This is a genomic window from Planomonospora sp. ID91781 (assembly GCF_015711595.1).
In the GTDB taxonomy this organism is placed as follows: Bacteria; Actinomycetota; Actinomycetes; order Streptosporangiales; family Streptosporangiaceae; genus Planomonospora; species Planomonospora parontospora.
The window spans coordinates 2,926,101-3,038,990 of record NZ_JABTEY010000001.1 but is presented as its reverse complement, the minus strand read 5'-3'; the positions used below and the strand labels follow the sequence as shown (position 1 = coordinate 3,038,990).

Below are 112,890 nucleotides of genomic sequence, written 5' to 3'. Positions count from 1 at the left end.
GTACGGCTGGAACGCGACCGGGAGCGCCGGGCCGCCGAGGCCGTCGCCGAGGAGCGCACCCGCATCGCCCGCGAGCTGCACGACGTCGTCGCGCACAGCGTGAGCATGATGGTCATGCAGGCCGGGGTGCTGCGCCGGAGGGGCGGCGGCGACGCCGACGCGCTGCTCGGCATCGAGCGCTCGGGCCGCGAGGCGGTCGAGGAACTGCGCGTCATGCTCGGCGCGCTGCGCATGCCGCTGGACGAGGCCATCCCGCAGCCGGGACTGGACATGCTCGCCACCACCGTCGCCTCGCTCGCCTCCTCGGGCCTGCGCATCACGCTGTCCGTCACCGGCGAGCCCGTACGGCTCGCACCGGGTCTGGACCTGTCCGCTTACCGCATCGCGCAGGAGGCGCTCACCAACGCGGTCAAGCACGCGGGCGAGTCCGAGATCTCCGTCCGCGTCGCCTACCTGGACGACTCCGTGGAGGTGGAGGTCCTCGACACCGGCGGTGCGGGCTCGGCTCCGGAGCTGTCGACCGGCAACGGCCTCATCGGCATGCGCGAGCGCGCCACCCTGTTCGGCGGCACGTTCGAGGCCGGCCCGCGCGCCGAGGGCGGGTTCCGGGTCCATGCACGGCTCCCGCTCTCCCTGGAGGTCCTGGTATGAGTGACGTCATCCGCATCGTGATCGCCGACGACCAGGCGATGGTCCGCGCGGGCCTGAAGCTCGTGGTGGAGAGCGAGCCCGGCATGGAGGTCGTCGGGGAGGCCGCCGACGGGCTGGAGGCCGTCGCGGTGGCCCGCCGCACCCGGCCGGACATCGTCCTGATGGACATCTCCATGCCCCGCATGGACGGCCTCACCGCGGCCCGGCAGCTGCTCGACCAGCCGGATCCGCCCCGGGTCGTCATGCTGACCACCTTCGACACCGACGAGAACCTCTACGCCGCGCTGCGGGCGGGGACCAGCGGCTTCCTGCTCAAGGTCTCCCCGCCCGAGCAGCTCGTCGAGGCCGTCCGCGTCGTGGTCGGCGGTGACGCCCTGCTGGACCCGGCGGTGACCACGCGGGTCATCGCCTCCTTCGCCGGCCGCCACGAGCCCGCGCCCCCGCCCCGGCTCGGCGAGCTGACGCCGCGGGAGCTGGAGGTGCTGCGGTTCCTGGCCCGCGGCCTGACCAACGCCGAGATCGCCAAGGAGCTCTTCGTCGGCGAGGCGACCGTCAAGACGCACGTGGCGCGGGTGCTCATGAAGCTGCACCTGCGCGACCGCGCCCAGGCGGTGGTGTTCGCCTACGAGTCCGGGGTGGTGCGGCCGGGCGCGGCGGTCGGCTGAGGCCCGCTCTCCGGGCCGCCGGCGCCGCCGAGCCCGGCGCCTCCCTGCCGCCGGCGTCGCTGAGTCTCCGACGCCGGCCCCGGCCGCCCTCATGACTCCGGGAAGGTCACGCTCCGCACGAGCCGGCCCGCCAGCGTGTCGTCGCAGCGGCCCGACGCACAGAAGTAGATCATCAGGGCGGGTTCGTCCGGCCGCTCCACGGCGTAGCCGACGAAGTCGAGCCGGCCGCCCTGCTGCGGGTCGGCGATCGACCCCTCCAGCCGTACGGCGGGCCGCCCGCCGACCCGGACCTGCACCACCTCGGAGAAGACGCTCACCGTGCCGGGCAGCGAGGACTGCAGCGTCTCCTGGAGCTGCTGGGCGCCGCCGCGCGGGTCGAGCGTGTCCAGCGTCTGCGCGTAGACGCCGGTGGCCTCCTCCGGGTCGGTCTTGATGATCTCGTTGACCGCCGCCCAGTCGGCGGTGACCGGCGTGCTGAACAGGGTCCGGAACTCCTCGGCGCGGGGAGCGGAGACCGTGAACACGTCCGCGTGCTGGATCGTCGTCCAGCCGGCCGGGTGCTCGAACGCGACCGGCACCGCGGCCGATCCCCGGTAGGCGGCCCACGCGTCCTCGCCCCGCAGGATCACGGCGAGCACCGCCACCAGCGCGATGACCGCGGCGATCGCCGCCCCGGCCCCGAGGAGGATGCGCCGCCCGCCGGCGCGGGCGCGCGGCCTTGCCGGGCGCTCGGCGGCCGGCCGGGTCTGCTGCAGCTGGTAGGACTGGCCGCTGATCGCGTCGCGCAGCGCGGTGACGAACTCGGCGCAGCTGTCGTAGCGCTGCTCCGGCGCCTTGGCCAGCGCCCGTGCCATCACCCCGTCGACCTCCGGCGGCAGCTCGGGCCGGAGGGTGCTGAGCGGCGTCGGCGGCTCGGCCAGGTGCGCCCAGAGCAGCGCGATCTCGTTGTCGCGCTGGAACGGCAGCCGCCCCGCCAGCGCCTCGTAGACCACGCAGGCCAGGCCGTACTGGTCGCAGCGCCCGTCGATGGTCTCCTTGTTGATCTGCTCGGGCGACATGTAGCGGGGGGTGCCGATGAACTGGTCGGTCTGGGTCAGCCCGGAGATGGAGGTGCGGTGCTTGGTGATGCCGAAGTCGGTGAGGTAGACGTGCTCGCCCTCGGTGTGCCCGGCGATCAGGATGTTGGCGGGCTTGACGTCGCGGTGGATCAGGTCGTGCGCGTGCGAGGTGTCCAGCGCGGCGGCGACCTGCGTGAAGATCCGGCTGACCTGGCTGACCGGGAGCGGTCCCCGGTCGTAGAACAGGCGGCGCAGGTCGGGGCCGTCGACGTAGCGCATCGCGATGTAGAGGGTGCCGTCGGCCGCGGCGTCCGCCTCGTAGATCGGGATGATGTTGGGGTGGTCGATGCTGGCGACCGTCCGCGACTCCAGGATGAAGCGCTGGCGGAACCGGTCGTCCTCGCCGAGCAGCGGGTTGAGGACCTTCAGCGCGACCCGGCGGTTGAGCCGCGAGTCCACCGCGAGGTAGACCACGGCCATGCCGCCCTTGCCGATGACGTCCTCGACGTAGTAGCCGGCCACTTCCTGGCCGATGAGCGCTCTCTCGTTCACCGGCGCCGTCACGCCTCGGCCGGGTGGCCGCAGAAGCCGCAGAACCGGTGGGCGTGGCCCAGCCGCATCCCGCAGGCGGTGCAGTACTTCTGGACGGCCGCGCCCGGGTTCGTCCCGGCGGCCCCCGCTCCGGCTCCCGGGGCGGTGTCGCCGCCGTTCGGCGCGGTCCCCTCCGGTCGCCCGGGGTCGCGGGCGACCAGCACGGGTCTGCCGGGGCCGGTGGACGGCCCGCCCGGAGCCGCGGACGGCCCGCCGGGACCGGTGGGCGGGTCTCCGGGTGCGATCTTCGGCAGGGCGGGGAAGGACCGCCCGACCACCACCGTGGGGTTGGCCCCCTCGTCGACCGGGGGCCGGCGCGGGATGACGACGGGCGGCTCGGGGACCGGCACGCCCGTCTCGACGGTCCCGGCCTCCGCGGGGTCCGGGTCCTGCGCGGCCCCGCGCCGCCACAGCAGCAGCGCCCCGGCGGCCACCGCGGCCACCAGCACGCCGCCGCCGGCCAGGAACGGCCAGAGCGGCACTCCCCCGCCGCCCGCGTCCTCGTCCGCGGCGGCCCGCCTGGTGCCCTCGTCCTCGGCGGTGCCGCGCTTGGCCTGCGAGGTCTTCAGGTGCGCGGCGGCCACGACGTGGCCGGGGTAGAGGTCCAGGACGCGCTGGAAGGCCGGGACGGCGTCACCGTAGTACCCGGTGTGGAAGCGGGTCAGCGCCTGCTCGAACGCGGCGTCGATCGGGCCGCGCCGCGCGGGCGCCTTCGCCTCGGCCAGCGCCGTGGTGATCTCCCGGACGCCGATCATCCGGGCCTCCTTGCCGCCGCCCACGAGCAGCCCGACGACCTCGCCCTTCTTGTCCTCGATCACCGGGCCGCCGAGCAGTCCCTTGTCGACGAGGGCGCCCAGCTTCACCGGCTCGTCGGCCTTGCCCTCGGGGTCCTTGAACCGCCTCCCGCCGTCCCCGGCGCCCCCCGCCTGCAGGTGCGCGATCTCCACGGTCTCCGGCCGGTCGGCCGCGGGCCGCCCGGTGAACCCGGCGACCGCGACCGGGGAGCCCTCCTTGTCGGGCACCTTGGCGGCCAGCGGCGCGGTGGGCATGCCCGCCCCGCCGTCGGCGCGCCCGACCGGCACCAGCACCGCCGGGCTGTCGGGCCCGTCCCCGGCGCGGGCGATCTCGGCCCGGAACCCCTCGGCGTCGGCGGGGGCGATGTTGGGGAAGATGCGGATCTCGGTGCTGACGTCGGCGATGCAGGTCGCCGTGGAGCTCTTCGGCGGGTAGCACTCCTGCAGGTGGTGGTCGAGCTTGTCGTCGCCGAGCTTGTGCCGCTCGAAGTCGTCGGGGATCTTCACCTTGTGGTGCTCGGCGAAGATGCGGTTCGCGGCGTACACCGCGACGTCCTTGCCGGTCTCCACCACGCGGGTCAGGGTGACGACCGCGCCGTCGGGGTTGACCACGGTCCCGGTGCCGCTGCCGATCGGCACCTCGTAGCTCCGCTCGACGTGGACCAGCTCGCCGAGGTGGTCGAGCAGGGTGATGTCCACCTTCGCCGTCGCCTCGACGCGCACCACCGCGGGGGTCACCAGGTCGGTGATCCCGCTGGGATGTTCGTGTGCCAGGGCGGCGGGCATCGCGGCGACCGCGAGCGCCAGGCCGCCGAGGAGTGCCAGAGCCGTTCCGAGCCGCCGCATCACCACTCCCTAGGGGATATGACCAGGGTGGCAACCTATCGCCGGAAGTCAATAGAGCGCCGCACCGATGACGGATCGATCGGGAAACGATCGGCTCTCCGGCCCCCGTCGGCCCGGTTCCCCGGCTCCCGTCAGCCGCGGCGTCGGAGCAGCGCGGCGGGGTCGAAGGAGACCTCGAACGGGACCACCAGGGTGAAGGTCCCGCTTCACGTGGCCGAGCCGTCACGCCCCGCCCAGTCGCGGGCGCCCTGCCGTACGGCCCGGTGCACGGCGCGGGCGGCGCGGGCGCCCCAGACGGAGCGGGGGCCGCCGAACAGCTCCCCCGGAGCGTCACCGGGTCCGGCCTCGGGTGCGGCGACGCAGACCGCGTCGGAGGCGGTGCCGGTGCAGCCGAAGCCCTCCTCGACCAGGGCCTGGGTCTTGGCCTCGGTCACCGTCATGACCAGGTTGACCAGGGCGGCGTCGCTCACCGGGACCGGGACGGCGACGATGATGTTGATCGTCCCCGGCCGGTACAGGGGGGCGAGCTCGGGGTCGGGGACCCCCTCGGGGGCGGCGGCCCAGGTGGGGACGCGCAGGCCCACCGTGGCCACGGCCTCCGCTCCCCCGTCGGCCGCCCGGGTGAAGCGGTCCACCGCGGCGGCGGTGAGCATGCCGACGCCGGGCCCGGCCGGGGCCATCTCCCGCAGGTGGTCCACCGGGTCCATGCGCGCGTAGCCGCCGGGCACCTGGGCGTTCAGCACCCACTCGACCGGCCCGATGCCGCCGCCGACCATGGCCGAGGAGATCGCCCGCCAGCCGGGACCGGGCCGCCACAGCAGCGAGGCCAGCCGGACGCCGTCCTCGCGGCGGTGGCTCAGCTCGAAGGAGCCCCCCGCGAGGCGGCCCCGCCCCGCGGCCTCCGCTCGGGCGCCGTCCCGCCCGCCCCTCCGCGGGGCCCCGGGTCCGGCACCGTCCCGTCCGGAACCGGGACCGGCCGGCTCAGGGGGCCGCGGCGCGAGGAGCGCTTCAGGGGCCGGATGCGGGGGGCTCGGTGTCATCGGGGCGCTCCAGGTGGACTCCGGGCCTGCCGCCGGGACCGGTCTCGATCCGGACGCGGGCGCCGAAGTGCTCGTCGATCAGCTTCTCGGTGAGCACGTCCGCGGGGGCTCCCGAGGCCGCCACCCTACCGCGGGAGACCAGCGTCATCGTGTCGGCGTACTGCCCGGCCACGCTCAGGTCGTGCAGGGTCGTGACCACGGTCAGCCCGTCGGCCAGCCGGAGCCGGTCCACCAGCTCCAGGACCTGCTGCTGGTGGCCCAGGTCGAGGGCGGTGGTGGGCTCGTCGAGCAGCAGGACCGGCGCCTGCTGGACCAGCGCCCTGGCCAGCACCACCCGCTGGCGCTCGCCGCCGGACAGCCGGCCGAGCCGCCGGGAGGCGAACGGCTCCAGGTCGAGCCGCTCCAGCACCGACGCCGTCACCTCGCGGTCGGCGCGGCCCTCCCTGCCCAGATAGGGGATGTACGGCGTGCGGCCCAGCAGGGCGTAGTCGAACACGGTCATGTCGGCCGGCAGGGCCGGGGACTGGGGGGCGTAGGCGATCAGCCGGGCCCGCTCCCGGGGCTTGAGCCGCCGGACGGGGACGTCGTCGACGAGCACCTCCCCCGAGCAGGGCAGCACCCCGGCCAGGGCCTTGAGCAGGGTGGACTTGCCCGCGCCGTTGGCGCCGATCACGGCGAGCCAGTCGCCGCGGCTCACCACCAGGCCGACACCGGCCAGCACGGTCCTGCCGTCGAGGACGACCTCCAGGTCGCGCGCCAGGATCCGGCTCATGCGCCCGCCTGCCTGGTCATGCGCAGGACGGCGACGAAGAACGGCGCGCCGACGAAGGCGGTGACCACGCCGATGGGCAGTTCCGCCGGGGCCAGGACGGTCCGGGCGAGCACGTCGGCCAGGACCAGGAAGGCCGCGCCGCCGAGCAGGGAGAGCGGGAGCACGATCCGGTAGGAGCCTCCGGCCAGGCGGCGCACGACGTGCGGGACGACGATGCCGACGAAGCCGATCAACCCGCTGACGGCGACGGCCGCGGCGGTGGCCAGGGAGGCGGCGAGCAGGACGGCCAGCCGTACCCGGGCGGCGCGCAGGCCGAGGCTGGCGGCCTCGTCGTCGCCGACCGAGAGCACGTCGAGCAGCCGCCCGTGCAGCAGCAGGACCCCCACCGAGACGGCCGCGTAGGGGGCGGCCAGGGTGATCTGCCCCCAGCCGCCGCCGACGTCGCCGAGGATCCAGGCGTAGATGCGCTCCAGCTCGTCGACGCCGAGCTGCTGGACGAACGTCTGGACCGCGGTCAGGAAGGACGAGACGGCGACCCCGGCGAGGACCAGGGTGGCGGTTCCGCCGCCCCGGCCCGCGACGTTGCCCAGGGCGTAGGCGAGCAGGACGCCGCCGACGGCTCCGGTGAAGGCCGCGACCGGGATGACGAGGGCCTCGCCGTTCCCCTTCAGGAACACGATCGCCGCCGTGGTGGTGAGCCCGGCCCCGGCCGCGGCGCCCAGCAGGTAGGGGTCGGCGAGCGGGTTGCGGAACACGCCCTGGTAGGCGGCTCCGGCGACGGCGAGCAGGCCGCCGACGAGCGCCCCGAGCAGGACCCGGGGCAGCCGCAGCTCCAGCAGCAGGTTCCGCTCGACGGGGGCGAGCCCGGAGTCGGCGGAGACCAGCGGGAGCCAGTCGAGCAGCTGCAGCACGACCCCGCCGGGGGCGATGTCCGCGGCCCCGGCCAGCAGCCCGGCGACCATGCTGGCGAGCAGGGCGCCGAGCGCGAGGGCGAGCGCGCCGGGCCTCAGCCGGGAGGAGCCGGTCACCTACTCGGACGCGGCCTTGCTCACGGCCTCGCCGACCTGCTGGGCGAGGTCGGCGACCCGCGGGCCCCAGCGGGAGGCGACGTCGTCGTCGAGGGCGATGACCCGGTCGCCGGTGACGGCGGAGAGCTTCGACCAGCCGGGACGCTTGGCCAGGGTCTCCCCGGACTGGCCGCAGCACTTGGTGTCGGCGAGGAAGATCAGGTCGGGGTCGGCCTGGGCGACGAACTCCGCCGAGAGCTTGGGGTAGCCGCCGGCCAGGTCGGGGGCCTTGTCGGCGATGTTGGTCAGGCCGAACAGGGCGTAGACCTGGCCCACGAAGGTGGTGGAGGTCACCGAGTAGGGCGTGGTGTCCAGCTCGTGGTAGTAGGTGAGCTTCTTGTCCTTGGGCGCCGCCGCCACGACCTCTTCGATCTTCTTCTTCATCCCGGCCACGACCTCCTCGGCCTTGGCCTGGTTGCCGGTGGCCGCGCCGAGGTCGGTGATCTGGTCGTAGGCCTCGTCGAGCTCGGCGGCCGCCGGCTCCAGCAGCACCGGGACGCCGACCTTGCCGAGCTTGGCGACGATGCCGTCGGTGTCGGTGGCGAGGACGACCAGGTCGGGCTTCTGCGCGATGATCGCCTCGGCGTTCGGCTTGAATCCGGACAGGTCCGTCCTGGGCGCCTCGGCCGGGTGGTTGGACTGGTCGTCCACCGCGACCACCTGGGGGCCGGCGCCGACGGCGAACAGGGTCTCGGTCGCGGTGGGCGACAGGGAGACGATCCGCTCGGGCCGGGCGGTGATGGTGACGGAGCCGTTGCCCGCCTCGACCGTGGCGGGGAAGCCCTTCGCGGAGGGGGCGGGGGTGGCGGCCCCCGCGGAGGAGGCGGCGGTGGTGGGGGCCGGGCTCTGACCGCAGCCGGCCAGGGCCAGCGCGCTCAGGAGGGCGCCCGCGAAGGCGGTACGTACGGGCCTCACGGGAGGTCCTTTCGCTTACTGGAAACGAGGACCCGCGAGAACCACGACGGATCACCCCTTTCCACGAGGGTTGACGGCGTCGGCGCGGCGGGAGGCGACCTGGCTCGGCCCTGCGGGGGCCATGACAGTTGCGGGACAGCGCCGGACTCGCACCGGACTTCGCTCCACACCGCGCGTCGGACGAACGGTATCAATCCTCCCACGTGCTCCCGCGCCGCGGGGTGCGCACCGGCCCGGAGCGCGGCGGCGGAGCACACCGGACCGCGGCGCGGTGACGGGGCGCTGTGACGGGGCGCACCGGCCCGGAGCGCGGTGACGGCCGGGCGAACCGGCCGGGGCCCGCGGCGGCGGGGCGCACCGGGCGGCGCCCGGCGGGCTCAGCCGAGCTGGGCCTCGGCCTCGGCGATGATCTCCTGGAGGCGCAGGCCGTGCGCGGCGTCGAGGGGGTGCCCGCCGCAGCGCACGGTCTCGGCGAACTCGGCGACCATCGTGGGGAAGGCGTCGGCACCGAGCGCGTCGCCGTCGAGGGACTCGCTGCCGAGCCTGCCGTACACCTCCACCCGGGAGGGCGGGGTCGGTCCCGGCACGCTCATGCAGAGCGAGGCCTCGCTGACCGCGCCGGTCTCGTGCTCCAGCAGCAGGCCGACCCAGCCCGTCGGATTGCCGTGCGCGCGCACCCCGGTGACCGTGCCGAGGGCGGCGTCCAGCATGTCGATCATGTGCGGGCCGACGTCGAGGACCGCACCGCGCTCCAGCCGCCAGGGGGTGGCGAAGTGCCCGCCGAGCAGGGCTCCGGAGACGTTGGCGGCGTACCCGCCGAACGGCTCGACGGCCGACACCCGGGCCAGGAACGCGCGGGTGGCCGCCGAGTAGCGCCAGGTCAGGCACATCTGCGAGGCCACCCCCGCCTCGCCGACCGCGTCGGCCAGCCGCCGCGCCCCGTCCAGGTCGGCCGCGAGCGGCTTCTCCAGCAGCAGCGCCTTGCCCGCCTTCGCGGCGAGCACCCCGAGCTCGGCCTGCACGGCCGGCGGCACCGAGAAGACCACCGCCTCGCAGACGTCGAACAGCTCCTCGATCCGGTCGAAGACCGGGGCGCCGAACCGGGCGGCCGCCTCGGGCCTGCGCGCCCACACCCCCGCCAGCTTCGTGTGCGGCCCGGCCGCCAGCGTCGGCGCGTGCACCATCTCCGCCCATGGCCCCGCACCGACCAGACCCACAGATATCGTCACGAATCCAGCTTGCCACGGATCTCCGGAATCCACGGGGCACCGGCGGGGGCGCCGACGGGCGGGCGCGGGCCGTACCGGCATGATGGTTCCACCATGGACGAGATGATTCTGCTGCGGCACGGCGAGACCGAGTGGAGCCGGGACAGGCGGCACACCGGGCGCACCGACATGCCCCTCACCGCCAGGGGCGAGGACCAGGCGCGGGCGCTCGCCCCGCTGGTCGCCGGCGGGGGTTTCGGCCTGGTGCTGGTCAGCCCCGCCCTGCGGGCGCGGCGGACGGCCGAGCTCGCCGGGCTGGAGCGCTACGAGACCGACCCGGACATGTGGGAGTGGGACTACGGCGGCTACGAGGGCATCACCACCGCGTCGATCCGTGAGACCCGTCCCGACTGGTACCTGTGGCATGACGGCGTGATCCCCGGCGACGACGCGCACCCGGGTGAGAGCATCGCCCAGGTCGGCGCCCGCGCCGACCGGGTCATCGCCCGCGCCCGCCGCGCGGAGGGCGCGGTGGCGCTGGTCGCCCACGGCCACTACCTGCGGATCCTGGCCGCCCGCTGGCTCGGCCGGCCGCCCGAGGACGGCCGCTTCCTGCGCCTGGACACCGGCACCTACTCCCGCCTCGGTTTCGAGCACGGCAGGCCGGTGCTCCTCACCTGGAACGCCCCGGTCTGACGCCCCGGCCGGACCGGGACGGCGTCCCGGCGGCGCCACTGATCTAACAAAGCACTACCGGCCCGGCCGTCGGGGGGCGGGGAGACGGGGGTAGGGATCGGGATTCAGGCCCGACCACCGCTGGGAGGACTCATGAGGTTCCTGGCTCGCGCACACCAGCTCCCCGCCCGGTTCGCCGCCGGGGCGATCATCCTCAACTCGGGGCTCGGCAAGCAGGACGCCGACAAGCAGACCGCCGCCGGACTCCACGGGATGGCGGCGGGGACCTACCCGTTCCTCGAGGACATGGACCCCGAGGAGTTCACCCGGCTGCTCTCCAGGGCCGAGATCGCCCTGGGCGCGGCGCTGCTGATCCCGGTGGTGCCGTCGATGCTGGCCGGGGCCGCGCTCACGGCCTTCGCCGGAGGGCTGCTCGGCCTCTATCTGAAGACGCCCGGCCTGCGGCAGGAGGGCAGCCTGCGCCCGACCCCGGAGGGCAACGCCATCGCCAAGGACGTCTGGCTGCTCGGGATCGGCGCCGGTCTGGTGATCGAGGAGCTCGTCTCCTGCCCCGGGCGGCCCTGACCCCGCCGTGCAGACGCGCGGTACGCGCACCGTCCGCCGTACGGCGCGCCGCTCAGGCCGCCGCGGCGGCGGGCAGCGGTCCCCGGCCGGTCAGCCACTCCACGACCTGCCGGTGGCCGTGGCAGGCGTCCTCGAAGCGGCCCCAGTGCCAGTAGCGCGGCTGGTCGCGCACCCCGGTGACCCAGGTGCGGTAGGCCACCGGAGTGCGCTCGCCGTCCCGCCCGGCCGCCGGGGCGACGCCGTAGGTGCGGATCACGACGCGGCCGCCCGGCGCGAGCAGCACGTCGTCGGCCACGGGATACAGGGTCATCTGGTCGATCATCTCGAGCCCCCAGGTTCGGTGTGGCTCGAACTCTGCCCAAGCGGCCGGCTCCGCCTGTTACGCCACCGGCGCGCGCAGGTTAACCTGCGCGCGCGGAGGTAAAAACGGCGTTACACCACCAGGCCGTCGAACTCCCCGTCCTTGACCCCGAGCACCAGCGCGCGGATCTCGTCACGGGTGTAGATCAGGGCGGGACCGTCGGGGAACCGGGAGTTACGGACCGCGACGCTGCCGTCCGGCAGTTCGGCGAGCTCGACGCAGTTGCCCTGCGAGTTGCTGTAGCGGCTCTTGCGCCAGCGGGCCCCGGCCAGGTCCGTGGCCGGCATGCCGTTGTAGGTCTGCTCCATTTACATCTCTCTGAGAAGGTCGCCGAGGATCTCGGCGGTGCCCCCGGGCGTGGTGCTCTCCACGCACAGCTGCTCCATGGCCGTGAGGTAGGGGTCGATGTCCTCACGTTTGTCCAGGTAGAGGGCACCCCAGAGCTGCTCGACATAGACGACGTCCGACAGGTCGGACTGGGGGAATCGCAGGATGCTGAACGCGCCGCCCTCGGCCGCGTGCATGCCGAACCGGAAGGGCATCACCTGGATGGTGATGTTGGGGAGGGTGGCCACCTCCAGCAGGTGCCGGAGTTGCTCGCACATGACCTCCCGGCCTCCGATCGGCCGTTTCAGCGCCGCCTCGTCGATGACGGCCCACAGGCGGGGTCCGTCCTTCTTCGTCAGGCGCTCCTGCCGCTGCATGCGCATGTGCACGCGGCGCTCGATCTCGGCGTCCGGCACGTCCGGGTGGCCCAGCCGGATCACGGTGCGCGCGTAGGCCGACGTCTGCAGGAGACCGGGCACGAACTGCACCTCGTAGGTGCGGATCACGTTCGCCGCCTCCTCCAGTCCCACGTAGGTGGCGAACCAGTTCGGCAGCAGGTCGCCGTACTTGTGCCACCACCCGGGGGTGTTCGCCTCGCGGACCATCTCCAGCAGGCTGCGCCGCTCCGCGTCGTCGAGCACGCCGTACAGGGTGAGCAGGTCCTCCACGTCGCGCGTCTTGAAGCCGACGCGTCCCAGTTCCATGCGGCTGATCTTGGACTCGGAGGCGCGGATGTGGAATCCGGCCACCTCCCGGGTGAGCCCCTTCTCCTCCCGCAGCCGGCGCAGGCTCGCGCCGAGCATGATGCGCCGAACAGTGGAACCGGTACCCGGCGGATCGATGGACACGTGGTGCTCCTTGCTCGCTTCCTGATCGACAGTGTGTCACTTCGCGGCCCGGGAATCCCCGACCGCGGACAAGATCCCCTTTCCTTCCGGATTACCGAAACAGGGGTAACCGTAGCGGTTGCAACCACCTCGTGCACGTGCATTCGCTCTTGCACATGCACGGGAGTTCAGGCCATCATGATCTGCGTGCAGTCCGCCCACATCGCGCCCCCGCGCCCCGCCTGGACGGCGCTCGACTGGTGGCCCCCCGTCGGCTGGTGGCCCGATCCGGCGCGTGACCTCCTGACCGCGCCCTCCCCGTCTCCGGCGCCGTCCGGCCTCCCGGCGGCCGGTTCGGCGGCCAGCGCCACCTTCGTGCTCCCTCCGCACGCCGAGTCGGTGCACTCGGCGCGCAGCTTCGCGACCGGGACGCTCTCCGGCTGGCGGCTCGACGACCTCGGCGAGAACATGGGGATCGTCGTCTCGGAGCTCGCCACCAACGCCATCAGGCACGGTCTCCGGCTGGCCGCGGACCGCACCAGGGAACCGGTCCGGTTGTCGCTGATCCGCAGGGACCGCATGGTCGTGTGCGCGCTCAACGACCCGGGCGCCGGATCCCCCACCCTCCGCGACCCCTCTCCGCTCGAGGTCGGCGGACTGGGGCTGCACATCGTGGAGTCGCTGAGCGTCCGCTGGGGCTGGGCACCGCTCGCTCCGTACGGCAAAATCGTCTGGGCGGTCCTGCGGGCCTGACGGCCCCGGACCCGGCGCTCCGGCCGCCCTCCGTACCGACCCCGCCCCCTCGCCCCCCCCGAAGCACCGCGTCCTCCGGGACGCCCCGAAGCCCTCCCCGGAAAAGGCGCCGCCTCTTCCCCTCACCTGGCGCCCGGCGGTCCCGGGCCCGGCGCTTCCCCCGCGGCCGGACCCGGGACCGGCCACTCCCCCGCCGCGCGCCGCACCGCGCTCGTTCGGCCAAGCTTGTCGTGTTCTGCGTGGTGCAGCCCCTATGGGAATGCCCTCTGCATTACCGTTGGTGACTCCTGCACTCCCTGAAGGGAGCGGCTTCCCGCTCTCCCCGACGGCTCCCGGAGAGTCCCCCACGCACGATTCCATAAGAGAGCTGCGAGATGGACGATCACCTGCTCGGCTGGTTGAAGACCCTCGACGAGGAGCGGCTCGCCCGGATCCTGGCCAACCGGCCGGACGCCATCGCTCCCCCGTGGCCGCGCCGCCTGGGCACGCTGGCCCAGCGGCTGGGCAACGGCTTCGCCGTGATGGAGGCGCTGCGCGCGCTGCCGCTGCCCGCGCTGGAGGTCGTGGAGGCCGCGCTGGCCCTCGGCGACCAGGTCGGCTCCGCGGAGCTGGCCCGCTTCCTGCGGGTGCCCGAGGAGGCACCGGCCCCCTGGCTCGCCCTGCTGTCCGACCACGCCCTGGCCTGGCAGGACGACGAGGGCCGCATCCGGATCGCCGGCGCGCTCGCCCGCTGGTGGACCTCCCCCTGCGGGCTCGGTGAACCGCTCGCCCGCTACCTCGACTCCTGGACGGTCAGCGCGGACGCCCTGCGTTCGCTCGCGCGCTCGCTCGGCCTGCCCGCCGGCTCCAAGCGGCGCACGGCCGCCGCGATCGCCGAGGTGCTGTCCGACGCCGGCCGGGTCACCGCCCTCCTGGCCCGCGCCCCGGAGGGCACCGCCCGGTTGCTGGAGGGCTTCGCCTGGGACGGTCCGGTCAGCGACGTGGACGGCGGCCGGTTCGTCGTGCCCGGCTCCCCGGAGAAGTGGGCCGCCGACCACGGCCTGCTCTTCCGGCCCAGCTGGAACGTGGCCGAGATGCCCCGGGAGGTGGCGCTCGCGCTGCGCGGTCCCGACTACCGGCCGCCCTTCACGCCCGATCCCCCCGACCTCGCCACGCTGCCGGTCGACCCGGAGACCGTCGACCACCTGATGACCCTGGCCGCCCCGCACGTGGTCGAGCGCTGCGCCGCCATGCTGGAGAACACCGCCAAGACGCCGCTGCCGCTGCTCAAGGCCGGCGGGGTCGGCGTGCGGGAGGTCCGCCGGGTCGCCAGGGAGACCGGCTGCGACGAGGACGAGACCCGGCTGCTGCTGGAGGTGTGCGCGGTGGCCCGCCTGCTGGCCTGGGACGAGCCGGCCGGCGGGCTGGTGCCCACCGACCGGTTCGACCGCTGGCGCCTGGACGACGCGCCGGCCCGGCTCCGGGTGCTGCTGGCGGCGTGGTGGCGGATGGAGCGCTCGTCGCTGCGCCGGACGCGCGGCAAGTACGGCACGGTGCTCGGCGACGACCCCGCCGGGGCCGCGGTGGCCCGGATCCGCCGGGCGGTGCTCGGCGTGCTGGCCCGCCTCCCGGCGAGTACGGCCTGCACCGACACCGGCGGCCTGGTCCGCCTCGTCCACTGGCACGCCCCGCTCCTGGACCCGGCTCTGCTGGCCGAGTGCACCCCGGGGGTGCTGGAGGAGGCCCGGCTGCTCGGGCTCGTCGTGCACGGCGCCGTCACCGATCTGGGCCGCGCGCTGGCCGCCCTGGACGCCGGCGCAGGGGACGAGGGCGACGACTCCTGCCCGGCCGTCGAGCACGATCCGGGGCTGGTGGAGTGCTCCACCCGCGCCATGGCCAGCGTCCGGCGCAGCGCCCTGTTCGGCGCGGACCTGACGGCGGTGGTGACCGGCCCGCCCTCGACGGAGCTGGCGGCGCTGCTGGACCGCGCCGCCGAGCGCGAGTCGCGCGGCACGGCCTCGGTCTGGCGGTTCACCCCGGCGAGCGTGCGCGGCGCGCTCGACGCCGGCCACACCGCCGACGGGCTGCTGGCCGACCTCGCCGAGGCGGGGACGGTCCCGCAGCCCCTGGAGTACCTCGTGCGCGACGTGGCCAGGCGGCACGGGGAGGTCACCGTGACCGCGGTCGCCTGCATCGTGCAGGCCTCCGACCCGGTGCTGCTGGCCGAGATCGCCGCCCACCGGCGGCTGTCCCGGCTGGGTCTGCGCCTGCTCGCGCCCACCGTGCTGGCCAGCTCGGTGCCGGCCGAGCGGACCCTGGCCGCGCTGCGCGAGAACGGCTACGCCCCGGTGCCGGTCGACGACACCGGGGAGATCACCGTGCGCCGGACCCGGATCGAGGAGCCGCAGGACGGCGGCCGGCTGATCCTGCTGCCCGGCGGGCAGGTGGCCGAGCTGGACCAGCCGGTCCATCCGCTGGCGGAGCCCGCGCCCGACCCCCGCGAGCACGCCCGGCGGCTGCTCGCCACCGGCTGCGAGGGCGGGCAGGCGCCGGGTCGCACCTGGGCGGTCATCGGCCGCATGGCCTCCCGGCTGCCGACCGCCCAGCAGTCCCTGCTCGGCTTCGTGGTGGACCGGGGCGTACGGGCGGCGATCACGCTGGCCGACGGCCTGACCGCCACCATCAGCCACGGTGAGCTGCGCAGCGGCGTGCTCGACGCGTGGTGCGAGGAGGCCGGGGACTACCTGGAGTTCCCGCTGTCGGACATCGTCGAGGTCCGGGGCGCCTACGCGTAACGGAGCCCCGGGATCCGCGCGGATCCCGGGGCTCCGCCGGTCGGGACCTCCGCGCCCGACCGGCTCACCGGGGCCGCTCCGCCCCGGCCGGTGTCACAGCTTCTTCGCCTTGGCGAGGTTCGCGGCGAGCTCCTCCAGCACAGACGCATAGCCCTGGTAGCTGTAGCGCTCCTCGGCGTGCCAGGGGTAGACCTGGCCGGCCTTGACCGCGGGGAGCTTCGCGAAGGTCGGCTTCTTCATCATCTCCTCGACCTTCATCGACTGGGTGCGGGCGTCGACGAGGATCACGTCCGCCTCGTAGGTGTCGGCGTTCTCCCAGCTCAGCGTCTGCCAGAAGCCCGTTTCGTCGACCTTCTCCGGCACGACGACGTCCAGGCCCAGCTCCTTGAAGTGGCCCACGTCCACGTGGTCCTTCGGGTCGGCGACCCACAGCGAGTCGGGGCCGCCCGCCATGACCATGATCTTCAGCTTCTTCGCCTCGGGCGTGGGCAGCGCCTTGCCCGCCGCCTCGAACTTCGCCTTGGCCGCCGTCACGTCGGGGGCGTTCAGGTCGGCGCCGAGCGCGGCGGCGATCTCGCCGTACCGGCCGATCACCTCGGGCAGGGTCTTGCCGACCAGCCGCACGCCGAGCGTGGGGGCGACCTGCTCGATGGTGGCGGCGGACTTCTCCGGGACGTACCAGAGCGTGTCCTTGTCGGCGGTGTACATGCCGCTGACGAGCAGTTCGGGCTGGAGCGAGATGTACTTCTCGACGTTGAACTCGTCCCAGACGTTGCCGAGCGACTCGACCTTGGTGATGTCGACCGGGCCCACCTGGGGGTCCTTGCTGCCGTCCTTCAGCCGGTGCGGGCCGAAGACCGCGATGGGCCGGACGCCGAAGTCCCAGAGCGCGGCGGCGGCGCCCACCTGGGCGACGACCCTGGTCGGGCGCTTGGGCAGGTCGATCTTCTTGCCGCGGTCGTCGGTGAAGGTCCACGGACCGGCCTCCGCCGCGGCGGAGGACGCGGCGCCCGCGGCGGGAGAGGTGGTCTCCGGCTGGCCTCCGCAGGCGGCGAGAGCGAACAGGGCTGCACCGAGGCCGACGGCCAGGACGCCTCGCCGGGACAGGACAGGCAGGGACATTTTTCCCTCTCCAAAGGATAGGCTCACCTTATTACTTCGGGTTTAGATTAGCCTTGCCTAAGCGAGGATGTGAAAGGGGGCCGGGTGAGCACGGCCGATGCGGTCACGGTCGCCTCGGGCGACGCACGGGCCGGGCAGGCGCGGCGTGCCGCCCTGCTGGCCGCGGGGCTGCTGGCCGGGGTCGGAGCGCTGGTGCTGCTGGCGGCGGTCAGCATCGCGGTGGGGTCCCGCTCCGTCCCGCTCTCCACGGTCGTCGACGCGCTGACCGCCCCGGACGGCTCGGCCGACCACACCGTGATCCGGGAGCTGCGCGTGCCGCGCACCTTCCTCGGCCTCGGCGTCGGCGCGGCCCTCGGCCTGGCCGGGGCGCTCATGCAGAGCCTGACCCGCAACCCGCTGGCCGATCCCGGCCTGCTGGGCGTCAACAGCGGCGCCGCGCTCGGCGTCGCCGCCGCCCTCGGCCTGCTGGGGATCTCCGACCCCGCCCTCTACGTCTGGTTCGCCTTCGCCGGGGCGGCCGCGGCCGCCGTGCTGGTCTACGCGCTGGGCTCGGCGGGCCGCGCCGGCTCCACCCCGGTACGGCTGGCGCTGGCCGGCGTGGCCCTGGGCATGGTCTTCGGCGCCGCGTCCTCGGCGATCCTGCGGATCGACAGCGCCACCTTCGACCGGATGCGGTTCTGGCTGACCGGTTCCCTGGCCGGGCCGACCCCCGACGTCGCCGTGCGGCTCGCGCCGTTCCTGGCCGCCGGGCTGGTCCTGGGCCTGGCCCTGGCCGGACCGCTCAACGCCCTGGCGCTCGGCGACGAGGCGGGGCGCGCCCTGGGCGTGGGCGTCGGCCGCACCCGCGCGCTGACCGCCGTCGCCGTCACCCTGCTCTGCGGGTCGGCGACCGCCGCGGCCGGGCCGATCTGGTTCGTCGGGCTGGTCGTGCCGCACGGCGTGCGCCTGCTCACCGGCTCCGACCAGCGCTGGCTGCTGCCGTACACCGTCGTGTTCACCCCGGTGCTCCTGCTCGGCGCCGACGTCCTCGGCCGGGTCGTCGCCTCCCCCGCCGAGATCCAGGTCGGCCTCATGTGGGCCGTCGTCGGGGTGCCGGTGTTCATCCTCCTCGCCCGGCGCCGGAGGCTCGCCGCCCTATGACGACCGTCTCGCCCCATCTCGGAGTCCGTCGCGCCATGACCGTCCTGCGCCTGGCCTCCTGGTCGCTGCGCCTGTCCCCGCGCGGCCTCGCCGTCTGCCTCCTGCTCGTCGCCGCGGGCGTCGCCGTCAGCCTGGTCGCCCTGTCGACCGGCGAGTTCACCGTGCCCATCCCCGACATCGTGGGCTCGCTCTTCGGCCGGGGCACCCCGGCCGCCGAGCTCATCGTCTGGAAGCTGCGCGCGCCCCGGGTCGTGACCGGCCTGCTGGTCGGCGCGGCCTTCGGGCTGAGCGGGGCGATCTTCCAGAGCATCACCCGCAACCCGCTGGGCAGCCCCGACTTCATCGGGTTCACCGCGGGCGCGGCGACCGGCGGCATCGTCGCGGTCGTCCTGGGCGGCTCCGCCTGGCAGATCGCGGGCGGCTCGCTGCTCGGCTGCGTGGCGTGCGCGCTGCTGGTCTACGCGCTCTCCTTCCGCAACGGCGTGCAGGCCCACCGGCTGATCCTCGTCGGCATCGGGGTCAGCGCGCTGCTCACCTCCGCCGACTGGTACCTGCTGACCCGGGCCAACATCAACGACGCCGCCACCGCGGGGGCCTGGCTCACCGGCAGCCTGGGCGGGCGCGGCTGGGAGCACGCGCTCCCCGTCGCCTGCGCCCTGGCGCTGCTGCTCCCGGTCTGCGCCCTGGTCTCCCGCCCGCTGCGGATGATGGAGATGGGCGACGACTCGGCCAAGGCCGTCGGCATCCGCGTCGAGCCGGTGCGCGCGGCCGCGGTCACCGTGGGCGTGCTGCTGTGCGGGGTCGCCACCGCCGCCACCGGCCCGGTGGTCTTCGTCGCGATGGCGGCCCCGCAGCTCGCGCGGCGGCTCACCCGCTCCCCCGGCGTCACCATGCTCGCCTCCGCGCTGATGGGCGCGGTCCTGCTGGTGACGGCCGACCTGGCCGCGCAGCGCCTGCTGGCCCCGGTCCAGCTGCCCGTGGGGATCATGACCGCCGCGATCGGCGGCACGTACCTGGTGTACATGCTCCGGAAGGAACGACGTTGAGACTGCAGGGCACCGGACTGACGCTCTCCTACGACGACCGCGTGGTCGCCTCCGGCCTGGACGTGGCGATCCCGGACGGCTCCTTCACCGTGATCATCGGGCCGAACGCGTGCGGCAAGTCCACGACGCTGCGGGCGCTGGCCCGCATGCTCAAGCCCCGGGCCGGGACGGTCTGCCTCGACGGCTCCCTGATCACCTCGCTGCCGTCCAAGGAGGTCGCCCGCCGGCTCGGCCTGCTGCCGCAGAGCTCGATCGTGCCCGACGGCATCACCGTCGCCGACCTGGTCGGCCGGGGCCGCTACCCGCACCAGCGGCTGATGCGGCAGTGGTCGAAGCAGGACGAGGCCGCGGTCGGCTCGGCCATGGAGGCGACCGGCGTGGCCGACCTGGCCGACCGGTGCGTGGACGAGCTCTCCGGCGGCCAGCGCCAGCGCGTCTGGCTGGCCATGGCGCTGGCCCAGGAGACGTCGATCCTGCTGCTCGACGAGCCGACGACCTTCCTCGACATCGCCCACCAGATCGAGGTCCTCGATCTCTGCGCCGACCTGCACGAGCAGGGCCGCACCCTGGTCGCGGTGCTGCACGACCTGAACCAGGCCTGCCGCTACGCCACCCACCTGATCGTGATGCGCGAGGGCCGGATCGTGGCCGAGGGCGACCCCGCCGAGATCGTCACCGCCGAGCTGGTCCGCGACGTCTACGACCTGCGCTGCGAGATCATCACCGACCCGCAGAGCGGCACCCCGCTGATAGTCCCGGAGGTCCGCCGCCGCGCCCGCACCGGCGCCACGGCCTGAGCCCGGGCCGCCGGAGGCCGGGCCGCGGGACCCCGGGAGGGGCTGCGGGGCCCGGCCGGGCGCCGGTCACGGGGTGAGCGTGAGGGTGTTCTCGGCGGCCTGCCGTACGGCGGGCTCGGTGAAGCGCATCGGGGTGAACCTCCCGTCGGCCCAGAGCTCGGCCTGGTCGTCGTAGTTGGTGTGGAAGGCGTGGCCGGACGCGCCGGTCAGGTTGATCCACTCCGAGCGGTCCAGGTCGGCCAGGTCGACGACCATGCGCATCGACGGCACCCAGTCGACCTGGTATCCGGCGGTGGCGTCCCAGCCGGTGGCGTTCACGGTGTCCTTGCCGCCGGCCGTGCGGAGCGGTCCCCGGTTGAACAGCCACTCGACCGGCGCGATGCCGCTGGTGCCGAAGGTCTCGTGGGTCAGGTCCAGGGTGTGCAGGTCGCCCCAGGCCCACTCCGCCGGATCCCCGCCCAGCCGCTCGCGCAGCTCGGCGTCGGCGTCGGCCATCGCGGCCTTGAGCATGTCGTCGCGGCGCTCGGCCGTGCCCTTGGTGCGCACGTCGTCCCAGAAGGGGTCCTCGGGCCTGTCCAGGAGGGCGCGGACCACCTCGTACCACCGGTCGCCGCCGCCGGGGCGGGTGGGGCCGGTCAGCTCGTCCTCGAAGACCCGGGCGAGCAGGTGCTTCCAGACGGCGTTGAAGTAGGCGGCCCCGGCCGAGTCGCGGCCCTGGCCGAAGTCCCAGCCCTCGAGCGTGTCGTTGGGGGCGCCGAGGCGGAGCAGGTGCGGGACGAGGACCGGTGCGAGGTTGTTGCGGTCGTCCATCAGCAGGGCGCGCATCGTCTCGGAGGTGACCTCGCCCTTGGCCGTCTCCTCCTCGATCCGCTCCACGATCCGCTGCGAGCGGTAGCCGTGCGACCAGTCGGAGGTCAGGAACAGCTCCTCGCTCGGGCGCACGACCGCGTTGTTGGCGGTGACGATGTAGCCCTCGGGCGGGTTGTAGACGGACGGCAGCTTCTCGAACGGGATGAAACCGGTCCACTCGTGCTCCCCGGTCCAGCCGGGCACGGGCATGGTGCCGTCGCCCTTCGAGCGGACCGGGATCTTTCCGGGGGCCTGGTAGCCGATGTTCCCGGCGGTGTCGGCGTAGATCAGGTTCTGCGCGGGGGCCTCGAAGGAGGCCGCGCCCTTGCGGAACTGCTCGAAGTCCTCGGCGCGGTTCATCAGCAGGATGGCGTCGGCGGTCCGGCCGGGGTCGAGCGCGGTCCAGCGCAGCGCCACCTCCAGGCCCTCGGCCTGCTCGCCCAGGCGGGCCGCGGCCCCGGGCACGGCCTCGCGGGCGTCGCCGAGCACGCCGGAGACGATCGGGCCGTGCCCGGTCGTGCGGACCTTCAGCTCGACCGGCTCACCCCCGGCCACCTGGATCCGCTCGGTGCGCACCCGCATCGGCTCCCAGGTCTCCCCGGCGAGGACGGTGTCGCCCCGGGTGCGCTCCAGGTACAGGTCGGTGACGTCGGGACCGAGGTTGGTGAAGCCCCAGGCGATCTTGTCGTTGTGGCCGATGACGACGCCGGGCAGGCCCGCGAAGGTGTATCCGGCCACGTCGTAGGGGCAGGCCGCGCTCTTGGTACGGCAGTGCAGCCCGGCCTGGTACCAGATCGACGGCATCCGGGGGCCGAGGTGCGGGTCGTTGGCGAGCAGCGGCTTGCCGGTGGCGGTGTGCGCCCCGCCCACCACCCAGGAGTTGGAGCCGATCCCGGCGGGGTCGCCGCCGGCGGTCCCGAAGAGGGAGGGCGCGGCGTCCACCAGCGCCGCGACCCGGTCCAGCGCCCCGGCGGCGGCCGCCTCGACCGGGCGGCCGCCCCTGGGCTCCCCGGCGGGCGCGTCGGTCACGATCGTCGCGTGCCGGTCGAAGGGATAGCCGGGGTGCAGCTGCGCGGCCCGCTCGGCGGGGAGCCGGGCGGCGACCAGCGCCCGGTCCAGCTCGGAGTCCATGTTGGAGCGCAGGTCCCAGGCCATGGCCTTGAGCCAGGCCAGGGAGTCGGCCGGGGTCCAGGGCTCGGGCTCGTAGCCGCCGTTGGTGAGCTTGAGCACGCCGTACTCCAGGCTCCTGGCGGCGAAGCCGTCGTGCCGGGCCATCCAGGCGTTCACCCCCGCCGCGTAGTCCGCCAGGGCCTGGCGGGTCTCCGGGAGCAGCAGGGGGAGCTCCGCCTCGGCGGTGCGCCGCCAGCCGAGGGTGCGGACCACCTTGTCGATCTCCAGGGTCGAGGCGCCGAACACCTCCGACAGGCGGCCCGCGGTGGTCTTGCGGCGGAAGTCCATCTCCCAGAAGCGGTCCTGGGCATGCACGTAGCCCTGCGCCTTCAGCAGGTCGGCGGCGGTGTCGGCGTAGATGTGCGGGATGCCGTACCCGTCGCGGTGCACGGTCACCGGGGCGGCCAGGCCGGGGAGCCGGAGCTCGCCGGACAGCTGCGGGAAGGACCTGCGGACCGTCCAGGTCGCCGCCCCGGCGAGGACGACCGCCAGGACGACGAGCACGGACAGGACCCGGGCCGCCCAGCGGAGCGGGCGGGACAGGCGGGCGAACGGAGCGATCCGCACGGAAAACGACCTTTCATCGCACAAGTGACGCGTCACCGATTGTGCGAGGCCCTCATGTGACTTCGGTTACCTGCAGGTAGCTTTTCGGACTCGGCCCGCGCCCGCCGGCCGCACCGCCCCCGTTCGCGTGGCGGCACTCGCCCGCAGGCGGGAAAAGGCGTATCACTCGATTATGAGAACTCTGGACGTGGGCTGGGTCACCTGTGCTTTCCCGGACTGCGCAGGAGTGGCGCAGCGGTCCCGCGGACGCTGCCTCGCCCACCTCGACCCCGGCGGACTCGACGAGGTCATCGGCGCTCTGCGCCCGGGTTCGGCGGTGGACCTGCGGGGCACGCTCGTCGAGGACGCGCTGCTGGAGCGGATCCTGGCGGCCACCGGCCGCAGGCCCGGCCGGGCCCGCTTCGACCGGGCCGTCTTCTCCGGTCCCGCCCTCTTCAACGGTGTCACCTTCCTCGGAGACGCCACCTTCGACCGCTCCGTCTTCCACCACCTGGCCTCGTTCCTCGGCGCGCGCTTCGACGGCAACGCCTCCTTCCGCGAGGCCCGGTTCGCCCGGGAGCTCTCCCTGCACCAGGCCGCTGTGGGCGGGCACGCCGCCTTCGACCGGATGACCGTCGGCAGCGACGCCCTGTTCAGCTCCGCCGCCTTCGACCGGACCGCGTCGTTCGAGAGCGCCGACCTGCAGGGGTTCACCACCTTCGACGACGCCCGCTTCGGCCGGGCCGCCGCCTTCCGCGGCTGCCGGTTCGGCCGGGCGGCCTCCTTCCGCAGGACGGGTTTCGCCGGGCGGGCCGGGTTCGAAGCGGCGCGGTTCGCCGCCGCGGCCTACCTGGCGCCGGCCGCGGCGCGGCGGCACCTCGCCCTCACCGGCGCCCAGGTGGGCGCCCGCCTCGTGCTGTCGGCCGAGAGCTGCCCGGTGGACCTGCGCCGGCTCTCGGTGACCGGTCCGCTGACCGTCCGCCTGAGGAACGCCCAGGCCGCCCTGGACGGGGCGTCACTGCGCGGCCCGGCCGCTCTCACCGGCCGGGGCTCGTCCAGGGTGACCTCCCTGTCCGGTGTCGACGCCGCGTCACTGCACCTGAGCGGGGTGGACCTCAGCACCTGCCGCCTGGCCGACGTGCGCCACCCGGAGGGACTGCGCCTGACCGGCTGCACGTTCGCCCGCACCCCGCATGGGGTGCGGTTCGCCTGGCAGTGGCCTCCGCTGCGCTGGTGGTCCCCGCGCCAGGCGCTGGCCGACGAGCACGTCTGGCGGGGCTGGGCGCAGGCCGGAGATGGACCGCCGCCGCCGACCCCGCACGGCCTGGCGGTGCTGTACTCCCGCCTGCGCACCGCCGTGGACGACCAGGAGACCGCGGCGGACTTCCACTTCGCCGCCCTGGAGATGCGCCGGATCACCAGCGGCCCCGCCCGGCGCTGGCTGCTCGGCCTGGCCTGGGCCTTCGGCGGATACGGCCTGCGCATGGGCCGCGCCCTGGTCTGGTCGGCCGTGGTCACGGCCCTGGTCGCAGCGGGCCTGCTGGCCAGCTCGGCCTCCCACGCCGCCCACCGCGCCCCGGTCCCCGCCATCCGTCCGTCCCGGTAGACCTACCCGGGCCTCACCCGGACCTCAGCCGGCCCCGAACCCGGATCTGGACCCGGACCTGGGGCCCGCCGGACGACCGGTGCCCGCGCCGCCCGCGCGGCTCACGCCGTACCGCCGGCCCCGGTCCGCCCTTCCAGCGCCACCCGGCGGGCCAGGCCCAGGGGGAGGCTGCCGGAACCGGCCAGGGTGTCGTGGAAGGAGCGCAGGTCCCCGCGCCCGGCGGCCAGGTAGTCGGCGCGGATCCGGTCGATCTCCAGCGCCCCGGTCAGGTAGGACGGCGCCTGCGTGGGCCACGCGCAGTAGCGGTCGACCTCGCCCTTGGCGGTGCCCGGGGTGAGCGAGGACTTCGTCGTCATGAAGAGCTCGGCCTCCTCGATGCTCATGTCGCCGCAGTGCAGCGAGGTGTCGACGATGATGCGGGCCGCCCGGAAGAGCCGGAACTCCAGGTGGGCGAGCTCCTGGGCGGGCTCGGCGAAGTAGCCCTGCTCGCGCATGACCTTCTCCACGTACAGGGCCCAGCCCTCGGCGAAGTACGGCGTGCCGAAGAGCTTGCGGGCCCGGCGCGGGTTGCCCGCCGCCCACGACAGGTGCCAGTGGTGGCCGGGGTAGGCCTCGTGCACCGCGATGGAGGGCATCTGCGCGCGGGCGTTGGTGCGCAGCCGCTGGCGGACCTGCTCCGCGGTGAAGGAGTCCGGCGTGAACGGCACGAAGAAGTGCCCGGTCCGGGAGGCCGACAGCGGCGGCGGCGACATGTAGGAGGCGACGGACAGCACGGGCCGCTGGAACTCCGGCGACGGCACCACCCGGCACTCCTCGCCCTCGGCGAAGGTCACCAGGCCGCGCTCGCGCACGAACCGGCGGGCCCGCTCGGTCTCGGCCTCGTACTCGGCGCGCATGTCCTCCAGCGTCGGCGCGTGGTCGTCCTGGAGGGCCGCGATCGCCGCGTGCCAGTCGCCGGAGCCGCCCGGCAGCCTGGCGGCGACCTCGCGCATCTCCGCGTCGAGCTCGTCGTAGGCGGCCCTGCCGCGCTCGCGCAGCCCGGCCGCGCCGTAGTCGAGCATCTCCCGCTCGCGCAGCAGCCTGGAGTACAGCTCCTCGCCCATCCGCCAGTCGCCCTCCGCCGCGAAGCCGCCGAGGAACTCCACCAGCGCGTCGAAGGCCGCCGCCGCGGGCTCGGCCGCCTCCGCCAGCCGGGCGCGCAGCCGCTCGTCGCCGACCAGGCCAGGCACGGTCACGGTGAGGAAGCGCCGGCCGGTCCGCGCCTGGCCGAGCCCCCGCTCGACCAGCAGCGGCGCCGCCAGCCCCCGGTCCAGGTTCGTACGGCAGGCCGCCAGCACACCCGGCACCTCGGCCAGCCGCGCCACGGCGGCGTCCACCAGCTCGGCCTCGGGGGCCAGCCGGTGCAGGAAGGGGCTGAACATCGAGGCGAAGACCGGCCCGACGTAGAAGGAGGGGTCGCGCCGCCAGGACGGCCAGGCCTCCTGGGCGACCGACCCGCGGAGCGCGGAGACGACCAGCTCCCGGTCGATCCGATCCTCGAACCCGCCGCCCTCCTCGCCCTGCCCGCCGTCCGCGTCTCCGGCGGCCTCCAGCCCCGCCAGCCGGCGCCGCGCCTCCGCCTCGCGGGAGGTGATGCCGGCCTCGGTGAAGTCGCCGAGGGTGCGATCGTGACCCGGCGCGCCCGCGAGGGAGGCGCGGACGGGGTTCGCGTCGAGGTACCAGTCGAGGAAGTCGTCGACCAGGCGGGCAGAATCGAGGGAGAGATCCGTCATGCGCGGTGAGCCTACCCGGCGCTCCCGGACATGCCCCGGCCGCTCCGGTCCTGCCCCGCCGCGGCTGTCCCGCGGGCGGGACGGCGCCGATCAGCCGGTACGGCTCCGCCCGTCCCATAAACTGCTGCTGTGGCTGACCCGAAGTTCGAGATCCAGATGCTCCACGACCGCGTCATGGTCAAGGTCGAGCAGGAGTCCGAGGAGCGGCGCAGCACCGCGGGCATCGTGATCCCGGCGACCGTGAAGATCGCCAACCGCCTCGTCTGGGGCGAGGTCTGCGGCGTCGGCGCGAACGCCCGCGCGGTGAAGGTCGGGGACAAGGTCCTGTTCAACCCCGAGGACCAGTACGAGGTCGAGGTCCACGGCCAGACCTACCTGGTCATGCGCGAGCGCGACCTGCACGCCATCGCCACCCCGCAGACCGACAACGGCACCGGCCTCTACCTCTGACCCTCCGGGCGCCCGGCCCCTGGGCTCGGGTCATTTGCGGGTGTAGCCGAGATAGAGCTTCTTGTCCCAGTCGGCGGCGGAGAAGGCGGCCAGCGTCCGGACGGTCCTGCCCGTGAGGTCGCTCAGCACGACGCGGCGGGTCCCGCCGGAGGCCACGACCGCGATGAGGTGCCTCTCGTCCCACCAGCCCCAGATGCTCTGCGGCCGGATGCCCACCCGGGCGGCGACCCTGCCCGTGGTGCGGTTCCAGACGCAGACGTGCTCGGTGTAGGAGGCCGGGCACCACGTCGCCAGCGCGCGGCCCGACGGCGAGAAGGCGTCCTCGCCGCCGACCGGCGTGCCCGTCCCGGTCAGCGTGCGCCGGACCGAGCCGTCCTGGCCGTAGAAGCGGGTGCCTCCCCGGTGGCCCGCGACGAGCTCGGTGCCGTCCGGGCTCCACCGGAAGGTCGCCGCGGCGTCCACCCCCGGCACGGTCACCGTCCGCGCCGACCCGGCGGCCGCGTCGACGATCACGAACCCGGTGGTGGCCCAGGCCGACCCGGACCTCTTCCTGACGGTCAGGACGGCCCTGCCCGCGTCGCGGGACCAGCGCGCGGAGTTGGCGACCAGGGGCTTGCGCACCGTCCGGATCCGGGTGCCCCTGCCCGACGCGACGTCGAGGAGGACCACCGAGTCGTATCCGGAGCTGTAGGCCGCCGGGACCGCCAGCGCCCTGGCGCCCTTCGGCGCGACGGTGACCTCCGCGTCACCGGTCCTCCGCACGAACCCGGTGCCCCGGCGCAGGTAGGCGGCGCCCTTCAGCGTGTAGGAGGTCACCCGCGCGGGGTCGGCGGAGTCCTCCCGCACGGTCGCCGAGGTGCCGGGCAGCTTGATGTCCACCGGCGCGGCCGTGTGCGCGCCGGCGTGCGCGGCGAGGGGGGCCGGCACGGTCAGCGCGACCGCGATGACGGCGCCGCGGAGCAGTCGGTGAATCCCGTGGGTCAGGGGCACGGCCGCAGCCTAGGCCGGGAGATCCTCATGATTCGAGATCTATAACGAATCGGTTGGCCTAACAAGGGTCCGCCTCCCCGGCCGCACCGCCCCGGACGAACTCGCTGCGGGCCCGGGCGAACTCTCTGCGGGCTGTTCCCGCACCCCCGGACCCGGACGTTCAGCTCCCGGCCGTCTCCCCGCATCTGACGCACTCCGCGGCCGGTTCCGGCCGGTGCCGCCGCTCCTCGTAGAAGCGGTGGCCGAGGGCCGCCGCGACCAGCACCCCGCCCAGCAGCAGGAGCGTCACCGGCCCGTGCCTGCCATGCCCGATCAGGCCCATCACGAGGTGGGCGATGCCCGCGGCGACGATGACCGCTCCGACGTTGAGAAGTTCCCTGTTGAGCGTCCACCCCGAGGCGGACCGCTCGCGTTCCGTCTCACTCATGTCGTCCAGCGTCGCCACGGGGCGTTACGCCGCCGGGCAGATCGCGTCACCGGCGTGTAACGGCTCCAGCACCTCCCTGCGGTGGGCGATCGTCATGAACCGCCCTGTTCCGTCAACACGGGGCATCGTCCGCCCCAGGGGGCCGCCACGCGGAGCGGAGAGCGCCCACCGGGTAGGCTCACCCGGCGTGGAACCCATGGAGATCACCGCGGGCACGCTGCACCTGCGGCCGTGGCGCGCCGAGGACGCCGGGGTGGTGGGCGCGGCCCTGCGCGACCCCGAGATCCGCCGCTGGGCGACCGCCTCCCCCGAGATCCCCGACGAGCAGGCCTGGCTGGCCGACCGGATCGAGGGCTGGGCCGACGGTTCGTCGGCCTCCTTCGCCGTCGCGGACTCGACCACCGGCGGGGTGCTCGGTCACATCCGGGTGCGGACCCGCGGCGACGGGGTCGGCGAGGTCGGCTACTGGGTCCTGCCCGCCGCCCGCGGGCGCGGCGTGGCCGGTCACGCGCTCGGCGCGGTCGCCCGGTGGTCGTTCGCCTGCCTGGGGCTGTCCCGGCTGGACCTGCGGCACGCCGTGGCCAACCCCGCCTCCTGCGCGGTCGCCAGGAGGAACGGGTTCGCCCTGGCCAGGCTGCTCGCCCAGCCGTCGCCGACCGGGGAGGACGAGCTCGTCGAGATGCACCTGCACACGCTCGTCCCGCCTGCCTGATCCGCCCGCCGGGACACGCCCTCGCCGCGATGCCCGGCCTGCCGGCGCTCTTCACCGGCCTGCCGCGGGCGGCCGAGGCAGGCCGGGCCGGATCTCCGGCCGTCCCGGCCCGGGTCAGCGGATGAGCAGCTTCTGGGCCTCGAGGACCAGGTCGACGCCGAAGCTGAGCTTGACGCCGAAGTAGACGATGGCGGTGGCGGTCGCGGCGGCGACCAGGATGACCAGGCCCTTGACCGCGAGGTGCTGCCGGCCGAGCCAGACCATCCAGGCCGACAGGGTCCGCTTGCCGAACTCCAGCAGCCGGTGGGCCCAGTGGAACTCCAGGGCCAGCACCGCGAGGCCGGCGAAGACGACCGCCCAGCCGGGCCCGGGGAACGGCACCATGATGAGCCCGGCGACGACCAGCACGCCGCCGAGCGCGCCGATGACGATCTTCAGGGTGAGGCGGCCGGCGCGGGTGGCCCTGATCGCGTCCAGCCGGCCGTGCAGGCCCGAGCGGATGGGTGAGCGCTCGGCCGCCTCGGCCTTCACCGCCTCGGCGTCACCGGTCTCGCGCCTGGTCGGGCCCTCCGCCTCCGCCGCTCCGGCGTCACCGGCCCCGGACGGTCGACCGGCGCCGTCCTGGGTGCCTCGCACCCCGTCTGAGATGGCCACGTGTTCCCCCGGACAGTCGGTTTCGTTCCAGGATAGGCCCGCGCGTCCGAGCTCCGCTCCTCCCCGCGGACGAGTCCGGCCTCGTGCCCCCGGAGGGCGCGAGGCCGGGAGATCGTCCCGATGGGCGGAACCGGCCGTACGGCGGGCACGCCGTACGGCCGGGGCCTCCCGCGGGGTCACCTCACACGGGTCAGCCCGCGGTGCAGGTGACGGCGGCGGGGACGCCGTTGGCGCCGGCCCAGCTGCCCCCGAAGCCGAACGAGGTGGAGGCGCCCGCGTTCAGGTTGCCGTTCCAGCCCGCGTTCCCGACGGTGACGTCCGCCCCGGTCTGGGTGTGCACCCCGCTCCAGAGCTGGGTGATCTTCTGGCCGTCGGGGAAGGTCCACTTCACGGTCCAGCCGGTGATGGCGGCGGTGCCGGTGTTCTTGACCGTCACCTCGCCCTGGAAGCCGCCGGGCCAGGAGTTGGCCACCTTGTAGGCCGCGGTGCAGCCGCCCTCGGTGGATCCGCCGGTGGTGGTCTTGAAGGTCACCGGGTCGGAGGCGGCCGAGGTGTTGCCGGCGGCGTCGCGGGCCACGACGTAGTAGGTGTAGGAGGTGTCGGCCGTCAGCCCGGTCAGGGCGAACGACGCCGAGGAGGGCGAGCCGACCTTGACGTCCGTGGCCCCGGCCTCGCGGTAGACGTCGTAGCCCTCGACGCCGACGTTGTCCGTCGAGGCCGTCCAGGTCAGCGTGGCGCCGGTCGAGGTGATCGCAGAGGCGGCCGGCCTGCCCGGCTTGGACGGGTCGGTGGTGTCGTCGTCCGGGGGCGTGGTCCCGCCGTCGCCGGTGTCGGCGTAGACGATGCCGCGGCCGTTGGTGCCCAGGTAGACGCGGCCGTAGATCCGGGGGTCGCCGGTCAGGGCCTCGCCCATGTTGCCGTACTGGTGCTGGTCGTCGTTGACCCGGACCCAGGTGGCGCCGGTGTCGTCGGAGCGGAAGACGCTGGTCACGCCGCCGATCGTGGCGACCGCGTAGAGCGCCGGGTGGTTCCGGCCCTCCGCGGCCTTGCCGAAGCCGACGTTCACCGCGGAGGTGACGCCGGACAGCTTGGTGAAGGAGGCACCGCCGTCGGTGGAGCGGAACAGGCCGGTCTCGCCTGCGAGCCAGACGTGGCCCTCGCGGCCGGGCACGGCCTTGAACTTGACGTTGCCCTCGGCGGGCAGGCCGGTCGCCGCGGAGGCCGCGAACGTGGCGCCGCCGTCGTTGCTGGTGTAGAACCTCCCGGCGCTGAAGCCGTAGAACCTCTTGGCGTTCACCCGGTCGGACTCGACCACGGCGCCGGTCGGGATGCCGGTGGAGGCGGTCCAGCCGTTGCCGTAGCCGACCGTGTGGTGGACGGCCACGCCCTTGGGCGCCCAGACGAACCGGGAGCCGTCGGCGGCCGCGGCGACGGTGCCGCCCTCGTTGATCCCGCCGGGCTCGGTGCCCTGGAACCAGTTCGCGCCGCCGTCGGTGGAGAAGGCGACGTGGCTGTCGCCCGGCCTGTCGGCGTCGGTGAAGTTGCCCGCGCGGACCATGATGTTCGGGCTGGTCTCGGCGTAGTCGAGGCTGGTGGTCGAGGTGAAGGTCGGTGAGGTGAACATCATCGGCGGGACCTTGGTGAGGTCGGTGTGGCGGAAGCCGCCGATGTCACCGAGCGCGCTGACCAGGGGCGCGCCGCTGGGCGGGCTGATCAGGTCGAGGACGGCGGTCTCCTCCAGGCCCTCGACCATGGGCTTGATGGTGAACTTGCCGCCGGTGTCCCACTTCTTCAGGTCCTCGGTGCCGTAGATCGTGGCGCCGGTGCCGTACATCATCCGGTTGGAGTCGAACGGGTCGATCTCCACCGACTCGTTCATCCAGCCGAGCTTGGGCGCCTCCTCCGGCGGCTGCGGATTCACCCCGAAGGTCAGCCACGGCGCGGAGGAGATGTCCATCGTGTAGCGCTTGGTCCGCTCGGGGTAGGCGCCCCAGTCCCAGATCCGGGTCCAGGTCGCGCCGGCGTCGGTCGAGCGGAAGAAGATCGCGTCGGGCCACCAGGAGACCTGGGTGGCGACCATGATCGTGTTGGGGTTCTGCCGGTCGATGGTCAGGCCGCTGTAGCCGAAGTAGTCGTCGGCGGAGCTGGACGGGATCGGGCTGATCCGCGTCCACGCGCCCGTCCTGGTGTCGAGCTTCCACACGTCGCCCTTGGCCCCGTCGTACGGCCCGCCGGTGTCGCTGGTGGCGATGTACAGGGTGCCGCTGGTGTGGTCGAACACGCCCTTGTGGGCGATGTGGCCGGTCGGCTGCCCGGCGACGCGGGTCCAGGTGGCGCCGCCGTCGGAGGAGCCGTAGACCGTGTTCTCCTTGTCGGCCACCCCGACGTAGATCTTCTGCGTGGTCTTGCCAGCCGTCGCCGAGGTCGGGTCGAAGGTCACCCAGACCACGCCGGGCCGGTGGCTCAGGTAGCCGTTGGGGTCGTCCGGGTCTGCGGCGTAGTTCCCGGGGTTGGGGAAGCTCGCGACCTTGGCCCAGGTGACGCCCTTGTCGGTGCTGCGCCACAGGCCGTTGCCGTCGGGCGCGCCGAGGTAGATCACGCGGTTGTCGTTCGGGTCCACGACCAGCCGCTCGCCCATCCCCCGGCCGGGCATGTTGCCGCCGAGCTTGAACGGCAGCTCGGTGGCCTGCCAGGTCTTGCCCTTGTCCGCCGAGCGCAGGATCGCACCCTTGTTGGGGTCCCAGTCGTTGGTGTACATCCCGGCCGCGACGTAGACGCGGTTCGTCTCCACGGGGTCGGCGGCGAGGCTGACCACGCCGTTGTAGCCCCACTTGTCCCAGCCGACCCAGTCGAGCAGCGGGACCCAGGTCCTGCTGGACTGCTCCCACCGGTACGCCCCGCCGATGTCGGTGCGGGCATAGATGAGGTTCTTCTCCTTCTGGTTGAAGATGATGCCCGGGACGAACCCGCCGCCGTCGATCCGGACGTTCTTCCACTCGTTGGTCTCGGCGGCCACGACGGTGGCGGCGGCCGACAGGGCGCCGGCCGGGGCGGTCTGCGCGGCCGCGCCCGTGACGGCGGTGCCCGCCACCGCGCATGTCAGCACCGAGGCGGCGAGCACGCTGACCAGTCTTCTTCGCATGTACGGTTTCCCTCCGCGGAGCAATGGACGAACCGCCATGCACGATCAGAGAGCGGGAACCTGACCTCCGACCGCCCGTGATGCGCGTGCATGAGCGCCCAGAGGTTCACACGGCCGCGGACACATCGTCAATTAGTTTGAGTTCACAACCAACAAAGGCGAGGTGAGACTCCGGTTCCGATGTAATTTTCACGCCGCGCCGGAGTCCGCCTCCCCGCCCGCTTCCCCGCCCGGCCCCGCGCACGCCCCGAAGCCCGCCTCTCCCGGTGCGGCGCCCGCCCCGGCGCCGGCCGCCGTCCCCGCGCCCGCCGCCTCCCCCGGTACGGCGCAGCCCGCCGCCGGGGCGACCATCAGCCGCGATCCCGGGCCGCGGGCGGCCAGCACGTCGCCGGGGTTGGCCAGCGCACAGCGGTCGAGGGACAGGCAGCCGCAGCCGATGCAGTCGGTCAGGCCGTCACGCAGGCGCTGGAGCTGCCGGATCCGGTCGTCCAGCTCGGTCCGCCACAGCGCGGAGAGCCGGGCCCAGTCCTCGCGGTTCGGGGTGCGCCCGTCCGGCAGGGCGGAGAGCGCGTGCTGGATCGTCTTCAGCGGGATCCCGACCCGCTGGGAGACCCGGATGAAGGCGATCCTGCGCAGCGTGTCGCGGGTGTAGCGGCGCTGGTTGCCCGCCGTACGGCGGCTGCGGATCAGGCCCTTGGCCTCGTAGAAGTGCAGGGCCGAGATCGCCACCCCGCTGCGGGCGGAGAGCTGGCCGACGCTGAGTTCCGTTGTCTGGGACACGGGCCCATCCTAAGTTGACCTCAAGGTAGCTTGAGGTTGCAGCCTGGACGCATGACGACCGCAGAGACCTCCGCGCACGTGTTCACCCAGGCCGAGCTCGACTACCTCGGAGGGCAGCGGCTCGGCCGCCTGGCCACCGTGGCGCCCGACGGCACGGTGCAGAACAGCCCCACCGGCTTCCACTACGATCCCGCGACGGGCACGATCGACATCTACGGCCGCGCCATGGGCGCGACCAGGAAGTTCCGCAACGTGCTGGCGAACGGCCGAGTGGCCTTCGTGGTGGACGACCTCGCCTCGACCGACCCCTGGGTCGTCCGGGGCGTGGAGATCCGGGGCACGGCCGAGGCGGTCGAGGACCACGAGCCGCCCTCGCCGTACCTCAGCCGGGAGGTCATCCGCATCCGCCCGGAGCGGATCATCTCGTGGGGCGTCGACCCGGCGCAGCGGGGGATGCGGGGCCGCGACGTCTGAGCCCTCACCGGGATCGCCGAGCCCGGGGCGCTCAGGGTGCTCGGCGCCCAGGGCGTTCAGGGTGCTCGGCGCCCAGGGCGTTCAGCGGACCGCGGACCCGGCGCACTCGACGGGCTCAACGGGCTCAACGGGCTCAACGGGCTCAACGGGCTCAACGGGCTCAACGGGCTCAACGGCCCAGGGTGCTCTCCCTGGCCATGAGGCGGTAGCCGGCCCGGACCTCCTGCGGCGCGTGGCCGGACCGCCCGTCGATCCGCCGCCGCAGCAGGTCCACCGCGATCCGCGCCAGTTCGGCCTTGTCCGGGGCCACCGTGGTCAGCGTCGGGGTGCTGTAGCGGCCGTCCTCGATGTCGTCGAGCCCGGCGAGCGCGATGTCCTCGGGCACCCGCAGGCCGCGGGAGAGGATCGCGCGCAGCGCCCCCAGCGCCAGCAGGTCGTTGAAGCAGAAGACCGCGTCGGGCCGGTCGCCGCCGGCGAGCAGCCCGGCCATCGCCGCCGCGCCGTCCGCCCGCCGGTAGCGCTCCACCCGCACCACCGTCTCACCGAGCCCGTGCGCGGCCAGCGCCTCCCGGTAGCCGGCCAGCCGGAGCGGGGCCGTACCGCTGACCGCGCTGTCCTGGGCGCCCAGCGCGGCGACGCGGGTGCGGCCCAGACCGATCAGGTGCTCGGTGACGTCGCGGGCGGCGCGGACGTTGTCGATCGCCACGTGGTCGGCCGGGCCGTCGTGGATGCGCTCGCCCAGCAGGACCAGCGCCGTCTCGTCGGTGCGGGCGGCGAGCTCGTCGGCGCCGATCGCGATGGGGCTGAGGATCAGCCCGTCCACCCGGTGGTCGCGGACCCCGTCGAGGATCTGCCGCTCGCGCTCCAGGCTCCCGTCGGTCTGCTCGATGACCACCAGCCACCGCTGCTCGGCCGCGGCGTCGATGACGAACCTCGACAGCTCCGCGAAGTAGGGCGCGTCGAGCTCGGGCAGCGCCAGGGCGATCACGCCGGTGCGCCCCCGCCGCAGGTTGCGCGCCGACAGGTTGGGCCGGTAGTCGAGCCGGGAGAGCGCCTCCTCCACTTTCGCGCGGGTGGCGGGCGCGACGTGCGCGTACCCGTTGACCACGTTGGAGACGGTCTTCACCGACACCCCCGCCAGATCCGCGACGTCGCGCAGGCTCACCCCCACCCGCTCCCACCTCCCTGGCCGTACGGCTGCGCGAGCCGTACACGATCCGACGGGGTCGATCGTAACGCCCCGGTATCGACCTCCTACGCCCCTGTTTACAACGTTGGAACAACGTTGTACAAACGCACCACCGAAACACCGCGTTGACAGAGAGGTCGTGTCTTGCCGACGACCAGCGCCCGTCTCACCCTGGATCCCGCCTTCCGGATCGCCCCGGTGGAGCCCCGCCTGTTCGGCTCGTTCGTCGAGCACATGGGCCGCTGCGTGTACACCGGCGTCTTCGAGCCCGGCCATCCGCTGGCCGACGCCGACGGCTTCCGCACCGACGTGCTGGAGCTGACCCGCGAGCTCGGGGTGACCCTGGTCCGCTACCCCGGCGGGAACTTCGTCTCCAACTACCGCTGGGAGGACGGCGTCGGGCCGGTGGAGGACCGGCCCGTCCGGCTGGATCTGGCCTGGCGGAGCCTGGAGGGCAACGCCTTCGGACTGAACGAGTTCATGGCCTGGGCGGCGAAGGCCGGGGTGGAGCCGATGATGGCGCTCAACCTGGGCACCCGCGGCGTGGCCGAGGCACTGGAACTGGTGGAGTACACCAACTATCCCGGCGGCACCCGCCTGTCGGAGCTGCGCCGCGCGCACGGCGTGGACAAGCCGCACGGCGTGCGGCTGTGGTGCCTGGGCAACGAGCTGGACGGCCCCTGGCAGATGGGCCACAAGACCGCCCGCGAGTACGGCAGGCTCGCCGCCGAGACCGCCCGGGCGCTCAAGCGCTTCGACCCGGACCTGTCCCTGGTGGCCTGCGGCAGCTCCAACGGCGGCATGCCGACGTTCGGGGCGTGGGAGGCCGAGGTGCTGGAGGCGACCTACGAGATGGTCGACCACATCTCGCTGCACGCCTACTACGACCCGTCCGACGGCGACGTCGACTCCTTCCTGGCCAGCGCCGCCGACATGGACCACATGATCCGCTCGATCGCCGCCACCGCCGACCACGTCGGCGCCAAGCTGCGCAGCCGCAGGCGGATCAAGCTCTCCTTCGACGAGTGGAACGTCTGGTACCAGAGCCGCTTCCCCGGCGAGTCCGCGCTGGACTGGGCCGAGCACCCCCGCCTGATCGAGGACGACTACGACGTCACCGACGCCGTCGTGGTCGGCAGCCTGCTCATCACGCTGCTGCGCAACGCCGACCGCGTGGGCATCGCCTGCCAGGCCCAGCTGGCCAACGTGATCGCCCCGATCCGGACGGAGCCGGGCGGCCCGGCCTGGCGGCAGAGCGTCTTCCACCCGTTCGCGCTGACCGCCCGGCACGCCCGGGGCCAGGTGCTCCGGGTGGAGCCGGAGTGCCCGGCGATCACCACCGCCAGGTACGGCGAGGCCCCCGCCGTCTGGGCCACCGCCACCTTCGACGACGCCACCGGCGAGACGGCGCTCTTCGTGGTCAACCGCGACCGGCGCGGGCCCTGCGAGCTCGAGGTGGCGCTCCCGGCCGGCCTGGTCCCGGTGGAGCACCTGGAACTCGCCGACCCGGACCTCTCGGCGGTCAACTCCGTCGCCGCCCCCGACCGGGTCGTCCCCCGCCCGGGCACCGGGCTCCGCCTCGACGGCCGCCGGGCCGCCCTCACCCTCCCGCCAGTTTCATGGAGTATTGTCCGCTTCGCCCCCCAGGAGTAAGACATGAGCGATTCCTTCTCCCGCCGCTCCTTCCTCGGCCTGACCGGCGCCGCCGGCCTCACCGCCGCCCTGGCCGCCTGCGGCGGCGGGACCAAGATCGGTGCGGGTTCCTCCGCGCCCGCCTCGGCCGCTCCGTCGTTCTCTGGCGGCGGGTACACCGGCCCCAAGGTCACCCTGGACTACTGGAACGGCTTCACCGGCGGCGACGGCCCGCACATGCGGGCCATGGTGGAGGCGTTCAACAAGGAGTTCTCCGGCCGGATCGAGGTGCGCAACATCACCCGCCGCTGGGAGGACCTCTACCCGGCCATGCCCACGGCCATCGCCGCCGGCAAGGGACCGGACGTGGCGATCATCCACAACGACTGGATCGGCACCTTCGCCGCCCGGCGGACCCTCATCCCGCTGGACGACGTGGTCGGGGCGCTGGAGCTGACCGAGGCCGACTTCATCCCCGCCGTGTGGAGCGCCGGGGTCTTCGACGGCAAGCGCTACAGCGTCCCGCTCGACGTGCACGGCCTGGGCGACTACTGGAACCGCGAGCACCTGGAGAAGATCGGCCTGTCCGACGCCCCCGCGGACGAGGCCTCCTACGCCGACGCCCTCGCGGAGCTCAAGAAGGCCGGGATCGCCACCCCGTTCTGGATGCCGAACAAGTGGCCGGCCCACCTGATGTTCATGTCCCTGCTCTGGCAGCACGGCGGGGAGCTCTACAGCGAGGACGGCGCGAAGGCCCTGTGGGGCTCCGAGCAGGGGGTCCGGGCGCTGAGCTGGATGGTGGAGCAGATCGACGAGGGCTTCAGCCCGCCCAAGGTCGCGATCGACACCCAGTACGCCGCCTTCAAGAACGGCAAGGTCAGCCTCACCTGGGACGGCATCTGGCAGATCAACGACCTCAAGGCGAACGCGCCGTCGCTGCAGTGGGGCCTGTCCCCGGTGCCGAACATCGGCGGCACCCCCGCGGTGTGGAGCGCCTCGCACAACTTCGTGCTCACCTCCCAGGCGGGCAAGGACCCGAACAAGGTGCAGGCCGCGAAGGCCTTCATCGACTCCGTCAGCCGCCGGTCCACCGAGTGGGCCAAGGCCGGGATGATCCCGGCCCGCAACTCCGTCCGCGAGGACCCCGCCGTCGCGGACCTGCCCCAGGTGGGCCTGGCCAAGGACGTGGGCGTCTTCCGCTTCCTGCCCGCCCTGCCCGGCGTCGGCGACGTGCAGTCCAAGGCGCTGGAGCTGGCGGTGGCCAAGGCCGTGCTGAAGCAGGCGAGCCCGGCCGAGGCCTTGAAGGAGGGCGTGGCGACGGCCGACAAACTGCTCGCCGACAACAAGCGGAAGTACGGCCGGTGACCGGCCCGGCGCCGCGGGAGGAGGGAGCGCCCCCGGCCGGTGGAGACGGGCGGCCGGTGACCGTGCTGGAGCGGCCGGGGCGCCCGTCCGGGGCGGCGGGACCCGCCGCGGGCGGGGCCGCGCGCCGGATGCGGTGGTGGACGCCGTACGCCTTCCTCGCGCCCTACCTCGCCCTCTTCGCCGTCTTCATGGTCCTGCCGATCGGCTTCGGGTTCTGGACCAGCCTGCACGAGTGGGACGTCAACCTGCCCGCCAAGCCGTTCGTCGGGCTGGAGAACTACACCGAGCTGTTCGACCCGTCCAGCGTGGACGGCGGGCGCTTCTGGCTGGCGATGCGGGCCACCGGGATCTTCACCCTGTTCTCCGTGCCGCTGCTGATCGTGCTGCCGCTGCTGGTGGCGCTGCTGATGAACGGCCGCTTCCGCGGGCGCAACCTCTACCGCGCCGTCTACTTCGCCCCCTACGTGCTGGGAGTCGCGGTCGTCGGCTTCCTCTGGAGGTTCCTGCTCGACGGGAACATCGGCCTGGTCAACCACTACCTCGGCCTCGACGTGCAGTGGACCACCGACGTGCCGCCCGCCTGGGTCGCCCTGGTCGGCGTGACCGTGTGGTGGACCCTGGGCCTGAACGCGGTCATCTTCCTGGCCGGGCTCCAGGACATCCCGCGCGAGCTGCACGAGGCCGCGATGGTCGACGGCGCCTCGGCCTGGCGGCGGTTCCGCGCGGTCACCCTGCCGGGCCTGCGGCCGGTCACGGTGTTCGTGGTCAACGCCACCATCCTGGCCTCGGCCAACATGTTCGGGCAGTCCTACCTGATCACGGCGGGCGCGCCCGCCGACCAGACCAAGACCGCGATCTACCTCATCGCCGAGACCGGCCTGCGCCAGTTCGACATGGGCACCGCCTCGGCCATGAGCTTCATCCTGGCCGCCTGCCTCATGGCGGCCAGCGCCCTGGTGTTCGGCGCCTTCCGGGACAGGAGCGCGCGTTGACCCCCTCCCCGCGCCCCAAGGCGGGGTCTCCACACCCGAAGGAGAGCCGATGAACCTCAGGAGCCCCGGACCCCGGGACACCCGCGGGCTGCGGCGGGCCCTGCTGCACCTGGTCCTCGCCCTGGTGGCGGCGCTGTACCTCAGCCCGCTGGTCTACATGGTCTCCACCTCCTTCAAGACCCGCGAGGGCTCCGGGTCCACCGAGCCGCAGTGGATCCCGGACCCCTTCTCCACCGGCGCCTACCGGGAGATCCTCACCAGCGCCGACAGCCCGATCCTGACCTGGTTCGCCAACAGCCTCATCGCCGCCACCGGGCACGCCGCGCTGGTGCTGGTCACCGCGGCCCCCGCCGCGTACGCGCTGGCCCGGCTCCGGTTCAGGGGGCGCGGCGCGATCTTCACCACGGTCGTGGCGACGCTGTTCGTGCCGCCGGTGGTGCTCCTGATCCCCAACTTCCTGATCGTCAACGAGCTCGCGTGGGTGGACAGCCTGCCCGCGGTGATCGTCCCCGCCGCGGCGGGCGCGTTCGGGGTGTTCTTCCTGCGGCAGTTCTTCCTCACCCTCCCCGGCGAGCTGGAGGAGGCCGCCGAGCTGGACGGCTGCAACCGCTGGCAGATCTTCACCGCCGTCGTCCTGCCTCTGGCCCGGCCGGCGCTGGTGACGCTGTTCCTGCTCTCCTTCCTGACCAACTGGAACGACTTCCTGTGGCCGATCTACGTCCTGCTCAGCCCCGACTCGCTGACCCTCCCCGCGGGCCTGGGCAACTTCCAGGGCGCCAACAGCATCCGCTACGACCTGCTGATGGCCGGGGCGGTGATCGCCAGCCTGCCGGTGATCGCGCTCTACCTCGTCGCCCAGCGCTGGGTGATCGAGGGCATCTCGCGCTCCGGGCTCAAGGGCTGACCGGACACCGGGACGGACAGGACTCCGCGGACGACCGGCGCCCAGCGGAACCTTCGGGACTTCCGAGGGCGATCAGGTAAGAATGGGCGCATGACGAGAGCACTGGTGCTGGGCGGCGGAGGCGTCGCGGGGATCGCCTGGGAGGCGGGGGTCGTCACCGGTCTCCGGCGGGCGGGGGTGGACCTGGGCGAGGCCGACCTGGTGGTCGGCACGTCCGCCGGATCGGTGGTGGGGGCGCTCGTCTCCACCGGCGCGGACCTGGAGGGCGCGGTCGCGGCGCAGGCCGGATCGGAGACCAGGGCGACCGTCCCGGCGGTCGACATGGAGGCGGTGATGGCCGCCTTCGGCATCCTGTACGACCCGTCCCTCGACCCCCGGGAGGCCCGGCGGCGGGTGGGCGCGATGGCGCTCTCGGTCGAGGACACCGGCGCCAGGATCGAGACCGTCGGCGAGCGGCTCCCGGTGAAGGAGTGGCCGGAGCGGCGGCTGCTGATCACCGCGGTCGACTGCGGCACCGGGGAGTTCGTCGTCTGGGAGCGCGACTCCGGGGTGCCCATGGTCACGGCGGTCGCCTCCAGCTGCGCCGTACCGTGCGTCTTCCCGCCGGTGGAGATCGGCGGCCGCCGCTACATGGACGGCGGGGTCCGCTCGGCGACCAACGCCGACCTGGCGGAGGGCTCGTCGGCCGTGGTGGTCCTGGAACCGCTGGCGCACCTGTCCCCCAGGGCCCGCTTCGCCGCCGAGCTCGCCCGGCTCGGTGACGCGGAGATCGCCCACGTCGTCCCCGACGAGGCGTCCGCCGCCGTCTTCGGCGCCAACGTCCTCGACCCGTCCCTGTGGCGCCCGGCCTTCGACGCCGGCCTCGCCCAGGCCCCGGCCGTCGCCGAGGCCGTACGGAAGGCCTGGTGCTGAACGCGCCCGTGCGGACCGCCCGGCGCGGCGGCTGAACCGCCGCGCCGTCCGGACTCAGCGTTCCACCGACCAGTCGTGGGGTCCGAGGACGTGGGCCCCGCCCCGGGGCTCGATCCAGCCCTTCTCGGCCAGGACGGCGAGGCTCCGCCGCACGGCCTCCTCGGGCAGGGCCGCCACGTGGGCGACGTCCGCCGTCTCGGCGACGCGGTCGTCCACGGCGAGGTAGGCCACGGCCTCGTAGACGGTCATGTCGTCGGTCGACAGGGTCTGGACATCATGGGGATCGTCTCGCATGGCCGTACCTCCTCGGTGGGGCCCGCCGGTCTCCCGGCCGGGCCGGTCTCAGCGCTGCCGGGCGCCCTCGCGCAGCCGTTCGGGATCGACCTGGCGCTCGGGGTGGCGGCGCAGGTACTCCTCCTCCAGCTCCTCGGTCCGGGTGCTGTGGTTGGCGAGCGCGTCGGCCGAGCCGTGCAGGAACGTGTCCGTCCGGGTGGCGTGCAGCTGGCGCAGCTCGCGGATCAGGTCGTCCTCTGACAGGTCCTTAGGATCGATTCCCATCGTCATGGCATCCGCCTACCCCGTCACGGTCCGTCCTCACCTCCGGTACGGCATACGCCATTGGAACGATTCCACGAAAATGAGTCAGATTTCATGACTTGTTCTCATTGCGGCCATACCGCCGGGGCCTTACCTTCCCGGTATGGATCTCGAGCTCCGACACCTCAGGATCGTGCGCGCGGTCGCCGAGGCCGGGAGCGTCACCAAGGCGGCCACCCATCTCGGGCTGGCCCAGCCTGCGCTGACCGCGCAGCTCAAACGGATAGAGCGGGTGCTGGGAGGATCTCTCTTCGACCGCGACCACAACGGTGCCAGGCCCACGCCTCTCGGAGAGCTGGTGCTGGCCCGGGCGAGGGTGCTGCTGCCCGCCGCCCGGGAGCTCCAGGAGGAGGCCGTGCGCTTCGCCAACGCGTGCGGGGAGATCCCCCGCTACCGGCTCGGCGCCACCAACGGACCGATCCTCGGAGGGCTGGTGGACCGGCTCGCGACGGCGTGGCCGTCGACGCCGGTGACGACCCACACCTCCTGGTCGGCCAGGGAACTGAACGCGATGCTCACCACCGGGCGGCTGGACTTCGCGATCATCGGCGCCTGCGGGGAGAGCCCGCCGCCGGTGGACGGGCCGGTCGTCTGGACGACCATCGCGATGGATCCGGTCTTCGTGCTGCTCAGCGAGGACCACCGGCTGATGGGCAGGAGGGAGGTCGAGCTGGGCGAGCTGGCCGACGAGCAGTGGACGGCCACCCCCGGCGACGGCTGCTTCAGCGACTGCTTCGCGGCGGCCTGCGCCCGCGCGGGCTTCACCCCGAAGACCGTCTACGAGACCGACGTGGCCACGTGCATGCACCTGGCCACCGTCGGCCGCGCCGTCGCGCTGTGCCAGGCGACCTTCCAGCCCGCGGCCGGGCTGGGGCTGCTGCCGCTCGCGGGCGCCCCGCTGCGGTGGCGGCAGCTGCTCGGCTGGCACCCGGAGTCGCCGGTCGCCCGGGTCGCGCCGGTGATCGCCGAACACGCGCGGGCGGCCCACGCCGACGCCGTCCGGCGGAGCGCGCGGTACGCGGCCTGGCTGGACGGCGACCCCCGTTTCGGCACCGCGCCGCAGGACCCCGACGCCCATCCCCCCTCCTCCGCCCTTCCGCCCGCTCCCATAACGCGGCGGTAGGGGCGAACTGGTAGATCCGCGCCTCATGCGCCCGCCGTTACGTTGACGGCGCACCCCCCGAACATGAGGAGAGATCGCATGCTCCGCAGGAATGCCGCGACGGCGGGTTTCGCACTCGCCCTCGCGCTGGTGGCCACCCCCGCCCTCGCCCAAGCCGGACCGGACGACGCCTTCACCCCTGGCAAGGCCGGCGCCGGTGACACGACCGCCGCCCTGTACACGGAAGCCAAGGCGATGGCCGCCAAGGCCCCCGCCCCCGCCCCCGGCCTAGTCGACGCCCTGGTGCGCGACCTCGGCATCGACGCCGGCCAGGCGAGGACCCGCCTGGTCAACGAGGCCGCCGCCGCCAAGGTCGAGCCGGTGCTCGCCGCCCGGCTCGGCGATCGGTTCGGCGGAGCCTGGGTGGCCGGGCCCACCGCCGAGCTCGTCGTGGCGACCAGCGACTCCACGAAGGTCTCCGCCATCCTCAAGACCGGGGCGCAGGCCAAGGTGGTCCGGCACTCGCTCGCCACGCTCGACGCCGCCAAGGGCGCACTCGACGCCAAGGCCGAGGGCTCCCCCAGGTCGATCGCCTCCTGGTACGTCGACGTCCAGGACAACAGCGTCGTCGTCCTGGCGCGCGACACCGCCGAGGCCCAGGCCTTCGTGGACGCCAGCGGCGCCGACGCCTCCCTGGTCCGCGTCCGGCAGACCGCCGAGCAGCCCCAGCCGTTCTACGACGTGCGCGGCGGCGACGCCTACTACATGGGCGGCCGCTGCTCGGTCGGCTTCTCCGTGACCAAGGCCGGCAGCCAGGGCGGTTTCGTCACCGCCGGCCACTGCGGCGACGTCGGCACCGCCACGCAGGGCCACAACCGGGTCGCGCAGGGCACCTTCCGCGGCTCGTCCTTCCCGGGCAACGACTACGCCTGGGTCGAGGTCAACAGCCAGTGGACCCCGACCGGCGTCGTGAACGCCTACAACTCCGGCATCCTGCCGGTCCGCGGCTCCACGCAGCGGGCGGTCGGCTCCTCCATCTGCCGGGCCGGATCCACCACCGGTTACCACTGCGGCACCATCAGCCAGCACAACACCAGCGTCACCTACCCCGAGGGCACCATCTCCGGCGTGACCCGCACCAGCGTGTGCGCCGAGCCCGGCGACTCCGGCGGCTCCTACATCTCCGGCGACCAGGCCCAGGGCGTCACCTCCGGCGGCTCCGGCAACTGCAGCTCCGGCGGCACCACCTACCACCAGCCGGTCAACGAGATCCTCTCGGCGTACGGCCTGACCCTGGCCACCAACGGCGGAGGCGGCGAGGAGCCCCCGCCCACCGGCTGCACCGGCTACGGCCGGACGCTCAGCGGCTCGGCCACGTCCTCCGGCCAGAACCTCTACAGCAGCGGCTTCACCGCCGGCTCGGGCACCCACCGGCTCTGCCTGGACGGCCCGAACGGCGCCGACTTCGATCTCTACCTGCAGAAGCAGAGCGGCTCCTCCTGGGTGAACGTGGCCAGCGGGACGAGCTCCGGCCCTGACGAGTCCTTCACCTACAACGGCACCTCGGGCACCTACCGGGTCCGGGTCCACGCCTACAGCGGCACCGGCGCCTTCACCGTCGGCGTGACGACGCCGTAGCACGACCGCGGCGCGGTCGCAGCACCTCCGCGGCGGTGCCCGGGCTGCTCACGGGCACCGCCGCGGTCCCGCGCACGGCGCGGCACCCCCCGAACGGCGCCGCCGTCCCCTCCGCTGGGGCGGCGGCGCCGCTTCGCGCAGGGGACCGCATCACGTACGGGGCCCAAGCGGGCGGGGCGCGGCGGGCTCGGCGGGCGGAGCCGTACGGCGGCCGTACGACAATGGGGGGATGAGCGAGTTCCCATCCCTGAGCGAGGGCGCGGACCTGTCCGAGGTGATCGCCTCCCTGTCGCGGTCGGCGGAGGTCCTGGCCCGGGTCGCCGACGAGGTGGAGCGGGAGCCGCTGCCTCCCGGCCTCGTCAAGGCCCTGCCCCGGACCGAGCCGGTCGCGCTGCTGCTGGCCGCCCGGTCCGCGGAGGGCGAGGGCCGCTCGTTCGAGGCGGCCGGCCTCGTCGAGGAGGCCCTCGCCCTCGACGCCGGTCTCGAACCGGCCCTGCGGGACGCGGAGGAGTACGCCGCCTGCCGTACCGATCCCGGCCAGGAGCTGCCCGCGCGGGCCGCGCACCTGTTCCGGCGGCTGACCGCCTACCTCTACCGGCCGGCCCGCCGCCACCTGGTCGGCGACCTGGTGGCCCGGAGCGTGCGGGTGGCCGAGCACGCCCTGGCCGACCTTGCGTTGTTCGAGTACGACGTGGTCGGCGAGTTCCTGGACGCGCGGGGCGAGTGGCTGCGCGAGGACGAGGTCGCGCTGCTGGAGTCGTGGCGGCGGACCCCGCTCCGGCTCTGGGAGGTCCTCGGCGTCGCCGGGCGGGAGATCACCCTGGGCGACGGCGACGGCGAGGTGACCCTGACCGACGAGCTCCTGCCCGAGCAGGCCCTGCCCGGCGACCTGATGCTGACCCGGCTGCTGCACGACGGGGCCGGTCCGCGCGTGTTCGGCCACCCGTTCAAGGTGGATCCGGCGCGCAGGGACGAGATGCTCGCCCTGCTCGCCGGTCCGGTGGACCCTTCCGCGATCGCGGCCTTCTTCAGGCGGCCCGCACCGCCGTCGTCCGGCGGCTCTCCCACCACAGCGCCGCCCCGGTGATCAGCGCGCCCGCGCCCTCCCACAGGCCCACGCCGAGGAACTTCGCGGGCGCCTCGCCGGTGACCACCAGGGTGGTGAAGACGGTGAAGGTGACCAGGCGGAACGGGACCGTCCAGAGGAAGAAGGGGCGGAAGTCCACGGCCGAGGCGAGCATGTAGTAGACGCCCATGTTCACCGCCGCCATCGACGAGGCGGCCATGTAGACGAGGGTGTAGTCGCCGGGAGCGCGCGTCTGGAGCACCTCGAACCCGAGCATCTCCAGCGTCGTGCCGGGCGAGACGAGCCCGAGCAGGCCGAGGAGGAAGGCCAGCAGGCCGAAGACGGCGATGGTCCAGCCGGACGGGGTGCGCGGTAGCCGCACGGGTGCCTCCGAGGTGGGGAACGCGAGGGGGATCTGACCGACCGGCCGCGGGAGGTGTAGCCTCAGCAGCGATCTCTGATCGCGCATTTCATCACGAAATTCCCCCCGAGGCGACGTATGGACAATCCCGGCCGGCCGATCCGCTTCCGGATCACCGCCCTGCTACTGGTGCCGATCGTCTCCCTCGTCCTGCTCTGGGGCTTCGCCGCGGCGCTGACCGCCGGGGACGGGATGCGGCTCCTGGAGATCAACACCCTGGTCGACAGGGTGGCCATGCCCTCGGAGAAGGCGGTCGTCGAGCTGCAGAACGAGCGGCTGCACTCGGCCCGCTACCTGCGCGACAGGTCCGACCAGGAGACGGTCGTCCAGCAGCGGCTGGAGTCCGACCAGGCCCTCGCCGCCTTCCGCAGGACCGCCCTGTCGGCGGAGACCCAGGACGCGGTCGGCGACGACATGCGCATCCGGCTCACCACGCTCTTCGCCGAGCTGGACCAGCTGCCCACCGCCCGCGCCCTGGTCGACTCCCGCGGTGCGGACACCACCCGGGTGATCCGCGCCTACAACAACATCATCGACTCGATGTTCCGCATGTACGACCGGATGATCCTGGTCCCCGACATCTCGATCTACCAGCAGGCCCGGTCGGTCACCGGACTCGGCGAGGCCAAGGAGCTCCTGGCCAGGGAGCGGGCGCTGCTGTCGGCCGTGGGCGCCGGGGGGAGGCTGACCGACACCGAGCACGCCGCGTTCGCCGAGATGGCCGCCGCCCGCCGGCTGGTGTACCGGCAGGCCCTGGCCCGGCTCGACACCGAGCTGCGCGGGCCGTACGACGTGCTCGGCACCTCCCCGTCCTACCGGGCCTTCCTCGACCTGGAGTCGCGGACGCTGGCCTTCCGCACGCTGCCGGCGGACCTGTCGCCGGTGGAGCAGCTCTGGGTCAAGGTGGAGCGCCAGCAGGTCGAGGTGGTCTCGCTGCTGACGGCCCGGGTCATCCCCGCCGCGGTCGCCATCCTGGTCCAGATCGCGGTCGCGGGCGGACTCGGCCTGGTCATGCTGATCCTGTCGGTGGTGCTGGCGCACCGGTTCGCCGCACGGCTCGCCGCCGAGCTGGGCGAGCTGCGGGACATGGCCATCCAGCTGGCGGAGGTGCGGATGCCCCGGCTGGTCGAGCGGCTCCGGCGGGGCCAGGACGCCCCCGAGGAGGGGCTGCCCCCGCTCGGCGGCACGCCGGAGATCCGCGACATCGGGCAGGCGCTCGACACGGTCCGGCACACCGCCTACGAGGCGGCGGCGGACCAGGCCAGGCTCCGCAGGGGCGTCAGCCAGGTCTTCGTCAGCCTGGCCCGGCGCAACCAGTCGCTGCTGCACCGCCAGCTCACCCAGCTGGAGGCGATGCAGCGCAAGGAGGAGCAGCCGGAGACGCTCTCCGACCTCTACCGCCTGGACCACCTGACCACCAGGATGCGCCGCCACGCGGAGAACCTGATCATCCTGTCCGGCGCGGCGCCCGGCCGGGGCTGGCGCAAGCCGGTCCCGGTGGTGGACGTGCTGCGCGCGGCCGTGGCGGAGGTCGAGGAGTACGCCCGGGTGCGGGTGCTGCCCGCGCCCCAGGCCTCGCTGACCGGCGCGGCCGTGGCCGACCTCATCCACCTGGTCGCGGAGCTGGTGGAGAACGCGACGGTGTTCTCCCCGCCGCAGACCCGGGTGATCGTGCGGGCCGAGTGGGCGGCGGCCGGGCTGGCCGTCGAGGTGGAGGACCGCGGTCTGGGCATCCCGGACGCGGAGCTGGCCGAGCTCAACCGCCGCCTGGCCGAGAGGCCGGAGTTCGACCTGGCCGACAGCGACCGGCTCGGCCTGTTCGTGGTCGCCATGCTCGCCTCCCGGCACGGCGTCCAGGTCACCCTGCGCCCCTCCCCCTACGGCGGGATCAGCGCGATCGCCCTGATCCCGTCCTCGGTGCTGGCCGAGGAGGAGACCCCCGCGCTCCCGTGACCGGGACCGCCCGGCCGGTGCACGGCCGCGGGTCCGGCCGCGCCGTGGCGTCCGGCCGGGCCGCGGCGCCGTTCTCCGCCGCCGGGAGGTCCTCACCGTCCGGCCTGATCATGGTCATCCGGGTCTGCGGGTCCGTCGGGCGGGGCGCGGACCGGGATGGTGGGAGCCTTATCACTTATGGCGGGGATCAGCCGAAGATAGCCCTGATATGGGCATAATGAAGGGGTGTTGCGGACGCAAGTCCCTTTGACGGGCGGAAACGAGGGGTGTTGACTGTGCGCATGCCGAGCGAGGGGGACGGTCCGATCTCCGGCGCGGGGACGCTCCTGGGCATCCTGCGCGACGGGCAGGCCCGCACCCGGGCCGAGCTGGTGCAGCTCACCGGCCTGGCCCGGTCCACCCTGGCCCAGCGGCTCGACGCGCTCGTCAGCCAGCAGTGGATCGTCCCCACCGAGGAGGCGGTCTCCTCGGGCGGGCGCCCCGCCGTCGCCTTCACCTTCAACCGCTCCGCCCGCGTCGTCCTCGCCGCCGATCTCGGCGCCACGCACGCCCGGATCGCGGTCACCGACCTGGCGACCGAGGTGCTGGCCGAGCGTGCGGCCGAGATGCCGATAGACCGGGGACCCGAGCCGACGCTCACCTGGCTCCAGCGGACCTTCGAGGAGATGCTCACCGAGACCGGTCACTCGATGGCCGAGGTGTGCGGCATCGGCGTCGGGCTGCCCGGCCCGGTCGAGCACGGCTCCGGACGCCCGGTCAACCCGCCGATAATGCCGGGCTGGGACGGCTTCCCCGTCCCCGAGTGGCTCGGCGGGCGGCTGGGCGTGCCCGTGCTCGCCGACAACGACGTGAACATCATGGCCCTCGGCGAGCACTGGGCCGCCCGCCCGGAGGCCGACCACCTCATCTTCGTCAAGATCGGCACCGGCATCGGCTGCGGCATCATCAGCGACCGCCGCCTGCACCGCGGCGCCCAGGGCGCGGCCGGGGACATCGGGCACATCCGGGTCGCCTCGGCCCTCGACACCGTCTGCCGGTGCGGCAACGCCGGCTGCCTGGAGGCCGTCGCCGGGGGGGCCGCGATGGCCGCCCGGCTGCGCGCCCAGGGGGTGGAGGCGGCGGACAGCCGCGACGTGGTCCGCCTGGTGCGGGGCGGCAACACCCAGGCCGTCCAGCTCATCCGCCAGGCGGGACGCGAGATCGGCGACGTCCTCGCCTCGATCGTGAACTTCTTCAACCCCTCGGTCATCGTGATCGGCGGCGACCTCTCCGAGGCCGGGGAGCAGGTGCTGGCCGGGCTCCGCGAGGTCATCTACAGCAGGTCGCTCCCCCTGGCCACCCAGCACCTGACCATCACCGCCAGCGAGCTGGGCGACCGGGCGGGTGTGATCGGCGCGGCCGTCATGGTCGTCGACCACGTGCTGTCCCCCGGCACCGTCGACCGGTCCGTCGCCCCGGACTGAACCGCCGTCACGCCGGTTCGCGTCCGCGCCGGGGCGGGGCGGGACCCCATCCTCTTGATCATCTTCTCGGGCCGGGCGGCGCATGGTCTCCCGACTGCCGGGTATGCCCGATTTTGAGAACCTGACGTGGGGAGACAGCGGCCGGGGCGCGCCCGGCCGTACCGACAGACCCGTACGGGGGGAACACCATGGCGGAACCGAGAACGTCCGGCCCGGACACCGGGGAGAGCCCGGAGACCCTGTCGCCCGGCGGCTCCCGGCACCTGCAGAGCCCGCTCTCCCAGTCGCCGGACGCCCAACCCGAAGGGGACGCCGAGGGCGGGGTCTGGGTGGACCCGCATCCGCCCGGGGCGGACTCGCCCGACGACGTGGAGGAGCCCTCCGACGACTGAGCCCGGCCGGGCGCGCGGCCGGAGCCCGCGGGTACGGCCGGGCGCGGCGACCGCGAGCGGTGCGGAGGCCGCGCCGGGCCGGGGGCGCTAGTCCTTCCCGCGGCCGGTGATCGCGTCGCGCATCCGGTCGACCAGGCCGGTCAGCGGCCCCACCATCATGTTGGCCGGAGGCTTGTCCGGCGCGGCCGGGTGCGGCCGCGTGGGGGCGATCTTCTTGATCGCCTGGACCTTCCGCCCCAGCTCGGCGAGCTGGGAGACGTCGCTGTGCGCGCGCAACTGAGGGAAGAGCTCGTCCTCCTCCTCCCGGATGTGGGTCCGGATCTCCATCATCAGCTGCTTGAGCAGGGCCGCGTGGCCGGGATCGGCGACGTCGGTCTGCTCCAGCCTCTTCATGGTCTTCTCGGCCTCGGCGTGCTCGGCCAGTTCCCGGTCGGCGAGCTGGTCGCCACCGGGCACGACCCTGCGGACGGCCGGGTACAGGTAGGCCTCCTCGGCGACCGCGTGGCGGACCAGCTCGATGATGACCTTCTCGGTCAGCTGGCGGCGCCGCTCCATGTCGCTCGGGCTCAGCCGCTCCAGCTCGGTGAACATCTGCTCGACCTCGCGGTGGTCGTGCGTCAGCACGGCGACGACGTCGGTCTCCTGGACTGTGCTCATCGGCGGTTTCCTCTCTGCACCCGCGGACCGGCACCGAGGGCCTGCCCGGCGACGGGCCGTCGCCGGTCGCCGCGCCCCCGGCCGGTGCCGCGGCGGGACTCTCCCACCGCCAAGGTCGCAAACGCAGCGGTGCGCGCACGGCCGACGCGACCGCGCCGAACAAGGCTTTTCCGCTGGATGCCCGCTTGATTACCTCGGTCCCCTAAGCGGGGGATCCACCTCCGAGCGGCCTTTGCACCTGCCTCCCGCCCCGGCCGGGCTCCGGCGTCACACCTCGGTCGGCTTCTCGTACCCCTCGTCCTGTCCGTAGACCCGGCGGTCCGGATCGTCCTCGGGCTGGTTGGCGGGGTCCGTCGCGGACGGCGCGGCCTCCCCGGCGATGTCCGGCTCGTCGTGCACCTCGGGATCCTCCCTGCGGTCGGCGAGCGGCTTGTCCTCATCGGATCGCGGCATGTCCCCTCCCTGGCGGTCTCGTCGATGCGGGAGGTCTGCCCCCGGACGGCCCGTCCATGCCGGGCGCACCGGCCGCCGGCCTCCGACCTCCGGCGAGCCCGCCGAAACCGTACAGACCACCCCGAATGAGGGGAGGGCCAGATTCGGCATGACTCCATGGGGTAATTAGATGATCACACTGAGCGACCGCGGGCCGGCGTTCCCCCGGTCCCCGGTGCGGCACCGACCACGTGGAGACTAGTGATGACGACCTACAGACAGCCCTCCGGGGAGCCGCTCACCTCACCGCTGGCCCCGGTCCACCGGCACCGCCGGGGCGCCGTTGTCGTGCACTGGCTGACCTCCACCGACCACAAGGTGATCGGCTACCTCTACCTGATCACCTCGTTCGGGTTCTTCCTGGTCGGCGGGATCATGGCGCTCATCATCCGCGCCGAGCTCGCCCAGCCCGGCATGCAGATCGTGCACCAGCAGATGTACAACCAGCTGTTCACCATGCACGGCGCGATCATGCTGCTGCTGTTCGCCACCCCGCTCTTCGCCGGGTTCGCCAACGTGGTCATGCCGCTGCAGATCGGCTCGCCCGACGTGGCCTTCCCCCGGCTGAACATGGTCAGCTACTGGCTGTTCCTGTTCGGCGGGTTGATCGCGGTCAGCGGCTTCTTCACCAACGGCGGCGCCGCCGACTTCGGCTGGACGGCCTACACGACGCTGTCCCTCGACACCTTCTCCCCGCAGACGGGCAGCGACCTGTGGATCTCGGGCCTGGTGATGACCGGTCTGGGCACCATTCTGGGCTCGGTCAACTTCATCACCACGATCATCTGCATGCGCGCGCCGGGACTGACCATGTTCCGGATGCCGATCTTCACCTGGAACGTGCTGCTCACCTCGACGCTGGTGCTGATGGCGTTCCCGGTGCTGGCCGCCGCCCTGCTGGGCCTGCTGGCCGACCGCAAGCTCGGCACGCACATCTTCGACCCGGTGACGGGCGGCCCGCTGCTCTGGCAGCACCTGTTCTGGTTCTTCGGCCATCCCGAGGTCTACGTCATCGCGCTGCCGTTCTTCGGCATCATCACCGAGGTCATCCCGGTCTTCAGCCGCAAGCCGATCTTCGGCTACGTCGGCCTGGTCGGCGCGACCATCGCCATCGCCGGTCTGTCCATGGCGGTCTGGGCGCACCACATGTTCCCCACCGGCCAGGTGCTGCTGCCGTTCTTCTCGTTCATGACGTTCCTCATCGCGGTCCCGACCGGCGTGAAGTTCTTCAACTGGGTCGGCACCATGTGGCGGGGGCACATCGTGCTGCAGTCGCCGATGCTGTTCGCCATCGGCTTCCTGGTCACCTTCCTGCTCGGCGGCCTGACCGGCATCATCCTGGCCTCCCCGCCGCTGGACTTCCACGTCCACGACTCCTACTTCGTGGTGGCGCACTTCCACTACGTCGTCTTCGGCACCGTGGTCTTCGCGATGTTCGCCGGCTTCTACTTCTGGTGGCCGAAGATGACCGGCCGCATGCTCAACGACACGCTCGGCAAGTGGCACTTCTGGACGCTGTTCATCGGCTTCCACACCACCTTCCTGGTCCAGCACTGGCTCGGCGTGGAGGGCTTCCCGCGCCGCTACGCCGACTACAGCACCGTCGACGGCTTCACCGACCTGAACATCGTCTCCTCCCTCGGCGCCCTCCTCCTCGGCCTGTCCACGCTCCCGTTCGTCTACAACGTCTGGCACACCGCCAAGTACGCGCCGCGGGTGACCGTGGACGACCCGTGGGGCTACGGCAACTCCCTGGAGTGGGCCACCTCCTGCCCGCCGCCGCGGCACAACTTCACCTCCATCCCCACCATCCGCTCCGAACGGCCCGCCTTCGACCTGCACCACCCCAAGGTGGCCGCCGAGTCCCAGCCGCGCCAGCTGGACCCGACCGAGCCCTCCGAGGAGATCTGACTCCACCTCCTCCGTTACCGCCGAGGCTCGGGGGGCAGCGGGGGACGGTAGGGGAAACAGCAGGAAGGAGTCGCTGTGAGCGAGCACATTCCGGAGCACGACCCGCATTCGCGGTTCGAGGACGAGGGCATCCCGGACCTGCAGGACGGCACTCCGCAGCAGCAGTGGGCGGTGGATCCGCAGGAGGCGCCGCTTCCCGGCGACCGTCCCATCGCGGTCGACGACTTCGGGACCACGGTCGACGAGCAGATCCAGGGCGAACCGCTGGAGGGCCGCCTGGCCCGCGAGGTGCCCGAGGAGCAGCCGGTGTTCGGGGTCGACCCGTCCGAGGAGACCGGCCCCGGGGAGCGGCGCCTGGACCCGGAGATCCCGGACGACCTCGACGGCGGGGTGAGCACCGAGAGCGGCCTGGGGCCGGGCTCCGACCTCGACACCGGGTACGAACCGGACACCGGCGTCGATCCCGGCTACCCCGCGCAGCCGGAGGAGCCGTCCGGCGCCGTGTGGGACGAGCCCCGGCCCGCGGGCCGGCTGGTCGACCCCGACCAGGGCGGGCGCTCCGACACCGAGGCCGATCTGATCGGCGAGGAGGTGGGCCCGGACGGCGGCGGCTACACGGCCGAGGAGGCCGCCATGCGGGTGGAGCCCGAGTGAGCGCGGCAGGAGGAGGGAACGCGATGAGCGAGGAAGAGCGCCGCAGAGAGGCCGAGCGGGAGAAGTTCAAGGGCACGACCTTCGACCCCGAGCTGCACAACATGGGCGGCGACGTCGGCCCCGCCTCGATCCGCGGGTCCAACGCCAAACCCGGCGGTGATCCGAACGACGACGCCGCGCCCAGGAGCGGCTGGTCCGAACCGATGGGATACATGGCCGGCCCCGACGACGAGCAGCCGGGCACGGCCGGCTCGGACGCCAAGGCGGTGGGCGCGCGCACCGACGACCTCGACCACGTCGAGACGGTCCCCGGACCCAGCCCCTCCCCCATGCCGGAGGGCACCGACGGCCCGTACGACCGTCCGGAGGACGCCGCCCGGCGGGCGAGGGGCCCGGTGGAGGACGGTCCGGACGACGACGGACCCCGGCCGGACCGTACGGCCGCGCCCGGGGGCGGGCACGTGGGGGCCGGCCTCGACTGGGTCTCCGGGGACGAGGACGATCCCGACGGAGGGTCGGGCCGGACCGGGGAGGACGACGGAGGTTACCTGCCGGGAGAGGGCACGGGCCGGCCCTTCCGCTGAGCTCCCGCTCTCCGGGCCGCCGGCGACCCGCCGTCCGCTCTTCAAGCCGCTGGTCCGGCCGCCGGTGACCCGCCGTTCACTCTCCGGGCCGCCGGTCCGGCCGCCCGTCCCATCGCGCCGGTTCCTCCGGCGTGGCGGGGCGGGCGGTCGTATGACGAGGCGGTCGTATGACGGGACGGTCGTATGACGGGGCGGATGGTTCCAGATGAAAGCCACGAAAAGGTGAGATTCAGGTCTCCGATGGCGTTCCGGTGCCAAAGTTCTGCGATCTCCGCGCGGGCGCAGCGTGATCACGGCTCGACGGGGAATTCGTCCTGATGGCTGGATGAAACAGCCGATAGGTGCTCCCCCTCCTCTCTTGGACGGCCATGTCACCTCTGAGCAGTGTCAACCTGATCGCCCGGGCTCCCCGCCGAGCCGGTCCTCCGCGCGCCGGCGGCACGTCGTGAGCCTGTCCCGGCGGGAGAGCCAGATCCTGGCGGAGATCGAGCAGTCGCTCCGCAGGCAGGACCGGGCCTTCGCCTGCCGTATGGACGCCCTGAACGCGGCGCGGCCCGCCAGGGGCGTGTGCCACCGCTTCGGCTACACCACCAGCCGGCGGGAACTCGTCTGCGTCGTCGCCGCCACGTTCATCCTGACGGCCGTGCTGGTGGTCCTCACCCTCGCGCTCCCCGACCGCCCGTGTACGCCGCGCTCCTCTCCCGCCTCCGCGGGGCCCACCACCTCCGAGCCGCCCTCCTCCGAACTCCCCGCCGAGGTCCGCAGGCCGGCCTGCCGTCCGTGAGCGGCACCTCGGCCCCGCTCGTCCCCACCCCGTTCACCGCGTCCCACGGCGCCGACGGCGCCGAGGCCCGTGCCCGGATGGCCGGGGCGCCACCGCTCCGGCGGGGCTGAGCGGGTACGGCCCTGCGGTCCGCCGGACGACCAGGAACCACCCGACACCTCGTCGGGTGGTTCCTGGTCGTCCGGCCCCTGTCAGCGGGAGAAGGCGCCGCGCACCACGCCCCGGACGACCTCCCCGGGCCGCTGCTGCTCGCCGTGCAGGGAGGTCAGGACGACCAGCGCGCCCGTGAGACCGGGGACCACCCACTGCATGACGCGCAGCCGCCGCTGCGCCCTGGCGATCTCGAGCGGGGTGTCCTCGTCCGGCTTCACCCCGCCCTCCGCGGGCACGTCGCCGGCCCGGTCGAGCTCGGCACCGAGCTTCCTGCTGTAAGCCGTCGCGGCCAGCGCCGCACCGGTCACGATCCCCTTGGCCACGGAGTTGGCGGCCACGCCCCGCTGGGCGGCCACCCGGCCCTTGTTCGCCGCCAGCAGGCCGAACGAACCGATGATGTTCATCGCGATGCCCACGGCGTTGACCGGTGTCCACCGGTTCCATCCGGCGTTCGCCACCCGCGTGCGCTCGCGCCTGTCGCTCACCTCGGAGGAGGCGCCGTTGAGGCCGACGGCGCCCATCAGCGCGCCCCCGAACCAGATGGCCGTCCCGATGTCGTGCACGGCGCGCACGACCGTGTTCCGTTGCCGCATGGGCTTTCTCCCTGCCGTCGATCTGCCGTCGATCTGCCGTCGGTGTGGACTCCGACGACGTTCCGGCGGGCACCTCCGCCGGCGTCGTCGCGACGGAGGTTGACTACCCGGATCCGGCGGCGGGCTCCCGCCCGTCCCCGTTCCCGGGATGATTCCTGGGACAAGATTGACACGGGCCCGCCGGCCGGGGTCAGGCGACGCGCACCGCGACCTCCGCGGAGCCCAGCAGCGCCTTGGAATACGGGCAGTGCCGGTGCGCCTGCTCGGCGAGGCGCCCGGCGGTCTCCCGGTCGACCCGGGGCATCCGGACCGTCACCTCGACGCCGATCGCGTAGTCGTCGCTCTTGCCGCGTTTGCGCAGCGCCACGGCCGCGTCGACACTGGCGCCGCCGGTGTCCGCGCCTCCCCGGCCGGCGACCAGTTCGAGGGAGCTGTGGAAGCAGGTCGCGTAGGCCGCGGCCAGGAGCTGCTCCGGGTTGGGGGCGCCTCCGGGCCCGCCGAGCTCGCGGGGGGCCCGCATCTCCAGGTCGAGCAGCCCGTCGTCCGTGGTCACCCGCCCGCCCCGGCCGCCCGCCGACGACGCCCGCGCGGTGTAGAGGGTGTCGTAGTCCCCATGGCCGTCCGGGCCGCCCGCGCCGGGCGCGGACCCGTCGTGCCCGGCCGCCGTGCGGCGCGGGCCGAGCTCGGCCTCGACGCCCGGCCCCGAGTAGTCCGAGGCCGTCACCCGGCCCGGCGCGCCGGCCGTGCCGGTTCCCGGCCGCTCCCGGCCGGTTCTCGTGTCCTGGCTCATGGATCGATCCCCCGAATCTCCCCGCCCGGGACGGGCCCGACGCCCGCCGTGTCCTGCCGTCCCGGGTCCGGATCCGCGTGACACGGCGGGGAACGCCGGTTACCTACCCCAGCGGGGAGAGCTGACACGGTCGCGTGATCACCGGCCCCCCGATCCGGACCAGGTCGGCGGGCTCCTCCGCCGCGTACACCGCCCCTCCCGTCCGGACGGCGGCGGCGACCGCCGAGTCGAGGTGGCCGTTGACGCCCTTGACCAGGAAGTCGTCCAGCGCTCCCGCGACGAGGCGCAGGACGGCCGCGCCGCCGCGTGCGGTGACGACCTCCGTCTCCCGGCCGTCCAGGTCGATCCGTACGGGACCTTCGTGGCCGCTCATGGCCAGCACCGTCAGGTAGGCGACGTCGCGGTCCGGGTGCACCCGCAGGAACGCGTCGGCGTCGCCCTCGACCACCCGGGGCCCGCGCGCCGTCCCCCCGGCCTCGGTGCCGCCGGTCCCAGGAGCGCCGTCCACGCCGTCCGTGCCCGCCGCACCGCCTGCGTCCGCCGTACCGCCCTGCGGGGCCGCGGCCCCGCCGAGCGCGTCGGCGAGGATCCGGCACGGGCGCAGGTCCTCGTCCAGCTCGGGCAGGGCGCCGTCGACGTCCAGGAGGCCGCCGCCCGCGACGTACCCGGCCAGCAGCCGCTGGACGCGGCGGTGCATGAACGGACCGCCCGGGACCGTCAGGCGCGGGCAGGAGCCCGGCTCCAGCGCGTCCGCGCTCTCCAGGTCCAGCACCCGGTAGTCGAGCCCGGCGGCGCGCATGCGGTCGTGGAAGGCGCGCAGCGCGCGGCCGCACTCCGGCGCGCCGGAGCCGGGCGGCGCCCAGGCGGCGATGCCCGCGTACGGCAGGTAGAGCCCGAACGCCCCGCCGTGCACCGGCGCGCACTCCAGGAACTCGGCTCCGTGCCGGGCGAAGAACTCCGCCAGCGCGCGCACCGCGGGCGCCTTCGCACCGGCCGTGCCGTCGGCGCCGATGGGCGCGCAGTCGGGGTACGGCGCGGCGTGCACGGAGTCGAGCCCGGGCGGCCAGCCCGAGGTGCCCGCCGCGGTGTAGACGTTGAAACCGGTCGCCCCGGCGGCCAGGGCGAGCAGGCTCTGGTGGAAGCTGGTGGTCGCGTCGGCGTAGGCGCGGTCGTAGAGCTCGGAGAACCCCCAGTTCTCCTCCAGATTCGGGCCGGGCGCGCGCTTGGCGGCGAGCACGTAGCGGGCCTGCGCGTCGGGATCCGCCGAGACCACGCCCATCCAGTTGGTGAAGCCGTAGTGGACGCCGTCCCACATCTCGGGGCGGACCCGGGCCAGCCAGTCGTCGAAGGAGTGGTGGTCGCCCGCGGGCGGGTTCAGGTTGACCACGACCGGGACGCCGCAGCCCACCGCGCGGGTCCAGCGGTGGTAGACCTCGGTGAGGTAGTCGGCGTGGAAGCGGCCCCAGTCGGCGTACGCCTGCTGCTCCTCCGGACGCGCGGGCGCCGTCCACTCCCGGGGCGGCTCGATCTCGTCCCAGCCGCGGATCTCCGTCGCGTGGACCCGGTTGTACTCCTCCGGCGTGCCGTACCGCCGCTCCAGCCCGGCCCGGAAGAAGGCCAGGCCCGAGGCGCTGTAGTCGTAGGCCGACAGGGGCAGCGCCCCGTTGGTGAATACGCCCTCGTTGGCGATCTGCACCAGGACGACGGGGCCGTCCGGGTGGCGGGCGCCGGTGAGGACCTGCTCGCCGACCGCCTCCAGCCACCGGGTCGCGTGCGCGTCGAAGACCGCGCCGAGCGGGGCGGGCAGCTGCCGGCCGGCCCAGCGCGCGGGGGCTCCCGCCGCGTCCAGCAGGGGTTCGATCAGGCCGTCGGCCTCCGGGTCGACCCAGTCGGGCAGGCCGCCGAAGTCGGTCTCGGCGTGGATGAACGGCCCCGGCTTGGCGACGACCTCGACCCCGAGCGAGCGGCACAGGGCGAGGAAGCCGACGACGTCGCGGCTCGGGTGGGTGGAGCCGGTGAAGTCCGGCGGCGATCCGGCCTCCGGCTGGTGGTGCCGCCAGGGGATGTAGCAGGTGACGATGGTGATGCCCAGTTCGTCGCGGATCGCGGTGATCCGGTCCGCCCAGACCGAGGGATGGTCGCGGTAGTAGGGGTAGTCGGCGGTGACGAGCAGCCGGGGCTCGCCGTCGAGGACGGTGACTCCGTCGCGGACCTCGATGGTCACGCAGGACTCCTTCTGACGGGCGCGCACGGGCCTGCGGCGGGTGCGCACGGATACGGACGGATACAGACGGACACGGATGGACGCCGATGGACGCCGATGGACGCGGATGGACGCGGATGGACGCGGACAGGTGTGGACGGGTCTGCAGCGGACACGGATGGGTGCGGACGGGTGCCGATGAGCGTCGGCGGGCGGGCCCGGGCCGGCGGGTACGGCGGGCCGGGACGGTGCCGCCGGATCCGGCGGCACCGGGGCCTACGACTTCAGGCCGGTGAACGCGATGCCGGCCAGGATGCGCCGCTGGAAGACCAGCAGGACGATGACCACGGGAACGACGGCCAGCGAGGCGCCGGCCATGATGTAGTAGGCGCGGCCCGCCCACTGGCTGGTGAGCTGCTGCAGCGCGAGCGGCAGCGTGTACAGGTCGGGGCTGTTGAGCACGACCAGCGGCCAGACCAGGTCGTTCCAGTGGAAGATGAAGCTGGTGATCGTGACGACCGCGAGCACCGGCTTGGAGAGCGGCAGGATGATCCGCCAGAAGATCTGCATCCGGCCGGCCCCGTCGATGAGCGCGGCCTCCTCCAGCTCGGCCGGCAGGGAGCGGAAGAACTGCCGGAGCAGGAAGACGTCCAGCACCGAGACCAGGTTGGGCACGATCAGGCCCCAGGGCGAGTCGAACATGCCGAGTTGCTGGGTGACGTGGACCCTGGGCACCAGCAGCGTGATCGTGGGCACCATCATCCCGGCGAGCAGGACGACGAAGAGCCTGTCCCGCCCGGGGAAGGGGATGCGCGCGAAGGCGTAGGCGGCGAAGGCGTCCAGGAGCAGCTTGCCGGGTACCAGGACGAGGCAGACCCAGAGGCTGTTGAGGAACGCCTGGCCGAAACCGCTGATGTCGAGGACGTAGGAGTAGTTCTCCAGCGTGGGGGACCACTCCCCCGTCCTGCGGTCCAGCGGCAGCAGGCTGGGCACCTTGGTGTAGATGTCCGGGCCGTGCTTGAAGGAGGTCGCGAGCATCCAGACGAACGGGACGACCGCGACGGCCGCGAGCACCACGAGGGCCGCGTAGACGGGGGCGAGCCTCAGCCGGGACCGGACCGGCCCCGCCGGCGTCCCGGATCTCCCCGATGATCCAGGAGATCCCGGTCTCTCCGGCGCGCTCTGTGCCCCTGGTGTCCCGGGTGTCCCGGGCATCTCCGATGTAACGGCGTTCACGCCGCCTCCTGCTTGACGAACTTGAACTGCACGGCGGTGATGATCATGATGAAGACGAGCAGGATGAACGACATGGCGCAGGCCGCGCCCATCGCGTCGTAGCGGAACGCGAACAGGTACAGGTGCAGGACGTAGGCCAGGCCCGACTGCTCGGGGCCGCCCGCGGCGCCCTTGCCGCCGCCGCCCGAGAAGATCACGTAGACCAGGCCGAACACCTGCAGCGCCGCGATCACCCCGGTGACCAGCAGGTAGAAGGTGGTGGGCCGGAGCATCGGGAACACCACCTTCCGGAACCGCTGCACCGGTCCCGCGCCGTCGATGGTCGCCGCCTCGGTGATCGAGGAGGGGATGCCCTTCAGCCCCGCCAGGTAGATGATCATCGAGATGCCGCACTGCCAGGCGGCGATGAACGCGAGCGCCGGGATGACCAGTTCGGGGGTGTTGAGCCAGTTCTGCGGCGGGACCCCGAACAGCCCCAGCACGCTGTTGATCAGGCCGTACTGCGGGTCGTAGAGCCAGCGCCAGATGGCTCCGACCGCCGCCTCGGCGGTGACCACCGGCAGGAACAGCAGCAGCCGGAACACGTTGGAGCCGCGGCGGACCGCGTTGACCAGCAGTGCCTGCGCCAGGGCGGTGCCCAGTGTCAGCGGCACCGCGATCAGCGTGTACTGGAGGGTGACCCGCACCGACTTCCAGAAGTGCGGGTACTTGACGTCGTCGGTGAACAGGTCGGCGTAGTTGGCCAGGCCGACCCAGTTCGCCTCGCTGCGCAGGTCCCAGTCGGTGAAGCTGTAGTACAGCGCCGAGAGCGCGGGATAGAGCAGGAAGACGGCGAAGTACACCACCGCCGGAGTGACCAGGAGCCATCCGACGAGGTGGTCGCGGCGCCCGGTCCCCGGGCGGCGCCGGCGCCGTCCGGGGTCGGGCGTCGCGGTGGGCCTCGCGGCCGTCACCGGAGATGCCACGGGATTACCTCTCTCGCGTCGGGTCCGCCGGCGGGCCGGTCAGCCGTTCCAGCCGAGCAGCGTGCGGGCCTTGGCACCCGCCTCGCTCAGCGCCTGCCTGGGCGCGACCTTGCCGGTGAGGGCCGACTCCAGCGCCGGAGCGATGATCTCGTCGTTGATCTGGATCCACTGCGGCACGGCGGGCCGGGCGCGCGTGGCCTTGAGCGCCTCGATGAAGACCGCGTGCTCGGGGCCCATCTTGGCCGCCGCGATCCCGGCCCCCTCGATGTTGGCCGGGTAGCCGCCGACCGCCTCGGCGAGCGCGACGCTGTTGTCGGGGGTGGTCAGGTGCTTGAGCCACTTCCAGGCCAGGTCGGCGTTCTTCGTGCCGGTGAAGACCACGGCGTTCTCGCCGCCGATGTTGCTGGCGGGCTCGTTCTTGTACGGCAGGGGCGCGACGCCGAAGTCCAGGTCCGGGAACTGGTCCCGGATGGTGGAGATGTCCCACGGGCCGCTGATCGTCATGGCCGCCAGGCCGTTCTCGAACGCCTTGTCGGCGTCGGTGATGCTCCGCGGGGAGGACTTCAGCAGGTCCACCCAGAGCTGCAGGGCGTCGACGGCGGGCTGCTCGTCGAAGGTGACCTTCTTCGCCTTCTCGTCGACGAGGGTGCCGCCCGCGCCGGCCACGAAGCCGGGCCACATCCAGGCGCCGTAGCCGTCGCCCTTGGGCACCACGATGCCGGCGGTCTTCGGGTCCGCCCTGTGCACGCTCTCGGCGGCCTGCTTGAGCTCGTCCCAGGTCCTGGGCGGGGTGGGCACGAGCTTCTTGTTGTAGTAGAGCCCGACCGTGGTGATGTCGAGGGGGACGCCGTAGAGCCTGCCGCCGACCTTGTTGGTCTCCAGGCCTCCGGCGTAGAACTCCTTCTCGTCGATCGTCCCGGCGGGCACCTGGAGGATCGTGCCGTCCAGCGCGTACCGGGAGACCAGCGGCTGGTCGAGGTAGCCGCCGTCGGGGACGTTCTTGCTGGCGATCGCGGTGCCCAGCTTGGTGTTGTAGTCGTCCTTGGGGATCTGGACGAGCTTGACCGTGACGCCGTTGGCCTTCTCGAAGTCCGTCCGGAGCCTCTCCAGGATCTGCCCGCCCTGCGGGGTGAGCGGCTGGAACGTCCAGAACGTCAGCGTCCTGCCGTCCTCCGCGGCGCCGCCGTTCCCGCAGGCGGCGAGACCCGCCACCATCGCCGCGACCACGAGGGCCTCGCGTGTTCTCCTGACCATTGTGATTCTCCTTCGGGGGGTGTGAGGCGGCGCTGCGCGCCCGCACGGTGGCGTATCACCACAGCTCAAGGCGCTCCTGGAGACCTCTCACAAGATAGTGCAAACCTTAAAAAAAGATAGAATGTGATTGGGAACACTTCGGTAACGCAGCGCGCGGCATGCCGCCGGGAGCCCGGACCCGGCATAGTCGGCGGGGCATCATCCACGCCAGGCACCGGATGACTTACTTCACGGCCTGATCTAACATGGCCGCAGCTCCGGGGGAAGGAAGACCATGGTCAGGCCCGAACGCAGGACGGTACGCGACCTCCGCAAGGGGAACCGGGCGGTGCTGCTGCGGACGCTCTACTTCGCCGGGCCCACCAGCCGTCACGAGCTCACCCGGCTGACCGGCCTGAGCGCCGCCTCGGTCAGCAACGTGACCGGCGACCTCATCGCCGACGGCGTCGTCGTGGAGGCCGGCCTGGTCGAGTCCGACGGCGGGCGCCCCCGGGTGCTGCTCCGCGTCGACCCGGAGTTCGGCTACGCCATCGGGGTGGACGTCGGCGAGACCCACGTGCGCGTCGAGCTGTTCGACCTCGACATGAACGAGCGCGCCAAGGCCGACCACCCCCTGCACCCGTCCCGGCACGACGTGGGGCTGGTCGCCGAGCACATCCTGTCCGGCATCGAGACCGTCCTGGCCGACAGCGGCGTCGACCCCGGCCGGGTCCTGGGCGTGGGCATCGGCGTGCCCGGCATCGTGGAGAGCGGGCCGGAGGCGCTCATCCACGCGCAGACCTTCGGCTGGGACGCGGTGCCCCTGGGCACGCTCCTGCGCGCGGGAACCCGGCTCCCCCTCTACGTCGACAACGGCGCCAAGACGATGGGCCAGGCCGAGCTCTGGTTCGGCGCCGGGCGCGGGACCCGCCACACCATCGTCGCACTGATCGGCTCCGGGGCCGGGGCCAGCATCATCACCGACGGCATCACCTACCGCGGCGCCAACAGCAGCGCCGGCGAGTGGGGGCACACCAAGATCGAATTCCGGGGCCGGGCCTGCCGCTGCGGGGGCCGGGGCTGCCTGGAGGCCTACATCGGGGCCGAGAGCGTCCTGGCGCGCGCCGGGATGCCCGCCGGGACCGTCGACGAGCAGGCGGTCCTGGCCGAGCTGGTCGCCTCGGGCCATCCCGTCATCGACGAGGCGGCCGACTACCTCGGAGCGGGCCTGGCCAACCTGATCAACCTGTTCAACCCCGAGCGCATCGTCATCGGCGGGTGGGCCGGGCTCCTGCTGGGGCAGCACCGGATGACGAGGATCAGGCAGGCCGCCGCGGAGAACTCCCTGGCGCAGCCGTACGAGACCGCCTCCATCGTGCTGGGCCGCCTCGGCCCCGACGCGGTGGCGCTGGGGGCGGCCACCCTCGTGATGGAGGAGTTCCTGCTCGGCCGCACCTCCCCGGCCGCCTCGCAGCCCACGGCGAGCTGAGCCGGCCGCGCCCCGGCCGCCCGGCCCGGCCGGGTCCCCCTCGGATCTCCCGGAACGCTCCGCCGTCCTCCGGCCGTCCGGCGCCTCCGGGCGTACCGGCCGTCGCGGGCGCCCCCAGGCGTCTCCGGGCGTATCGGCCCTCGCGGGCGTCCTCAGGCGCCGAGGTCCCGGACGGCGTTGTCGAGCCGCTCGGCCAGCAGGTCCACCTGCTGCTCGGTGATCGTGCCGCCGCCGAGGAAGCGGTCCAGGTCGCGGCGGCGCGCGACGACCAGCCTGCGGTGCTCGTCGTCGATCCGGTCCTCGGACAGGACCATGCAGTCCCCGCGGACGAAGACCAGTGCCGCTTCCGGGTCGGACGACTCCAGCAGCTGCCGGACGCATTCTCGTTCGATGAGTGCCATGGGACGCCTCCTCGCCGCGGGATCTCCCGCCGCGCGATCGGTTGCCGGACAGTTCTCGTTCCCGCCGACCTCCGAACGATCCTTCGAAACCGGATAAGACTCGGCAAAGCGCCTCCGATCACGCCAGGCAGCGCAGTTCGGAGCGGAGCTCGCGGTCGAACGCGTCCCCCAGCCCCCGGTCGAGCGGAAGGCCGTCCGGCAGCCGGCCGACCGTGGCCTCGACGAAGACCGGCGCCGGCACCTGGGCGCACACCCCGTGCGCGCACACCCAGATGCGTTCGGCGGTCACCTCGACCTGGACCGCCGGGTCCCGTTCGGCGAGCGCGAACACGCCCACCTCGGTCCGCCACCAGATCCGGTGGTCGGTCTCGTCCTCCCCCACGGGCGCCCGCACGTCGTCGGCGTGGGTGGCGTACTCGGAGGCGTAGTGGAAGGCCTGCAGGCCCACCGGGTACGGTCCGGCCGCGGTCGGCAGCACCGCGCCGCGGCCGAGCGCGCGCATCCGGCGGCGCGTCTCCGCGTTGCGGTGCCGCCACTCGGTGAGCACGTCCTCCACCGGCAGGCCGCGGCGGCGGCGTACGCACCAGTCGTTGAAGCCCGCCAGGCCGCCCTCGACGCCCTCGCGGGCGAGCATCGCGAAGAACCCGCCGACGTCGTCGTCCAGGCAGGCGTGGTTGTACAGCTCCTCCCCCGCCAGGTGGGCCAGGACGTCGCGCACCGACCAGCCCTCGCACCGGGAGGGGAGATTCCACGCCTCCGTCCCCAGCCGGGAGAAGTGGCGGTCCAGCCGCTCCGCCTCGGCGTCGAGCAGATCGAATGGGTTGAAATGAGCTAATTCGTCCGGTTCTCTGGTCATATCAACGGTGATACCCCGGGACACCGCCGCGGAACGGCGCCCCGGGGCGGGACCGGCGGCCCGGGGAAGGGCCCGGCCGCCGGAGCCGTCACCGGCGGACGCGGCCGGCGGGCGTCCGCGCCGGGAGCGGCGCGGCGGCTCAGGCCGACGCGATGAGCGGGAGCGACACGCGGCCGGAGTCTCGAGGCGGCCGCACGGCACCTCCTCGCAGACGGGCGGCAGATCAGGGAGCGCTCTCGCAGCAGAGGTTCCCCCTCGGCCGCCGGGATGTCAAGTACGCCGCCGGCCGTCCCGCGATGATCGGCGCTCCCGCTGGAAATGATCCACGCACTTGTGGGAGCGCTCCCCCATAACTCACATCCGCTTCGAAACTGCCCCTTGAACTGGGACTATCCACAGAAATATGAGGGAGCGTTTTCTCAACGAGAACCCTCCGGAGCCGCTCGGTAACGGTGATCGTTATGCGCCGGACCGTTGACAGGGGGCCCGGGAGAGAACAACCTCTCCAGGGAGCGCTCTCTTCATGATCATTTATAAGGACCCTGGGAGGGTTCCATGGGCAAGCTCCGCCCCCTCGCCCCGATGCTCGCCGCGGTCGCGCTGACCGTGAGCGTGGCCGCCTGCGGCAGCGGCGGCACCGGCACCGCCTCCGCGGGCGGCTCCGGCGCGCCGGCCGAGAAGATCAAGCTGACCGTCGCGCTGTTCAGCGACTTCCACTACGCGCCGCTGTACGAGGAGTTCAAGAAGACCCACCCCAACGTGGAGATCGTGGAGCGGCGCGCGCAGTTCAACGACCACCACACCAACCTCATCACCCAGCTGGCCACCGGGGCCGGAGCCGCGGACGTCGTCGCCGTCGAGGGCGGCTACGTCGGCGCCTTCACCCCCAACCCCGGCAAGTTCCACGACCTCAAGCAGTTCGGCCTGGACAAGCGGCAGGGCGAGTACCTCGACTGGAAGTGGCAGCAGGGGGTCTCCAACGACGGCTCCTCCCTCATGGGCCTGGGCACCGACGTCGGCGGCCTGGCCATGTGCTACCGCCCCGACCTGTTCGAGAAGGCCGGCCTGCCCACCGGCCGCGACGAGGTCTCGGCGCTCTGGCCGACCTGGGACCAGTACATCGAGGCGGGCAAGAAGTTCGCCGCCGCGAACGTGCCCGGCGCCAAGTTCACCGACGGTCCCGGCGAGCACTTCCGCGCCATGGTGGACCAGGCCCCGACCGGCTACTACGACGATCAGTACAACGTCATCGCCGGGACCAACCCGGAGGTGAAGAAGGCCTTCGACCTGTCCGTCAAGATGATCGACGCGGGCCTGTCCGCCAAGCTCCCCGCCTTCACCCCGCCGTGGAACACCGGCATCGTCAAGGGCAGCTTCGCCACCATGGTCTGCCCCGCGTGGAAGACCGGCACGATCAAGGACCAGAAGCCCGGCGAGGGCACCTGGGACATCGCCGCGGTGCCCGGCGGCGGCGGCAACCAGGGCGGCACCCACCTGATGGTGCCCAAGCAGAGCAAGCACCCCAAGGAGGCCGCGGAGCTGATCGACCTGCTGACCGGTAAGGAGAGCCAGATCAAGCTCTTCAAGGAGGCCAGCGCGCTGCCCTCGCTGCCCGAGCTGTACGACGACCCCGCCGTGGCCGGGTTCGTCAACCCGTACTTCGGCAACGCCCCGATCGGCAAGATCTTCACCGACGCGGCCAAGGCGCTCAAGCCGCAGAAGGTGGGCCCCAAGGCCGGTGACATCCTCAAGGCCTTCGGCGACGGCCTCCAGCGGATCGAGCAGGGCAAGCAGAAGCCCGACGAGGCCTGGGCGCAGGCGCTCAAGGACGTCGAGAAGATCAAGTAACCCGCACCCGAGTCTCCGAGAGGAGCCGCCATGGCCACGCGCGCACCGGACCGCCCGGCGGCCGCCCCACCGGGCAGACCGGTGCGGGCCCGCCGCGGCCTCCGCCGCCACCTGGTCCACCAGCTCGACACCAAGGCCTCGCCCTACGCCTACGTGGCCCCCTTCTTCCTGCTGTTCTCCGCCTTCGGGCTCTTCCCCCTGGCCTACACCGCCTGGGTGAGCCTGCACGAGTGGACGCTGCTGGAGGACGAGCACGCCTTCGTCGGCCTGCAGAACTTCAGGACCCTGCTCGCCGACGACTACTTCTGGAACGCCGCCTTCAACACCCTGTCCATCGGGGTGCTGTCCACGGTCCCGCAGCTGCTGCTGGCCATCTGGCTGGCCCACCTGCTCAACCGGCCGCTGCGGGCGCAGACCTTCCTGCGCATCACGCTGCTGCTGCCCAACGTGACCAGCGTGGTCGCGGTGGTGGTCATCTTCAGCCAGCTGTTCGGCCGGGACTTCGGCATGATCAACTGGATGCTCTCCTGGTTCGGGGTGGGGGGCGTCGCCTGGAACGAGGGCGTGGCCAGCTCGCACGCCGCCATCTCCGTCATGATCATGTGGCGGTGGACGGGCTACAACGCGCTGATCTTCCTGGCCGCGATGCAGGCCGTACCGCGCGAGCTGTACGAGGCCGCCACCCTCGACGGCGCGAGCGGGCTCACCCAGCTGCGCAGGATCACCATCCCGATGATCAAGCCGACGATCGTCTTCGTCGTCATCACCTCGACGATCGGCGCCATGCAGGTCTTGGCCGAGCCGCTGCTGTTCGGCTCCTACATGGTCACCGGCGGCGTGGACCGGCAGTACCAGACGCTCTCGCTGCTCATCTACGAGAACTTCACCCGGCTCGACTTCGGCTACGCCTCGGCCATCTCCTGGATGATGTTCCTCTTCATCATCCTGGTCGCCGGCGTCAACTACCTGCTCACCCGCCGCGCGAAGGGAGGTCTGACGTGACCGCCCAGCCGATGTCCCCCGCGTCCCCGACGTCCCCGGCACCCGGGCCGCCCAAGGCGCCCGCCGCGACCGGAACGGGCCGCCGCCGCTTCGACGGCGCCCGCCGGCTCACCTACCTCACCCTGCTGGCGGTGGCGTTCTTCTCCGCGCTCCCGCTCTACTACAGCGTCGTGGTGGCCTCCCGCGACAACGCGGCGCTGGCGGACGTGCCGCCTCCGCTGGTGCCCGGCGGGAACTTCTTCGCCAACGTCGCCCGCGTCTTCGACACCGTGCCCTTCGCCCTGGCGCTGGCCAACTCCGTCATCGTGGCCGGGTCCATCGCCCTGGCGGTGATGTTCTTCTCCACCCTGGCCGGGTTCGCCTTCGCCAAGCTGCGCTTCCGCGGCAGGAACGCGCTGCTGCTGCTCACCGTGGCGACCATGATGGTCCCGACCCAGCTCGGCATCATCCCGCTCTACATGCTCATGGTGAAGCTGGAGTGGACCGGCACGCTGTACGCGCTGATCGTGCCCGCGCTGGTCAACGCGTTCGGCGTCTTCTTCATGACGCAGTACCTGTCGCGGGCCCTGCCGACCGAGCTGCTGGAGGCCGGCCGGGTCGACGGCTGCACCACCTGGGGCCTGTTCTGGCACGTGGTGCTTCCCGTCGCCCGCCCCGCCGCGGCCGTCCTCGGCATGCTCACCTTCATGTCGGCCTGGAACGACTACTTCTGGCCGCTGGTCGTCCTGACCCCGGAGAACCCGACGGTCCAGGTCGCCCTGTCCACGCTGGCCGCCGGCTACGTCAACGACTACGTGCTCGGCCTGGCCGGCACCGCGCTCGGCACGCTGCCGCTGGTCATCGTCTTCGGCCTGCTCGGCAAGCAGATCATCGGAGGAATCATGCAAGGAGCCGTCAAGGGATGACCGTCGTCAACGCTCGGGGGACCGCGCCTTCGCTCCTCACCGAAGGGCGGGCGGACTTCCCCGCAGGCTTCGTCTGGGGCGCCGCGACGGCGTCCTACCAGATCGAGGGGGCGGCGAAGGAGGACGGCCGCGGCCGGTCCATCTGGGACGCCTTCTCCCACACGCCCGGCAAGGTGGCCGGCGGCGACACCGGCGACGTCGCCTGCGACCACTACCACCGCTACGCCGAGGACGTGCGGCTCATGGGCGAGCTGGGCCTGCACGCCTACCGCTTCTCGGTGGCCTGGCCCCGGATCCAGGCCGACGGCACGGGTCCGGCCGACCCGCGGGGGCTCGCCTTCTACGACCGGCTCGTCGACGAGCTGCTCGCGGCGGGCATCACCCCGTACACGACGCTCTACCACTGGGACCTGCCGCAGGCGCTCCAGGAGCGCGGCGGCTGGGCCGACCGCGACACCGCCCACCGGTTCGCCGAGTACGCCGAACTCGTGCACGCCCGGCTGGGCGACCGCGTCGCGCACTGGACCACGCTGAACGAGCCGTGGGTCTCGGCCTTCCTGGGCTACGCCTCCGGCGTCCACGCGCCGGGCGAGCAGGACCCCGCGGCCGCCTTCCGCGCCGCCCACCACCTGCTGCTCGGCCACGGCCTGGCGGCGCGGGCGCTGCGCGCGGCCGGAGCACGGGAGATCTCCCTGGTGGTCAACTCCGCGCCGGTCCTGACCCCCGCGCAGGTGGCCGACCCCTCGGCCCCGGTCGCGGAGGCCGACGCCGAGGCGGTGCGCCGGGTGGACGCGCTGCTCACCCGGCAGTTCCTCGACCCGGCGCTGCGCGGGGAGTACCCCGCCGAGGTGCTGGAGATCGTCGAACGGCACGGCGGGCTCGCGCACCTCGCCGACGGCGACCTGGAGACCATCCGCCAGCCGATCGACCTGGTCGGGGTCAACTACTACAACCCCTGCGTGGTGGAGTCGGGCCCCGGCGAGCCGGCGAACCCGGCCTGGCCGGGCACCGAGGACGTGCGGTTCTGCCCGGCCGAGGGTCCGCTGACCGCGATGGGCTGGCCGATCGTGCCGACCGGGCTCTCCCGGCTGCTGCTCCGGCTCGCGGCGGACTACCCCGGGGTCGGGCTGATCGTCACCGAGAACGGCGCGGCCTTCGACGACACCGTGGATGAGGACGGCAGGGTCCGCGACACCCGCCGGACCGCCTACCTGGACGGCCACCTGCGCGCCGTGCACGCCGCGATCGAGGGCGGCGCGGACCTGCGCGGCTATATCGTGTGGTCGTTGCTGGACAACTTCGAGTGGGCCGAGGGCTACCGCCGGAGGTTCGGGATCGTGCACGTCGACTTCGGCACCCAGCGGCGGACCCTCAAGGACAGCGCGTTGTGGTACCGCGACGTCATCCAGCGGAACGGAGTTCTCGAAAAGGCATGAAACGACCCACCTTGGAGGCGGTCGCCGCCCGGGCCGGAGTGTCCAAGTCGAGCGTCTCCCGGGTCGTCAACGGCCAGGACACGGTCACCCCGGAGATCCGGGAGCTCGTGCTGCGGGCCGTGCAGGAGCTGGGCTACGTGCCCAACCCCGCGGCCCGCAGCCTGGTGACCCAGCGCACGGACGCGATCGCCATGATCGTCTCCGATCCGCCGGCCGGGCTCGTCTCGGACGACCCGATGTTCTCCGCGGTCGTCCGCGCCGCCAGCCGCGAGCTGGAGACGGCGGGCAAGCAGGTCGTCCTGATGATCGCGGGCTCGGCCGAGAGCCACCGGCGCGTGCAGCGGTTCGTCTCGGCCGGGCACGTGGACGGCGTCATGCTCGTGTCGATGCACGGCGCCGACCCGCTGCCCGCCGCGCTGGCCCGGCTGGGGCTGCCGATGGTCTCCCACGGCAGGCCCACCATGCCGGTGGACGTGCCCTTCGCCGACAACGACAACCTCGGCGGCGCCACCCAGGCGGTCCGGCACCTGCTCGACCGGGGGCGGCGCCGGATCGCCACGATCTCCGGCCCGCCGGACATGCCGGCCTCGCAGGACAGGCTCACCGCCTACCGCGACACGCTGCGCGGCACCGGCCGCCGGTCGATCGTCGCCGTCGGCGACTTCACCCGGGTCTCCGGGGCGGAGGCCATGCGCCAGCTCCTGCAGGACGACCCGGCGCTGGACGCGGTGTTCGCCGCCAACGACCTCATGGCCGTCGGCGCCCTGCGGGCGCTGCGCGAGGCGGGCCGCCGGGTCCCCGACGACGTGGCCGTCGTGGGCTACGACGACATCGAGGCCGCCCTCTACACCGATCCTCCGCTCACCACGGTGCGCAGCCCCATGGGCGAGCAGGCGGCGGCCTCCGCCCGCCTGCTGCTCGGCCTGCTGGAGGGCGGTCCCGCCGATCCGGTGATCCTCCCGGCGGAGCTGGTGGTGCGCGAGTCGGCCTGACCTGTTTCCGGCCGGGCCCCGGCCGGTGCGCTCGGCCGTACCGGGTCCCGGTCGGGGCGGGTCCCGGCCGGTGCGCTCGGCCGTACCGGGTCCCGGTCGGGGCGGGTCCCGGCCGGAGAGGCCCGGCCGTACCGGAGCGCCTGTTTCGCCGCGGCGCGGGCGGGGGCGCTCAGCCGTACCGCAGCGCGTTCACGACCACCGCGAAGAAGATCAGCACGACCACACCGACCGCGAGCATCCCCCGGACCGCGGCCCAGGCGTCCGCCTTGGCCTTGGGGATCTTGTCCGCCGCCGCCTTCGCGTCCTTGATCGCACTCCCCCAGCCCGCCCACGTGTCCCGTGTCCGCTGGAAGCGCCTCCCGACGAAGAACGCGATCGACGCGATCACGATGATGATGAGGACCCGGCCGTCCGAAGTGCCCATGGGCGACTCCTGTGGGGAGTGAGGCGTGGTTTTCGCGCACTCACCGTACGCCCGCGGTCACGTTCCGGCTACTGGAATCTCCCAACCCGCGGACGGCCCCGACCGTTCAGGGGCGGCTCAGGAGACGGCTCAAGGGGCGGCGATGTGCACGACCTTGGTGTGGGTCATCTCGTCGAGCAGCTCGGGGCCGTACCCGAAGCCCTCCCCGCTCGCCCCGAGGGGCTGCGCCGCGCCGCCCGGCGCGCCTCCGAAGACCGCGTTGACCTTCACCGTGCCCGCGCGCAGCTCGCGCCAGGCCCGCTGCACGTGGGCGAGCGAGGGGGTGAGCACCGTGGCGGCCAGGCCGTACTCCCCCGTGTTGGCCAAGGCCAGCGCCTCGTCGAAGCTCTCGACCACGCGGACCGCCGCGACCGGCCCGAACGTCTCCTCCCGCAGCACCGCCATGTCGTCGGTGCAGTCGGCCAGCACGGTGGCCGGGTAGAAGGCGCCGGGCCCGTCGGGGATCCGGCCACCGGTCAGCAGGCGCGCGCCCGCGGCGACCGCCGCGCGCACATGCCCGTGCACGGTCTCGCGCTGCCTGCGGTCGACGAGCGGGCCGAGCGTGGTCGCCTCGTCCAGGCCGGGGCCCGTGCGCAGCGCCTCCGCCGCGGCGACGAGGGAGGTGGTGAACGGCTCGGCGACGGAGCGGTGGACGTAGATCCGCTCCACGGAGACGCAGATCTGGCCCGCGTTGGCGAAGCAGCCCAGGGCGGCCTGCTCGGCGGCCCATTTCGGATCGACCCCCGCGTCCACGATCAGCGGGTCCTTGCCGCCGTTCTCCCGCAGCACCCGGCACCGGGCCGCGGCGGCGATCTCCCGCCCGGCGGCGCTGGAGCCCACGTGGGCGAGCAGGTCCAGATCCGGGTGGGCTGCGAGCGGCGCACCGGCGCTCCGGTCCCCCGCGACCATGGTGAGCACGCCCGGCGGCAGGTCCGCGGCGAGCAGTTCGACCAGGCGGGCCCCGGTGTGCGGGGTTCGCTCGGAGGGCTTGTGCACCACGGTGTTCCCGGTGACCAGGGCGGCGCCGATCAGGCCGCAGGCGATCGCCACCGGGTCGTTCCAGGGGGTGATGACGCCGACGACGCCGCGCGGCTCACGGACCATCAGGTCGGTCGCGCCCCAGCCGCCCTGGAGGCTGCGCCCGCCGTGCAGGGGGCCCAGCTCGGCGTACTGCTCCAGGGTTCCGGCGCCGGCCTCCACCCCGCCCCGCGCGTCCGCCAGCGGCTTGCCCATCTCCGCCGTCACCAGCCGGGCGAGCTCGTCGGCGTGCTCCCGGACCCGGGCGGCGGCGCGGCGCAGCAGCGCGCCGCGCTCGGCCGGGGCGACGCGCGCCCATCCGGGGGCGGCGGCACGCGCCGATCGCACGGCGGTCTCGACGTCCTCGGCGCAGCCGCGCGGGCACGCGCCCACCCGCTCGCCGGTCGCCGGGTCGTCCACGGCGATCGTGCCGGTGCCCGCGCTCGCCCGCCACTCGCCGTCCGCAAAGAGCCATAGCGTCCTCATGGCGGCTCCCTACCCGGTGCGGCGGGCGGGATGCCCCCGCCGATCACCCTGCCCGACCGTGATGTCACGGTGCTGTCACAAACCTTGACTAGCGGCCTGCCTGGGCATTTGATAACTGTTCACACCCCTGAAACATTCGTCGGTATGTTCGCCGCCGCTGAATGTGAACGCTAACACCGCCGATGAGCACCAAGAGACCCGGGCGACACGGCGGAGGGGCCGTGGTCGCAGCGGCCGTGAATGCGTCCGCGTCACTTGAAGGAGAGAACATGAGGCTCGCGAAGCTGGCCACCGTGCCGATCGGCCTGGCGATGGCCCTGGCGATGACCGCCTGCGGCTCGGCCACCAAGACGGTCGACCAGGAGGCGGCGCCGAGCGCGGGCTCGGCCGCGGGCGCCCTCGTCGGCGTCACCATGCCCACCAAGTCGTCCGAGCGGTGGATCCACGACGGCGACAACGTCAAGAGCTCCCTGGAGAAGCTGGGTTACCAGGTCGACCTGCAGTACGCGGAGAACGACATCCCCACCCAGGTCAACCAGATCGAGAACCAGATCACCAAGGGCGCGAAGCTGCTGATCATCGCCTCGATCGACGGCACCGCGATCACCACGCAGCTGCAGCAGGCGGCCGACGCCAAGATCCCGGTGATCGCCTACGACCGGCTCATCCGCAACACCCCGAACGTCGACTACTACGCCACCTTCGACAACCACAAGGTCGGCGTGCAGCAGGCGACCTCGCTGCTGGTGGGCCTCGGGCTGAAGAAGGCCGACGGCTCCGACGGCGACGCCAAGGGCCCGTTCAACATCGAGATCTTCGCCGGCTCGCCCGACGACAACAACGCCACCTTCTTCTACAACGGCGCCATGGAGGTGCTCAAGCCGTACATCGACAAGGGCACCCTGGTCGTCAAGAGCGGTGAGACGGACTTCAAGACCGTCGCCATCCTGCGCTGGGACCCGGCCACCGCGCAGAAGCGCATGGAGGACCTGATCACCAAGGCCTACTCCGACGCCAAGGTCCAGGGCGTGCTCTCGCCGTACGACGGCCTGTCCATCGGCATCCTGTCCGCACTGAAGAGCAGCGGGTACGGCACCGCCGACCAGCCCTACCCGGTCGTCACCGGCCAGGACGCCGAGGTCGCCTCGGTGAAGTCGATCATCGCCGACGAGCAGTACGCGACGATCTACAAGGACACCCGCAAGCTCGCCGAGGTCACCGTCAAGATGGCCGACGCCGTGCTCAAGGGCGGCAAGCCCGAGGTGAACAACACCACCGACTACGACAACGGCAACAAGGTCGTCCCGTCCTACCTGCTCGAGCCCGTCGTGGTCTACAAGGACAACTACAAGCAGATCCTCGTCGACTCCGGTTACTACACCGAGGACCAGCTCAAGTAGACCGGCGCGGCGCCGGGCCGGTCCTTCCTCCGAAGGGCCGGCCCGGCGCCGGTCGCGAGGGGGGAGACGGACGGCATGACCGACCACATACTTCAGATGCGGGGCATCACCAAGACGTTCCCGGGCGTCAAGGCCCTCCAGGACGTCAACCTGGCGGTACGGCGCGGCGAGATCCACGCCGTCTGCGGCGAGAACGGCGCCGGCAAGTCGACGCTGATGAAGGTCCTGTCGGGGGTGTACCCGCACGGCTCCTACGACGGCGAGATCGTCTTCGACGGGGAGCCGTGCCGGTTCTCCGGCATCCGGGACAGCGAGCGGCGCGGCATCGTCATCATCCACCAGGAGCTCGCGCTCAGCCCGTACCTGTCGATCGCCGAGAACATCTTCCTCGGCAACGAGCGGACCCGGCGCGGCCTGATCGACTGGAACCGCACGAACGCCGAGGCCGCCGCGCTCCTCGAGCGGGTCGGGCTCCGGGAGAACCCGGTGACGCGGGCGATGGACATCGGGGTGGGCAAGCAGCAGCTCGTCGAGATCGCCAAGGCGCTGTCGAAGCAGGTCCGGCTGCTCATCCTCGACGAGCCGACCGCGGCGCTCAACGACGAGGACTCCGCGCACCTGCTCGACCTGCTGCGCGGGCTGCGCGACGAGGGCATCACCTCGGTGATCATCTCGCACAAGCTGAACGAGATCAAAGCCATCGCCGACTCCACCACGATCATCCGCGACGGCCGGACGATCGAGACGCTGGACATGTCGGGCGGCGAGGTCACCGAGGACCGGATCATCTCCGGCATGGTCGGCCGCGACCTGGAGCACCGGTTCCCGCCGCACGAGCCCACGATCGGCGAGGAGGTGCTGCGGATCGAGGACTGGACCGTGCACAGCCCGGCCCAGCCCGAGCGCGCCGTCGTCTCCGGCGCCAACCTGACGCTGCGCCGCGGCGAGATCGTCGGCCTGGCCGGGCTCATGGGCGCCGGCCGTACCGAGCTGGCGATGAGCGTGTTCGGCCGCAGCTACGGGGTCGGCATCTCCGGGCGCGTCTACAAGGACGGCAGGGAGATCCAGCTCCGCTCGGTCACCGAGGCCATCTCCCACAAGATCGCCTACGCCACCGAGGACCGCAAGCGGTACGGCCTCAACCTGATCCAGGACATCCAGCGCAACGTCTCGGCCGCCGCGCTGGGCAAGCTCGCCAGGCGCGGCTGGATCGACGGCAACGAGGAGTACAGGGTCGCCGACGGCTTCCGGGCCGACATGAACATCAAGGCTCCCAGCGTGCTGGCGGTCACCGGGAAGCTCAGCGGCGGCAACCAGCAGAAGGTCGTGCTCTCGAAGTGGATCTTCACTGACCCCGACGTGCTGATCCTGGACGAGCCCACCCGCGGCATCGACGTGGGCGCCAAGTACGAGATCTACGCCATCATCAACCAGCTCGCCGACCAGGGCAGGGCCGTGCTCGTGATCTCCTCGGAGCTTCCCGAGCTGCTCGGCCTCTGCGACCGCATCTACGCGATGTCGGCCGGGCGCATCACCGGCGAGGTGCCGAGAGCCGAGGCCACCCCCGAGCGCCTCATGCAGTTCATGACCAAGGAGAAGGAGTAATGGCACAGACGAGCAGGGGCAAGGCGCTCGCGTCCGGGGCGGGCGCCGAGGTCGTGGGCAACGGCCCGCCCCCCGCGAGGGCATCGGGCGGCCGGTTCTCCTTCAACCTGCGCGAGAGCGGCATCTACGTCGCCTTCGCGCTGATCATCGTCCTGTTCTCCATCCTGACCGACGGTGGTCTGCTCAGCCCGCAGAACATCTCGAACATCATGGTGCAGAACTCCTACATCCTGATCCTCGCGATCGGCATGATCCTGATCATCATCGCCGGCCACATCGACCTGTCGGTGGGCTCGGTGGTGGCGGTCAGCGGCGCCGTCGCGGCGGTGCTGATGGTGGACATGGGCATGCCGTGGCCGCCGGCGCTCCTCATCACGCTCCTGGTCGGCGCGCTGATCGGGGCCTGGCAGGGCTACTGGGTCGCCTACTTCGGCATCCCGGCGTTCATCGTCACCCTGGCCGGAATGCTGATCTTCCGGGCGCTGACCCTCACCGTGCTCGGCAACCAGGGCATCGGCCCCTTCCCCGACGAGGTCCGGACCCTGGCCAACGGCTTCCTGCCCGGCTTCCTCGGCAACGTCGGCCTCGGCCCGCTCGGCGGCGCCGACCTGTTCACCCTGATCGTCGGGCTGGCCATCGTGGCCGGGATCGTCGGCACCCAGTGGCGGGCCCGCCAGGCGCGCCTCGGCTACCGGCAGCAGGTCGACGCGCTGCCGCTGTTCGCGCTCAAGATGATCGCCGCCGCCGCGGTGGTGATGACGGTCATCGTGCAGCTGGCCCGGTTCAAGAACCTGCCCTGGGTCCTGGTGCTGCTCGCCGTCCTCGTGCTGGGCTACACGCTGCTGACCAACCGCGCCGTCTTCGGCCGCCACATCTACGCCATCGGCGGCAACCTGCACGCCGCGAGCCTGTCCGGCATCAAGGTCAAGTCCGTCACGTTCTGGCTCTTCGTCAACATGGGCGTGCTCTCGGCGCTGGCCGGCATCATCTTCGCCGGGCGGCTCAACCAGGCCGGCCCCACCGCGGGCAACAGCTTCGAGCTGGACGCCATCGCGGCGGCGTTCATCGGCGGCGCCGCCGTGCAGGGCGGCGTCGGCAAGGTGGTGGGCGCCATCACCGGCGGCCTCATCATGGCCGTGATCAACAACGGCATGTCCCTCATCGGCGCGCCGAGCGAGCGGGTGATGCTCTTCAAGGGGCTGGTGCTGCTCATCGCCGTCGCCTTCGACGTCTGGACCAAGCGCCGCGCCGGCGCGGGCGGCTGAGCGGCCGCCCCCACCGGGCCCGCCGCGCCACCGGGGTCTCCTCCGGCGGTACGGCGGGCCCTCGGCGTATACGGGAGGGCCGCCCTCAGACCTCCGGCCGGACCCGCAGGAACGCCGCCATGCTCTCGGCGACGAGTCGCTCCCGGGGCTCGTCGATGCCCAGTTCGCCGAAGCCGCCCTGCCCGACCAGGACCGCGAGCCCGTGCAGCAGCGCCCAGATCGCCCGGTCCCGCCTCGGCTGGACCGTGGTCCTGCTGACCGCACTGGCGATCACCGGCTACTCGCTCGCCCTCTACGCGCAGGGCAGCCTCCGCACGCTGGCCGCCGACGACGCGGGGCTGGCGGGCGCCTACGGCGGCGCCCCGGCCGGCCACCAGGCCTGGATGATCCGCAACTACGCGCTCACCTACGCCGCGGTGACCCTGCGGACCTGGCTGGGCGTCCTCATCATGGTGCAGACGCCGTTCGCGGGCATGGACGCCGACTTCGACGCGGTGTTCGCCAACGCCTACCACGCGGTGCCGTTCCTGTGCCGGCTGCCCAACATCGTCGTCGCCGAGTGGCTGATCAGGCGGCGCGGCCTGCCGTCGTACCGGCTCCAGGGCGACGGGCGGTCCGCGGTCTCTCCGGCGGCCGCCGGCTCAGGACCCGCCGTCCCCGCTCCGTCCGTCCGCTGACCTCCGCACCGGCCGCGTCCGCCGTACGGCCGCCCGCCCCGCGACGGCGGCGGCCGATGCGAGGCAGAGCCAGGCGAACCAGTCCCCCCAGCGGGTGTAGAGGGTGGCGCTCCCGCCCACCGGGACGGACGTGACGACGGTCGCGATCTCCCGGCCGCCCGCCGCCCGCTCGGCGAGCACGCGGCCGTACTGGTCGCTCACCGTCAGGTGCCCGTCCGCCGCGCTGCGCACGACCGAGAAGCCGTTCTCCACCCCGCGCACCACCGCCGGACGGGAGTGGTGCCAGCCGTCGCGGCCGAAGTCCAGGGCGGGCACGAACATGACGACGGCGCCGTCCCGGCGGTATCCGCGCGCCAGGGCGGGGAAGTCCAGGTCCCGGCAGATCGCCACCCCCGCGCCGGCGACGAGCAGGTTCCGGTCCCCCGGCTCGTACGGCTCGACGCCGGGCACCATGTGCCGCTTGCGGTAGACCTCCGGCTCGCCTCCGTCGGCGGGGAGGAACACGGCCGTGTTCCGGCGGGCGTCGGTGACGATCACTCCGGCCACGATGTCCAGGCGCCGGTCGCGGGCGAGCGCCGCCAGCGGGCCGGTGATCCGCGGGAGGTTCGCCGTGTCGGTGATGAAACCGCCCTCCGGCAGCACCGCCGTGGCCGTGCCCGGGGGCAGGGCCCGCAGCCGGGCCAGCATGGCGGCGAGTTTCTCCCTCCCCCGCGCCGTGTCCACCGGTGCCCAGTCGCCGCGCAGGCCGGCGGCCAGCAGCGCCACGGTCCGCCGCGCTCCCGCGGGTTCGGCGAGCCGTACGGCCCCGTAGCCCGCCGCGGCGGCGAGCAGGAGCAGGGCGACCAGCCCGACGCCCAGCCGGGCCCGCCGCGCCCGGTCCGGCGCGCAGACCGCGGCGACGGCCGCCGGGATCCCCGTCAGCAGGAACGAGATCCCCCACACCCCGGTGAGCGAGGCGAGCTGGACCACCGGGCGCACGTCGGTCTGGGTGTAGGCCAGGCTCCACAGCGCCCCGTCGGGCCCGAGCACCGACACCAGGTACTCGCCGCTCACCCAGATCGCGGGCACGGACAGCGCGGCCGGGACCGGTCCGCCCCGCCGCAGCAGGGTCCGGAAGGCGAGCACGGCCGCCGTCGCGAGCAGCGCCGGGACGGCCACGACGGCCAGCGCGGCCGGGACCGGCGTCTCCAGCTGCTCCCGGTGGAAGCCCCACATGTTCAGCCCGCCGGCGGCCCACGCCGTGAACGCCGCGGCGGACGCCGTGAGCGCGGGCGCCCTCGGCGCGAGCAGCAGGACCGGGAGGGGCGCCAGCCAGGTCAGCCAGGGGATCGGGGCGAGCCCGGTGCCGAAGAAGAGCATGGCCCCGGAGAGGACCGCGGAGAGGACCGCGGCGGGGAAGGAGGGCAGGCGCATCGGACGGATCTCCACGGCGAGGGGGCGGGGCTCCGATGCTGCCCGCGGGGAGGGCCCGGGCGGATCGCCGAGAGGAGTGAACCCGCTTTCATTCCCAGGAGTGAGTCCCCGCCGCGACGAGGCCCGACTCGTAGGCGAAGACCACCGCCTGCGCCCGGTCCCGCAGCCCGAGTTTGGTCAGGAGGTTGCTGACGTGGGTCTTGACCGTGTGCTCGCTCACGGTCAGCGCCGCGGCGATCTCGGCGTTGGACAGCCCCCGCGCCACCTGCTCCAGGGTCTCCCGCTCCCGGACGGTCAGCTCGCCGAGCCGGGCCCTCAGCCGGGGTACGGCGCCGCCCCGCCCCACCAGGTCGGCGACCAGCCGCCGGGTGACGGCCGGAGCCAGCAGCACGTCGCCCGCGGCGACCACGCGGACGGCCTCGACCAGGCCGTCCCGGTGGACGTCCTTGAGCAGGAACCCGCTGGCTCCGGCCCGCAGTGCGGCGTAGACGTACTCGTCGAGGTCGAACATCGTGAGCACCAGGACCCTGGCGTCGGTGCGCGCGCAGATCCGGGCGGTCGCCTCGACCCCGTCGACGTCCGGCATCCGGATGTCCATCACCACCACATCGGGGCGGAGCTCGACCGCGCGCTCGACCGCCTCGGCGCCGTCGGCGGCCTCGCCGACGACGGCGATGCCGGGCTGGGAGTCCAGGATCAGGGCGAACCCGGCACGGAACAGGTCCTGGTCATCGACGACGAGCACACGCAGCATCGGCCGCCTCCTCTCCGGCGGCGCCGGCGGCCCCTTCGCCCGCCGTCTGGCCGGGCCCTCCACCCGTCACCGCGGCGGGCCCTTCTCCGAGCGGCAGCGTCGCGGTGACGGCGAACCCGCCGCCCTCTCCTCGCCCGGGACCCGCCCGCAGCGTACCCCCGCACGCCTCGGCCCTCTCCCGCATGCCGATCAGGCCGTGTCCCGCGACGGCGGCCGGGAACCCGCCGGAACCGTCGTCGGTCACCTCGATCCGCAGTTCGGCGGACGACCACCGCAGCCGTACCCGCGCGGTGGAGGCCCCCGCGTGCCGGAGGGTGTTCGTCAGCGACTCCTGCACGATCCGGTAGGCCGCGATGCCGACGTCGGCCGGCACCGGACCGGCCTCACCGCGGGATTCGACGGTCACCTCCAGCCCGGCCCGCCCGAACCTCCCGGCCAGGCGGTCCAGGGAGCCGAGTCCCGGGGGCGGCGGAACCGGAGCGGCCCCACCGCCCGGCCCACCACCGCCCGACCGCAGCGCCCCGAGGACGCGGCGGAGCTGGACGATCGCCTCGCGCCCGGTCTCCGCTATGGCGTCGAACGCGGCCTGCGCCCGGTCGGGATCGGTCCGCGTCACGAGGAAACCGGCGTCCGCCTGGACGACCATGATGCCGACCGAGTGCGTCAGGACGTCGTGCATGTCGCGTGCGATGCGGGTCCGCTCGCGCGCGGCGGCCGCCGCGCGCTCCTCCTCCAGCCGGCGGGTGCGCTCGGCCAGCGCCTCGATCTCCGCCCGGCGCGCCCGCTCCCCGGCGCCCAGCGCATAGGCGACGGCGAACGCCATGCCGACGTAACCGAAGGAGTCCGGCGACTCCCCCGGCACCGCGAGGGACAGCGCCAGCAGCACCCCTCCGCCCACCACGCCCTGCAGCCGCCGGCGCGGCGGGCTCAGCGCCGCCACGGTGTACGCCGACACCAGCGCGCCGTACGGCAGCGGCGGCATCGCGTGGGCCAGCGCGAGCCCGGTCGTCGCGGCGCCCACCACCGCGCCGGTGCCGACGGGCGCCCGCCGCCTCCACAACAGCGGCACCGACGCGCAGAGTCCGAGCACCGCCGCCCACGGCCCGCCCTGGGCCCACCTCAGCCCGGCCCACAGGGTCGCCGCGGCCACCGCGCCGGTGATCACCGCGTCGACGGCGGCCGGCGGAACGCCTCGGAGCCCGGCGGGACGCCGTCCCGGGGAGGTCGGCATCATGCGGCTCCTGGGACCCGGGGCCGCTCCGGTCGGCCCTCTCCGATCTCGTCCGGCCGATCGTATCCGGCACGCCCCCGCCCGGACGAGGCGCAGGACGACCGACGGCCGCACGGGCCCGAGGCGCGGACCGCCGCCTTCACCCCGACCCGCGTCGATCAGGGCGCCGACGCGTGCGTGGCGGAGGCAGGACGGGGTAGCGGCGATCGCATGGCGTGCCGTATCAGTGAATTGGTCATCGACAGCCGCGATCCCGAGCGCCTCGCCGCGTTCTGGTGCGACGTGCTCGGCTACGCCGTCCTCGGCCGGGACGAGGACGGCGTCGAGATCGGTCCGGCGGAAGGCTTCGGCGGCCTCCAGCCGACGATCGTCTTCACTCCCGCCGACCGGCCGAAGGCCGGCAAGCTCCGGCTGCACATCGACGTGAACCCCACCGACCGCGACCAGGAGGCCGAACTCGAACGCCTGCTGGCCGTCGGCGCCAGGCCCGCCGACGTCGGTCAGACGGGCGAGGAGACCTGGCACGTCCTGGCCGACCCCGAGGGCAACGAGTTCTGCCTGCTGCGCCGGCGCTTGAGCGGCTAGTCCGGGGACCGGTGCCTCAGGCCAGGAGGAGCAGGCGGGCCCAGCCAGGTGCGGGAGGGGCCGCCGGATCGGCGGCGAGCAGGGCGGCCGCCACGCCCGCGGACCCCCGCAGCAGGCCCGGGTTGTCGGTCTCCGTCCCCGGGAGCTCGACATCGGTGTAGCCGAGCAGGGACCCGGGGCGGAAACCACCGGACAGCCTGGCCGCGAGGTCCGCCGCCGCCGCCTTGAGGCGCGGGTCGCCGGTTTCGCGGGCGAAGCCCAGGAGGAGGGCCAGCTGGCCGGCCAGGCCGTGGCAGAGGTTGGGAGAGTGGATCTCGGGCGGGTGGGCGCAGAGCGTGTGCATCGCCGTCACGGCCACGTCGACCAGCTCCGGCGAACCGGTCGCGACGCCGGCGAGGTGGACGGCCCGCGCGATGCCCGAACTGCCGTGGCACCACGACCCCGCGTTCTCCACGGGATCGCGGACGAGCGGATCGCCTCGCGCACCGAGTTCCACGGTCGCGGGCCACAGCAGGCACCCCGAACGCCACGTCGCCTGGCCGGCCAGCCACCTGCCCGCCCCGAGCAGGGCCTCCGGCACCCCGGGCCGCCCCGTCCCGCCGTGGATCTCCAGCAGCGCGAGGGCGGCGAGCGGGCCCGCGAGACCGTGCGCCAGCCCGTAGTCGAGCCGGGCGGCGCCACCGAGGCGGTAGCTCATGCGGTTCCGGCCGTCCGGGCGCAGCACGGCCGCGAGCGCGTCGGCCACCGGGCCCGCGACCCGGTCGATCTCGGCGGACCGGCCCCGGCTGAGAAGATAGCCCGCCCATCCCGCCATCCCGTTCACCGTGTCGTAGGAGGCGGGACCGGACGGCGGCGCGAGGGCGAAGGCGCGCATCCGCGGCAGCAGGACGGCGTCGAGCGAGGCGAGCAGCGACGTGTAACGGGCGCCGCCGCGGCTGGCGAGCCAGACCGCGGCGGCGTACCCGACAGCCCCGGAGAACAGCGCGAGCGGGCGGGCCGGATCGCTCACCTCGTCGAGGCCCGCTGCCAGCAGTCCGTGCACGGCCGCGTCCCAGCCCTCGCCGGCGAAGCGGCCGTCGAACTCCGCGCACATGATCGCCAGTCCGGCGCCCCCCAGGGCGACGCCGGACGGCGACCAGAGGTTCACCTGCGGCTTGAGAGTGGCCCGGGCCAGCCGCTCCAGCGCCCGGTCCCGGATCGCGGGATCCAGCGCGCGCCGCCCGACTTCGCGCGCCGTGAGAGCCGGCATGGTGTCCTCCATGGTGGCAGGCCGCCGGTCAGCAGACGCGGGAACCCAGGTCGCAGCAGGTGTCGGTGCAGGTCGGCTGCGTGCAGCTCGACATGTACGGACTGTAGGTGCACAGGCCCGGCGTCGTCTCCATGGCCTGGGGGGAGGGCGTCGACTCCGCGGCCTGCGCCCGGACGGGGATGCTCCGCATCTCCAAGTCGAACAGTCCCTCGACGTCCCGTGTGGTGTCGGTCGGCATGTTACCTCTCTCGGTGCTCGGGGCCGCCGGTCCGGCCACCGCCGGCCGCGCTGGGGACGGCAGTGGCCGGGTCGCCGGTCAGCAGACGCGGGACCCCTGGTAGCAGCAGGTGTCGGCACACGTCGGCTGCGTGCAGGTGGACTGGATCGGGCTCAGCGTGCACTGGTACTGCGTGGTGGCCGAGCAGACGGTCATGCGTGTCACGGCCTCGTCCTGGACCCGCGCCGGGATGCTGCGCATCTGCAGGTCGAAGGCGCCGAGGGCGTTGTCGGGTCGTTCCATGTGGCCTCCCACTCGTGGTGGCTCCCGCGGGATCTCCGCGGGAGTTCCGGTCTCACCGGTCTTCGGGGGTGCGCGGGGCGCCGCCCGGCCGCAGCCGCCGGGTCATGGGCCGCTAGATCATGAGCAGCGCCGCATCCCATCCGCTGTCCGCCGGGCGGCCGGTCGCGTAGCCGTGCAGCGCGAGCGCCGTCCCGGCCGCCCCGTCCAGCATTCCGGCGCCCTCCAGATACCGCTTCGGCGGTGGAATCGGATAGCGGAATCCGAACTCCAGGTCGGGGTCGAACAGCTCGACGGTGCGTGCGGCGGCCAGGTCCGCGACGTCGCGCGCGGTCGTGTCCGCCTCGCTGTCGGCGGCCAGGCGCAGGGCGATCTGCAGGACGCCGGCGGATCCGTGGCACACGGACGGGGAGGCGAGCCCCCACTCGGCCGCCGGGCGGTCGAGCAGGGACCTCATCGCGTCGAGAGCGGCGGCCCGCCAGTCGCGCCGGTCCAGGGCCAGGCCCGCCAGCTGGATCGACCGTGCGATGCCGGGGATCCCGTAGCACCAGGTCGGCACGCACGCCGGTGCCGGGCGGGGGCCCCCGCGGTGCTGGTCGAAGGTGACCGTGTCGGGCCAGCAAACACCGGCGTCGTCGGGACAGCGCCAGCTCAGCAGCCAGGCGACGACGCGCTCCATCGCCTCCCGCTGCCCGGGCACCCGCACGCCCGCACGCCACGCCAGGGCCAGCAGGGCGAGCGGGCCGGCGATGCCGTGCGCGACGCCCACGTTGGCGTGCCCGTGGCGGTACACCGGGTCGTCCGGGATGTCCAGCCGCGGCCCGCCCGCGACCCACCAGCGGGGGACGCGGTACCCGGCGACCTCGCCGGTGCCGGTGAGATCGACCAGGTAGCGCAGCACGCCGCGCAGCACCCGGTCGTCCTCACCGGACGCCATGAGCAGGTAGCGGCCGAGACCGCTGAGCCCGCTGATCACGTCGTACAGGCCCATGGATCCGGCGGTGTGGCCCGGGTCGTCCAGCCGGCCGTGCCAGACGCGGGTGCGCTGCTCGACCAGGTCGGTGACGTACCGGTCCAGGGGGTCGAGCAGGGACCGGTACTCACCGGGACGCGCCGCGGCCGTTCTCGTGGCGAAGGCCAGTGCGGGGAGGCCGATGTACAGCGAGCCGCCGGTCTCGGGGTGCGGCCGGGTGGTGGCCTCCGCGAGCAGCCGGTGCGCGGTCTCCCGGTGCGCCGCGTCGGTGCGGCCGAGTTCGGCGAAGAGCAGCGCGGCACCGGGGTAGCCCATGGTCAGCGACAGGTCCTGGAACGCGCGCTCCCTGGGACCCCCCGGGGCGACCGTCGCCCCGTCGTCGATCGAGCGCCGCACCCGGTCCGGGTCGGCGAGGCGCCCGGCGACGATTCCGGCGATCTCGCCCGCGCGGTCACGGAGGTCGGTCATCGCGTGAACCTCACCCGGTCGCGGTGCGCCGCGACGGCCCCGCGCGCCACGGCGTAGGCCGACTGCTCGGCTTCCGGGTCGATGCCCAGCAGCCGGTTGCAGTGCATGTGCAGGAGGCTCGTGACGACCGGGACCTCCCGGTCGCCGTCCTGCCCGGCCGTGCCCTGGGCGCGCAGGGCGCGGCCGTACTCGGCCAGCGCCGGCGCCCGTTCCCGCCAGGCGGCCAGGATCCCGGCCCCGCCGGGCTCCGCCGCCAGGGCGGCCCACGGTCCCGTCACGTCGAGCAGGCGGCGCGCGTCGGCCCGGCGGGCCTGGAAGGCCGCGTGGTGCGGCCCCTTGGGGTAGGCGTCGAGGAACCAGCCGGTCCAGTCGGCGTCCGCGGCGAACCTGCGGCAGACGTCGATGCAGTTCGCCGCGGCCAGCATCACCGGGTCGAGCCGCACCTCCCCTCCGCCGACGGCCCGGAGCTGCCGGAGCACCGCCTCGCTGTCGGCCGCGAAGGCCCGCTCGGCGTGCTCCAGGACCTTCTCCCCGCCGTAGCGGACGGTCTCGGGCTCGTAGGTGTCGAGGACCAGCTTCCGCATGAGACCCGCCTCGCAGCCGCGCGCGGCCCAGTCGTGGAGCCGCGGCAGCAGGCGCGCGTTCAGCACGGCCCGCTCGCCGTGGAAGCGCACGCGCAGATGGGCGGCGGGGTCGCGGTAGCGGATGAAGAACATCCGGTCGGCGTCCGGGCCGACGGCGTCCAGCAGCGCGGGCAGGTACTCGGTCAGCAGCTCGTCCTGACGGTCCTCGGCGATGTAGACCTTGGCGAAGACCCAGTCCCCGCCGGGGACGTGCCGGGGCTGCCCGGACACCGGGACGGTCGACGGCGGGCGCGCCGTCGCGGGGCTGCCCGGCCGCGGCACCATCGGCACCACGATCTCGTTGGCCACGCCACCGCACCACTGCGTCCCGTACTCGCCGCCCGCCGGGCGCTCCCTGATGACCGGCGGGATCTCCCGGCGGGCCTCCCGCCAGAGCAGCCGCACGTGCAGCGGCACGGTGAGGTCGAGGGCGACACGCTGGTCGTCGCTGGTCATCTCGATCAGGTCGGGCACCGACCAGCGCTCGCGCCAGCGGTCGAGCTCGGCGCGCCAGCGCGGCCACGACGCGGCGGGATCGCGCAGCGCCCGGCTGAGCCGCCAGCGGGCCGACGCGAGGACGGTCCGGTCGTACCGGACGCGCGGGTGGTGGGGGAACAGGTCCAGCCCCGTCCACTCCCACGGGCGGATGCCCCACCGGCGCACCTGCGTGACCTCGCTGAGGAACCGGACCGCGTTCGGCTGCGCGATGTACGGGTTGAGCATGTGGGCGACCATCGGCACCAGCTCGCGGCCCGTGGCGGCCATGACGACGTGGAAGCGCTCCCGGTCCGCGGTGACCGCGAGATCGTCGATGCCGTGCACGCCCTCGTCGTCCCGCTCGGCGAAGGCTCCCACGACCACCTGGTGCGCGGTCATCGCCGGGACGCGGCTGACGTTGCCCGAGCGGGAGCTGTTGGGCTGGAACCGCACCTGCGCGAGCAGCGCGTCCCCGGGGATCAGCTCGGGACGCGCGTAGAGCTCCCGGATCCGGTCCGCCGTGTCGCCGAGCAGGGGAAGGAACCGGCCGAAGAAGGCTCCCGGCTGGGGGCCGCCCAGCCCGTTGGAGACCACCAGCCGGAAGTCGCCCGCCGCGACGGCGTCGAGCGACGCGCCCAGCAGCGTCGCGGACATGTCGAAGGCCGCGGGCGGCCGCGCCGACACGTCCTCCTCGGCCAGGGCGGCGACGGTCGCGTCGTCCAGGACGACCTCGGCGGCGCCGGTGCGGTGCGCGTCCTGCAGCAGGCCGGCCAGGAGCTCCCGGCGCTCGGGCCGGGGTCGTTCCCGGTTGTCGAACGGGCGCGTGCTCGGCGGCCGCAGGTACGTGGCCGGGGCGCCGAGCCCGCGCTCCGGGTCGAGCATCTCCTTCAGCGGCACCGCGCGCCCGTACCCGTACCGCTCCACGAACTCGTCGTGGTAGTCGCGCAGGTGGCCGGGGACGGGATCGGGGGACATGCGCCACAGCACCGTGGCGGCCTCGGTCATCTGGCGGGTCACGATCGGTGGCAGCCGGACGTCCGCGTCGACGGCGAGGTCGATCTGGAGCGGGTGCTCGGTGACCTGGATCCGTCCCATCGCCGCCGTCAGCGAGCGCAGCCGCGCCGTCCCGGCGCCGATCGGGAGCCGCGCGTACTCTCGGAACGCGGCAGGCAGGTCACCGAGGCCCGGCACGTCGTCCAGCCCGGTGACGGGTGCCAGCTTCTCCATCACGTGGGCGAGCGCGTCCGGGGCGTCCGACGGCGGACGCAGGTCGGTGAGCAGGAACTCCTTCTCGACGAGCTGGACGAGCATGCCGTGCACCGCCTCGACCGGCGCCCCGAAGGCGTCGGCGAGACCGCCGGCCAGCTCCGGATACGGCACCGGGCGGGCGGCGCGCTCCAGGGCACGCCGTACGGCGGCCGTGTATCTGACCGACACCTCCTGGGTGCGGGACATGATGTCCTTGCTGTCGACGTCCCGCACGTAGGACAAGACGAGGCGCTCGCCGCGCCGGGCGGCGAGGTCGTTCCGGACGAGCCGCAGATGCGGCAGGACCTCCGGGTGCCTCTCCCACCGCATCACGGCGCCGAGCAGCCATTCGGAATCCGCCTGGACGAGTTTCTCCCGCGGGCCGCGGAATTCGAATCGATGGTCCTCGCCGACGGTGACGGGCGCCACGCCGGCCAGCAATCCGAAGGGCGTGGGCCGGTGGGACATGCGGATGAGGTATTTCGTGACCGTGTACACCATGCGGCGCAACCGGGAGAAGGGGATCGGACGCGCTTCCCCGACCTTCGCCAGCTCGCGGGCCAGTCCCGGGTTCGAGACCGTGAGCGCCTCCAGCACCGAGTCGTCGCCGAGGACGGATCGCAGGTAACCGGCCATGCGGTCGGCCTGGCCGCGGTCCTCGGGGTCGAGGCCGGTCAGCGTGCGGGCCGCCCGCTCCGGCGGGAAGACCGGCAGTCGCAGGAGCCCGAAGGAGGCCGCGGTGAAAACCGGCCCGTGAACGGAGCGTGCGTTCGTCACCGATTTCCCCCACCTTTCAGATAAAGGCGCATGTCCTTATCTTTTGCTGGATCCGGCCGCCACTCAACGCGTGATTCCGCCAACTTTCATGGCATTACTGCCAACTACGCCCCCACGGGCTTGTCCCCTCTCCGGGGCGTTCGGAGGCTGAGGTGCGTGAGCTCTCCACACGGACACCGGGACGGCCCCGCCGCGCCCCTCGTCGGCGGGGGCGACCCCGTCATGCCCGCCTGGGCGCGCATCGACCGCGAGGTCGCGGGATCGAGCCTGTGGGCCGGGCTGTCGGCGATCCCCGCCGCGGCGCGGGTCGTCGTCGCGATCGCCTGGCGGGTGGCCCCCCGCGCCGTCGTCCTCACCGTCGTCCTCCATCTGGCCGGCGGCCTGGCGACGGCCTTCGGCATCGTCGCGAGCGCCCAGATCATCGATGAGCTGATCACCGGCGGGCCGACCGCGGACCGGGTCGTCGCGGCCCTGCCCGCGGTGGCGCGGGTCGCCGCGGCGTACTCGCTGCGCGCCCTGCTCGACGCGGCCGCCGCCGCGTCGCTCGGTGCCACGATCCCCCGGGTGCGCGAGGCGGCGCAGGTCGAGCTGCACGAGCTGGTCTCCCGCGTCCGCCTCATCGCCTTCGAGGACGCGGGGTTCCGCGAGCTGGTGGAGCAGGGCTCGGGCGCGGGGATCAGGTCGATCGAGGCGAGCCTCAGGCACGGCGGGACGCTCCTGTCCTCCGGCGTGGGCGTACTGGCCGCCCTCGCCGCGGTGGGGTCGCTGGACCCCTGGCTCGTCCCGGTGACGCTCCTGGCCGTGCTCCCGGCGGCCGGGGCGGCCGCCAAGGCCGCCCGGCTCGGCTATGCCAGCTTCCTGCGCATGGTGGCCACTCAGCGGCGCCAGTCGATCGCGGGCAGGCTGTTGACCGAGCGCGACACCGCCGCGGAGATCAGGGCGTTCACACTCCAAGAGCCGATGCTCGACGACTACCGCGCCGCGAGCGCGGCCCTCGGCGCCGAGGCGGCGAGGACGGAGCTGCGGACGACGGGCGTCCACCTCGCCGGCCGGGCGCTCGCCGCGATCGGCACCGGTGCGGCCTACACCGCGCTGGGCGCCCTGCTGTACACCGGGCGGATGCCGCTGGCGCTCGCCGGCGCCGCGGTCATCGCGATGCGCGCGTCGTCCACCGCGCTCTCGGCCGCCGTCCACACGGTCAACCGGTTCTACGAGGGCAGCTTCTACGTCGACCTCTACCGGAGGCTGCTGCTCGAGTGCCGGGGGCGCACGCAGCCGCCCGGCCTGCGACGCGCGCCCGCGCACCCGGAGGTGATCCGGCTCGACGGGGTGTCGTTCGCCTACCCCGGCCAGGAGCGCCCGACCCTGCTCGGCGTCGACCTGGAGATCCGCCGGGGGCAGGTCGTCGCCCTCGTGGGCGAGAACGGCTCGGGCAAGACGACGCTCGCGAAACTGGTCACCGGTCTCTACACGCCCGGCTCCGGGACGGTGCGCTGGGACGGGGTCGATCTGGCCGAGTGCTCGCGGGAGTCGGCCGCGGACGCCGTCGCGGTGGTGACCCAGCATCCGGCGCGCTGGCCGGTCTCGGCCGCGACGGCGGTCCGGCTCGGCCGGGTCGGCCGGCTCCGCGCGGGCGGCGACGACGCGTTCGCGCACGCCGTCGACGTCGCCGGCGTGCGTCCCATCGTCGAGCGCCTCCCCGCCGGGTGGGAGACCGTGCTGTCCCGGGAGTTCGAGCACGGCCGGGATCTGTCGGGCGGCGAGTGGCAGCGCGTCGGCATCGCCCGCGCGCTGTTCCGCGACGCCCCCGTCCTCGTCGCCGACGAGCCGACCGCGGCCCTGGACGCCCGTGCCGAGGCCGCGGTCTACGAGGCGCTCCGCACTCTGCGCGGCGGCCGGACGTGCCTGCTCATCACCCACCGCCTCGCCAACGTCCGGCAGGCCGACCAGATCGTCGTGCTGCACCGCGGGGAGGTGCTCGAACGGGGCACCCACGAAGAGTTGATGAGCCTCGGCGGCCGTTACCGCGATCTGTACGAGCTCCAGTCCGGCCCGTACACCGGCGACCGCGCGGATTCCGCCGGCCGCCCGCGATGACCCCGTCCCGGCCCCCGGGCGCTCAGACCGCGCGGTGGTACTGGTCGGGCCAGCGGGGCTGCGCGCCCAGCTCGCGGGCGGCCAGGTTCGGCCAGTAGGGGTTGCGCAGCAGCTCGCGGCCGAGCAGTACGGCGTCGGCCTGGCCGGAGGCGACGATCTCCTCGGCCTGGCGCGGCTCGGTGATCTCGCCGACGGCGGCGACCGGCAGGTCGGTCTCGGCGCGGACCCGGGCCGCGAACGGCACCTGGTAGCCGGGGCCGGTGGGGATCCGCGCGCCGGGGGCGTTGCCGCCGGTGGAGGTGTCGAGCAGGTCCACGCCGCGGGCGAGCAGTTCCTTGGCCAGGCGGACGGTGTCGTCGGCGGTCCAGCCCTCCCGCTCGTCCTCGGGGTTCTCGGTGAGCCAGTCGGTGGCCGAGACGCGGAAGAACACCGGCAGGTCCTCGGGCCAGACGGCCCGCACGGCGTCGACGACCTCGAGGGCGAGGCGGACGCGGCCGTCGAACGAGCCGCCGTAGCCGTCGGTGCGGTGGTTGCTGTGCGGGGAGAGGAACTCCCCGATCAGGTAGCCGTGCGCGCCGTGCACCTCCGCGACCTGGAAGCCGGCCCGCAGCGCGCGCTCCGCCGCCCGGGCGAAGTCGCCGACGACCCGCTGGATCTCGTCCGCCGTCAGCTCGTGCGGGACCGGGTGGCCGGGTGCGAACGGGAGCGGGCTCGGCGCGACCGGCCGCCAGCCGCCGTCGGCCTCGCCGACCGGCCCTCCGCCGCGCCAGGTCGGTCCGGTGGAGGCCTTGCGCCCGGCGTGCGCGAGCTGGATGCCGGGCACCGCGCCGTGCTCCTTGAGGAGCCGGGTGATCCGGGTGAACGCCTCCTCCTGCCGCTCGTTCCACAGCCCGAGGTCGGCCGGGCTGATCCGACCCTCCGGGGAGACCGCCGTGGCCTCGGTGAGGATCAGCCCGGTGCCGCCCACCGCCCGGGCGGCGAGGTGGGAGAGGTGCCAGTCGTGCGGCACTCCGGTCTCGGGGCCGTCGGTCGCGGCGGAGTACTGGCACATCGGCGCCATCCAGATCCGGTTGGGGACCGTCAGGGACCGCAGGGTGATGGGCTCGAACAGCATGAGGACCTCTTCTCGATCGTTCGGGGGGACAGCTCGTCCGGAGTCCGGCCTTTATACGATAATCATCGTACTACGATAAATGTCAAACTACGATGGATGTCGTACGATCGTGCCGGGACGAGGAGAAGGGGGTCGCCGATGTCCGCACGGATCCTGGAGCATCCGAGCACCGAGGAGATCCGGCTGGAGGCGGTGCTGCACGCCCTCGCCGACCCCATGCGCCTGGCGATCGTGCGCTTCCTCGCCGAGTCCGGGAGGGGCGTCCCCTGCTCGGAGATCGAGCTCGCCGTCAGCAAGTCCACCGGCACCCACCACTACCGCGTCCTGCGCGAGGCCGGGGTCATCCGGCAGGTCTACCACGGCACCTCGAAACTGAACTCCCTGCGCCGCGACGACCTCGACGCCCTCTTCCCCGGGCTCCTGGACAGCGTCGTCGCCGCGGCCCGCAAACGGTCCGTGGCCTAGTCCTCCGCACGGGGGCGGGGAGTCATCTCGCGTAGCCGCGCAGGAAGGCGGCGACGGCGAGGTTCATGAGTTCGGCGGCTCGTTCCGCCGACGGGTCGGGTTCGAGTGCGGAGCCCCAGGCCGAGCCGGTGAGCGCGGAGTAGTGGACGGCCGCGACGTGGGGATCGTCCAGTCGCAGCAGCCCGCGCCGGTCGAGATCGGCCAGATGCAGGGCCAGCTGCCGCTTGACGCGAGCCGGGCCGAGCCGGCGCCAGACGTCGATCACCTCCGGGGGGATGTGGTCGGCGTCGGCGTGCACGTGGCGGACCAGTCCCCAGTGCGGCGCCTCGGGCGGGACGACGGAGTGCAGGGCGAGCCCGCAGTCGACCAGGGCCGGCTCGAGGTCCTCGGCTGAGGTGATGCCGCCGAGAATGGTGTCGATCCGGTCGATGTGGGCGCGGGAGACGGCGGTCGCGCCGGCCTCCACGACGGCGGCGAACAGGCCGGCCTTGTCGGTGAAGTGGTTGTAGATCGTGCGGGTCGACACGTCGGCGGTCTTGGCGATGGCGTCGATGCTGGCTCGCGCGTAGCCGTCGCGGGCGAAGACGGCGAGCGCCCCGTCGAGAATCGCCTGCCGCTTCGCGGTCGTTCCGCCGCTCCGGCTCTCCGCCCCCACGCTGCTCACTGCCCCAGCATACATTTACAACGATACATGCTAGGAATTACAGTGATCGTTGTAATGATGACGGGGCGCCATCGTGTCGCGCGCCGGCGTCATCCGACGCCGACGCGCGCCGCCCCCGGCCCGTACCGCGAAGGGGACACCATGACCACCGACCCGACCGCCGCGGAGACAGCGGTCCTGCGCTACACCGTCAAGCCGGACCACCTCGACCGGCACCTCCGGCTGCTGGCCGACGTCTACGCGGAACTCGATCGCCTGCGGCCGGCCCGGTTCAGCTGGGCCACCTACCGGATTCCCGGCAGCCGCGACTTCATCGAGATCGCCACCGGCCATCCCCTGCCCGGGCCGCTGCCCGGTCTCCCGGCGTTCCAGCGCTACCGGGCCGACCTGGACGACCGGTGCGAAACCCGCCGGTTCGACAACGTGACCCTCATCGGCGCCTTCGGCTCCGCCTGAGCCCGCCGGCCGCGCGGCGAACCCACCGCCGCACGCCCGTACCACCGCCCGCAGGGAACGGTTCCGCACCGGGGCGGCCGAGTCGGTCCCCGCCGGCCCTCGGCCGCCCCACACGCCTCCCGTCCCGGCGGCGGCGATCCCGTCGAAAAAGTCGCACCCATTTCCGTACGGCGTACGGTACGATGCACGGGTAGGTTCCGACGTAAGGAGAAGCAGTGGCGCAGACCGCAACGAGACAGGACGGCACGGAGAACGGGGCGTTCACGCCGAGTGCCGAGGACGTGGCGGCGATCGAGGCGTGGTTCGCCGAGTACGACGCGCTGGCCGAGCGGGGCGCGGTCGAGGAGATCGCCGGTCTGGCGGTCTTCCCGCTCAACCTGGCCACCGACGTGCCCGGCGGGGCCGCCGCCGTCCGCCAGTGGAGCCGCGAGGAGTTCGTCGAGGTGATGACCGAGGTCATGGGCGGCGGCACGGCCGGCCTGGCGATGGAGTCCGTCCGGACCCCGCGCTTCCTCACCGCCAACCTCGTGCTCGTCGAGACGGAGGCGACGATGACCGACGAGGACGGGAACCGGCAGTCGACCCGCTACGCCGACCTGCTGGTGCGCACCGCCGACGGGTGGGCGTTCCAGACCATGGTGCAGGGCGGCTGGGGCCAAGGCTGGCCGCCCGCCACCCGCGGCTGACGCCGCACCTCCCGGCCCGCCACCCGCGGCCGACGCCGCACCCCGTCCTGGCCCCGCCGCCGCCCTCACAGGTGCAGGTGCCACCAGGCCAGGAAACCGGCGGCGATCACCGCGGCGAGGAGGTGGGCCGCCGCCGGGTCACGGAGGAGCCCGCCCGCGCCCGTCCGCCGGGAGGCGCGGGCGGTCCGCGCCCGCCAGGCGGCCGCCAGTGTGACGGCCAGACCGGCCCAGGCCAGCAGGCCGTACCACGGCACGGCGGCGGGGACCCCCATCCCCAGCACGACCTCGTTCTCCTTGATCACGCCGTACAGCGCGTCGGCCGTCAGCCCGGCCAGCGTCAGGCCGCACACCCCCGCCACCAGCGCGGGAAGGCGCCGGCGCGGGCGCGCCAGTCCCACACCGAGCTGCACCAGCGCGGTCAGGACGAACAAGCCGAAGGGCAGCAGCGTCCAGGGCTCCCGCTGCGCCCGGTATACCGCCGTGGTGAGGTGGAGCCGCTCCGGCCCGATCACCCGGTGGGCGGCCCGGGCGGGGTCGCAGGGCGGGGCCGCCGCGGGATCGGCGACGAAGGCGGCGATGGTCTGCCGGCCGCACCGGCTGGACAGGAACACCGCGTGCCCGACCCCGGCGAACTCCACGAACCGGGCGTTCGGCAGTGCCCGGGCGGCGGGCTCCGCGGTGCGGGTCGGAGTCGTCGGGTCGTACTGACCGCCCACGACCAGGACGGGCGCCGCGGTGACGGCCTCGGCGGCGGGTGCGCCGGGCAGCTTCCAGGCGTCGCACACCGCCTGGTCGTGCACCACGGTGAACAGCTGCGGCCGCGCGGGCGCGAACGCGTTGTCGGGCGCCTCGTCCTGGCACTGGACGGCGTGGTAGAGGCCGAACTCATGGCTGGTCAGCCCGGAACCGGCCGCGTCGGCCAGCGGCTGGAGCAGGTCGTCGCGACCGTCCGCCAGCCCGTCGATCAGCACGGGCACGATCGGGACCACCTCGGCCTCACGCAGGGCCTCGCCGATCACCGTCGCCACGTCGTCGCCGGTGAGCCGTACGGTGATCGGCCTTCCGGTCAGGGGGTCATCGGTCGTCACGACCGCCGGGTCGCGGTTCAGCCGGTCGACCATCCGCTCGAACCGCGCCGGCAGGTCCGGCCAGCCCTGACCGGCGAGCCTCCCGACCGCCTCGGTCAGGTCGCGGGCCGCGTCGTCGTACCAGTCCTTGCCGGCCGGCAGGAAGGAGTCCAGCACCACCGAGCGGGTGCCCTGCGGGTCCGCGGCGGCGGCCGCGAGCATGGAGCGGGTCGAGTAGCTGACCCCGAACAGGTTCCAGCGCGCATATCCCAGAGCCCGCCGCAGATCCACCACGTCGGCGGCGATCTCCCCGGTCCGGAATCCCCTCAGGTCCACTCCGAGCCGGTCGCGGCACGCCGCCGCGCCGGCGGCGATCACGCCTCTCTCCTGCCCCGCCTGGCCCGGGGTGACGAGCGTGTCCAGCACGGCGCGGACCGTCTCCGGGCAGTCCAGCCGGGGTTGCGACCACCTGCTGCCGCGCTGCTCCAGCACGACCACGTCGCGGTCGGGGAACATGTCGGCGAGGTAGCCGGTGAGGGGGATCGAGCCCGACGCCGGACCTCCGCTGGTGTAGACGATCGGATCCGCGTCGCGGCCGGCCGCGGTCGACCGGTGCACGGCGAAGCCCACCTTGACGGCGGGCCCCTGCGGCACGTCGCGCCGCTGCGGGACCACCAGATATCCGCACCGGGTGCCCGGCGGGACCCGCACGGGGCACGGGTGGTCCTCCAGCACCGGCACGCCGCGCACCGAGGAGGGCACAGCGGAAGGCGCAGCAGAAGGCGCAGCGGAAGACACGGAGGAAGGCCCGGAGGAGAACGCGGAGGACGAAACGCCGGCGGGACGGGGAGGCGGTCCGGCGTGCGCCGGGACGGCGGCCGACGCGCCGGGCACCGGTGCACCGGCGGCGAGGGCGGCCAGAGCCAGGGACACGGAACCGATGACGAGGCCCTTCACGGACACGGGGGGTTTTCCTTCCGGTTCATCGCGCCGTCGAGCGCGGCGGCCACGAGGCGTTCGGCGTAGGCGCGGTCCACCGGCGCTCCGGTGACCAGAACGCGGTAGTAGAGGGCCCCGGCGAGCTGGTCGAGGAGCACGACGGCGTCGAGGTCGGCCCGCAGCTCCCCGCGCAGGCGCGCCCGCTCGATGAGCCCGAGGGCCAGCGCGTTGCGCCGGGCGTAGACCTGGCGGCCCATCTCCCCGATGTCGTCGTGGCGCGCGCCGGCGGCGACGAGTTCGGCCACGACCCCCGCCGACCGGTCGTCGCGTCCGGCGGCTTTTCCGGCCGAGCGCATGCGGTTGAGCGCGTCGGCGATCTTCTCCGTGTAGTCGGTCAGATCCCGCCGGATATCACCGGTGTCGTCGATGGCGTCGTCGTCCTGGAGCCGGGCCACCACCGCGACGGCCAGGTGGTCCTTGGTCGGCCAGCGGCGGTAGAGCGTGGTCTTGGCGACGCCGGCCCGTTCGGCCACCTCGTCCATGGACAAGCCGGTGTAGCCGCGCTCCAGGAGCAGTCCGGCCGCCGTTCGTAGCACCCGCTCGTCGACCTGCGTGTCGCGCGGCCGTCCCCGCCGGGCCTGGTTCATTCCGCCCTCCCCATTTACGCTACTAAAGTAGCGTAATGCGGAGGGCTTGACCATGGGCTCGACCGCCTGTCCCCGCGGAGGCCGCGGACCCGGGGCGCCGCGGACCCGGGCGCTGAGGACTCCGGCGCTGAGGACTCCGGCGCTGAGGACTCCGGCGCTGAGGACTCCGGCGCTGAGGACTCCGGCGCTGAGAACTCCGGTGGCCGCGGGGTCCGGCACCGAGGACTCCGGCAGGGTGCGGCAGAATGCCCCGGTGGAAGATCTGAAATCCCCCGAGATCAGCACCAAGCCGCTCATCCGACCGGCGGAGCCCGGTGACGTCGACGTGCTGCACCGCTTCGTCGTCGAGCTCGCCGAGGTCGAGGAGTTTCCCGGAGAGGTCACCGCCCGGCCGCAGGACCTGGCGGAGGCCCTGTTCGGCCCGCGTCCGGTGGCCGAGGCCGTCGTCGCGATGGTCGAGGGGGAACCCGCCGGGTTCGCGCTGTTCTATCCCACCTACAGCACCATCGTCGGCCGGCCCGGCATCCACCTCGACGACCTGTACGTCCGCCCCGAGCACCGGGGAGGCGGCCTGGGCCGGGCGCTGCTCGGCCACCTCGCGCGGCTCGCGGCGGAGCGCGGCTGCGGCCGCCTGGAGTGGTGGGTGCTGCGCACCAACGACCCCGCCCTGCGCTTCTACCGCCGCCTGCGGGCCCGGGCGCTCGACGAGATCGAGGTCATGCGGCTCGACGGCGAGGTGCTGCACGACCTCGCGGCGGCCACCCGCCCGCACTGAGCGGCCCGGCCGGGCGGAACTCCGCGCTCCCAGGTGACCGCGACCACCCCCAGGAGAGATGACCGTGCGAACTCGGGTGATCCCCGTCGCCCTCCCGGACCGGGCCGACGCGGCTGCTCGACGGCGACCGGCTCTCGGTCGAGCACCGGTGCTTCCGCCCCTCCCGGCCCGACCCGGCCGACGGCGCAGGCTCGACATCCGGCAGCAGGCCGACGACGAGCGCCGCATCGTCCAGGCGCTCAGCGGAACCGGAGTCCGGAGCCGGCGCCAGACCAATGGATATCGCTCGCATACCGGCATGAAGCTATTCAGGGTGGCCCTCTACGATCACGCTTCATGATGATCCGCGCCTTGACGGCCGCCGCCGCCGGAGCCGCCGTCCTGCTGTTCTCCGGTACGGCCGCCGCGTCCTCCTATCCCATCCAGGGTGCTCCCGAGCTGACCCACAACCCGCTCTACAAGCACGGCAGGCTTCCCGCCGTCTCCTGCAAGGCGGTGAAGGGCACCTCCGAAGCATCCACGACGAAGTGGATCACTAAGATCGTCGGCTGCCTGAACTCCTCCTGGCGCAGGAGCGTCAAGGACTTCTCCCCGGTGGGAGTGAAGGTCAAGAAAAAGATCGAAAGCAGCCGCGTCTGCCTCTCCGGCATGGAGATATCCGGCTCCTTCGCCAACCCCTGCTACGGCACCATCGACGTGCAGCTCCGCCCCGACTGGATCAAGGCCAAATCCGAAACGGCCATTCTCATCGAGCTCACCCGCGCGTACGCCAAGATCATTCAGTCGCAGACCGACATCAGCGAGGCCTGGTGGGCACTGCCGAGCAGCGGGATCGAGGCCGAGATGAACGAGCAGACCTACCGCTTCTACCTCCAGTCCGACTGCCTGACCGGCGTGTCGATGAAGGTGCTCGGGCGCAAGGCCGGGAACTGGAAGCCCCTCCTCGACGCCGAGACGCCGGAGGAGTACGACCGGTTCGACTGGTACGGCAAGCCCGCCAACCGCGTCCACTGGTTCGAGCAGGGCTACCGGTCCGGGGGCCCGAAGGCGTGCAACACCTGGAAGGCCCCGTCCTCGAAGGTCTCCTGACCCGTGACCCCGTCCCGGGAGTGAGCACACGCGCGGCCCGCGATCCGGGGTCCGCGGAGCCCGGCCCTGGAACGGGGCCGGGTTCCGCGGCCTCTGCCGGGTGCTACGGCAGCGAGTCCGCGCCGGCGACGCCCGCGCCCGCGGCGGGCGGGGTGGCGGAGGCGGTCCCGGCCGAGTAGGCGTACGGCGGCGCCGCGACGCCGCCGTCGGCGCGCAGCCAGTCGCTGACGGTCTTGCCGCTGTCCTGCGCCCGGCTGATCGTGGCCGGGTCGTAGAAGTTGCTGCCCGTCCAGGTCAGCTTCGTGTCGCCGAAGTCCTGCGTGATCGTCTTGGCGCTCTTCACGTGGTTGCTCTCGGCGTAGATCCTGCCGCCGACGCCCAGGCCGAGGAAGTAGTCGTCGACCTCCACGTAGTTGGCGAACACGTGGGCGTAGCCGAACCGCACCCGCGGGTGGCGGGTGTTCGACCCGTCGAACCAGTTGTGGTGGTAGGTGACGTTCAGGTATCCCGTGTCCTGCGCGCCGTTGTTGTCGCTGTGGCCCAGCAGCATCGACTTGTCCGTGCCGACGAACCGGTTGTAGGAGACCGTCACCAGGTCGGAGCCGCGCTTGACGTCCACCGAGCCGTCGGCGGACGCGTGGAAGGTGTTGTGGTCGACCCACACGTGGTGCGAGTAGCACTGCACGTTGACCGAGTCGTCGGTGGAGTTCCGGAAGGTCAGGTTCCGGATGATCACGTTCTGGACGCGCGTGAACCGGTCCTTCTCGGCGGGGTCGCAGAGATCGCCGCCCCAGGCGACCTCCTCGGGGCCCCAGCCGTTGACGTCGAGGCCGAAGCCGCTGATCGTGGCGTTCGACCCGACGCCGATGATGGTCTTGTTCGACCCGACGTCCAGCATCTTGGCGCCGGTGCCGGTGATCGTGCCCGACACCCGGACGATCCGGGGCGTGTCGTCGGCGACGGCCGCCGCCAGCTGGGCGTAGGTGGTCACGGTCACCGTCTGGCCGCCCGCGCCGCCGTTCGTGCCGGTCCGGCCGTACTTGCTCAGGGTGGCGAAGCCGACCAGGCCGCCCGCGTTGCCTCCGGGGCTGGTCGGGGTCGCCGTCGGGGTCGCCGTCGGGGTCACGGTGGGGGTGACCGTCGGCGTGGCCGAGGGCGTGACCGTCGGAGTCGCGGTGGGAGTGGCGGTCGGGCCGCCGCCCGCCGGGACGAGGCGCCACTGCTTGGTCGCGGCCGAGTCGCAGGAGTTCTGCTGGACGGGGGCGCCGGAGGCGGTGGAGTTGTCCCTGGTGTTGAGGCACTTGCCGCTGCCCGCGTTGACCAGGCGGTAGGCGGAGCCCGAAGCGGTGGGGTTCCAGATCTGGGAGGGGGCGCCGGTGCAGGTTTCCTGCTGGACGGCCTTGCCGGCGGAGGTGGAGGCGTCCTTGACACCGGCGCATCCGCCGCTGTGGGCGGCCTTGAGCTGGAAGCCGCCGCCGGCGGTGGCGGTCAGGCTCCAGGTCTGGCCGGTGGCGCCGCAGCCGGTCTGGGTGAGCTGGAGCCCGTCGGAGGCGCCGGCTCCGGGGACGGTCAGACACAGGCCGCTCGCGTCGTTGACGATGGTGTAGGCGCCGGATGCCGGGGCGGCTGCGGCGGCGGCGGTGCCGGCCGCCCATCCGGACGCGGCGAGCGCGCCGGCGGCGGCGACGGCCGCGGCCTTTCTGTCGAATCTGCTTCGCACAGCCGAACTCCTTGCTGGTCCGGCAGGCCGGGACGGCCTGCGTGACGGATTCCCCCCAGCGAGTACGCGCCGCTCACGTGAGTGCACGTGTCCGTATTGAAGGACAGGGCCCACCGTAGGAAAGCGTTTTCCCGCCGTCAATGGCCCCTGAAACTTTCATGGGCGGGACCGGTGTCCTCCCCTCGCCCGGCGGGTCCCGGGCGATCGCGGCGTCCGGCCCGCCGATCATGGCGGGATCCTGCAATGACCTGTCATTGCGGCCGGGCGCCGGTCCCCCGATAGTTGACTGCATGAGCACCTCTCCCGCCGTCCCCCACCTGGTCGTGGTCGCGATGTTCCCCGGAGTCGACACGCTGGACGTGACGGGCCCGGCCGAGGTCTTCGCGATGGCCGGGCAGTTCCTGGGCGGGCGCGCCGGTTACGAGGTACGGCTGGCAGGCGAGCGGCGCGGCCCGGTGCCGACCTTCTCCGGCGTCCGGGTGTGCGTGGAGGAGGTGTTCTCCGAGCAGCGCGGGACGATCGACACGCTGCTGGTGCCGGGCCGGATGCTGATCGGCCCGGAGGGGCCGGTCCCCCAGGTCGACTCGGGCGTGGTGGCGTGGTTGCGGGAGGCCGGCCCGCGGGCGGGGCGGGTGGCGTCGGTGTGCGCCGGCGCGCACGTCACCGCGGCCGCCGGCCTGCTGGACGGGCACCGCGCCACCACGCACTGGGCGACGGCCGGGCGGCTCGCCGCCGACCACCCCGGGATCCGGGTCGAGTCCGATCCGATCTTCGTCCGCTCGGGGCGGATGTGGACCAGCGCGGGCATCACCTCCTCGATGGACCTCGCCCTGGCGCTGGTCGCCGAAGACCACGGTGACGAGCTCGCGCTCGCCGTGGCCCGCGCCATGGTCATGTACCTGCAGCGGCCCGGCGGCCAGAGCCAGTTCAGCGTGCCCCTGGCGCAGCGCCCCGGCGACCGGCAGGACATCCGCGGCCTGCGGCTGTGGATCGGCGAGCACTTGGACGCCGACCTGTCGGTGCCCGCGCTGGCCGCGCGGATGGCGATGAGCGAGCGGAACTTCGCGCGGGTCTTCCGCGCCGAGTCCGGCAGCACGCCGGGCGCGTTCGTCGAGGGCATGCGGCTGGAGGCCGCCCGCCGGCTGCTGGAGCGCACGTCCCGGCTGCCGTCCGACATCGCCAGGGCCTGCGGGTTCCGCTCGGTGGAGACCCTGCATCGGGTCTTCCGCGACCGGCTGGGCACCACCCCGGGCGAGTACCGGAGCAGGTTCCGCACCGCCGCCCCCGCCTGACCCGGGACCGCCGCCTCCCTTTCCCCGCGCCTCCCGTCCACCTCGGCCCCTTCCGCCCCGGACCCCGGGTATCCCCGGGCGGCCCACCCACGACCACGCCTTCCCGCAGCCGAGCCGCACCCGTGGCACCGGCCGATCCCGCGCGCCCCGACGGGCGCGCGCCCACCGAAGAGAGAAACCGGCATGAAGATCACCGCCACGCACATCGGCACCGCCACCGTCCTGCTGGAGATCGGCGGGCTGCGTCTGCTCACCGACCCGGTCTTCGACCCCGCCCCGGCCGAGTTCGACTACGGTCCCGTCGTCCTGCGCAGCACGAAGGGCCCGGCGATCGCGGCCGGCGACCTGCCGCCGGTGGACGCCGTCCTGCTCAGCCACGACGAGCACTACGACAACCTGGACACCACAGGCCGCACGCTGCTCGACGGCCGCCCGGTGCTGACCACCGTCAGCGGCGCCGGCCGCCTCGGCGGCGGCGCCGTCGGCCTGGCGCCCTGGGAGACCCGCGAGCTGGCCGTCGGCGGCAGGACCCTGCGGATCACCGGCACCCCCGGCGTGCACGGCCCCTTCGGCGACGTCACCGGTTTCGTCATCGAGGAGCCGGGCGAGGACGAGGCGCTCTACATCTCCGGTGACACCGTCTACGTCGACGAGCTCGACGAGATCGGCCGCCGGTTCACCGTCGGCACCGCGCTGCTGCACCTGGGGGCCCCGCGCATCCAGGGCTTCGGCGGCGGCGAGCTGATCTGCATGGACGGCGCGCAGGGCGCGGCGCTCACCCGCTCGCTGGGGGCCCGCCGGGTCTGCCCGATCCACTACGCCTCCTGGGAGCACTTCACCGAGGACCCCTCCCAGGTGACCGCGGCCTTCGCAGCCGAGGGACTCGCCGGCCGCCTGCACTGGCTCACCCCCGGCGTCCCCGAGGTCCTCGCCTGAGAAGGGCGGGCGGAGCGGACCGCCGCCCCGCTCCGCCCGGCATGCCGTACAGGTCGGGCTGATCAAGCAGGTCGGGCTGATCAAGCAGACCGAGATGTCACTTGATTTGCGACTTTAACCTTGTATGCCGGTTTCAGTGGTGAAACGCTCGCAGTATGACGACGTTCGCCGGAGGCGGCATCGAGGCCTTCGTCGGCCCCGTCGAGCTGGGCGCGGCCGACGACCTCGAACGCGTGATCGTCGACTTCATCGGCGGCGCGCGGCGCTCCCTGGACATCGCCGTGCAGGAGCTCGACTCCGAGCCCATCGCCCAGGCCGTCCTGGACGCCCGCTTCCGCGGGGTGGACGTCCGCATGGTGCTGGAGCAGGACTACCTGGTCTCCGCGAGGCCGCCGGCCGTCACCGTGCGGCCCGGCGAGGACGAGGCCGCGGCCCGCCACCGGGTCCAGTGGGGCGAGGAGGCCGGGACGCGGAGCCTGGAGCCGAACCGGAGGATCCTGGCCGCGCTGCTGCGCTGCAACGTCGACGTGAAGGCGGACTACAACCCGGCGATCTTCCACCAGAAGTTCGTCATCCGCGACCACCGCGAACGCGCCCTGCCCACGTCGGCGATCCTGTCGGGATCGGCGAACTTCACCGGCACCGACTGCCACCGCAACCTCAACCACGTCGTGGTATTCCACGACCCGCGGATCTGCCGGGTGTACACCGCCGAGTTCGACCAGCTGCGCGAGGGGCGGTTCGGCCGGGGCGCCCACGGCAAGGTCCCCGCCGCCTACAGCCTCGGCGGGGTGCCGGTGAAGGTGCTGTTCGCCCCCGACCACGCGCCCGAACTGGAGATCATGAAGCAGATGCTCAAGGCCACCGCGCGCGTCGACTTCGCCATCTTCACCTTCTCCGGCTCGTCCGGCATCGACGACGCCATGATCGCTCTGGCCGCGGCGGGCCGTACCGTCACCGGGGTGATGGACCCCGGCCAGGGCGCGCAGGCCTGGGCGGCCACGCACGACCTGGACCGCGCCGGCATCGAGCTGTACTTCCCGAGGCGCGAGCCCGCCTTCGGCAAGCTCCACCACAAGCTCATGGTGATCGACGAGGCGGTCGTCGTCGCCGGGTCCTTCAACTACACCGCGCCCGCCAACAACTACAACGACGAGAACATCTTCGTCCTCGGCAGCCCCTACCCGGACCTGCCCGCCCGCGAGGGAGGCCCGGTCGACCCCGCCGCCTGCGCCGAGCTGGCCCGCTTCTTCCGCGCCGAGATCCGGCGCGTCGAGGCGGCGGGCGAGCGCTTCATGGGCAGGCCGTCCCCGCCGTGACGGGCCGCGCCGACGGCCGTCACCGGACCACTGAAACATGATCGAAATAGTTGAAAGTTGACATTTATCTAGGTAAGCCTAACCTAATCTCCGTGACCGAGAAGATCTCGCTGCGTGGAGCCGACCTGCGTCTGGGCTACCACGGCGCCACCGTCGTCGAGAACGGCCGCATCACCCTGCGGCGTGGACTCGTGACGGCCCTGGTGGGCCCCAACGGCAGCGGCAAGTCCACCCTGCTGCGGGCGCTGGCCCGGCTGCACCGGCCGGAGGCGGGCACGGTGACGCTGGCCGACGACGTGTCCGCGCTGGACATGTCGGCCCGGGAGTTCGCCAAGCGGGTCACGCTGCTGGCGCAGAGCCGCCCCACGCCCTCCGGCGTGCGGGTCCGGGACGTCATCGGGTACGGCAGGCACCCCTACCGGGGCCGGTGGCGGGCGGGCGACCCCGAGGGGGACGCCGCGGTCGCCAGGGCGATGGAGCTCACCGGCGTCACCGCGATGGCCGACCGCGCGGCGGACGAGCTGTCCGGCGGCGAGCTGCAGCGCGTGTGGCTGGCCACCTGCCTGGCGCAGGACACCGGCGTCCTGCTCCTGGACGAGCCCACCACCTTCCTGGACCTGCGCTACCAGATCGAGCTGCTGGATCTGGTGCGCGACCTGGCCGACGGCCACGACGTGGCCGTCGGCGTCGTCCTGCACGACCTGAACCAGGCCGCCGAGCTGGCCGACCACGTCGTCCTGCTGCACGGAGGCCGCGTCCGGGCCGACGGGCCGCCCGCCGAGGTCCTCACCGAGGACCTGCTCACCGAGGTGTACGGCATCCGCATCGAGGTCACGCACGACCCGAGGACGGGGACGGTGTCCACCCGGCCGATCGGCCGGCACACCAGAAGCGTCCCCGCCACAACCTGACAGGAACACCATGAACCCCCTGCGCACCGCCCTCGTGGCCGTGGCCGCCGCCGCCGTGCTCGCCGCCTGCGGCACCACCGAGACCGCCGCTCCCGAACCGGCCGCCTCCGGCGGCACGGCCCCCGCCTCCGCCTCCCCCGTCACGGTGACCGACAGCCGCGGCAAGCAGGTCACCCTCGACCGCCCCGCCACCAAGGTGGTCGCCCTGGAGTGGGGCGAGGCCGAGATGGTGGTCAGCCTCGGCGTCATGCCGATCGGGGTGGCCGACACCAAGGGCTACGCCACCTGGGTGACCGCGGCCAAGCTCGACCCCTCGGTCAAGGACGTCGGCACCCGCCAGGAGCCGAGCGTCGACTCCATCGCCGCGCTCCAGCCCGACCTGGTCGTCATGGAGGCCGAGCGCGACTCCGCGCTGGTGCCGCAGCTGGAGAAGTTCGTCCCCGTCATCACCTTCAAGGGCAGCGACGCGAAGGACAACCTGGGCCGGATGCGGAGCGACCTCAAGCTGATCGCCACCGCGCTGGGCAAGACCGCCGAGGCGGACAAGCTCCTCGCCGACTTCGACGCCGCGCTGGCCGACGGCAAGAGCAAGCTCGCCGCGGCGGGCGCCGCCGGCAAGCCGTTCGCCATGGCCGACGGCTGGAAGGACGGCAGCAAGATCTCCATCCGCATGTTCGGCAAGGGCGCGCTGGTCTCCGACGTCGCCACCGAGCTCGGCCTGGTCAACGCCTGGACGGGCGAGGTGGACCCGGTGTGGGGCCTGGGCGCCACCGACGTCGAGGGCCTGACCGCGCTGAAGGACCCCGACACCCGCTTCTTCTACAACGCCTCCGACGGCACCGACGTCTTCGCCGACGGGCTGGCCTCGAACGCCATCTGGAAGAAGCTGCCGTTCGTCGAGAAGAAGCAGGTCGTCAAGCTCCCCGACGGCATCTGGACCTTCGGCGGACCGCTGTCCTCCAAGCAGTACGCCGAGGCCCTCGTGAAGGCCTACACCGGTTGAGCACCACCCTCCAGGCCCCGCCGGCGCCCCCCACCCCGCTGCGGCGGCTGGGGAGCGCCGGCGTGCTCCTCCTGACGCTGGCGGCGGTCGTCGTGGCCGCCGCGGTCCACGTGACGCAGGGCACGTCGTCGATCGGCGCGCTCGATCTGCTCCGGCTGCCGTTCGGCGACACCGACGGCGAGGCCGCCCGGATCCTGCTGGCCTCCCGGCTGCCCCGGCTGCTGGCCGGGATCACCGTCGGCGTCGCCCTGGGGGTGGCGGGCGCGCTGCTGCAGGCCGTCTCCCGCAACCCCATGGCCTCGCCCGACACGCTGGCGGTCAGCGCCGGCGCCTACTTCGCGGTCGCCGCGGCGGCGGCCTTCGGCCTGACGCTGCCGCTGTTCCTGTCGGGCCTGCTCGCCCTGCTGGGCGGCCTGACCGCGGCCGCCCTGGTGATGGCGCTCGCCGCGGGCGGCCGGACCGGCACGACCAGGCTGATCCTGGCGGGTTCGGCGACCGCGCTGGCGCTCCACTCGCTCACCAACCTGCTGCTGATCCTCTTCGAGGAGGAGACCAACGGGCTGTTCGCCTGGGGCAGCGGCTCGCTCGTGCAGAGCGACCTCGAGGCCGTCACGCAGCTGGGCCCGCTGATCCTGCTGGCCGGGGCCGCCGCCGTGCTGGCCGGGCCGAGGCTCGACATCCTCTCCCTGGGCGACGACACCGCCACGGTGCTCGGCGTCAACGTCGGACGGCTGCGCCTGGTGCTCACGCTCCTGGCCGTCCTGCTGGCCGCCGCCGCGGTCACCGTCGCGGGCCCCATCGGGTTCGTGGGCCTGTGCGCGCCGGTGATCGTCAGGCTGCTCCCGGGCGTGCACCGCCACCGGACGGCGGTTCCGCTGGCGGGCCTCGTCGGCGTGCTCGTCGTCCTCGGCTCCGACATCGGGCTGCGCGCCGTCTTCGGCGGGCAGGCGGGCGTGGACGTGCCGCCCGGCGTGGTCACCTCGCTGTTCGGCGCCGCGGTGATGGTGTGGCTGGCCCGCCGCTACCGGGACGCCGGGCCGACCCGCCAGCCGCCGATCGTGCGGGTCGCGGCCCGCTCGCGCGCCGCCTTCCTGACCGTGGTGACGGCCTGCGCGGTCCTGCTCGCCGGAGCGGTCTTCCTCGGCATGCTCGGCGGCGACACCTGGATCCTGGGCGGCGACCTGGTCAACTGGCTGAACGGCCGGACCGGCCGCGGCCTCACCTTCGTGCTCGATCAGCGCTATCCGCGGGTGCTCGCCGCGGTGCTCGCCGGCGCCGCGCTGGCCGCCGCGGGCACGGCCGTCCAGGCGGTGTGCCGCAACCCGCTGGCCGAGCCGGGCATGCTCGGCGTCACCGCCGGTGCGGGCGTGGGCGCCGTCTCGCTGCTGGCCCTCGCACCGCTCGCCGGGATCTGGCCGATGTTCGCGGCGGCCATCGCCGGGGCCCTGGCCGCCTCCGCCGCGGTGTACCTGCTGTCGTGGCGCGGCGGGCTGAGCTCCGACCGGCTGGTGCTGATCGGCGTCGGCGTGCAGGCGGCCTGCACCGCCGTCACCGTGCTGATCATCGTCAAGGCGGACCCCTGGAACACCGCCATGGCGCTGACCTGGCTGTCCGGTTCCACCTACGGCCGCGTCCCCGCCCAGCTCATCCCGGTCGCGCTGGCCCTGGCCCTGGTGCTCCCGCTGATCGTCTGGCTCCGCCGCGACCTGGACCTGCTCTCCCTGGACGAGGACAGCCCCCGCGTCCTCGGCGTCCCCCTGGAACCGGTACGGCTGGCCGCTCTGGGCGGCTCGGTGCTGCTGACCGCCACCGCGGTCTCCGCCGTGGGCGTGGTCGGCTTCGTCGGCCTGATCGCCCCGCACGCCGCCCGCGCCCTGGTCGGTGCGGGCCACGCCCGCGTCCTCCCGGTGGCCGTGCTCCTCGGCGCTCTGCTGGTGAGCCTGGCCGACACGCTCGGGCGCACCGTCATCGCCCCGGCCCAGGTGCCCGCCGGGCTCGTCACCGCGCTGCTCGGCACGCCGTACTTCGTCTGGCTGCTGTGGCGCTCCCGGGCGCAGGCGGACGGCTGACCGGCCGGTTCCGGGCCCTGATCGCGATTTCCACGAGGTCGTCCCATCCGAGATCGCCTCCGCGGGACCGAGGAGCGAGTGTGCCCCTGGTCTCGTGGAGGCGGACGGTGCGACCGCACCCGGTTCGGCGGCGCGGTCGTCACCTCCTGCATGATCGCGCTCCCGCACTGCGCTACAGTCGCGTCCGGCACGAACTGACGCGAGGTGCCTCCCCCGGGAGGAGAATCGGGAAGCCGGTGCGACTCCGGCACGGGCCCGCCGCGGTGATCGGGGAGCTGCCGTCCACGCACGAGACGTGCGGCCACTGGCCTCGAGGCCGGGAAGGCGGACGGCGCAGGCGTTGATCCGAGAGTCCGAAGACCGGCCTCGCTCCACCCGCCGCCCCCTGAGGGGCGGCACGAGAGCAGCGGGAGCCTGCCCTGTGAACGACGTCCCTGCGAACGACGTCTATGCGAACGACGTCCCTGCGAACGACGTCCCTGCGAACACCGGCATCTACGACGTCATCCACCGCCGCCGCGACGTACGGTCCCAGTTCAACGGCGGACCCGTGCCCGGCGACGTCCTCGACCGCGTGCTGGCCGCCGCGCACGCGGCGCCCAGCGTGGGGCTCTCCCAGCCCTGGGACTTCGTCCTGGTACGGGACCCCGCCACCCGCCAGGCCTTCCACGACCACGTCCAGCGGGAGCGGGCCGTCTTCGCGGCGTCCCTCAGCGGGGACGAGGCCGAGCGGTTCGCCAGGATCAAGGTCGACGGCGTGCTGGAGTCGAGCCTCTCGGTGGTCGTCACCTACGACGCCGAACGCGCCGGTCCCGCGGTCCTGGGCCGGCACGCCATCGCCGACACCGGCCTCTACTCGGTCTGCCTGGCCATCCAGAACCTGTGGCTGGCGGCCACCGCCGAGGGCCTGGGCGTCGGCTGGGTCTCGTTCTACCGCGAGCCGTTCGTGCGGCGCCTGCTCGGCATCCCGTCCGGGATCCGCCCGGTGGCCTGGCTCTGCCTGGGACCGGTCACCCACGTCGAACCGGCCCCCGACCTGGAACGGCACGGCTGGCGCCGCCGCGCCCCGCTGAGCGCCGCGGTCCGGCACGAACGGTGGTGACGCGAGGACACGGATCGACCCGGGGCGCGGGACCCGGATGGGGCCTTGCCGCGGCCCGAGCGGACATGATCGACTAAGGCGGTCATGTTCGGCGCGAACCCCCGCATGAATGGACCTGGCCCATGAACACCCCCCGCGAATCCGGCGCTCCGCGCGACCTCGGCCTCGACCGGCCGCACTCGGCCCGCATCTGGAACTACTGGCTGGGCGGCAAGGACCACCACCCGGCCGACCGCGAGGCCGGGGAGATGGTCAAGCAGCTCATCCCGGGCATCGTCGAAGCGGCCCGGGCCGACCGGGCGTTCCTGGGCCGGGCCGTACGGCACCTGGCGGGCGAGGCGGGCATCCGCCAGTTCCTCGACATCGGCACGGGCCTGCCCACCGCCGACAACACCCACGAGGTCGCGCAGCGGATCGCCCCGGAGTGCCGGGTCGTCTACGTCGACAACGACCCGATCGTCCTGGCGCACGCCCGCGCCCTGCTCGCCGGCACGCCCGAGGGCCGCACCCAGTACATCGAGGCCGACCTGCGCGACCCGCAGCACATCCTGCGGGTCGCCGCGCAGACGCTCGACTTCACCGAACCCGTCGCGCTGATGCTGCTGGGCATCCTGCACCACATCGTCGACGACGCCGAGGCGGGGAAGATCGTACAGGAGCTGGTCGACGCCCTGCCCTCCGGCAGTTACCTGGCGATCGCGCACGCCACGGCCGAGGTCCACGGTGACGCCATGCACGAGGCGATGCGGCGGTTCATGGAGCGGGGCGGCACCCCGATCGTGGCCCGCGACCGCCGTCACCTGGCGACGTTCTTCGACGGGCTGGAGCTCCTGGAGCCCGGCGTGGTGTCCTGCTCGAGATGGCGTGCCGAGGCCGAGCCCTGGGGCGAGCCCGAAGAGGTCTCCCAGTTCTGCGGGGTCGCCCGCAAGCCGTGAAGCCCCGGCCGGGGTGCCCGCCGCGGCGGCAGAGCGCACCAGGAGAAAACCAATAATCACCTCACGTATTCGCCTATAAGGTGCATCCGTGGACGCCCTGGAAAACCTCCCGCCGGAAGACCCCACGCCGGAAAGCCTCGCCCTGGAGGGCCTCGTCATCACCAGGCGGCTGCGGGTCCCCCTCGGCGCTCCCGCGGACGCCGTGCCGGGCTGGGGTGAGACGGCCGCCCGGCAGCTCGACGCCGCGCTGCTGAGCGTGGGGTTCACGTGCTCGCCGGCCCTGCTCGCGCGTCTGGCCGGGCTGCCCGGCCAGGAGGTGGTCGATCTGGGCGTGCGCGTCCTGGCCGCGGTCCGCCGGCTGGTCGGCGACCACGTGCGGCACAACGCCTACTTCATCGACTTCCCCGCCAACGTGCCCGACACCGTGGAGTTCTGGGCCGGCCTGCTGCGCGAGGCGCTGCTCGACCCGGTCACCGCGCTCGACCCTGCCACCGCGCGGGTCCGGCCGTCGACGATCGACCTGCTGAGCCTGCCGGGATACGGCCGCTACCGGCACACCTACGCCGAACTGCTGGCCGCGCACGCGGAGCTGGTCCCGCTGGCCGGGGACCGGGTGACCGTGCTGGAAGCGGGCGGGAGCCTGGAGTCCGAGGCGCGCGACCTCTACTTCTCCCTGGCGGGCTCGCAGGCGCCGCTCGCCGCCGAGGACCTGGCGGCCCTGCGCTCGCTCGCCTCGTTCTGCGCCGAGCAGCCCGAGGACGTGCCCGTGCGCGAGAACCGCGCCGTCGTCAACGAGGTACGGCTGGCCGCCGGCCTCCCCCTGCTCGTCGACACGGTGACCGACGTGCTCCGGCTGGCCTGCGGCGCCTCCGGCGGCGATGTCACGCTGGCCGCGCCCACCAGGTTCCGTTCGTTCCGCCGCGCCGAGCGCCGCGCTCTCCTGGCCGCGCTGGACGGCCTGCCCCCGGCCTCGCACGGTGACGTCACCCGCCACCGGGAGCAGTGGAAGCGACTCGGCGAGCGGCTCCACCCGCACGAGTTCCCGCGGTTCCCACGGGCCGTCCAGGTCTTCGAGGCGGCCAGGGGCGTCCGGAAGGTCGCCGGCCTCGACAGCCAGGTCGAGGCCGCCCTGTCGGCCGGCCGTACCGCCGACGCCGTGCGGTTGCTGGAGAACGCTCCCGGCGCGCTGCTGCGCCGCCTCGACCACCTGCTGCGGACCGGCTCGTCCGCGTCGGCCGTACTGGACGCCGCGGAGAGATCCGCCGGGCGGGCGTCCGGCCGCGTGCTGCTCTCCCTGCGCGAGCACCTGCAGAACCGGCTCGCGCCCGCCGCCGGCCGCGTCTTCGTCAACCGGTACGGCAGGGCGTGGACGACCCCGGACGGCCGCGCGCCGCTCGGCGAGGAGACGCTGGGGCGGCTGCTCGCCATTCTGGACGAGGAGATCACCCGCCGGCTCCCGGATCCCGGCGAGCTCATCGTCGACCCCGACGTCCTCGACGTGGCCCTGCCCTTGTCGGGCAAGGCCGTCGCGCCCGGGCTCGGCATGCTCCCCCGCGGGTCGCTGTCCCGGGTGGACGGAGAACTGCTCAGGTTCTTCGTCCACTGGCGCCAGGCCGGGCAGCGCACCGACTACGACCTGTCGGCGCTCATGCTCGACGCCGCCTACGGCGATCCGGAGCAGGTCTCCTGGACGAACTACGCCAGCGACTTCGCGCGGTACTCGGGCGACCTCACCGACGCCGCCGACGGCGCGTCGGAGTTCATCGACGTCCGCCTCGCCGAGGCGACCCGGCCGATCATCATCCCCGCGGTCAACATCTACTCCGGGGAGCCGTTCGACGAGGCGGCGGAGGCGTTCTTCGGTTTCATGACCAGGGACGCCGAGCAGGAGGGCCGGCCCTTCGAGCCGCGTACCGTGCGCATGAAGTCGGACCTGCGCGGCTCCGGCCAGGTGGCCCTGCCTCTGGTCTTCCTCCGCGGTGACGACGGGGCCTGGCGGGTCAAGTGGCTGCACCTCTACCTGAAGGGCCACCCCCGGTTCAACCAGGTCGAGGGCAACCGGGTGAGCACGTCGCTGCTGGTGCGCTCGATCGTGGAACGCGACCACCTCCGGGTCCGCCACCTCGCCGACCTGCTGCGCGCGAAGGCCACCGCTCCTGTCACCACCGCCGCCACCGCGACCGCCACCGCCACCGCCACCGCGACCGGGCGGACCACCTACATCGGGCTGGAGGCCCCGGCCGGTCTCCCGCCGGGCGCGCGGGTGTACACCGCCGCGACGCTGCACGAGCTGATCCCGGCCTGATACCGTGGGGGCCGCGAGGCCATGGGAGGGCTTCCTTCTCAATCTTCCCAATTGACTCCAGCTCTCCCGCTCTCCTCGCATCCGGTGGCGAGGCCATTCGGGGGCTTCCTTCTCTCCTGGTTCGATTCCAGGTAGGCCCCTGGGCCTACTGGCGCTCACAGCTCCCGAGCCTCCCTCGCCGCTTTCCTCCGTCCGGTGTCCTCCGTCCGGCGACGGATGCAGCCGAGCCCTGCCGGACGGTGCCGTGACCCGGCAGGGCGTCCGGTGTCAGGTGAGCCTGAGGCCGGTCGGCAGCAGAGCTCGGATCGTGGCGCGGACGGCCTCGAGGTCGACCGCCTCGGGAGCGACCCGCCACTGGGCGTGAACGCCGATGACGGTCCCCACCAGCAGCACCGTGAGCGCTTCGGAGGTGGTTCCCGGCGGGAGCGCCTCCGCCGGTATCCGGGCCCGCACCGCTTGCCGGAGCGCGGCGTGCAGCCGCGCGTAGTGCTCGCGGATCGGTGATCCGGCCTCCACTGCCTCGGCGAGCAGGGTGATGAACAGGCGCGTGGCGGGCAGGCGGATGAAGTCCATGACCTGGTCCAGCGGGTCACCGGGGAACTCCCCTGGGATCGGCTCCCCCGGGATCGAGGGGAGGCCGGTCAGCACGGCCTGGAGCCGGTCGTCGACCACCGCTTCCAGCAGGCCCAGCTTGTTGCCGAAGTGCCAGGGGATGGAGCCGCGGCTGATGCCGGCCCTCTCCGCGATGTCGATGAAACTCGTCTGCCGGTATCCCTTTTCCGCGAAGAGCTCGGCAGCGGCCGTCACCAGCAGCCGGCGGCTCTCTTGGGTCCTCTCGATACGTCGCGTGGCGGCCATGCGGCCCATCTAACCAGGTATGCCGACTAGCAAATCGAATGCCGATCGATATAGCCTATGTCGGTCAGCATAGAAATTGAGAAGGCTCTCCGTGCGGTGGGCGGACCGTGTGATGGGCGGGCTGCGTGACAGGTCGACTGCGTGACGGGTGGCGCAGATCGCGCCGACGTGATCGGCGATGAGCGGACCCGTCCCGCCGCACCGGATACCGGCCTGATCTAGCCCATCGGCCGGACGCCGGATCGGTGATGGGAACGAGCCCGACGGGCCCGACGCGACCGTCACCCCGCTCAAGCCGGCCACGAGGAAGGGACCTCACATGAACTCCGGAAAACGACTGCTCCGCTGGGCGAGCGGGATCATGCTCGTGCTGGGGGCAGGGCACCTGTCCCTGCTGACGCTCGCCTTCCGGGAGGACATCACCGGCTGGGTGGAACGAGGGATGTGGGCGGCGGTCCCGCTCGCATTCCCCCCCGGGGACGCCGTCCGGACGGTGGAATACCTGCAGAACGAGGCCGTCTTCTGGGGCGGCCCGGGAAGCTTCGCCGTGCCCCTGATACTCCTGGGCTGCCTGATCTGGCACCTCGCCGGGCGCGGGGTGGCCGTGCCCGCCGGAATCGGCTGGGGCCTCGCGGCGTGGTGCCTGGTGGGCGGCGTGCTTCTCGTGCCGTCCCCGTTCTTCGCCGGGACCGTCTCCGGGGCGCTCATCATCCTGGCGGCACGGAAGGGAGAGCCGTCGGGATGATTGCCGTGGATCGTCACCGGCCGGGACACGTCGCGGTGATCCCGCCGTTGCCGGGCAGGGCGTCGCCCGCGG

103 protein-coding genes, 1 pseudogene and 1 riboswitch (1 of these 105 cut by a window edge) are annotated in these 112,890 nt (G+C 73.3%); of the genes and pseudogenes, 55 read left to right on the top strand and 49 right to left on the bottom strand.

What is annotated here, in order from left to right:
- Together HS048_RS13825 and HS048_RS13820 are read left to right on the top strand one after the other, a co-directional pair.
- Positions 1–651, top strand: the 3' portion of a protein-coding gene (locus HS048_RS13825; RefSeq protein ID WP_196467157.1) for a sensor histidine kinase. The gene continues 513 nt to the left of window position 1, outside the view; the window shows 651 of its 1,164 coding nt (coding positions 514–1,164); its start codon lies beyond the left edge, outside the window; the stop codon is at positions 649–651.
- Positions 648–1,316 (top strand): response regulator transcription factor, encoded by a 669-nt coding sequence (locus tag HS048_RS13820; RefSeq protein WP_068894356.1) that lies wholly within the window; start codon positions 648–650, stop codon positions 1,314–1,316. The genes HS048_RS13825 and HS048_RS13820 overlap by 4 nt, the downstream gene beginning before the upstream one ends.
- Before the next feature lie 89 nt (positions 1,317–1,405).
- On the opposite strand, the gene HS048_RS13815 is transcribed toward HS048_RS13820, so the two are convergent.
- The 7 genes from HS048_RS13815 to HS048_RS13785 all read right to left on the bottom strand — a co-directional run bounded on the left by HS048_RS13815 (position 1,406) and on the right by HS048_RS13785 (position 9,628).
- Positions 1,406–2,926, bottom strand: a complete 1,521-nt coding sequence (locus HS048_RS13815; protein ID WP_231647129.1) for a serine/threonine-protein kinase — start codon at positions 2,924–2,926, stop codon at positions 1,406–1,408.
- Between the two features lie 8 nt (positions 2,927–2,934).
- Entirely contained in the window at positions 2,935–4,605 is a 1,671-nt protein-coding gene (locus HS048_RS13810) for a tol-pal system YbgF family protein (RefSeq protein WP_196467156.1), read from the bottom strand.
- A 206-nt stretch (positions 4,606–4,811) separates the two neighbouring features.
- Positions 4,812–5,645: an adenosylcobinamide amidohydrolase gene (locus HS048_RS13805; RefSeq protein ID WP_196467155.1), complete on the bottom strand. Its 834-nt coding sequence runs from the start codon at positions 5,643–5,645 to the stop codon at positions 4,812–4,814.
- Complete coding sequence (locus tag HS048_RS13800; RefSeq protein ID WP_068896747.1) at positions 5,614–6,417, bottom strand: ABC transporter ATP-binding protein; 804 nt, start codon at positions 6,415–6,417, stop codon at positions 5,614–5,616. Before HS048_RS13800 ends, HS048_RS13805 begins: the two co-directional genes overlap by 32 nt.
- Positions 6,414–7,445, bottom strand: coding sequence for an iron ABC transporter permease (locus HS048_RS13795; protein WP_068896748.1), 1,032 nt, complete (start codon positions 7,443–7,445; stop codon positions 6,414–6,416). The genes HS048_RS13800 and HS048_RS13795 overlap by 4 nt, the downstream gene beginning before the upstream one ends.
- Complete coding sequence (locus HS048_RS13790) at positions 7,446–8,399, bottom strand: ABC transporter substrate-binding protein (protein WP_068896749.1); 954 nt, start codon at positions 8,397–8,399, stop codon at positions 7,446–7,448.
- A 377-nt stretch (positions 8,400–8,776) separates the two neighbouring features.
- Positions 8,777–9,628 carry a Gfo/Idh/MocA family protein gene (locus HS048_RS13785; protein ID WP_196467154.1) on the bottom strand — a complete coding sequence of 284 codons (852 nt, stop codon included), beginning with the start codon at positions 9,626–9,628 and terminating at the stop codon, positions 8,777–8,779.
- A 93-nt stretch (positions 9,629–9,721) separates the two neighbouring features.
- Between HS048_RS13785 and HS048_RS13780 the strand changes: the two genes are divergently transcribed.
- The gene (locus tag HS048_RS13780; RefSeq protein ID WP_068896751.1) at positions 9,722–10,303 is read left to right on the top strand and encodes a histidine phosphatase family protein; all 582 of its coding nucleotides are present in this window, start codon (positions 9,722–9,724) and stop codon (positions 10,301–10,303) included.
- A gap of 132 nt (positions 10,304–10,435) precedes the next feature.
- Complete coding sequence (locus tag HS048_RS13775) at positions 10,436–10,867, top strand: hypothetical protein (RefSeq protein ID WP_068896752.1); 432 nt, start codon at positions 10,436–10,438, stop codon at positions 10,865–10,867.
- Between the two features lie 52 nt (positions 10,868–10,919).
- On the opposite strand, the gene HS048_RS13770 is transcribed toward HS048_RS13775, so the two are convergent.
- The 3 genes from HS048_RS13770 to HS048_RS13760 all read right to left on the bottom strand — a co-directional run bounded on the left by HS048_RS13770 (position 10,920) and on the right by HS048_RS13760 (position 12,358).
- Positions 10,920–11,177: a hypothetical protein gene (locus tag HS048_RS13770; RefSeq protein WP_230880827.1), complete on the bottom strand. Its 258-nt coding sequence runs from the start codon at positions 11,175–11,177 to the stop codon at positions 10,920–10,922.
- 122 nt (positions 11,178–11,299) lie between these two features.
- Positions 11,300–11,536, bottom strand: coding sequence for a DUF397 domain-containing protein (locus HS048_RS13765; protein WP_068896754.1), 237 nt, complete (start codon positions 11,534–11,536; stop codon positions 11,300–11,302).
- Positions 11,537–12,358 (bottom strand): helix-turn-helix transcriptional regulator, encoded by an 822-nt coding sequence (locus tag HS048_RS13760; RefSeq protein ID WP_068897059.1) that lies wholly within the window; start codon positions 12,356–12,358, stop codon positions 11,537–11,539.
- A gap of 222 nt (positions 12,359–12,580) precedes the next feature.
- Here HS048_RS13760 and HS048_RS13755 point away from each other — a divergent pair, with 222 nt between their 5' ends.
- Positions 12,581–13,135 carry an ATP-binding protein gene (locus HS048_RS13755; RefSeq protein ID WP_084008236.1) on the top strand — a complete coding sequence of 185 codons (555 nt, stop codon included), beginning with the start codon at positions 12,581–12,583 and terminating at the stop codon, positions 13,133–13,135.
- Positions 13,136–13,509: 374 nt separating this feature from the next.
- Positions 13,510–15,909, top strand: coding sequence for a helicase-associated domain-containing protein (locus HS048_RS13750; protein ID WP_068896755.1), 2,400 nt, complete (start codon positions 13,510–13,512; stop codon positions 15,907–15,909).
- A 93-nt stretch (positions 15,910–16,002) separates the two neighbouring features.
- Here the strand turns inward: HS048_RS13750 and HS048_RS13745 are convergent, their stop codons facing one another.
- Positions 16,003–17,031, bottom strand: a complete 1,029-nt coding sequence (locus HS048_RS13745; protein ID WP_196467153.1) for an ABC transporter substrate-binding protein — start codon at positions 17,029–17,031, stop codon at positions 16,003–16,005.
- 84 nt (positions 17,032–17,115) lie between these two features.
- On the opposite strand from HS048_RS13745, the gene HS048_RS13740 reads away from it, so the two are divergent.
- The 3 genes from HS048_RS13740 to HS048_RS13730 are packed head-to-tail and all read left to right on the top strand — an operon-like array spanning position 17,116 to position 20,014.
- Positions 17,116–18,171 carry an iron chelate uptake ABC transporter family permease subunit gene (locus tag HS048_RS13740; RefSeq protein WP_307832462.1) on the top strand — a complete coding sequence of 352 codons (1,056 nt, stop codon included), beginning with the start codon at positions 17,116–17,118 and terminating at the stop codon, positions 18,169–18,171.
- A gap of 35 nt (positions 18,172–18,206) precedes the next feature.
- Entirely contained in the window at positions 18,207–19,217 is a 1,011-nt protein-coding gene (locus HS048_RS13735) for an iron chelate uptake ABC transporter family permease subunit (RefSeq protein ID WP_068896757.1), read from the top strand.
- A complete protein-coding gene (locus tag HS048_RS13730) occupies positions 19,214–20,014 on the top strand; it encodes an ABC transporter ATP-binding protein (RefSeq protein WP_068896758.1) in 801 nt (266 codons plus the stop codon). Before HS048_RS13735 ends, HS048_RS13730 begins: the two co-directional genes overlap by 4 nt.
- A 66-nt stretch (positions 20,015–20,080) precedes the next feature.
- On the opposite strand, the gene HS048_RS13725 is transcribed toward HS048_RS13730, so the two are convergent.
- Positions 20,081–22,600 carry a penicillin acylase family protein gene (locus tag HS048_RS13725; RefSeq protein ID WP_068896759.1) on the bottom strand — a complete coding sequence of 840 codons (2,520 nt, stop codon included), beginning with the start codon at positions 22,598–22,600 and terminating at the stop codon, positions 20,081–20,083.
- A gap of 172 nt (positions 22,601–22,772) precedes the next feature.
- Between HS048_RS13725 and HS048_RS13720 the strand changes: the two genes are divergently transcribed.
- Complete coding sequence (locus HS048_RS13720; protein ID WP_196467151.1) at positions 22,773–24,185, top strand: pentapeptide repeat-containing protein; 1,413 nt, start codon at positions 22,773–22,775, stop codon at positions 24,183–24,185.
- Positions 24,186–24,286: 101 nt separating this feature from the next.
- Here HS048_RS13720 and HS048_RS13715 read toward each other — a convergent pair whose 3' ends face one another.
- The gene (locus HS048_RS13715; protein ID WP_196467150.1) at positions 24,287–25,957 is read right to left on the bottom strand and encodes a DUF885 domain-containing protein; all 1,671 of its coding nucleotides are present in this window, start codon (positions 25,955–25,957) and stop codon (positions 24,287–24,289) included.
- Between the two features lie 129 nt (positions 25,958–26,086).
- Between HS048_RS13715 and HS048_RS13710 the strand changes: the two genes are divergently transcribed.
- Complete coding sequence (locus HS048_RS13710) at positions 26,087–26,407, top strand: co-chaperone GroES (RefSeq protein WP_068896762.1); 321 nt, start codon at positions 26,087–26,089, stop codon at positions 26,405–26,407.
- Between the two features lie 30 nt (positions 26,408–26,437).
- On the opposite strand, the gene HS048_RS13705 is transcribed toward HS048_RS13710, so the two are convergent.
- A complete protein-coding gene (locus HS048_RS13705) occupies positions 26,438–27,397 on the bottom strand; it encodes a WD40 repeat domain-containing protein (protein WP_196467149.1) in 960 nt (319 codons plus the stop codon).
- A 160-nt stretch (positions 27,398–27,557) separates the two neighbouring features.
- Complete coding sequence (locus tag HS048_RS13700) at positions 27,558–27,824, bottom strand: hypothetical protein (protein WP_196467148.1); 267 nt, start codon at positions 27,822–27,824, stop codon at positions 27,558–27,560.
- Positions 27,825–28,020: 196 nt separating this feature from the next.
- On the opposite strand from HS048_RS13700, the gene HS048_RS13695 reads away from it, so the two are divergent.
- On the top strand, positions 28,021–28,536 hold the full coding sequence (locus tag HS048_RS13695) for a GNAT family N-acetyltransferase (protein WP_068896765.1): 516 nt from the start codon (positions 28,021–28,023) through the stop codon (positions 28,534–28,536).
- Between the two features lie 114 nt (positions 28,537–28,650).
- Here HS048_RS13695 and HS048_RS38850 read toward each other — a convergent pair whose 3' ends face one another.
- The 3 genes and pseudogenes from HS048_RS38850 to soxR all read right to left on the bottom strand — a co-directional run.
- The gene (locus HS048_RS38850; protein WP_307832461.1) at positions 28,651–29,190 is read right to left on the bottom strand and encodes a TIGR02611 family protein; all 540 of its coding nucleotides are present in this window, start codon (positions 29,188–29,190) and stop codon (positions 28,651–28,653) included.
- Positions 29,191–29,380: 190 nt separating this feature from the next.
- Positions 29,381–32,332 (bottom strand): cellulose binding domain-containing protein, encoded by a 2,952-nt coding sequence (locus tag HS048_RS13685; protein WP_196467146.1) that lies wholly within the window; start codon positions 32,330–32,332, stop codon positions 29,381–29,383.
- A 336-nt stretch (positions 32,333–32,668) separates the two neighbouring features.
- A pseudogene (gene soxR / locus HS048_RS13680) lies at positions 32,669–33,112 on the bottom strand (redox-sensitive transcriptional activator SoxR); the annotation flags it as partial.
- A 51-nt stretch (positions 33,113–33,163) separates the two neighbouring features.
- On the opposite strand from soxR, the gene HS048_RS13675 reads away from it, so the two are divergent.
- Positions 33,164–33,586, top strand: a complete 423-nt coding sequence (locus HS048_RS13675; RefSeq protein WP_196467144.1) for a PPOX class F420-dependent oxidoreductase — start codon at positions 33,164–33,166, stop codon at positions 33,584–33,586.
- Positions 33,587–33,755: 169 nt separating this feature from the next.
- Here HS048_RS13675 and HS048_RS13670 read toward each other — a convergent pair whose 3' ends face one another.
- Positions 33,756–34,757 carry a LacI family DNA-binding transcriptional regulator gene (locus tag HS048_RS13670; RefSeq protein ID WP_068896768.1) on the bottom strand — a complete coding sequence of 334 codons (1,002 nt, stop codon included), beginning with the start codon at positions 34,755–34,757 and terminating at the stop codon, positions 33,756–33,758.
- Between the two features lie 162 nt (positions 34,758–34,919).
- On the opposite strand from HS048_RS13670, the gene HS048_RS13665 reads away from it, so the two are divergent.
- The 5 genes from HS048_RS13665 to HS048_RS13645 all read left to right on the top strand — a co-directional run bounded on the left by HS048_RS13665 (position 34,920) and on the right by HS048_RS13645 (position 40,580).
- On the top strand, positions 34,920–36,428 hold the full coding sequence (locus HS048_RS13665; protein WP_068896769.1) for an alpha-N-arabinofuranosidase: 1,509 nt from the start codon (positions 34,920–34,922) through the stop codon (positions 36,426–36,428).
- Between the two features lie 3 nt (positions 36,429–36,431).
- On the top strand, positions 36,432–37,772 hold the full coding sequence (locus tag HS048_RS13660; protein WP_068896770.1) for an ABC transporter substrate-binding protein: 1,341 nt from the start codon (positions 36,432–36,434) through the stop codon (positions 37,770–37,772).
- A gap of 56 nt (positions 37,773–37,828) precedes the next feature.
- On the top strand, positions 37,829–38,764 hold the full coding sequence (locus HS048_RS13655) for a carbohydrate ABC transporter permease (protein ID WP_196467143.1): 936 nt from the start codon (positions 37,829–37,831) through the stop codon (positions 38,762–38,764).
- Between the two features lie 49 nt (positions 38,765–38,813).
- Positions 38,814–39,668 (top strand): carbohydrate ABC transporter permease, encoded by an 855-nt coding sequence (locus HS048_RS13650; protein WP_068896771.1) that lies wholly within the window; start codon positions 38,814–38,816, stop codon positions 39,666–39,668.
- Positions 39,669–39,758: 90 nt separating this feature from the next.
- Positions 39,759–40,580: a patatin-like phospholipase family protein gene (locus HS048_RS13645; RefSeq protein WP_068896772.1), complete on the top strand. Its 822-nt coding sequence runs from the start codon at positions 39,759–39,761 to the stop codon at positions 40,578–40,580.
- Between the two features lie 54 nt (positions 40,581–40,634).
- On the opposite strand, the gene HS048_RS13640 is transcribed toward HS048_RS13645, so the two are convergent.
- Positions 40,635–40,874, bottom strand: coding sequence for a hypothetical protein (locus HS048_RS13640; protein WP_068896773.1), 240 nt, complete (start codon positions 40,872–40,874; stop codon positions 40,635–40,637).
- Positions 40,875–40,922: 48 nt separating this feature from the next.
- Positions 40,923–41,138 (bottom strand): DUF6158 family protein, encoded by a 216-nt coding sequence (locus tag HS048_RS13635; protein WP_229797686.1) that lies wholly within the window; start codon positions 41,136–41,138, stop codon positions 40,923–40,925.
- A gap of 142 nt (positions 41,139–41,280) precedes the next feature.
- On the opposite strand from HS048_RS13635, the gene HS048_RS13630 reads away from it, so the two are divergent.
- The 3 genes from HS048_RS13630 to HS048_RS13620 all read left to right on the top strand — a co-directional run bounded on the left by HS048_RS13630 (position 41,281) and on the right by HS048_RS13620 (position 45,004).
- Entirely contained in the window at positions 41,281–42,300 is a 1,020-nt protein-coding gene (locus tag HS048_RS13630; RefSeq protein ID WP_068896775.1) for a LysR family transcriptional regulator, read from the top strand.
- Positions 42,301–42,378: 78 nt separating this feature from the next.
- A complete protein-coding gene (locus HS048_RS13625; RefSeq protein ID WP_196467142.1) occupies positions 42,379–43,917 on the top strand; it encodes a S1 family peptidase in 1,539 nt (512 codons plus the stop codon).
- A 229-nt stretch (positions 43,918–44,146) separates the two neighbouring features.
- Positions 44,147–45,004 carry a hypothetical protein gene (locus tag HS048_RS13620; protein WP_196467141.1) on the top strand — a complete coding sequence of 286 codons (858 nt, stop codon included), beginning with the start codon at positions 44,147–44,149 and terminating at the stop codon, positions 45,002–45,004.
- On the opposite strand, the gene HS048_RS13615 is transcribed toward HS048_RS13620, so the two are convergent.
- Positions 44,946–45,365, bottom strand: a complete 420-nt coding sequence (locus tag HS048_RS13615) for a hypothetical protein (protein WP_307832460.1) — start codon at positions 45,363–45,365, stop codon at positions 44,946–44,948. The genes HS048_RS13620 and HS048_RS13615 overlap by 59 nt on opposite strands.
- A gap of 117 nt (positions 45,366–45,482) precedes the next feature.
- On the opposite strand from HS048_RS13615, the gene HS048_RS13610 reads away from it, so the two are divergent.
- The 3 genes from HS048_RS13610 (at position 45,483) to HS048_RS13600 (ending at position 49,212) form a co-directional block, all read left to right on the top strand.
- Positions 45,483–47,357, top strand: coding sequence for a nitrate- and nitrite sensing domain-containing protein (locus HS048_RS13610; protein WP_196467140.1), 1,875 nt, complete (start codon positions 45,483–45,485; stop codon positions 47,355–47,357).
- Positions 47,358–47,638: 281 nt separating this feature from the next.
- Positions 47,639–48,820 (top strand): ROK family transcriptional regulator, encoded by a 1,182-nt coding sequence (locus tag HS048_RS13605; protein ID WP_191892997.1) that lies wholly within the window; start codon positions 47,639–47,641, stop codon positions 48,818–48,820.
- A gap of 188 nt (positions 48,821–49,008) precedes the next feature.
- On the top strand, positions 49,009–49,212 hold the full coding sequence (locus HS048_RS13600; protein ID WP_068896782.1) for a hypothetical protein: 204 nt from the start codon (positions 49,009–49,011) through the stop codon (positions 49,210–49,212).
- An 87-nt stretch (positions 49,213–49,299) separates the two neighbouring features.
- Here HS048_RS13600 and HS048_RS13595 read toward each other — a convergent pair whose 3' ends face one another.
- The gene (locus tag HS048_RS13595) at positions 49,300–49,869 is read right to left on the bottom strand and encodes a hemerythrin domain-containing protein (protein ID WP_068896783.1); all 570 of its coding nucleotides are present in this window, start codon (positions 49,867–49,869) and stop codon (positions 49,300–49,302) included.
- A gap of 267 nt (positions 49,870–50,136) precedes the next feature.
- A complete protein-coding gene (locus HS048_RS13590) occupies positions 50,137–50,322 on the bottom strand; it encodes a hypothetical protein (protein WP_068896784.1) in 186 nt (61 codons plus the stop codon).
- 243 nt (positions 50,323–50,565) lie between these two features.
- On the opposite strand from HS048_RS13590, the gene ctaD reads away from it, so the two are divergent.
- The 4 genes from ctaD (at position 50,566) to HS048_RS13570 (ending at position 54,294) form a co-directional block, all read left to right on the top strand.
- Complete coding sequence (gene ctaD, locus HS048_RS13585; protein WP_196467139.1) at positions 50,566–52,272, top strand: cytochrome c oxidase subunit I; 1,707 nt, start codon at positions 50,566–50,568, stop codon at positions 52,270–52,272.
- A gap of 75 nt (positions 52,273–52,347) precedes the next feature.
- Positions 52,348–52,926, top strand: a complete 579-nt coding sequence (locus HS048_RS38845; RefSeq protein ID WP_196467138.1) for a DUF5709 domain-containing protein — start codon at positions 52,348–52,350, stop codon at positions 52,924–52,926.
- 23 nt (positions 52,927–52,949) lie between these two features.
- A complete protein-coding gene (locus HS048_RS13575) occupies positions 52,950–53,510 on the top strand; it encodes a hypothetical protein (protein WP_196467137.1) in 561 nt (186 codons plus the stop codon).
- Positions 53,511–53,955: 445 nt separating this feature from the next.
- Positions 53,956–54,294: a DUF3040 domain-containing protein gene (locus HS048_RS13570; protein ID WP_068896788.1), complete on the top strand. Its 339-nt coding sequence runs from the start codon at positions 53,956–53,958 to the stop codon at positions 54,292–54,294.
- Positions 54,295–54,485: 191 nt separating this feature from the next.
- On the opposite strand, the gene HS048_RS13565 is transcribed toward HS048_RS13570, so the two are convergent.
- The 6 genes from HS048_RS13565 to HS048_RS13540 form a co-directional block, all read right to left on the bottom strand.
- On the bottom strand, positions 54,486–55,040 hold the full coding sequence (locus tag HS048_RS13565) for a hypothetical protein (RefSeq protein WP_068896789.1): 555 nt from the start codon (positions 55,038–55,040) through the stop codon (positions 54,486–54,488).
- Between the two features lie 190 nt (positions 55,041–55,230).
- Entirely contained in the window at positions 55,231–55,830 is a 600-nt protein-coding gene (locus HS048_RS13560) for an Ohr family peroxiredoxin (protein WP_084008242.1), read from the bottom strand.
- Between the two features lie 103 nt (positions 55,831–55,933).
- Complete coding sequence (locus tag HS048_RS13555) at positions 55,934–58,054, bottom strand: beta-galactosidase (RefSeq protein WP_196467136.1); 2,121 nt, start codon at positions 58,052–58,054, stop codon at positions 55,934–55,936.
- Between the two features lie 255 nt (positions 58,055–58,309).
- Positions 58,310–59,110 carry a carbohydrate ABC transporter permease gene (locus HS048_RS38150; RefSeq protein ID WP_196467135.1) on the bottom strand — a complete coding sequence of 267 codons (801 nt, stop codon included), beginning with the start codon at positions 59,108–59,110 and terminating at the stop codon, positions 58,310–58,312.
- A gap of 155 nt (positions 59,111–59,265) precedes the next feature.
- The gene (locus HS048_RS37130; RefSeq protein ID WP_068896791.1) at positions 59,266–60,234 is read right to left on the bottom strand and encodes a carbohydrate ABC transporter permease; all 969 of its coding nucleotides are present in this window, start codon (positions 60,232–60,234) and stop codon (positions 59,266–59,268) included.
- A 39-nt stretch (positions 60,235–60,273) separates the two neighbouring features.
- A complete protein-coding gene (locus tag HS048_RS13540; RefSeq protein WP_196467134.1) occupies positions 60,274–61,488 on the bottom strand; it encodes an ABC transporter substrate-binding protein in 1,215 nt (404 codons plus the stop codon).
- 274 nt (positions 61,489–61,762) lie between these two features.
- Between HS048_RS13540 and HS048_RS13535 the strand changes: the two genes are divergently transcribed.
- On the top strand, positions 61,763–62,956 hold the full coding sequence (locus HS048_RS13535; protein ID WP_068896793.1) for an ROK family protein: 1,194 nt from the start codon (positions 61,763–61,765) through the stop codon (positions 62,954–62,956).
- A gap of 152 nt (positions 62,957–63,108) precedes the next feature.
- Here the strand turns inward: HS048_RS13535 and HS048_RS13530 are convergent, their stop codons facing one another.
- Both HS048_RS13530 and HS048_RS13525 read right to left on the bottom strand, forming a co-directional pair.
- A complete protein-coding gene (locus tag HS048_RS13530) occupies positions 63,109–63,357 on the bottom strand; it encodes a hypothetical protein (protein ID WP_068896794.1) in 249 nt (82 codons plus the stop codon).
- 118 nt (positions 63,358–63,475) lie between these two features.
- Positions 63,476–64,213 (bottom strand): maleylpyruvate isomerase family mycothiol-dependent enzyme, encoded by a 738-nt coding sequence (locus HS048_RS13525; RefSeq protein WP_196467133.1) that lies wholly within the window; start codon positions 64,211–64,213, stop codon positions 63,476–63,478.
- Between the two features lie 555 nt (positions 64,214–64,768).
- Between HS048_RS13525 and HS048_RS13520 the strand changes: the two genes are divergently transcribed.
- The 5 genes from HS048_RS13520 to HS048_RS13500 are packed head-to-tail and all read left to right on the top strand — an operon-like array spanning position 64,769 to position 70,396.
- Positions 64,769–66,061, top strand: coding sequence for an extracellular solute-binding protein (locus HS048_RS13520; protein WP_196467132.1), 1,293 nt, complete (start codon positions 64,769–64,771; stop codon positions 66,059–66,061).
- A 30-nt stretch (positions 66,062–66,091) separates the two neighbouring features.
- On the top strand, positions 66,092–67,063 hold the full coding sequence (locus tag HS048_RS13515; RefSeq protein WP_068896797.1) for a carbohydrate ABC transporter permease: 972 nt from the start codon (positions 66,092–66,094) through the stop codon (positions 67,061–67,063).
- Positions 67,060–67,968 carry a carbohydrate ABC transporter permease gene (locus HS048_RS13510; RefSeq protein WP_231647290.1) on the top strand — a complete coding sequence of 303 codons (909 nt, stop codon included), beginning with the start codon at positions 67,060–67,062 and terminating at the stop codon, positions 67,966–67,968. The genes HS048_RS13515 and HS048_RS13510 overlap by 4 nt, the downstream gene beginning before the upstream one ends.
- Positions 67,965–69,404 (top strand): GH1 family beta-glucosidase, encoded by a 1,440-nt coding sequence (locus HS048_RS13505; protein ID WP_196467131.1) that lies wholly within the window; start codon positions 67,965–67,967, stop codon positions 69,402–69,404. The genes HS048_RS13510 and HS048_RS13505 overlap by 4 nt, the downstream gene beginning before the upstream one ends.
- Entirely contained in the window at positions 69,401–70,396 is a 996-nt protein-coding gene (locus HS048_RS13500; RefSeq protein ID WP_068896799.1) for a LacI family DNA-binding transcriptional regulator, read from the top strand. The genes HS048_RS13505 and HS048_RS13500 overlap by 4 nt, the downstream gene beginning before the upstream one ends.
- Before the next feature lie 169 nt (positions 70,397–70,565).
- On the opposite strand, the gene HS048_RS13495 is transcribed toward HS048_RS13500, so the two are convergent.
- Positions 70,566–70,820, bottom strand: coding sequence for a hypothetical protein (locus HS048_RS13495; protein WP_068896800.1), 255 nt, complete (start codon positions 70,818–70,820; stop codon positions 70,566–70,568).
- 129 nt (positions 70,821–70,949) lie between these two features.
- Entirely contained in the window at positions 70,950–72,362 is a 1,413-nt protein-coding gene (locus tag HS048_RS13490; protein WP_196467130.1) for an aldehyde dehydrogenase, read from the bottom strand.
- A 269-nt stretch (positions 72,363–72,631) separates the two neighbouring features.
- Here HS048_RS13490 and chvE point away from each other — a divergent pair, with 269 nt between their 5' ends.
- From chvE to mmsB, 3 genes are all read left to right on the top strand, one after another.
- The gene (gene chvE / locus HS048_RS13485) at positions 72,632–73,762 is read left to right on the top strand and encodes a multiple monosaccharide ABC transporter substrate-binding protein (RefSeq protein WP_068896802.1); all 1,131 of its coding nucleotides are present in this window, start codon (positions 72,632–72,634) and stop codon (positions 73,760–73,762) included.
- Positions 73,763–73,837: 75 nt separating this feature from the next.
- A complete protein-coding gene (gene mmsA, locus HS048_RS13480; RefSeq protein WP_196467129.1) occupies positions 73,838–75,367 on the top strand; it encodes a multiple monosaccharide ABC transporter ATP-binding protein in 1,530 nt (509 codons plus the stop codon).
- Complete coding sequence (gene mmsB / locus HS048_RS13475) at positions 75,367–76,632, top strand: multiple monosaccharide ABC transporter permease (RefSeq protein ID WP_084008245.1); 1,266 nt, start codon at positions 75,367–75,369, stop codon at positions 76,630–76,632. Before mmsA ends, mmsB begins: the two co-directional genes overlap by 1 nt.
- A gap of 85 nt (positions 76,633–76,717) precedes the next feature.
- Here the strand turns inward: mmsB and HS048_RS13470 are convergent, their stop codons facing one another.
- On the bottom strand, positions 76,718–76,906 hold the full coding sequence (locus tag HS048_RS13470) for a hypothetical protein (protein ID WP_196467128.1): 189 nt from the start codon (positions 76,904–76,906) through the stop codon (positions 76,718–76,720).
- Between HS048_RS13470 and HS048_RS13465 the strand changes: the two genes are divergently transcribed.
- Positions 76,878–77,309 (top strand): DUF2306 domain-containing protein, encoded by a 432-nt coding sequence (locus HS048_RS13465; protein WP_196467127.1) that lies wholly within the window; start codon positions 76,878–76,880, stop codon positions 77,307–77,309. The two genes, HS048_RS13470 and HS048_RS13465, sit on opposite strands and share 29 nt — an antisense overlap.
- Here HS048_RS13465 and HS048_RS13460 read toward each other — a convergent pair.
- From HS048_RS13460 to HS048_RS13450, 3 genes are all read right to left on the bottom strand, one after another.
- Entirely contained in the window at positions 77,274–78,722 is a 1,449-nt protein-coding gene (locus HS048_RS13460; RefSeq protein WP_196467126.1) for a nitrilase-related carbon-nitrogen hydrolase, read from the bottom strand. The genes HS048_RS13465 and HS048_RS13460 overlap by 36 nt on opposite strands.
- Before the next feature lie 88 nt (positions 78,723–78,810).
- Positions 78,811–79,476, bottom strand: a complete 666-nt coding sequence (locus HS048_RS13455) for a response regulator transcription factor (protein WP_068897069.1) — start codon at positions 79,474–79,476, stop codon at positions 78,811–78,813.
- Positions 79,451–80,710, bottom strand: coding sequence for a sensor histidine kinase (locus tag HS048_RS13450; RefSeq protein ID WP_196467125.1), 1,260 nt, complete (start codon positions 80,708–80,710; stop codon positions 79,451–79,453). Before HS048_RS13450 ends, HS048_RS13455 begins: the two co-directional genes overlap by 26 nt.
- Before the next feature lie 207 nt (positions 80,711–80,917).
- Between HS048_RS13450 and HS048_RS13445 the strand changes: the two genes are divergently transcribed.
- Complete coding sequence (locus HS048_RS13445; RefSeq protein WP_068896806.1) at positions 80,918–81,292, top strand: VOC family protein; 375 nt, start codon at positions 80,918–80,920, stop codon at positions 81,290–81,292.
- A 16-nt stretch (positions 81,293–81,308) separates the two neighbouring features.
- On the opposite strand, the gene HS048_RS13440 is transcribed toward HS048_RS13445, so the two are convergent.
- The 5 genes from HS048_RS13440 to HS048_RS13420 all read right to left on the bottom strand — a co-directional run bounded on the left by HS048_RS13440 (position 81,309) and on the right by HS048_RS13420 (position 87,624).
- Positions 81,309–82,541 (bottom strand): lanthionine synthetase LanC family protein, encoded by a 1,233-nt coding sequence (locus HS048_RS13440; RefSeq protein WP_196467124.1) that lies wholly within the window; start codon positions 82,539–82,541, stop codon positions 81,309–81,311.
- Positions 82,542–82,569: 28 nt separating this feature from the next.
- The gene (locus HS048_RS13435) at positions 82,570–82,779 is read right to left on the bottom strand and encodes a hypothetical protein (RefSeq protein WP_196467123.1); all 210 of its coding nucleotides are present in this window, start codon (positions 82,777–82,779) and stop codon (positions 82,570–82,572) included.
- A 78-nt stretch (positions 82,780–82,857) separates the two neighbouring features.
- A complete protein-coding gene (locus HS048_RS13430; protein ID WP_068896809.1) occupies positions 82,858–83,061 on the bottom strand; it encodes a hypothetical protein in 204 nt (67 codons plus the stop codon).
- Between the two features lie 112 nt (positions 83,062–83,173).
- Complete coding sequence (locus HS048_RS13425) at positions 83,174–84,499, bottom strand: lanthionine synthetase C family protein (RefSeq protein ID WP_196467122.1); 1,326 nt, start codon at positions 84,497–84,499, stop codon at positions 83,174–83,176.
- Positions 84,496–87,624, bottom strand: a complete 3,129-nt coding sequence (locus tag HS048_RS13420) for a lantibiotic dehydratase (protein ID WP_196467121.1) — start codon at positions 87,622–87,624, stop codon at positions 84,496–84,498. The genes HS048_RS13425 and HS048_RS13420 overlap by 4 nt, the downstream gene beginning before the upstream one ends.
- A gap of 156 nt (positions 87,625–87,780) precedes the next feature.
- On the opposite strand from HS048_RS13420, the gene HS048_RS38840 reads away from it, so the two are divergent.
- On the top strand, positions 87,781–89,721 hold the full coding sequence (locus HS048_RS38840) for an ABC transporter ATP-binding protein (protein WP_196467120.1): 1,941 nt from the start codon (positions 87,781–87,783) through the stop codon (positions 89,719–89,721).
- Positions 89,722–89,743: 22 nt separating this feature from the next.
- Here the strand turns inward: HS048_RS38840 and HS048_RS13410 are convergent, their stop codons facing one another.
- Entirely contained in the window at positions 89,744–90,835 is a 1,092-nt protein-coding gene (locus tag HS048_RS13410; protein WP_196467119.1) for an NADH:flavin oxidoreductase/NADH oxidase, read from the bottom strand.
- Between the two features lie 138 nt (positions 90,836–90,973).
- Here HS048_RS13410 and HS048_RS13405 point away from each other — a divergent pair, with 138 nt between their 5' ends.
- Positions 90,974–91,300, top strand: coding sequence for a helix-turn-helix transcriptional regulator (locus HS048_RS13405; protein WP_196467118.1), 327 nt, complete (start codon positions 90,974–90,976; stop codon positions 91,298–91,300).
- A gap of 22 nt (positions 91,301–91,322) precedes the next feature.
- On the opposite strand, the gene HS048_RS13400 is transcribed toward HS048_RS13405, so the two are convergent.
- Positions 91,323–91,964, bottom strand: a complete 642-nt coding sequence (locus HS048_RS13400) for a TetR/AcrR family transcriptional regulator (protein ID WP_196467117.1) — start codon at positions 91,962–91,964, stop codon at positions 91,323–91,325.
- A 141-nt stretch (positions 91,965–92,105) separates the two neighbouring features.
- On the opposite strand from HS048_RS13400, the gene HS048_RS13395 reads away from it, so the two are divergent.
- Together HS048_RS13395 and HS048_RS13390 are read left to right on the top strand one after the other, a co-directional pair.
- Complete coding sequence (locus HS048_RS13395; protein WP_153054190.1) at positions 92,106–92,420, top strand: hypothetical protein; 315 nt, start codon at positions 92,106–92,108, stop codon at positions 92,418–92,420.
- Between the two features lie 215 nt (positions 92,421–92,635).
- Positions 92,636–93,106: a nuclear transport factor 2 family protein gene (locus tag HS048_RS13390; protein WP_196467116.1), complete on the top strand. Its 471-nt coding sequence runs from the start codon at positions 92,636–92,638 to the stop codon at positions 93,104–93,106.
- A 65-nt stretch (positions 93,107–93,171) separates the two neighbouring features.
- Here HS048_RS13390 and HS048_RS13385 read toward each other — a convergent pair whose 3' ends face one another.
- On the bottom strand, positions 93,172–94,935 hold the full coding sequence (locus tag HS048_RS13385) for an alpha/beta hydrolase (RefSeq protein WP_196467115.1): 1,764 nt from the start codon (positions 94,933–94,935) through the stop codon (positions 93,172–93,174).
- Positions 94,936–95,126: 191 nt separating this feature from the next.
- The gene (locus HS048_RS13380; RefSeq protein ID WP_196467114.1) at positions 95,127–95,759 is read right to left on the bottom strand and encodes a TetR/AcrR family transcriptional regulator; all 633 of its coding nucleotides are present in this window, start codon (positions 95,757–95,759) and stop codon (positions 95,127–95,129) included.
- Positions 95,760–96,012: 253 nt separating this feature from the next.
- On the opposite strand from HS048_RS13380, the gene HS048_RS13375 reads away from it, so the two are divergent.
- Both HS048_RS13375 and HS048_RS13365 read left to right on the top strand, forming a co-directional pair.
- Entirely contained in the window at positions 96,013–96,534 is a 522-nt protein-coding gene (locus tag HS048_RS13375; protein WP_307832459.1) for a GNAT family N-acetyltransferase, read from the top strand.
- A gap of 336 nt (positions 96,535–96,870) precedes the next feature.
- A complete protein-coding gene (locus HS048_RS13365; RefSeq protein WP_196467112.1) occupies positions 96,871–97,623 on the top strand; it encodes a hypothetical protein in 753 nt (250 codons plus the stop codon).
- A 103-nt stretch (positions 97,624–97,726) separates the two neighbouring features.
- Here the strand turns inward: HS048_RS13365 and HS048_RS13360 are convergent, their stop codons facing one another.
- On the bottom strand, positions 97,727–99,343 hold the full coding sequence (locus tag HS048_RS13360; protein WP_196467111.1) for an RICIN domain-containing protein: 1,617 nt from the start codon (positions 99,341–99,343) through the stop codon (positions 97,727–97,729).
- 290 nt (positions 99,344–99,633) lie between these two features.
- Between HS048_RS13360 and HS048_RS13355 the strand changes: the two genes are divergently transcribed.
- From HS048_RS13355 to HS048_RS13315, 9 genes are all read left to right on the top strand, one after another.
- Positions 99,634–100,635, top strand: a complete 1,002-nt coding sequence (locus HS048_RS13355) for a GlxA family transcriptional regulator (protein ID WP_196467110.1) — start codon at positions 99,634–99,636, stop codon at positions 100,633–100,635.
- Between the two features lie 183 nt (positions 100,636–100,818).
- Complete coding sequence (locus HS048_RS13350; protein ID WP_196467109.1) at positions 100,819–101,571, top strand: MBL fold metallo-hydrolase; 753 nt, start codon at positions 100,819–100,821, stop codon at positions 101,569–101,571.
- 155 nt (positions 101,572–101,726) lie between these two features.
- Positions 101,727–102,890, top strand: a complete 1,164-nt coding sequence (locus HS048_RS13345) for a phospholipase D-like domain-containing protein (RefSeq protein ID WP_068896823.1) — start codon at positions 101,727–101,729, stop codon at positions 102,888–102,890.
- 92 nt (positions 102,891–102,982) lie between these two features.
- Positions 102,983–103,801 carry an ABC transporter ATP-binding protein gene (locus tag HS048_RS13340; protein WP_084008251.1) on the top strand — a complete coding sequence of 273 codons (819 nt, stop codon included), beginning with the start codon at positions 102,983–102,985 and terminating at the stop codon, positions 103,799–103,801.
- Positions 103,802–103,811: 10 nt separating this feature from the next.
- Positions 103,812–104,804: an iron-siderophore ABC transporter substrate-binding protein gene (locus tag HS048_RS13335; protein ID WP_068896824.1), complete on the top strand. Its 993-nt coding sequence runs from the start codon at positions 103,812–103,814 to the stop codon at positions 104,802–104,804.
- Positions 104,801–106,873 (top strand): iron ABC transporter permease, encoded by a 2,073-nt coding sequence (locus HS048_RS13330; protein ID WP_196467108.1) that lies wholly within the window; start codon positions 104,801–104,803, stop codon positions 106,871–106,873. The genes HS048_RS13335 and HS048_RS13330 overlap by 4 nt, the downstream gene beginning before the upstream one ends.
- A gap of 185 nt (positions 106,874–107,058) precedes the next feature.
- Positions 107,059–107,257, top strand: a riboswitch (cobalamin riboswitch).
- A 37-nt stretch (positions 107,258–107,294) separates the two neighbouring features.
- Positions 107,295–107,975: a 5,6-dimethylbenzimidazole synthase gene (gene bluB, locus HS048_RS13325; protein ID WP_307832458.1), complete on the top strand. Its 681-nt coding sequence runs from the start codon at positions 107,295–107,297 to the stop codon at positions 107,973–107,975.
- A gap of 122 nt (positions 107,976–108,097) precedes the next feature.
- A complete protein-coding gene (locus HS048_RS13320; RefSeq protein ID WP_196467107.1) occupies positions 108,098–108,910 on the top strand; it encodes an SAM-dependent methyltransferase in 813 nt (270 codons plus the stop codon).
- Between the two features lie 88 nt (positions 108,911–108,998).
- Positions 108,999–111,215, top strand: a complete 2,217-nt coding sequence (locus HS048_RS13315; RefSeq protein WP_307832457.1) for a hypothetical protein — start codon at positions 108,999–109,001, stop codon at positions 111,213–111,215.
- A 267-nt stretch (positions 111,216–111,482) separates the two neighbouring features.
- Here HS048_RS13315 and HS048_RS13310 read toward each other — a convergent pair whose 3' ends face one another.
- Positions 111,483–112,073, bottom strand: coding sequence for a TetR/AcrR family transcriptional regulator (locus tag HS048_RS13310; protein ID WP_196467106.1), 591 nt, complete (start codon positions 112,071–112,073; stop codon positions 111,483–111,485).
- Between the two features lie 319 nt (positions 112,074–112,392).
- Here HS048_RS13310 and HS048_RS13305 point away from each other — a divergent pair, with 319 nt between their 5' ends.
- On the top strand, positions 112,393–112,818 hold the full coding sequence (locus tag HS048_RS13305; RefSeq protein WP_196467105.1) for a DUF6463 family protein: 426 nt from the start codon (positions 112,393–112,395) through the stop codon (positions 112,816–112,818).
- Positions 112,819–112,890 lie beyond the last annotated feature (72 nt).

What these genes read in the sequence shown, in the direction of transcription:
- HS048_RS13820 (WP_068894356.1), top strand. Translation starts at nt 648, where the DNA reads ATGAGTGACGTCATCCGCATCGTGATCGCCGACGACCAGGCGATGGTC.
- HS048_RS13810 (WP_196467156.1), bottom strand. Translation starts at nt 4,605, where the DNA reads ATGCGGCGGCTCGGAACGGCTCTGGCACTCCTCGGCGGCCTGGCGCTC.
- HS048_RS13805 (WP_196467155.1), bottom strand. Translation starts at nt 5,645, where the DNA reads ATGACACCGAGCCCCCCGCATCCGGCCCCTGAAGCGCTCCTCGCGCCG.
- HS048_RS13800 (WP_068896747.1), bottom strand. Translation starts at nt 6,417, where the DNA reads ATGAGCCGGATCCTGGCGCGCGACCTGGAGGTCGTCCTCGACGGCAGG.
- HS048_RS13780 (WP_068896751.1), top strand. Translation starts at nt 9,722, where the DNA reads ATGGACGAGATGATTCTGCTGCGGCACGGCGAGACCGAGTGGAGCCGG.
- HS048_RS13775 (WP_068896752.1), top strand. Translation starts at nt 10,436, where the DNA reads ATGAGGTTCCTGGCTCGCGCACACCAGCTCCCCGCCCGGTTCGCCGCC.
- HS048_RS13770 (WP_230880827.1), bottom strand. Translation starts at nt 11,177, where the DNA reads ATGACCCTGTATCCCGTGGCCGACGACGTGCTGCTCGCGCCGGGCGGC.
- HS048_RS13765 (WP_068896754.1), bottom strand. Translation starts at nt 11,536, where the DNA reads ATGGAGCAGACCTACAACGGCATGCCGGCCACGGACCTGGCCGGGGCC.
- HS048_RS13760 (WP_068897059.1), bottom strand. Translation starts at nt 12,358, where the DNA reads ATGCTCGGCGCGAGCCTGCGCCGGCTGCGGGAGGAGAAGGGGCTCACC.
- HS048_RS13755 (WP_084008236.1), top strand. Translation starts at nt 12,581, where the DNA reads ATGATCTGCGTGCAGTCCGCCCACATCGCGCCCCCGCGCCCCGCCTGG.
- HS048_RS13750 (WP_068896755.1), top strand. Translation starts at nt 13,510, where the DNA reads ATGGACGATCACCTGCTCGGCTGGTTGAAGACCCTCGACGAGGAGCGG.
- HS048_RS13745 (WP_196467153.1), bottom strand. Translation starts at nt 17,031, where the DNA reads ATGTCCCTGCCTGTCCTGTCCCGGCGAGGCGTCCTGGCCGTCGGCCTC.
- HS048_RS13735 (WP_068896757.1), top strand. Translation starts at nt 18,207, where the DNA reads ATGACCGTCCTGCGCCTGGCCTCCTGGTCGCTGCGCCTGTCCCCGCGC.
- HS048_RS13720 (WP_196467151.1), top strand. Translation starts at nt 22,773, where the DNA reads ATGAGAACTCTGGACGTGGGCTGGGTCACCTGTGCTTTCCCGGACTGC.
- HS048_RS13715 (WP_196467150.1), bottom strand. Translation starts at nt 25,957, where the DNA reads ATGACGGATCTCTCCCTCGATTCTGCCCGCCTGGTCGACGACTTCCTC.
- HS048_RS13700 (WP_196467148.1), bottom strand. Translation starts at nt 27,824, where the DNA reads ATGAGTGAGACGGAACGCGAGCGGTCCGCCTCGGGGTGGACGCTCAAC.
- HS048_RS13695 (WP_068896765.1), top strand. Translation starts at nt 28,021, where the DNA reads ATGGAGATCACCGCGGGCACGCTGCACCTGCGGCCGTGGCGCGCCGAG.
- HS048_RS13685 (WP_196467146.1), bottom strand. Translation starts at nt 32,332, where the DNA reads ATGCGAAGAAGACTGGTCAGCGTGCTCGCCGCCTCGGTGCTGACATGC.
- HS048_RS13675 (WP_196467144.1), top strand. Translation starts at nt 33,164, where the DNA reads ATGACGACCGCAGAGACCTCCGCGCACGTGTTCACCCAGGCCGAGCTC.
- HS048_RS13660 (WP_068896770.1), top strand. Translation starts at nt 36,432, where the DNA reads ATGAGCGATTCCTTCTCCCGCCGCTCCTTCCTCGGCCTGACCGGCGCC.
- HS048_RS13650 (WP_068896771.1), top strand. Translation starts at nt 38,814, where the DNA reads ATGAACCTCAGGAGCCCCGGACCCCGGGACACCCGCGGGCTGCGGCGG.
- HS048_RS13645 (WP_068896772.1), top strand. Translation starts at nt 39,759, where the DNA reads ATGACGAGAGCACTGGTGCTGGGCGGCGGAGGCGTCGCGGGGATCGCC.
- HS048_RS13640 (WP_068896773.1), bottom strand. Translation starts at nt 40,874, where the DNA reads ATGCGAGACGATCCCCATGATGTCCAGACCCTGTCGACCGACGACATG.
- HS048_RS13635 (WP_229797686.1), bottom strand. Translation starts at nt 41,138, where the DNA reads ATGGGAATCGATCCTAAGGACCTGTCAGAGGACGACCTGATCCGCGAG.
- HS048_RS13630 (WP_068896775.1), top strand. Translation starts at nt 41,281, where the DNA reads ATGGATCTCGAGCTCCGACACCTCAGGATCGTGCGCGCGGTCGCCGAG.
- HS048_RS13625 (WP_196467142.1), top strand. Translation starts at nt 42,379, where the DNA reads ATGCTCCGCAGGAATGCCGCGACGGCGGGTTTCGCACTCGCCCTCGCG.
- HS048_RS13620 (WP_196467141.1), top strand. Translation starts at nt 44,147, where the DNA reads ATGAGCGAGTTCCCATCCCTGAGCGAGGGCGCGGACCTGTCCGAGGTG.
- HS048_RS13610 (WP_196467140.1), top strand. Translation starts at nt 45,483, where the DNA reads ATGGACAATCCCGGCCGGCCGATCCGCTTCCGGATCACCGCCCTGCTA.
- HS048_RS13605 (WP_191892997.1), top strand. Translation starts at nt 47,639, where the DNA reads ATGCCGAGCGAGGGGGACGGTCCGATCTCCGGCGCGGGGACGCTCCTG.
- HS048_RS13600 (WP_068896782.1), top strand. Translation starts at nt 49,009, where the DNA reads ATGGCGGAACCGAGAACGTCCGGCCCGGACACCGGGGAGAGCCCGGAG.
- HS048_RS13595 (WP_068896783.1), bottom strand. Translation starts at nt 49,869, where the DNA reads ATGAGCACAGTCCAGGAGACCGACGTCGTCGCCGTGCTGACGCACGAC.
- HS048_RS13590 (WP_068896784.1), bottom strand. Translation starts at nt 50,322, where the DNA reads ATGCCGCGATCCGATGAGGACAAGCCGCTCGCCGACCGCAGGGAGGAT.
- ctaD (WP_196467139.1), top strand. Translation starts at nt 50,566, where the DNA reads ATGACGACCTACAGACAGCCCTCCGGGGAGCCGCTCACCTCACCGCTG.
- HS048_RS13575 (WP_196467137.1), top strand. Translation starts at nt 52,950, where the DNA reads ATGAGCGAGGAAGAGCGCCGCAGAGAGGCCGAGCGGGAGAAGTTCAAG.
- HS048_RS13565 (WP_068896789.1), bottom strand. Translation starts at nt 55,040, where the DNA reads ATGCGGCAACGGAACACGGTCGTGCGCGCCGTGCACGACATCGGGACG.
- HS048_RS13560 (WP_084008242.1), bottom strand. Translation starts at nt 55,830, where the DNA reads ATGAGCCAGGACACGAGAACCGGCCGGGAGCGGCCGGGAACCGGCACG.
- HS048_RS13540 (WP_196467134.1), bottom strand. Translation starts at nt 61,488, where the DNA reads ATGGTCAGGAGAACACGCGAGGCCCTCGTGGTCGCGGCGATGGTGGCG.
- HS048_RS13535 (WP_068896793.1), top strand. Translation starts at nt 61,763, where the DNA reads ATGGTCAGGCCCGAACGCAGGACGGTACGCGACCTCCGCAAGGGGAAC.
- HS048_RS13530 (WP_068896794.1), bottom strand. Translation starts at nt 63,357, where the DNA reads ATGGCACTCATCGAACGAGAATGCGTCCGGCAGCTGCTGGAGTCGTCC.
- HS048_RS13525 (WP_196467133.1), bottom strand. Translation starts at nt 64,213, where the DNA reads ATGACCAGAGAACCGGACGAATTAGCTCATTTCAACCCATTCGATCTG.
- HS048_RS13520 (WP_196467132.1), top strand. Translation starts at nt 64,769, where the DNA reads ATGGGCAAGCTCCGCCCCCTCGCCCCGATGCTCGCCGCGGTCGCGCTG.
- HS048_RS13515 (WP_068896797.1), top strand. Translation starts at nt 66,092, where the DNA reads ATGGCCACGCGCGCACCGGACCGCCCGGCGGCCGCCCCACCGGGCAGA.
- HS048_RS13505 (WP_196467131.1), top strand. Translation starts at nt 67,965, where the DNA reads ATGACCGTCGTCAACGCTCGGGGGACCGCGCCTTCGCTCCTCACCGAA.
- HS048_RS13500 (WP_068896799.1), top strand. Translation starts at nt 69,401, where the DNA reads ATGAAACGACCCACCTTGGAGGCGGTCGCCGCCCGGGCCGGAGTGTCC.
- HS048_RS13495 (WP_068896800.1), bottom strand. Translation starts at nt 70,820, where the DNA reads ATGGGCACTTCGGACGGCCGGGTCCTCATCATCATCGTGATCGCGTCG.
- HS048_RS13490 (WP_196467130.1), bottom strand. Translation starts at nt 72,362, where the DNA reads ATGAGGACGCTATGGCTCTTTGCGGACGGCGAGTGGCGGGCGAGCGCG.
- chvE (WP_068896802.1), top strand. Translation starts at nt 72,632, where the DNA reads ATGAGGCTCGCGAAGCTGGCCACCGTGCCGATCGGCCTGGCGATGGCC.
- mmsA (WP_196467129.1), top strand. Translation starts at nt 73,838, where the DNA reads ATGACCGACCACATACTTCAGATGCGGGGCATCACCAAGACGTTCCCG.
- mmsB (WP_084008245.1), top strand. Translation starts at nt 75,367, where the DNA reads ATGGCACAGACGAGCAGGGGCAAGGCGCTCGCGTCCGGGGCGGGCGCC.
- HS048_RS13460 (WP_196467126.1), bottom strand. Translation starts at nt 78,722, where the DNA reads ATGCGCCTGCCCTCCTTCCCCGCCGCGGTCCTCTCCGCGGTCCTCTCC.
- HS048_RS13455 (WP_068897069.1), bottom strand. Translation starts at nt 79,476, where the DNA reads ATGCTGCGTGTGCTCGTCGTCGATGACCAGGACCTGTTCCGTGCCGGG.
- HS048_RS13450 (WP_196467125.1), bottom strand. Translation starts at nt 80,710, where the DNA reads ATGATGCCGACCTCCCCGGGACGGCGTCCCGCCGGGCTCCGAGGCGTT.
- HS048_RS13445 (WP_068896806.1), top strand. Translation starts at nt 80,918, where the DNA reads ATGGCGTGCCGTATCAGTGAATTGGTCATCGACAGCCGCGATCCCGAG.
- HS048_RS13440 (WP_196467124.1), bottom strand. Translation starts at nt 82,541, where the DNA reads ATGCCGGCTCTCACGGCGCGCGAAGTCGGGCGGCGCGCGCTGGATCCC.
- HS048_RS13435 (WP_196467123.1), bottom strand. Translation starts at nt 82,779, where the DNA reads ATGCCGACCGACACCACACGGGACGTCGAGGGACTGTTCGACTTGGAG.
- HS048_RS13430 (WP_068896809.1), bottom strand. Translation starts at nt 83,061, where the DNA reads ATGGAACGACCCGACAACGCCCTCGGCGCCTTCGACCTGCAGATGCGC.
- HS048_RS13425 (WP_196467122.1), bottom strand. Translation starts at nt 84,499, where the DNA reads ATGACCGACCTCCGTGACCGCGCGGGCGAGATCGCCGGAATCGTCGCC.
- HS048_RS13410 (WP_196467119.1), bottom strand. Translation starts at nt 90,835, where the DNA reads ATGCTGTTCGAGCCCATCACCCTGCGGTCCCTGACGGTCCCCAACCGG.
- HS048_RS13405 (WP_196467118.1), top strand. Translation starts at nt 90,974, where the DNA reads ATGTCCGCACGGATCCTGGAGCATCCGAGCACCGAGGAGATCCGGCTG.
- HS048_RS13395 (WP_153054190.1), top strand. Translation starts at nt 92,106, where the DNA reads ATGACCACCGACCCGACCGCCGCGGAGACAGCGGTCCTGCGCTACACC.
- HS048_RS13380 (WP_196467114.1), bottom strand. Translation starts at nt 95,759, where the DNA reads ATGAACCAGGCCCGGCGGGGACGGCCGCGCGACACGCAGGTCGACGAG.
- HS048_RS13365 (WP_196467112.1), top strand. Translation starts at nt 96,871, where the DNA reads ATGATGATCCGCGCCTTGACGGCCGCCGCCGCCGGAGCCGCCGTCCTG.
- HS048_RS13355 (WP_196467110.1), top strand. Translation starts at nt 99,634, where the DNA reads ATGAGCACCTCTCCCGCCGTCCCCCACCTGGTCGTGGTCGCGATGTTC.
- HS048_RS13350 (WP_196467109.1), top strand. Translation starts at nt 100,819, where the DNA reads ATGAAGATCACCGCCACGCACATCGGCACCGCCACCGTCCTGCTGGAG.
- HS048_RS13345 (WP_068896823.1), top strand. Translation starts at nt 101,727, where the DNA reads ATGACGACGTTCGCCGGAGGCGGCATCGAGGCCTTCGTCGGCCCCGTC.
- HS048_RS13335 (WP_068896824.1), top strand. Translation starts at nt 103,812, where the DNA reads ATGAACCCCCTGCGCACCGCCCTCGTGGCCGTGGCCGCCGCCGCCGTG.
- HS048_RS13320 (WP_196467107.1), top strand. Translation starts at nt 108,098, where the DNA reads ATGAACACCCCCCGCGAATCCGGCGCTCCGCGCGACCTCGGCCTCGAC.
- HS048_RS13310 (WP_196467106.1), bottom strand. Translation starts at nt 112,073, where the DNA reads ATGGCCGCCACGCGACGTATCGAGAGGACCCAAGAGAGCCGCCGGCTG.
- HS048_RS13305 (WP_196467105.1), top strand. Translation starts at nt 112,393, where the DNA reads ATGAACTCCGGAAAACGACTGCTCCGCTGGGCGAGCGGGATCATGCTC.